The sequence below is a fragment of the Photobacterium carnosum genome, from assembly GCF_021236965.1.
In the GTDB taxonomy this organism is placed as follows: Bacteria; Pseudomonadota; Gammaproteobacteria; order Enterobacterales; family Vibrionaceae; genus Photobacterium; species Photobacterium carnosum.
Window position 1 is genome coordinate 1 of record NZ_WMDN01000006.1, and the last position, 115,343, is coordinate 115,343.

Below are 115,343 nucleotides of genomic sequence, written 5' to 3' on the forward strand. Positions count from 1 at the left end.
TTTTAATAAAAAAGCCGAGGAAAACCTCGACTTAATATAAAATATTATATTTTAATATTGATTATTTTTTGATTACATCAACTCCTGTGTTTCAAGTTTAATTTTATCTTCTTTTGTGTTTTCTGTAGATATAACATTAAAATGAGAATTATCATGTGGGTTCTTCACACGCCAACGATCAAAAATGATACTACAATAAATGGTTACCGCAATAATGCTCATTGGGCCAAGGATAAATTGAATAAGTGTACCACCAAAATTCTCAATCCAAAGTTCAGGAGCCGGCACTAGTGCAGTAAAGGTTGCTGCGCTGAAAATGATGACAATAGGAATAACGGCTAAGGATGCAAATAGTCGTCCTTTTCCTAGGAAATAAAAATCACGGGCATATTCTGGATTATTTGAATCCCAACGTAACTTAATATAACCAGCTAACATAAATAAAACAGGTAACGTTGCAGCACCACCATTAAGATTTTTTACCGCAACTAGAATTGAATTAATTCCGGACTCTGCGTTCATTTGTCCCAACATAAATATAATAATAATGATAGTAACTAAGATACCTTGTAATTTTAACGCATTGATAGGTGTACCTTCATGATTTGTTTCCGATAATTTAGCACCAAAAATTCCTTTCGGTGCATCAACAAATAACATTTTCACTGGTGCGGCAGTCCATAGCATTAAAGAACCACAAAGTGTCGTTAATAATAGGAAAAAAGCAATTACATTAGTCCACCACATTGGGAAACCAAGTTGTTGGAAAACAACATAAATAGCTGACAACAACCCTAATTTAGCCGCTTGTTCTGCGGGTAAAATCATATTAGTAAGTAACGCACAAGCAATCATTACGATTGAAAAAAGTGTAACGTTAAGTAATAAACCTATGCGAAAACTACGCTCACCACCACGGATGTTACGTTTATAAGCCGCAAGGGCTTCTAAACCACCAAGAGATTGCAAAGCCCAAGACATTGACGCAATCATTCCCCAAGATAAATCCATAGCTTCATAATATTTAGGTACGACAGGAACGCCATCAGACATAATTGTTCCTGTTGATAATTTGAATACAGCAGAAACCAAAAAGACAATAGTTAATGAGAAGCCAGCATATCCAGCGAAAGAAAGTAAAGTTGCCAACCATTTAGGTCCTTTCATTGATACATATGTCGCTAACCAAAATAACGAGATAGATGAAATACTAATAATCGGTTTAAACCATGCTTGCGTCGTTAACGCCGTAACATATTCAACATCAGCATAAATAGTATAAAGTCCGTAGGTCAAAACATTTGGTAATAAATCAACAAAGTAAAAAATATTAACGTAAAAGTAAAAAAAACCTGCAATAAATCCCATTTTCCTACCTAGGATAAGATTAAGCCAAGTTTGATAACCACTTTCAGATTCTCGAAGTTGTTTTATAGACGAAAGTTCTATGACCATGAAAGTATAGGGAATAGCATAAATGAGTGTGGCTACCAAATACAATATCCATGAATTGTATCCCCAATTGGTGTATTGATTAATAATGCTTCGGAGAATAAATCCACCACCTGCAATAGAAAAGAATAAAAATGTTACTAAAGACATTTGATGGCGATGATCAGTATTTACAGACATAACAATTTCCTTTGTTATTAATGATAAATAAAACCCTCAATACCAAAACTAATATTGAGGGAGCAACTTATTATTTAGTCATGCGAATCGGCCGCAATAAAAATGAATAGTCGTATGTTTTTATAGTTAATTGGTAATCAAGTGGTGGCAAAGAACCCCAAGAGTTTTGACCTCCGGTGCCTAATTGACATAAATCAATATTCCAGGTGGTAAAATCACAATGTTGAATATCAGCACCATGTTTACAAGAAATTGGAGTTAGACCGGATGCACCCATACCATCGGTGTCTGCAACGAAATCTAGTTCTTCCGCTTTAAAAGGCCAAACACTTGTATTTAATAACTTATCTTCTGCAATCGCTTCAATACCAATACCTTTACTATTTATTAATCGTACCCAACGCACATCAGTTTTATTACCCGTTTCTTGTGGACGGGGATAAGCATGATATTGATCAATCGTGGTCCCACCATAAATACCAATTTTAGCACCTTTACGATCGGAATAAGTTTCTACAGGACCACGCCCAAACCATTGCACAAAGTGATATTCAGATGGAATAGTCAATTGCAATCCCATTCGTAGCATAAGAGGAAGTTCAGCTGAACCCGGTGTGAAATTAGCTTTTACTCGAATATCACCACTTGGATAAATTTCATATACAAGATGATAATAACTTTCAATGGTTGGTAATGTGAATTGGGTATAAACCGATATACACAACGGTGTCGTTTCATAAGTAAATGACGTTAATTTACGCAATACACTAGCGTCTTTCCATACCAGTGATGTTTTATATAACTTAGCACCTAAATCATTGTCTGTTAGTCCACGCCAAAAGTTAGGAACTAAACCTGTACGAATGAAGCTGTTTCCACCTACTGTATAATTAACTAACTCACCAGTTTTACAGTTAAATTCGACAATGAGATCATCTCCTATAATGGAAAGCTGTGAGTCAGTTTTATTTATATTCAGTGAAAGATGATCCTCAGGTTGTTTGGGTTGAATTGAATGCCTTTCAGTAATATAGAATTGATCCCACGCTATTTCATAACCGGATCCAATAAAGGCTTCTTCATTTTTAGTTATAGCGCTTAATGTAACTATATATTCACAAGATTCTTTAAGATACTCATGGTAAAGTGGGATTTGAATTTTTTCTCGTTGCCCTGCTTCAATATCAATCGTCCCGAATGTACCAGAATATATCTGATGTCCATCTTTAGTAATATGATACTGAATAGAAAGATGATCTAAGTTGATAAAATCGTAACGGTTTTCAATTTCAAAAATACCGCTAATAGCGTCAATTTGATAGAAACGTACTGGTTGATATACTGTTTTCACTTCAGACATGTGAGGATGTGGTGTACGATCTGCTGCTACCAACCCATCATTCATAAAATTACCATCTGTTGGCATATCAGGATGGTAATCTTTACCGTAACCCCAGTATTTTTGACTACGATTATTCGTAAGTTCTAATGAGTGATCCATCCATTCCCAAATAAACCCACCTTGCAATTTGTCACTATTATCAATGATATTCCAATAATCACGTAAAATACCAATTGAGTTTCCCATTGCATGTGCGTATTCAATCATGATCATGGGACGGTGATCGTCTTGTTGAGAGAATTCTTTTAAGCGCTCAAGAGTTGGGTACATAGGGCAAACAATATCAGTATAAGCTGCTTCGCCTGCAGGTTGGTATTGTACTGGTCGAGACTGATCTTTTTCTTTTATCCACTGATACAGAGCTTCAAAAACACAGCCAGTACCTGCTTCATTACCCATCGACCAAATAATCACACAAGCATTATTTTTATCACGTTCAACCATCGCTTGAATGCGATCAAGGTGCGCAGGGATCCAAGATTTAGTGTTACCAATTTGTGTTTCTTCTTTTAAAGCTAATGGATGTGATTCAATATTAGCTTCGTCAATAATATAAAGACCATACTGATCACAAAGTTGGTACCAACGAGGATGACAAGGAAAATGACTTGTACGAACAGCATTGATATTATGTTCTTTCATTAAACGAATATCAGTTAACATATTTTCTTCTGTTGGCACATGACCTAACGTTGGATGTAGTTCATGTCGATTAACTCCTTTTATCTTGATAGCAATACCGTTAACTTTTAATTGTCCGTTTATAATTTTGATATTACGAAATCCAATTTTGTGACTGGTTGACTCAAGAACTTTTCCTTGTTCATTACTTAAGGTTAGCAGTAAAGTATATAAGTTCGGCGTTTCAGCAGTCCAAAGACGAGGATCATCAACATCGTAATAAAAAGAAAAAGATTGGTCTGTTCCTTCTTTAGTAAATGTTTTATCTTGAGTAAATATAGGTACGAAATGATTTTTATCATTGAGTAATTGTGCATTCAAACATAACGTTGTGGATTCTGTATTAAAATGTTTAAGAGAGACCGTCAAATCAATTGCGCATTTGTTATAAGTCTCGTTTAATTCATATTTACAATAAAAATCATAAATACGTGTTTTTTCAGTTGAATATATGAAAATTTCACGTTCAAATCCTGACATATCAAGCATGTCTTGTTTTTCCACATAGCTAGCATTTGACCAACGATAGATTTGAACAGAAATAGTGTTCTCCCCTATTTGAATATAGGGTGTGATATTAAATTCAGCTGGGCTTTTCGCATTTTGACTATAACCAACACGCTCACCATTAATCCAAATAAAAGAAGCTGTTCTTGCTCCTGCTAGATGAAGAAAAATCTCACGTCCCTCCCAATTATCATCGACCTCAAATGTACGCCGATATGAACCTACGGTATTGTAATCTCTTGGTATTTGAGGACATTCAGTATTAAAAGGGAAATGTTCATCAATATAAATTGCATGATCAAAACCTTGAGCCTCCCAGTTTCCGGGGACTTTTATAACGCTCCAATCAGACACATCATAGTTATTCTCAAAGAATGTTTTTGGGCGTAATGCTGGATTTAAAGCGCAGTGAAATTGCCATAGACCATTTAAAGAAAGATAGTTAGTTGCTTTTTCAGGAAAATTAGCGATAGCAAGATGACTACTTGTAAAAGGAAATGTATAAGGTCTTGGTGGAAGTTTATTGATGCCATTAATACGATGATCTTCCATGACAGCTGGCACATGATCTTTTTCTTTGTATAATTCCTCAATAAATTCAGGATCAAAAATAACAGTATTCATGAGTGCATCCTTAGATTGAAAGTGAGTTAAGTAAAAATTTAGTAAAAATTTAGTATTAATTTAAATGGATCCACTTAACTAAATCTGCTGCTAAAATCACATATCCCTCTAAATCTTATACTAATTTCATGAAGTGTTATCAATGCCACAATAAAAAGGTAATATAATAAAACGATGAAAATGTTATCCTTATCAATTTATTTTACTAAAATTTAAGTTAAGTAATTTAATTGATAGATTGATTGATATGTAACAATGCTGACAATAAAAACTTAACTTTATATTGATGATGGCGCAAAAATACTAATTTAATTTTTATATTGTTCTACATTATTAATGTAGAATATTAATAGAAATTATTTTGAAGTAAAAATGGAGGATTAACATCGAATGAATCAGAACGATTATATTAGTGAACATCTAAAACTGTGATATTTTTTATTGATCTCTATAAGTCGACGAGTAAACTAATATTTAATATTAATAAGTTCGTTAATATTGTCACTCATCAAATTAATTAATTATTGCAAGATGTAGTTTACAATCTTACTAATATAATCAGGAAAGTCATTCGGTAATTGCTGACGAACTGTGCTGTGACGGTTGGTGTTTGGATTTTTATTTCTGCCATTAGCTCACTGGCGCGTTGCTCTGAAAACCCAATAGCTTTAGCTGTACTTAAAAAGTGCCGTGTTAAATGATATTGATGGCACCTGATGATGCTTTTGATAATGTACCAACTAAAATCCCATTCATTGCGACGGATAACCTTTCCATAGTTACCATTCCTCATTCCATTGCTGATTGTTACTCTGTGTCTCTGCGGTACTATTACGAGGCTGAACATGCAATTCGAGATCTAAAGCCGCCAATAATTTAAATAGCGTATCGAGTTTAGTGCCTTCTGGCGTATTCTCGAATGCTGATACAGTAGTTTGTTTTATACCTACTAATTTGGCGGTATTACTTTGAGTTATATTCTGTGCTTTACGTTGATCTCTTACTGCATTTGCTAGCATTTTTGCCGATGTTATTTGCATTTCATCACCATACTTAAATTATCTTTTGAAAGGCATATTTTAACATTATCCGCTACAAGGGATATTTGCAAGTTATCCGCTGTAAGGGATAAGTGATGATTTTTATCTATGAATATTATTCAGATCTCGTACCTAAATTGGCACGAGAAAAATTGATTGAATGCCACGGTATTAAAATTGGCTATTTGACGTGACAAATATCACAATATATAAAATATCATCAAGCATAAAAAGTCATTAAAGTAACATTTAAATTGTTTTTGCATAAATGACTTATTCAACATCCCTCATGTAAGTCCTATTAGAAATGATGATTCCTCAAATAATTCAGCATCAATAACCGCCAGATATAAACAGTGATTCAGGCTAAAGACGGCCAATCAATTATACTTGGTGACTTGGTTGGTGAAGAATAATGATACAGGTGTACCGATTTTAAAAGACATACCGTTTATCGGCACATTGTTTGGCTCTACATCAGATAGATAGATCAATAATCAGTTATCGGTATTGATAAAGGTTAAAATTTAACCACTAAGTTGTCAGAGTAATCAATAAAATTATTACTTATTATTGTTTAAATGCAATTGGTTGAGTGCTTTGATATTAGTACCATTCAATGATATGAGTTAAGACTATCGTGATCTTAAAATTTAGTTTTGGTGTATATTAATGTTAAAAATAAAAAAGGTACATTTTAATGACTCAACATATGAGTTGTTAAAGGATAATTGTTCTAAGTCAAATTGTTTTACTATTTTAGTCGGTAAAAATGGTTGTGGGAAAAGTCGGCTTCTAAGGCTTATATCTAATAGTTTTGCGGTATCTGATCAGTTACTACGAGAACAGCCACATAGGTGGGATGAGCTAACAACAATTCCTGTCTCGAGTGGTCGTGAATATTTTACATATACTATAAATGGTAATGAAATAAAAGTTAATTCGATTAATGAAAATTTGTCTTCCTCATTTGAATCAAAAAATATATCTGATAATTATAAAGATAGTTTACCTAAACAATTAATTTGTTTATCTACAAGTCCATTTGATCGATTTCCTCGACAAAATAAATACCCATTAAACCGTAATGATTTAACGGTTCATCCTAGTATATATACTTATATAGGACTTAAGGATGGTGGAAAAATATCATCTGTAAATAATTTAATTAAAAGTGTGATTCAATCTTTATTAGATGATCCTAATCGTATTGACTGTAATTTTAATATAATAAAAGATACCCTTTCATTTCTTGGGTATGGAAATAGATTTAGATTTAGTGTTAATAATTATCTTTCCAAGAAAGATCTACTGAAAATCAAGAATAAGCAAGGTGTAGATGATTTATTTTTGACTAAAATAAAATCGATTAGTGATGAGCTATTACATGAAATGCGTTATGGCAATGATTGGGGATATAAGCGAAATATTATTTCAGATTCTATTTTGAGGTTATCTTCTTATTTAGATGGTCAGTGGGGGAAAAAAATCACATTTACGATAAAAGTTGACTCTGATGATAATGATTATGGTTATCTAGTAGATATTAGTCGTCTTTTAAATTTTGGGATTTTATCTATTGATAGTTTTAAGTTATCACAAAAGGATGATAATCGTCGTTTTATAGATTTTGGGGAAGCTAGTTCTGGGGAGCAGTGTCTTACTTTAATGTTACTTGGAATTGCAGGTAAGATTGAGGATAATTCTTTGATTTGTATTGATGAGCCTGAAATTAGTTTACATCCTGAGTGGCAATGTAAGTTTATTCCTTTATTAAGTAGTATTTATAATCGTTATCAAGGTTGTCATTTTATCATAGCAACACACTCTCCACATATAACGTCTAATTTAGAAGATGACAATTCCTATATTTTAAAAATGGATGAGAATAAATTAATAACTTCAAATGAATATAAATATAAGTCTGTAGATTATCAGTTAGCTAAAATATTCGAATCTCCTGGTTATAATAATGAGTATTTAAACAGAATTTGTGTAAAGTTACTTTGTAGTTTAAGTAAAAATGGAAAATTAAATTATCAAGAAAAAGATGAATATATATTATTAATTTCTTTGTATGATAAATTAATTAATAACTCTACTCTTATTGATTTAATTGATGTGTTAAATTTAGCGTTGGATGCGCTAGAGGTTGATGGACAATGATAAAAGCCATTTTATTTAATGATGATGAAATTAAACAAATAAATAAAAAATTAGCCTCAAAAGGATTTAATAGTACTAGTTGGGGGGATTCAGATATATTCAACATTAAAGATAAAATAAAAAATCATTATCTATCAGAACAAAAAACAATTTGTCCATATTGCTTACGTGATTTACAAACGACTCATGGACGATATTGGGATATTGAACATATTATTCCTCGCTCTCTTCAAGATAATTTTATGTTTGAACCTAAGAACTTATGTATGGCCTGTGTTGATTGTAATACAGCAAAGTCAGCAAAAAAAATTACAACAAGTACTGCTAAAAAAAATATCCAATCAAAAGCAATTTATTTTTGATAATTCATCCCCATCTAGACGTATATGAAGAGAATTTACAACCGATAAAACCTGGCTTTTTTTATATACCTAAAACTGAAAAAGGTGTTAAAACAATTGAAATTTGTAATCTCAATAGGTTTTATAAATTTTCGGGATTTGGTACTGATGACTCCATAGATGAAAAGATTTTCTTATTAGCGGCGGCCTTAAAGCAAACCACTAATCAAAATGTAAAAAAACAGTTAAAATTAGAACTTATAGAGTTAGCGATTAAAGGTTCAGTGTGATTTTGAAAGCCAAAGCATCTGATTCATTTAATATTAAATTGCACTGAGAACCTGCCTAATCCACAGGTTCTACAATGTTAACATATAATCGAAGTACATCAGGCGCTTCTATCTCTATAAGAGATTATCCTATCTGGTGTTAACGGCCAGCCATCAGGGGTAATCAGCTTTCCCTTAGATACTTGTCGGTCATAATTCATGATAAGCATACATTTTTATTAAACATGTCACTCACTATCGCTGATAAAAATAACGACAACTACCCTAACCTACCCGCAAATCGCGCTATCAAGAAATCAATAAACAATCGTAGCCGTTTGGGTTGGTATTGGCGGCTTTGGTAAATCACATTTAAATCTGCACTGGCTGATGATGTCGATGCATTGAAGTTCTTCATGTATCCATCAAGTACGGTGACCAGTCGCTGTTGTTTTATGTCTTGCTCAATATCTAATATTGACTTTAACGCTATACCTGCGCTATCTAATGCCCATTGACGAATCACTTCGCCATCATCTGAAAATCGTTTGGGTAATACGGTTATAACGTTGTGTTGGGTATCGTCGCTAAAATGCCATGTTTTCAGTTCTTCATTACTGCGTATCATGGCTAAACAATGATGATCAGCGAGATCTTGCGGTGTGATCGGTGTGCCTTTATTGGCTAAATATTGGGGCGTTGCACACAATACGCGTCTGCTGGATGCTAGTTTGCGGGAGATTAGGTTACTGTCTGCCAGTTCACCATAACGGATAACAATATCTATGCCTGATTCCGCTAGGTTGGTGAGTTTATCGTCTAAATATAAGTATGGCACAACGTCTGGATATAATTCGCAAAATGCTGAAATTATTGGTGATATGTATTGTTTGCCTATGTCTCGGGGCGCTGCGATCTTTATCGTTCCACGCACTTCTTGGCTACCGGTTTGGAGTAAGTTTTCTGTCTCTTTAACGCTGTCGATAATGTCTAAGCTGGCCTGATGATACATTGCGCCAGATTCCGTTAAAGAGAGATGCCTTGTACTGCGATTGAGTAACTTAACCCCATAGCGTTCTTCTAATGCTTGCAGCCTTGCGGTGACGGTTGCAGGTGATAATCCTAGCTCTCTTCCTGCTGCCGCTAAGCCCTGATTTTTAACGATGCTGATAAATAATGTCATATCAGAAAACTTATCCATGCCCTTTCCTTGTGTTTATTATTCAGCTCACCCGAATAATCATTTTAAATTTTACCTAATTATCAAATTCTATCAAATCAATATACTGACATCATCAAAACAAGATTAGACAGAAAGGAAATGAAGATGTCGATGATGAGCAAGCTTTTTGAACCAACACAGCTTAAATCACTGAATTTACAAAACCGTATTGTGATGGCACCGATGACACGAGCGCGTAGTAGCCAACCGGGTAATATTCCAAACGCGATGATGGCGAACTATTACCAACAACGTGCTAGTGCGGGATTAATTATCTCGGAAGCAACCCAGATTTCAGATGATTCACAAGGCTATTCATTCACTCCGGGTGTTTATACTAATGAGCAAGTCGCTGGCTGGAAAACAGTGACTCAAGCGGCAAAAGCGCAAGGTGCGGCAATGTTTTGTCAGTTATGGCATGTAGGCCGCGTGTCTCATCCTACCTTTCAGCGAGGTGATAAACCTATTGCGCCATCAGCACTTAAACCAGTAGAAACCAAAGTGTGGATTGCTGATGAACAAGGTAATGGCAACATGGTCGATTGTGTTGAACCAAGAGCTATGACCCAAGCTGATATTGATCGGGTGGTGGCTGATTTTGCTCATGCCGCGAAATGTGCGATTGATGCTGGCTTTGATGGTGTCGAAATTCACGGTGGTAACGGTTATCTTATCGATCAGTTCTTACGTACTAATTCTAATCATCGTACAGATAGTTACGGTGTCACTAGAGAGAACCGTATTCGCTTCTTATTAGAGGTGGTTGATGCGGTAAGTAATGTGATTGGTGCGCATAAAGTGGGGGTTCGACTTGCGCCTTTCATTACCTTTAAAGACATGAATTGCCCTGATATTGTGCCGACTATTTTAGAGGCTGCAAAACAGCTTCAAGCCCGTGATATTGGCTATTTGCATTTATCGGAAGCGGATTGGGATGATGCGCCAGTGATCCCTGAGCCATTTAGAATTGAGTTGCGTGAGTATTTCACCAATACGATCATTGTCGCGGGCCGTTATACTCAAGCGCGTGCTGATGAAATGCTTAACAAAGGCTACGCTGATTTGGTTGCGTTCGGGCGTCCGTTTATTGCTAACCCTGATTTTGTTTCGCGGTTACAGCACCAACAACCGTTAGCTGACTTGGATGGCACTACGCTATTTGGTGGGAATGAACACGGTTATACTGATTATCCTGCTCTGGATTAATCAAACTAGCGGTCAAATCATCCCCTGTTAAATTTCTTGTTGTTACTCAAGTATAAAGCACTTTTAAAACATGTTGCATAGTGATAAATTTACGCCTAATTTTAGGGGGTATTTATGCTAGCTTTTCTTTACATCTTTGGATTGTTTTTTTGTTTTATTTTAGGCGGTATTTTTTTCGGAAAAAAAACAAACAATAATTTCGAAAAAAAAACAAAAAAGAAGCAACAATCAAAAGGTAATATTGGTGAAGAATTGGTTTCAAAAAAATTGAATTCCTATTTAATCAATGAGCAAGTAATAGGTATTGTTGTAAATAACGTCACTTTATCTGTTGATGGTGGAACTACTCAAATAGATCATATTTTGATTTGTACTAAAGGTGTGTTTGTTATTGAAACCAAACATTATAGTGGTTTGATTTATGGCAATGCTAAGGACAAGAAGTGGCTACAAGTATTATTCAAAAAGCGTTCGCAATTTCAGAATCCTATTCATCAAAATTATAAACATATCAAAGCAATTCAAGCTCTATTCGACTTTGTACCAGTAGAGCAAATTAAGTCATTAGTTGTGTTTACAGGTAATGGTGAATTTAAAACATCACGTTCGAAAGATGTAATATTATTAGATGGTATGAGAGATTGGATGAATCAACATGAAGATCATGTTGTTACTCTAAATAAAATTCAGTTCTGCTATGGTCGTTTAGAATTTTTACGATTACCTGATAATGAGCAAACAGATAAATTACACTTACAGAACCTGTCTAGACAACATGCTTTATAATGTATTCCTTTAAATTTATTATGATTTGTGTCACTGATTTTACGAAAGAGCCTATTGTAAGTAAGATGATAGCTTCTCCATTGGTTTTAGTCATTTAAAGCTGATGTTGTTGATAATGCCAATAATGAAGGGGATCACATTGCTTAGAGTTATTCAGCATCGCCGAATCAAAAAGGTTATCAAGTTGCTTTCTGCAAGGTTGATAAAGGGTTATGGCAGTCGAGTTTTTTTCTCTTTAGGTCAAATTACAGCAAGTACCCGTGAGTGTAGTGCCCGTCAGCAACAAATCGCAGTCGCTTTGTATGTTGATCCACAAGATATTAATTTTGAAGAAAACCCTACCCTGAAATTGTTACGTAATGATGTGTCGCACTATTTCTTTGAAGGTAATGATTACACCGGACAGGATGTGCTTAATCTGCTTGTTTTAGGTGGATGGAAAGGTGGTCGAATAGATGATGACATGTCAAACCGGTTTGGTATGGGGAGTCGCTATTAGTGATCTGAATTGTGATGGTGGGATTTTGCTTAGCATGGCTGACTAGCCTACTACTATTGTAGAAATAGTAGTAGGCCAAACGTCATAAATAGAAAGATTCTATTCTTCAGTTTCTTTAAGCTTATTAAGCTCTATTTCAATTTTTTCAATATCAGCAGTGTAACGTGCTTTACTTGCACCATCTCTAGTAGACTTAGACATAGCTTGTAACTTAGAAAGTTTCTTTGTAAGTGCGGCTAATTGGTTCTGGGTTCTACGATTGCTGCTCATTAATAAATGGTACTCCAATAAATGATGTTATTTGCTGTTTGACTACAATTAAATTATATATCATTACAACAGGTTAATTAACTTAACGGTTAATGCTATTGTATTTCTAGCTCGTTACCTTTATAGCGTAGCATATAAGACTACAAATAATGAAATATTAATATAGTTTAGTTTGCTTTTGATAACTGGCGCTCATTATTAACGCTATCAGTGGTCGATAATCCTACGAAGATCATAACATTAACGCTACGAGTGCTGTAAAAAGTTAACAATTCGGGGGGATCATACATAGCGTTGTAAATATTAGGTTGAATCATGCTGTCATATTTAACCGCATGTGTTGAATATAGTGATGCTATAAATAGAAAATCCACATCGTTCAATGTGGATTCTAAAAGATTAATTGTAGTAATATTAACCGATATTTTTACAACGCGACACTAAGATAGGATCAACATTGCCTTGAATCTTTTGGATTTTAGCTGCTCGTTGACATTCCCACTTTGATACTGGGTATTGCTTGTCCCATGCGCTCATTAATTGACGTTGTTGACGACTCATTTTGTAACTTGGATATACTGCATCAAAATACATGTAAGTACGCGCAATAATGCCACGGGCACGTTCTGGTGGTTGAGCATCATGATCTTTCTTATCAATGATCATGTCACAACTACCAAATGAACGGTAATTTTTGCTGGCGGTTTTAGGCAGCATTACATAGTTGTAGTTTTGACGAGCAGCGTTAACAGCCCCTACTGCTGGATAAAGGTTATAAAGGTCTGATTGCATTAAACGGTATTCAGTGTTGGCTTTTTCAGCACACTTACGACCTTTAAATGATTTACCTTTGCTATCAATACAAACTTTCGCTCCTTCACGCCATTCTGTAAATGCACGACCAAAGTTCTCCGCAGGAACTACGTGTTCAGCCTCCCAACGTTTAATGCGTTTTTTATATACCTCAGTAGTAAAACCAGATGGTAACGTAACGTATTTTTTATTATTAAAATCTGCACCGCAATAAATAGTCTTCATATCAACAGGATTAGTATAAATCTGCTTTTGCATGATTTTTTTAGCTTTGCTGAATGATTGGTTGGTGGTGTTGCCTTGTGGCGACTGTGCAAATGCAAGCGTCGGCAATAGTGCGACACTAAGTAGAATAATATTAGTTCGATTCACGGAATTCTCTTTTAGGTAGTGCGGTCAATTTATTAATGGACTGACGTGTTGATATGACAAAGTATTATTGCGCTTTGCTTAGTGACTATTTTTGAATAAAAGGTTTAGTGATTTATTTATTCAGAAACAATTACTTTTACTCGACCTACATCACCCGTTGTTAAGCGGACTTTGATGCCGTGTGGGTGGGTCGGTGAGTTTGTTAGGATTTTCTCGACGGTGCCCGCTGTAAGTTTACCGCTACGTTGATCTTGTTTTAATACTATTTGTACATCTAAACCAACGTGGATATTTGAACGATTTTTACCTGACATATTGACTCTTTTGTTTTTAATTTTTCAGGTTGTATTATTAAGTTTTTACAGTAAAACGCAACTTAATATTAAAATATGGTTGTTTTATGTACGCAATGATAATGTATCTTATTGATATAGTATTAAATAAGGATTTTTAATCTAAAAAATAAATCAATAAAAGCTATAAATAATAAACACACTGGGTACAAGTAACATCACAACTAACATATGCCACGGAGTTTATGAGTATTTTTATGGGTGTTGAGATAAAACAAAGCCCTTCTAATTAAGAGCTTTGGTATGAAAGATTATTGTTGAAGTGCGGGGCAATCTTTCGGTAGTAATTGTTCTGGTATTGCAGGCCCTATTCCCATATCTGCCGTCCAGCCTTTTAATCCCCCAGTTTTAGGATCAAAATCACTGCATTTATACGGTTTATCTTTTATTAGCGTAGTCGATGTTGTTTGTTGAGCGGTAGTGTTGTTATTTTTGGTTTGCTCACTTTTGATCATTGTAAATGCAAGACTACAAATTACTATTCCACCTAATACTACTAAGGCCGATTTCGTTGACTTCTTCATGGGAGATCCTCTTCAGTAAAATACTGATTTGTGATCTATTTAAAGTCTATTTTATAGAGAAGGTCAAATTATATAATAAAATAAATACATTTTTGTTTGTTTAATCATCAATTTAATCCGTTATTGGCACAGTGATGTTAATAATGAAGTAACGGTTTGATAACGTATCGGTAAATGACGATATTTCTTTTGAATAATAAATAATTGTTCAGTAACTAAAGCTAATGGTGGTGCTATATATAATCTATTTTTATCAACAAAATGATCAATCGCACTTTGCGGTAACACTGTAAAACCAATACCTTCAGCTACGGCGATCAAAATTTGGTTTAGTTGATTGATATAACTAGTCATCGGTAATTGTTCAATTTTAATATCGATTAAATTATGATGACCACAATGTTTAAAATATTTAGTAAGATAATACTGTGCATCAGGATGATCAATAAGCCCACAGGTTGTTAATAATTCATTAGTAAGATCATGATCTTTGTATTGTAGCGGAAAGACTAAACATAAAGGTTCTTGCCCTATGATGGTAGTTTCAAATAGATCGTTCATCGGTTGTTGAGTAACGATGCCTATATCTATCGTATTATTTTCAATACTGTCTAAAATTTTATGGTTAGGCGCAGCTTCTAAGTGAAAATGTAGTTTGGGATATTGTTGTTGTAAGCGTAATAACTGAGGATATAGTGATAATGCAAATGATCCTGAACAAGCTAGTTTACATGTCCCTTCATAGGGGCTGTCCGTTTGTAAATCATTCATTAATAATTGATATTGAAGTGTTTGTTGCTGAGCATATTGATAGACAAGCTGCCCTTGTTCTGTAATTTCAAACTGTTTGTTATAGCGTGTGATAAGTGGATAGCCACAGGCTTGTTCTAATTTTTTGATATGCTGACTAACACCAGGTTGGGTCATATTTAACAACTCGGCGGTTTGAGTAAAGTGTTCTGTTTCTATTAATGTTTTAAATGTCGTTAACCATTGAGGATTGATCATGATTTACTCTAATTATCATTACAAAAAATTATAATAATTAGAGTAAATGATAATTAAATATTTATCAATTATCTCTTAGATAAGATACTGTTTAAATAGCTATATCTACTAACATTATGATTTTTAATATACTAAAGCAATTAAAAATCACCACTTTAGTATATTAAAATTATAGGCGTAAAAGTTAATATAAAGTATTAGATAGATGGTAACCAACACCAAAGTACATATTGGTTTTGTTAAAATCACCCATAACTCTTTTTATATTAAATTCGGTATATATATTTGTTGTTGGAATGTCTAGTTGTAAGCCTACCCCATAGTTAAATTCATTTTTGCTTTCATTATCGCTAGCACAGATATGATCTAGACAAGCATTAATATCAACATTGGCATGAGAAATACCAATCAAAGGATATAAACGAAGCCATGATAAATTTTGAACTTTAAAGATAGGGCCAACATTAATATCAAATACTTTTAATGTACCGCGATAAGGAATGAATAAATTATTCACGTCACCAGTACCATCTACATCTTCTTTAGCTAATGAACTTGTAACGATGAAGCCGACATTTTGTTCTTTTGAGCCAAAAGATGCCCAAGAAAAGCCGCCACCAGAAGCACTCACACCATTACCACCTAAATGTGTTGCACCTACTGAGATATAATTTTCACTTGCTTGTGCTGCAATCGGACAAACAAAGCAAGAAATAGCAATAACCGTTTTTTTTAATATATGCATTTTATTGATATGCCATTATTTTATAATGTCGTTATAGTATTATATGCTGACATTTAAAACAATGTTTACGACAAAATAATGCTCTTATAGCATAGCGTTAATTTGATGAGTTTTTGCCTTTGTCACATATTTAAGTTTAAGAATATATCTTAGCTAAGATTCAATTGTATTTTGATATTCTTTAAGTGATAAACCAAACTGTTTTTTAAATCGTTGTGCAAATCTTGTCTCTGACTGATAACCACAAAGTTGTGCTAAATCAAGCTGCGTATAACGTTGTTGCTGAAGTAACGTTAATGCGTACCCCATTCTTAATTCGGCTAAAATTTCTCTAAATTGAGTGGATTCTTCACGCAAACGACGGATTAGTGTCGATTTACTTAAACCAAAATGCTGACAGGCTGATTCAATACTATGATGCTCGCTAGGCTGCTGTCTAAAAAGTCCAACCAATTTGTCTCGCCATAATAAATCTTGAGAGCCAAAAAGTTGATGCAACCTACCAATATTAGCTAAATATTCAAATAATGCATTGACCATACACTCTTGAACGTTACGCGGTAATGATTTTGGCAGATTAACCAAGTTCATAAACAAATATTCGCCAACGTGATCAAATTGATAATTAGGCGCTATATGGTGACTAGCATGATGGCGAGAACGGTTAATGAGTTCAGTGGTTGGTTTAGTAAAAAAGCATAATTGCAGTGATGAAAATACAGTCTGTGATGGTTGATTAATAAAGGTTTGTTGTGAGTGCCCTGCTGTGAGTAGCCAATTTTTAGGATCAATATTGAGCCAATCATTTTGCCATTGTAATTTTTTCACACCGGCTTGTACCCAAACAATGGAAGGATAGATAAATGGCACATTGCGTAATTGCTGTGATTTTTGACCTGTGTAATGAATACACTGAACCAGCGCTGACATGCTATTCCCCTTTTCGCCTAGGTGATGTTATTTATGCTACAAAAAAGAAAGTCTCATAATAGATAACTACTGATGAGACTTTTCTTTAACGCGAGCATGATGATTATTAACGCTGATAATGCGCGGTAATAGTCGATTTTGCTAAAGCCGTACCATTAAGCATAAAACTAACTAATGCACATGATGCGTCATCTGGCACTTCTAGTTTTTCACAAGGTAATGCCCATACTGTGAATACGTAACGGTGAACACCATGACCTTCAGGAGGGCATGCACCGCCGTAACCATTAAAGCCATAGTCATTACGCATTTCTAAACCTGTGGCAAGATTAGTTGATACACCTTCCGCCAATTCGTGTGTTGATGCTGGAATATTAATAACTTGCCAATGCCAAAAACCACAATCAGTCGGTGCATCAGGATCGAAACACGTTACCGCGAAACTTTTCGTACCTTCAGGTGCATTTTCCCAAGCAAGTTGAGGGGAAATGTTATCGCCATCATTACCAAAGCTATTAAATGAAAAACGTTTGTCGTGGTGTTTCTCTTCAGCAATGCTGTTACTTGTCATTGTAAATGTTGACATGATCATATTCTCGTATTAATTGTCTATGCCGTTACTATACGAGTTTTAACTAAAAAAAATCCACCTTTAAGTGTCAATAATGCATTTAATTATAGTAATTATGACTCTTAATGTTTTTATTATCCTGTTTAATTTTAATCGTTACCTTATATGATACAAATTTACGGGCAACAAGCATTACCACTCAATACCATGAAGAGATTAGATTGGATCCCTACTTAAACTGTATATATAATCAGTGTTATTTTATCCAGTATAATAGATGGACTTATATGCGTATTGAATTAATGGTTAATAAAAACAATGTACCTGAAGATACTTTTTATCAGGTTGAATCTGAATTTACTCGTCGTATGGCAATTTCTTGGCCTGATGCATTAGTTCGAGTACGCTTAAGTGGAGCTAACGAATTAAGCGTATTAGGTGGTTTAAAAGAAGATAAACAGCATGTCGAATTAGAACTTGAAGCAATGTTTGATGAAGCTGATGATTGGCTAGAACAGCCAAATTACGATATGTAGTACGTTATAATTGCATATTGAGCTTACTAATTTAATACTGATTAGGTTGCTGATAAGTGTTTATAATAAAATTATTGTTATTTATTGGTAATCTTTATTATGAGCACGTTTATTTCAAAAGATATTTGGTCTGATTTTACTGCTGATCCTGAGTTCACTGGATTTAGTTTTCGAGATACTGATGAAAGTAATGCCAATTGTGTAACAGCATTACTTGAACGTTGGCAAGCAGGTACAGTAGAAGATCCTCATCATCATCCACATGATGATATGTCAATTATCGTTACTGGCGAAATTGCAATTCAATTCCATCTTCGCGTTGATGGTGAATTAGTTAATGATGGCGAGCCAATGATCTTAACTGCTGGCCAAACGGGTTATATCAAAGCTAACCGCATTCATAGTGTGGTATATACCACTGACTGTGACATGGTATATATTCAAAACAAAACATTTGGCTTTGAAGTTGATAAGTAATTATTAACTAATATTCAGTGTATTAAACAAGCTCTCGCTCTTATTTTGTGGGAGCTTTTTTATAAAATCTATTGTTGAATGATATTTATTAATAGTCCATTTTGGAAGCATTAAGAACGATTGGCTAAAAGAGCACATAATTTATTTTTATTTTGTGGCTCTTATCGCATGTTATCGAAACTAATCTTACTCAATAATTTAATACGCTATATATTGAATATATGTTAAAAACTATGGTGTATTTATGATTACTTCAATAAAAAATTTCGTATGTCCAAAGTGTGGGAAATCTGAATATCTTGAAGGAAAAAACATTATTATATGTATTTGTGGCTACCGTATTGATTATATTCAAGCATGAAAAACGTATTAATATTCAGATGGAAGAGCACAATATTGTTATTATCTTAAATGGATATCGTTTGTACTCTACAAGAATAATACTTAATTATATTTAGTTATTATTTGATAAGAGTACGTAAGATTTCTTTAGTATCAGTAATTAACGTTACGTCTTTATGAGCGACTAATTTAACGATAAGTCCTTCATAAAGTAATTCAATATGGAAAGCTAACTGAGAATTTTCAATTCCAAATGCAGTTAATCTTTTTTGTGTTTCAATACAAGAAGCTTGCTTATGCTTTACCGCTAATTGATGCAATGGATGTTGTTCATCTGAAAATTCTCGACAAGCTGCCATAAATATACAGCCATAAAATTGTTGGTTGTTTATTAAACGCTCTAATTCACTGAACCGAGCTAAAACTAGTTCTTTTTTATCTTCAATAATATTCCATTCTTCCGCCCAGGTTTGTTGAATGTTATTGCTAAATGATGTTAATGCCTCTATGACTAAACCTTCTTTATTACCAAAATTATTATAAATAGTCTTCTTTGATATTTTAGTATGTTCTGCAATCGTATCAACACCGGTAAGCGTGATCCCTTCTTTTTGTGCTAGTTCAAGAAAACCAGTGATTAATTTCTGTCGCTTAGTCATTTTTTGTGCCGCCTTACTTTTAATTTTATTTATTATACACAGATCTGTGTAAAAATGATTGTGTTTAAAAAAAAGTGGCCTATAATAATTTACACAGACTTGTGTAAAAAGAGAATAACATGAAAATATATAGCTTCCCATATTCAATCCCTAGCTACCGTACTCGATTAGCAGCATCATTACTTGGTTTTAATGTTGAAGAGCAGGTTATTGATTTAAGTAAAAATGAACAAAAGTCACCTGAATTTTTAGCCGTTAACCCTCTAGGTAAAATTCCAGTAATGACTGACGATCAAGTGACTGTCAGTGATTCTATGGCAATATTACGTTATTTAGCAAGAAAGTCTCAAATAACGCATTGGTATCCAGAATCTGACATTGCAACAGCGGCTAAGATTGACACGTTATTATCATTAGTCAGTAACGAATTATATGAAGGAATTGAAAAAGCACGATTAATTACTGCTTTTAAAATGTTACCTGAAGAATTATTACCTCAATGTGAAACTATCACTCATGACGTTTTAAATATCTTAAATCTACAATTAGAAGATAACGTATTTTTAGTTACTGATATGCCAACCATTGCTGATATTGCTGTCGCTTCAACACTGCTTTATATTGATGAAGCTTCTTTCAGTTTAGATAATTATAAAAATATTAAAAATTGGCTTAATAATATAAAATCGTTAGCTGGGTTCATTCAACCAACGTTTCTTTAATTTATTTACATTCATATCATGAGTATTAGTTTATGCCAGTAATTGATGATCAAATAGCCCTTCTGTCATCGCTATTAACAAAGCAAACAGAATTAAATAATGATAATTTAATTTATGCAGCGTGGGCTGCTGCTCTAAATTCTCAAAGTAAGTATCTTGTTGAATATATCAATAAACACATAAAACTCCCTGATGAGGCCATATTAGAAGATATTGAATATGCCATTTCACGGATGGGTGTTACTAATCCCTATTTTATTGCGCGACAATTTATTGATATCAAGGAAGGAGGATCGTTAAAAAGTCTTCATTTTCGTCCTCTACAAGAATTAAATATTAAAAATGAAACCGCTTATCATTATGCATGCGTGGTTGTTTCGTTAATGAATGGTGGTTATATATGTCTTTCTTCTCATGTAAATAGTTTATTAGAACTCAACGAAACAGAAAAAAGTATTGATGCCGCAATGCGTCTTGGCTCTGTATGTAGTTCACTTTCTAAACGATCATTTATCGATGATATCGTAAATAATAGTCACTAATTCTCATCTTGTTATGTAACATTTATAGCATATAAATCCAGTGATCATGATATTAAATAACATGCTCTAAACGCGGTTTAGTCTTTCTTTTTAAGATTACGCCGCATTCTCGTTTATAATATATCTTCATCAAAGACTCAATACCCCGCTTAGTTACACCGTAACACTTTTATATAATTATAAAGTGCCACAGATTACCTGATAATATAAAAATCCCCCCTATTCATATTGCCGCTTTTTTGAGCGATAATTGTTCTGTATACAGATTTCTATGATCTTCTCATTTTTAGCTAACTAACAGATTTATATAGCTTTATTTTATCAGTCTTATATAATATCTCTTATAGCAGATCAAGAATAAAGACCATAATCAATGACGATCATCCCTTCAAATTCTTTAGTACATAACGACTTTAATCTTAGGCCTGGTTCATTACGTCAACAAACAGCAGTAAGCCAACAGATCCGACAACGTGATAATTTTGTTATAAATCCTGCGTTAGCTTATATTAATTCGCTTGCCGCGACAGATACTACTGGCGGCCAAGCAAATGCTCGTTACACATTAGAACGTTTTAGTCGATTTCTATTAACATCAACATTTGAGAAAATTGATTGGATTGTATTATTAACAACCCCTTCTCTTATTGAAAAAGCGATGGCTGCTTTTTTAATTCATCGAGCAAAAACAAAAGCAAAGATGAAAGGATTATTTTTTGATCCACAGCGATCGCTGAAGAATTTACATGTTAACCCATTAAAGAAAGCATTATTAATAATCAGTGACTATTTTTATCAACAGCAACAGATTTCACTATCTCAATATACTAATTGGAAATATTCTATTGAGCAATTTTCACTCTATAATCAATCAACGACAGAGTTGGAACAAGGCTGGCTTCCTCCAAGTTATACAGAACAAACTTTAACGATTGAATTAACATCACAAGCTAAGATTATGCTTGAAGCATTCAGTTGTTTTTGTATAAAACCGTGTATTGAAAGGATGGATTGGTATAGCGTTCTTTATGCACCAGTATTGCAAACCTCAATGCAATCCTTTTTATCATCACGTTTAACTATGAAAAGTAGCGATAGAAAACAAGATTATGCCCCTGCTACTGCCGATAATTTATTGAGAATGTTACGAGGTGTTGCTCATCATGCGTGGTTATCTGAGTCAATTTCTATTGAAACGTTACAACGGATCAAAGCAATAAAACTACCAAGAGGCTCTCGACAATCGAGTGGTCGTTACTTAAGTTATACCGATGTTGACCAAATATCGGCACTAACTTTAGCACAATCGAACAAGATAAAAGCATTAAGAGATAATGCAATTTTTTGGTTAATGTATGAATCTGGGTTACGTCGTGCAGAAGTTATTGGACTGGATGTTAATGATATTGATCTTTATTTATGTAAAATTCGAGTTTTGGGTAAAGGTAATAAAGAACGTTATGTTCCATTTTCAAAAAATAGCGACCTTTATGCGGCAATTGAGCAATGGATAATGGTGCGATCTCAACATCCACAACAAATTTCAAGTTTTTTTTGTGGGGTTAATCGTTATCAGCAATTAACGTCACAACGTTTAACGACTCAAACATTAAATGATCTCTGTAAACATATTTATCAACTTGGTTTTTCACGTCGAATATCGCCCCATGATTTTCGTCACTCTGTAGCGACTAATTTATTACGTTCTGGTTATGATTTATTATTAGTCAGTAAGTTTATGGGACACAGTAGTATTACAACTACCCAACGTTATGACCGTCGTACAGATGATGAATTACAAGGCGTTACACCGGGTCGTTAATAGATCACACTATACAACAGTGAGTTTCAATATTTGTTGTTAAAAATATAACATAAGTATAATAGCTGTACTATATTCTGTTATATTTTCAGAAGAATGCTATCGTATAAAAAATAACAAACTGGATTGATTATGTTGATATTTATACGTACATTATTATTAATAACATTCATTGTTTTTTCTATATCTAGCTCTGCTCTAACAATAAAGCATTATACTCAGCAATATGCTTTATTACCTTGTACTGGGTTAGAATCACGAATAAACAGCTTTGAAAAACAATCATCAATGATGTTATCTAATGCATCTAAAAGAGAGAAAGAAACATTAAAACGAGAATATAAAGCACTTAATAAATTATATAAGCAAAAGAATTGTCACAAAAGAAATTCCCGATAATAATATTATTAACGGGAGTTAAGTAAGGAGTCAGTAACATATTATCAAGCTAGTAATGTGTAGCTTAAATATATGTTAAGGGTAAGAACAATTGCTACAATAATTAAACCTAACACCGAGATAACGCGGTTATTTTTATATTTACCCATAATTAACTTACTATTGGTAAAGTAAAGTAATGGGATAATTGCGAGTGCGATACCAAAGCTTAGAACGACTTGACTCATGACTAAAATTTCAGTTGTATTAACCGCTAAGGCAATAACAACAAACGATGGGATCATGGTAATTGAACGACGTAACCACATTGGAATGCTAAATTTAACAAAGCCTTGCATTACAACTTGACCAGCCATTGTACCGACTACGGTTGATGACAGACCGGATGCTACCAGCGAAATACCAAATAATATTGATGCGGATTTACCGACTAATGGTGTTAATGTTTTATAGGCTGTTTCTATTTCAGCGATATCTTGATTACCTGAATAATGGAATACTGCGGCCGCCATAGCGACGATGGCTATATTAACAAACCCAGCAATAACCATTGCAATTAATACATCATATTTTGTTGAACGTAACCGTGTTGATACTTTTTCACCATACGTGTTTTTAAATAATGCTGAGTGTAGATAAATAACATGAGGCATTACCGTTGCACCAAGAATACCTGCAGCTAAATAAATTTGGTGTGGACTGTTTAATGTTGGAACAATTAATCCAGTAACTAAAGCATGGGATGCTGGCGGTGCAATAAACAATTCAAAAATATAAATAACAGCAACGAGTAATAATAAAGCACCAATAACGACTTCAAGTGGTTTTTGACTTTTATTGTTAAGCATTAATATCATCATTGTCACTATTGCCGTGATAACAGCCCCTTCCATTAAGCTAATACCAAACAATAATTGAAAGCCAACGGCCGCACCAATAAATTCCGCAAGATCGGTTGCCATCGCAATTATTTCAGCTTGTACCCAATATGGAGCTATTGCCCATTTAGGAAGATGATCACGTAAATGTTCAGCTAAATTTTTACCTGTAACAATGCCTAATTTTGCAGACAGATATTGAATCAACATCGCCATTAAATTAGCCCATAGTACAACCCATAATAGTTGGTAACCGAAGGCTGAACCTGCCTCAATATTCGTTGCGAAATTACCAGGATCGATGTAACCAATAGCAGCAATGAATGCAGGACCTAATAAAAGTAATTTCTTTTTTAACTTAAAGCTAAATGGGGTTGGCTGCATATCAAGGCTAATAGATGCTTTATTCATAAGTGACTCCTTTGTCATGGAGTTACTTTACTCAATTTACAAATGAGAATCAATATCATTTAGGTGTTAAATATGGTTGCTTATGTTTCACTTATGAATTATTAACAATCAATAGCTGCTACCTATCAATGATATAGAGGTTTTAATTGTTAATTTTTACTATTAATAGCATTCTGGACGAGAATTTATAATCACTTGCCATCTTTCTTACCGATGGAAAACACGTTAAACCTGATGATTATCTAGATCGCATGGATATATAACATATTCTATTTAAACAACTTACCTTCTCGTGATAATTGTTATATCTCGATACTATTTGCTAGCACTGGATGATAGATTGTTTGCTATTATATAATGGAGCACATTAGGTGCTCTTTTATCGCTATAGTTAAGGTTTGTTATGCATTTAAAATCATTATTACTTGCGGGTTCGGTAGTGTTCTTCTCAGGTTGTGCTAGTTACGGTGTCACTGAAAATGAAATGCAATCTTATTTAAATAAAGAGACTCAATTTAATCATTCAGTTGGTATTCAAGGCTTAGCCTATGCTACCGGTAAATTTGATAATATTAAGGTTGGTATTGGACGTGTCGCTAAAAATAAAGTAAATGTTGCAGCGACAGCAACTGCCGATTTAGAGTTAATGGGACAACCAACTCAAAACATCTCAATCAAAGCAAATTTTAGTGCTATCCCCTATTATAACCAAGACCAAGGTGCTATTTATTTAAAAAACCTTAATATTGAATCATTAGATATTACACCTCAGCGGCTAAACAATGTATTAACTAAACCGGTTATTACGCCTATTGTTTCTTTTTTAAGCCAAGTTTTATCAACAAAACCAGTATATAAACTTAATGATAATGAAATAGAACAAGCGCTTTTGAAAAAAACCAAACCTGAATTAATCATTGAAAATCATAAATTAATTTTAGATTGGTAAAAAATAGCTATTCATATAAAAGCTCTATTTAGGAGCTTTTTTATTGTTTATTTTTTGACAGCTCTAAAAAATGAGTATTCACTGTTTCATCAATCATTCTTACAGCCCTTTCGGCTTCAAAAGATCGTTTCATTGCTTCTGCTGCATAATCTCTCGTCGTAGCCGTTTGGCTAGTAATAATAAGCATAAGTACAAAAATAATAGTTGCTACTGATAAAATAGCGACAGTATATATTCGCCGAGTAATACGAGCTTCACTTTGTTTAATCTCTGCTTTTACAGCTCGTAATACATCATAATTAGTAATGTTTAAACGCATTCTTTGATTTTTATCCATCTTACCTATTCAATTCATAGACAATATAACACAATATATTATCAAGCATTTCTTAATTTAAGCTTACTTAATCTTAATGGTACGGTGTTATCTGTTTAATTGCTATAAAGTTATAGTGCATTAGAGTTAAAACAAAGAGAGCCATAGACTCTCTTTGTTTTATTGATTAATTATCGACACATATAGAAACAACAATATGGCGACCACCCATACTGGAGATTGATATTTCTTAATTAAGATATAGCCCACGATTACTGCAATAATATCTATTATAGATTTAATCGAACTTATTATTACGGGGTTAATAAATGCATATCCCAATAAACCAACAACACAGGCATTTATCAATACTATAGCGTGTATTAAACGAGGATGACTAAACAAAGCTTTCCAAGCTGGTAAAAAAGCAAATAACAATAAACTACCCGGAAGAAAAACAGCAATAGTCGCAACCAAGCTTCCCCAAATCGGCATTGTAGGCATAGCTGAAGCACCAAGATAACTCGCCATGGTAAACATCGGTCCTGGTACTAATTGTGCCGAAGCATAAGCACTTAGAAAAGTATTATCCGTTACCATTCCGGCGAGCATGGGTTGTAATAATGGTAAAACAACATGTCCGCCGCCAAAAACAAAACTCCCCGCTTGATAAAAAATAGTCAATAATTTAACGTTATCATTAGTTGCTGGCATTAATGGTAATAAAATGAATAAACCAACAAAAACACTTAATAGTCCCATGTGTGGTCGAATAGGTTTTACTCTCACATTATCAATAGTCGTTTGGACTTTAAATGACCATAAATAGCCAATAAGACTTGCCACAACAATAGGTATAATTTGTCCAAGTAATCCATGACTAAACATCAGCCATATCATGGTTAATAACGTAGTGGCCACTGTGGGTATCGACGTTAAACTCTTCTTTGCCATTCCCCACAATGCATCAGCAATAACCACAACCGCTAATAATTTTGCTGCTGTAATAATATGTTCAACAATAACAGAATTACCAAATGTATTATTGGCAATAGCAAGAAAAGTTAATAATGAAAAAGAAGGTAAGGTAAAACCAATAAAAGCGGCAATAGATCCTAGATAACCTGCTTTTTTATAGCCAATATACATTCCAAGTTGACTACTCGCAGGACCAGGTAAAAATTGACATAATGCAATCGCTTGTGTGAAATCCTTATCACTAAGCCATTTCTTTTTTACAACAAATGCTTGTTGAAAATAACCTATATGTGCAGCTGGACCACCGAAACTACACAGCCCTAAGATTAAAAACTGCCAAAAAACCGTTATCATTAATCACATCTCCTATAGTGAAGTGATGATTGTAACGATTGTTTATCTATTACTAAAATCGTTTGTACAGATACATATTATTATTAATATCGATGGTTAATTTCTTTATTGCACCATATCATTTTAATAATGAACATAATCCTCTATGATAGAAATCATATTCTTCTTATGTAATAACAAGCAAAGTTATATAAAGTCCCCCTACTTTGCTTTTCTCTTTCGAGTAGATACTATGTTAGAAAATCTTCAACAAATGGTTATTTTGGCAGCTATCGGCCATGAACAAAATTTCACTCGAGCAGCAGAACGATTAGGCATCTCTAAATCTCAAGTAAGTAAACAAGTACGTTACTTAGAAGAGCGCTTAGGCTGTCAATTAGTCCAACGTAGCACACGCACAGTGGCCTTAACTGAAATCGGTTTACAGTATGCCGATTATGGTCAACAACTGGTTGATACCGTTAATGAAGCTGAAGCGATGGTGGCTGGTTATCGTAATGAAATCAAAGGTGTGTTACGAATTGGTATTGCACAATCTTTTGGCAATATTCACATCACATCGGCCTTAGCTGAATTTCAAAAAAGTAATCCTGAATTAGAATTAGAAATTAGTCTATTTGATCATCGACCTAATTTATTAGAAGAAGGATTTGATTGCTGGATAGCGATTCATGAGCATCCGCCAGAAGGTATGGTGGCAAGAAAATTAGCTAATTGTGAGTTTGTCGTCGTTGCTTCGCCAGATTATATTGCTCAGCATGGTCAACCTGAAACACCAAGCGATTTACGCCGCCACAATTGCATTACTTATCAAAGCCGCGAACGTAAATATGTAAATTGGGCTTTCTCTCGTGATGGTGTACAACAATCAATTCGTGTTCGAGGTAATTATCGTATAGATAATGCCCCCGCAGTATTGGACGCGGCGGTTAGTGGCTTAGGTATTGCCTATTTATCAACATACTTAATGACCAATGAAATTAAAAATAACAAATTAATTCAATTACTTCCTGAGTGGAAAACAACTGTCGATTTACCCATCTATGCTGTTTATCCACGACGAAAATACTTAGCACCTAAAGTACGTTGCTTTATTGATTTTATGGCCGATCGTATGGCACAAGCACCGTATAAAACACCGCAATCATAGCCAAAAATAATCTAAGTAAAAATATAACCACAAACAATAACGCGGCTATTGCTATTATAGCAATAGCCGCGTTATTGGCTTTAAAATAAACGTATTTATTCTAGGGGCTGTTTTTTCTGAGCCGGGAATGCATACATACGGCGTAAAATCGCTTGTACACCTTGTGGTTGATCGGCTAATTTCTGTGCAAACAACTGTTGCTCTTCCGCCGTTACTTGATCCGATTCAATCTCTGCTGCAATATAATTTGATGGGAATAAATGATAATTTTCAGTTATTTGCTTGTCAATAATTGCAGCCATTTCATCAGGTGTTTCTGGCGCATTGGTGATCACATCACCAAAGCTGATATGGATTCTACGTTTCTGTCCGACAATACCTTGGACAATACTTTCAATATCTTCAAATTCAGATTTTTCATACGTTCCCGTCGTCTCTTTTTGGTAAAGCTCTTGTGCTTTAGCCAAATCACAAGGGTCATTTTCATATGAAATAGCAACAGGAACAATATTTAAGCCACTCATAAACTCAGCAAAGGGCATTTTTTGCTTACGTCCTTCCATGAAGAACATCTTCAAAATAGCAGGATCAGTTTTATCGTTACCGTCTTTTGCTCGGCCTTCTTTTTGTGCTATCCAAATATTATTGCCCGTCATTAAAGAATGTGAAATATAACTAGAAAGTAGACCTAATGACTTCATTAACTCACGAGGGCCTTTTGATGAACGTTTAACAATAAAACTCTTATTTAAACGCATCAATTCAGTTGCACAAGGCTTTTTAAGTAAATTATCACCAATCGCAATACGAACTGTAGTGAAATTATTATTGAATAAACACCAATTCACCATCGCAGGATCCATTGCAATATCACGATGATTAGAAACAAATAAGTAGGCTTTATTTGGGTCGAGCTTATCCAAGCCGGTTATAGTTACACCGTCACATGAATGATCTATTGTTGCTCGCATATACTTAGCAACATAATCTTGTACGTCTTTAACACTGGCCACATTTGACCATTTTTTAACAAGAAAACGTTTTATTAATGGAATAAGCAACCACCCAAACATACCGGAAGCATGAGGAAAGCGGTATTTTAAAATAGCATTGATAAAATCTTTATCCTCAATAAGGCGTTTAATAGCCCCTTTAACTTCGTTATCGTTGTAAGGGCGGATCTCTTTATAAATATCGTTATCTATACACACAATAAGGCTTCATCTTGAAAAAATCAGTTATTTTTTGGTAAATATTATTTTACCTAATAACCTAAATCGATAAGGAATATGGTTGAAGATCTAACCATAGCGAGTCGTTGAATTTTCAACCACTATTAATCATAAAAAGTGCGTTCTAATGCAAAAACGACCAATCATACACTGATTTTGATTATTGTCGCCTATGCAATGTTGACGATGAAACAAAAACAGCCGAATATGTATAAGATATCGAGTTAGAGAGACATTATGAAACAAGCCATTGAGTTTTCCAATAACGAGCACCCTTTTCTTTTCGTTGGTTCTCGTCGTAAAAGTCACAACGCCTACTTTATTGTTGTGAATAGCGGCAGCATATTAATACGTTTAGGTAAACATGAGCACCTCATGTCCAAAGGACAGGGGTTTTGGGTACCCTTTGATTGTTTACATGCATTAACGATTTTACCTGGCACGCAGTTTTTTAAAGTTGCGTTTTCAATCCGTTTACGACAACCATTGTGTCGTGATGCAGGGTTCTTTATCGTAACCCCGTTACTTAATGCCTTATTGGTCGAACTTGAAAAACAGCCAGTTGAAGAAAATGATTGGAATGGTGTCGATGGACGCTTACTTAAAGTCGTGGCCGATCAAGTAGCAAACTTATCAGCCTCTACCCAATCGTTATCACCTGCAATTAGCAAACACTATCATAGTGCGTTAGCCTTATTGCTTAATGGTCATAAAGTTACTGACTCATCAGCAATTAAAACGATACAACCTGTATTAGGGATGACATTAAAAGAATTTGAATCTTGTCTTACCATACGTGAAACGGTGAAATTAATCCGTTCAGGAAGAAAATTACCGCAAATTGCAGCGCAGCTAAATACATCAGAAGTATTACTTGAAGCGCTTGCGATGGCGATTCTAGGCAAGTCCTTTCATTAATAATCCCTGATCTTAAAATAATGCCCATTATGAATATGGGCATTATCTTCCGTTTCATGTTTGATTGCTTTTATATTAAATCGCCATCGGATCTTTCTTAATTCAACGGCACATGTACTTGTAATGAAATGCCATCATCAACATTACTCTTGGTATGCCAGCGATAATCTAATCGTACCTGGGTGCTATCATCATTTGGATCACCAAAACCTAAACTCATTTGGACACCATGATTTAATACCCATTGCTCAGCATCAACCACATCGTCAACCTCTTCATTATTATATTTTCTTGGCAACCAAAATCCTAAACCGTAGTACATTGAATCATTATGGTCAGTAAAAACAGGATGATCAGAAAAATCATCATTCCACAAATTCCAAAAATCACTGGTGTTATAATTATGATCTTGTTTCCAATCACTGAATTGTTGAGCGTGATCATAAGAATTAGTCTTAACATGTAAAAATGGAATATTGTCAGCATTATTCGATGATAGACAGGCTGCATGATCAAATTGAAACAAATGATCATCTGTTTTAATGACTTCATGAGATATCAATTTACATGGATAAGCATAGGCAGATGATGAATAAATTACGTTACTCATCATAATAAGTATCACTGCTTTCATCGTATTCATGCGCAATATTAACTATCCGTTCGTTAATGAGTAAATAGAAAACGTTCATCATTCATGAGCATTAATTTAACTGTTGGCGTTGTATATTGGCTAATATCATCATTACTTGCCAATGCCTCTCGAATTAAAGTACTTCGTATTGGAACTGTTTCCGGACATGCCATAATTTGCCATTGTTTTAGGATTTCATCTGCTTTATAAAATCGCTGAAAATTCAGAAAATTATCGGGCCCAACAACAAAGGTAATATTGGTATCTGGGTGCTTTAATTGTAAGTTTTTAAGTACAGAATATGTTGTGACAGCGTTATCACCAATGGCAATTTGTTGTTCTAATGTAGACAATTCTAGATTAGATTGTCCAATATCACTGATAAATGCACGAACAAGATCACAGCGAGCATCATAATCAAGCATCACTTTCCCCCACGCATGTTGATAGCTAGGAAGCAATAACACCTTATCAAACTGACTTAGTCGCTCTAATACCGAACGATGGCCTAAACTTGGAGGGTTAAATGCACTACCAAAAACTGCCAGTGTCTGTTTCATATTTCAATCACTCCCCTCTTAATTACCAACCTTATAAATACAACCTAGTTTAGGAAATATTCTTTAGTATCGTACTGTTTTTACGCTAAAACGGCATTATTTTATATAAATTCACGCTTGAGCATTGATCCTTAGTTAGAGTTATCGCATGATTTTGATAAAGGTGTAATGGCTGAATTCTCATTTTTCCGTTATGTCGTTTTAAATGATTAATATTTGGGCAAAAGCCTTAAGGATTCATGATCCATGGAACAACTTATCCGTGAGCAGATGCGCGTACTACCTACTATCGATATTGAATTTGAAATCCAGCGCCGTATTGCTTTCATCCAGAAAAAACTTAAGCAATCTGGTTGTAAATCTTTAGTTCTCGGTATTAGCGGAGGTGTTGACTCAACAACTTGTGGCCGTTTAGCACAACTTGCTATCAATGATTTAAATACAATAACAACGAGCAATGATTATCAGTTCATCGCTGTTCGCCTTCCTTATGGCGAGCAACAAGATGAAGATGAAGCACAACATGCTTTACAGTTTATCCAACCTAGTCAATCTGTTAGTGTAAATATCAAAACGGGTGTTGATGGACTACATGCCAGTGCTTTATTAGGATTAGAAGGCACAACTTTAATTCCAACCGATGCGGCTAAAGTCGATTTTGTAAAAGGCAATGTTAAAGCACGCGCACGTATGATTGCACAATATGAAATCGCTGGCTTAGTCGGTGGTCTTGTTATTGGTACAGATCATTCAGCAGAAAATATTACAGGGTTCTATACTAAATTTGGTGATGGTGCTTGTGATCTTGCTCCTCTTTTTGGTTTAAATAAACGTCAAATTCGTAGTATTGCCGCTAAATTAGGCGCGCCTGAACATCTTGTGGCTAAAGTACCTACCGCTGATTTAGAAGAATTGGCACCACAGAAAGCGGATGAAGAGGCATTATTGGTTACTTATGACCAAATTGATGACTTCCTTGAAGGTAAACCCGTTGATGAATTTGTCAGTGAGCGTTTAATTAGTATTTATCGTGCAACTCAGCATAAACGTCAGCCAATCCCGACTATTTACGATAAAGACTGACCTAGACCCAAATAGTGCTGATATAAATAAAAAGGCCTAACACGATGTTAGGCCTCTGTTTTGTCGAAAAGTGAAGATATTACTTACATAACGTAGCTTCAGGTTGACCAATAATGAGGCCATCTAGTTCTCTCCATAAATCATCACAAAGACCTGGACGATAGACTGCATCTTTAAATGCAGAATGTTCATGTTGATACATTTTATAATGTCGTGGTGAGCTTTTACTACTTGAACGCACATTCGCTAAACGATCACACACTTTCACTATCAGAGCTAAACGTGCGGCATCTTCTGTAATGTTTAAAGCTGCTAGGCGATGGTTAATTTCTAATTTTCTTTTCGCACGATCTTCTAATTTTACATCAGTAACAGAATTAACCGCATCAGCAATCGTAAAACCAAAGCGATCAACTAATTCATTAAAATTAGTATCCGTATCTTCAATCACATCATGTAATTGAGCAACAATCATCGCATCGATGCCAAATGGTTGAGCCAATTTTGCTACAGTATTAAGATGCACTGCATATGGGGTTTCGCCATATTTTTGCTCACCGTGACGTTTTTTTGCAAATTCTTGTGCTACTAAATAACGACTATCCATCAATGTTTCCTCGATACTTTCTTATTTTATTAGTTCATTGTAGAAGTAATACATTCCTTGTTGCTAGTCATTTATTTGAAATGAAATTATTCAAAAATAAAAAAAGAGCCATAAAGGCTCTTTTTATTTATTAGATAGTTACGAATGATAACTTAGTTTTATTCTTCTTCATCCGCAGAGAATTCGCCAGCATCCTGACGACGCTTCATATCCGCTTCACGAATCTCATGAGCAACAATCATGATAGCTTCACCGCTACTAATACCTGTAGCCATAAGATCATGAATACGCTCTGCAGCTACTTGCTGTTCTGAGTGCGTTAATGTCGGCGTGTGATTATACATATCATTCTTCTTAACTTCGTAAACGGGTAGGTATTCTAGGAGTAAAGTGAAACAATGTCACTGTTTATCCTTACTGAATACAGATTAACCAGGATGACCATCAGCACGAGCTTTTGTTAATATTGGAAAATAAACCACACTAAAAATAGTAAATGCAATTACCCATAAAACGGCTGAAATAACATATGCATCTACCGCCGCTATTGGCATTACAACCACTAATAATGTTCGCGCTAATAACGAACCAAATATGCTAACAAATGCGATCATCATCCAACGACCCACCTGTAATTTTCGTCCTGTATGTCCTAATGAAACACGTGCCATCATCGCAAGTATCATCGCGCCAATACCACCAATAGCAATGAGATGGATCCCAATAGCCGAGCTCATATTATGATCAATATAACTTCCACCAAGCCATGCTAAACCAATAATCATTGATAAATAAGCCCCATGTAGCGACCATAATAACGGTACTGTTTTTGTTTTATAACTACGCCAGCGACACAGACGCACTAAATTAGTCACAGCAGCAATAATATAGGTTGTCGCTAATACATTTGCTGAAACGGTAATAGGAAAAATAGTGAGTATTAGTAATATCCAAATAGGCACCAATGCGGCGTATTCAAGCATTGGAATGCGTGTGATCGTCGCAGTCTGTGTTCCTCGTGAGGTAAAGAATGGGATCACTCTTCCGCCCACAACTAATACTACCGCAGCAATAATAGTCAGTGTTGTTAATGCCGTTGCTTTTAAATCGTAAGGAATAACCTTGAGTACCATTAAATGATATTTAACATTGAGTAATGTAAACATAATTAAAACGGGTACAAAAAACAAATTGCGCCATTGTTTCACTCTAATAATGGGTATTGCTAAAAAAACAGTTGCAACAACAATCCAAGCACAATCAACGACCATCCATAAATAACTCGGTGTAGCAAAAATCAATCCTAACCGTGCAATAAGCCATAAACTAAATAGAAAGGCTAACTTGAACCCTTTTACTCCTGTTTGTCCGGTCCATGTTTGTACTGCCGTTAATAAAAATCCAACAATAACCGCACCTGTAAATCCAAATAACATTTCATGGCTATGCCACCATAACGGATTACCATACATAAATTGGCTAATGTGAGTATTACCAGACCAAAACAAACCCCATAATGCAATTGAAATCACAGCATAAATTGCTGCTCCGATAAAAAACGGACGAAATGCGAGTCGAAATAACGGTGGGATTTTTTCTTCTTGTGCTCGATCTATAATTTGCATCATACTACCTCACTGTAAACATGCATAAATTATACATGTTTACAGTGCTATTTCTATCTTTTCTCTAATTAGTTTTATTTATCTGAATTTAAAGGAAAAAAATGACCATTACATGATTTAACCAGTAAAAGTTAAATGTAATAGCCATTTAGTTATGAATTATCTTAATCATCATCGCCAATATAATCGACTGGACGAGTAATACGTTGAATATCTAAAATCGAGATTTCACCTTGCCAACGCGTCTTTACCATACCAACACTGAGCCAATAACGCCCCTCAGGAACGTTTAATTTAGGCAATGTTGTTGGCCAATCAGAGTCAGACTCTTGACTCCAAATAGAATGCCATGTTGTATCATTAAGATCATATAACTTTATATTTAATGTTGGAGACGGGCAATTACCATTATTTTTTTCAATATTACTAATACGCCACGTTTTACTGTCTTTCCAGCTAATTTCTTGTTTATCTGCAGGTGTTGTTAAAACAATCCAGTCAACCCAAGCGGGTTTATTCTCAGCAGTAATTGATAGTTTATACAGCCCAGCAGAAACAGGTTCATTTAAACGCTTTGTTTTAACAGAAAAAAAACCACCATCATCAATAGATGGAGCACCTTGCAATAACGGTTTATTAGGCCATTTCGTCAGGCTAATATTCGTAATATCACTGCGAGTAAGACCAACAACAGAAATTTTTAATAATTGTTGATTCAGGTTCTGCTCAACTTGACGTTCAATTGATAATTTCGGTAACCAAACAGGTAAAACTTTACGCTCAAGGCTATGCCCACAATCTTCACTGATGGCTAAATTAAGTAATTGATCAAGATTATTAGCTTGTACGCTATTAGGGGATTGTTGCCATGCTTGAATTATCGTTTGAAAAACAGCAGCTGTATTATCTTCAAGTAATTCTTTATGCGCCATCGTATAAAGATCTTGCGATACAAACCAATCAGATGATGCAAATGCACTCGACGAAAATAACGTCGAATGCACTAACAATAATCCCATAAGCCAGCGTTTTTGCTTGTTTATTCTCATGGAATACGGTACCTAAACCTTATGGCTTCATTCGATATCCAACACCACGTAATGTTTCAATCTCAATATCAGGCAATTTTTGACGTAATTGCAAAATATGAGTATCAACAGTACGCGTTGTTGGGTAGTGATTGTAACCCCACACTTGATCTAACAATTCATCACGAGTAAATACACGACCAGCATTTTTAGCTAAAAATGCCAGTAATTCAAACTCAGTGCGTGTCAAGGTTACACTATCACTGCCATGAAAAACTTCGCGGCTTTCTTGATTAATCGTAATATTACCCACTGAGATAATATTAATAGCGGCCATATCACCATCTTCACCGCGTAAATGTACTCGAACACGAGCCAATAACTCTTCTTCAGCAAATGGCTTCGTTAAATAGTCTTTTGCGCCAGAATCTAACCCGATCACTTTGTCGTTAATTGAAACCATCGCTGTTAATAAAATAACAGGAACATATTTCTTTTTTAACCAACCTGATAAATAATCAAGTGAATCACCTTCCGGTAATTGGCGATCAAGTACAACAAGATCGGCATCTCGCCATAAAGCAGCAACTTTAGTCGCACAATCTGCATATAAGCAATTGTATCCAGCTTGCTTTAAGCAGTCGAGTAAACCATCAGCAAGGTTCCGGTCATCTTCAACCAGTAGCAGAGTTTGATTCACACGGAATCTCCAAAATAAATGTTGTAGGTGGACCAATGAGTTTCATTCGCCCTCCCATTCTATGAATCATCGATTCAACAATTGTTAAACCAAGACCTAAGCCTTGAGAACTAACAAAGGGTTTTCTTAAACGAGACCAATCTTTTGCACTAAGTTGCCCTTCATCTTGAACAACCAGCGTCAAAATCCCATTTTTATACGATGACGATAAACTAACTGGCATTACGCCATATTTATGAGCATTGGATAGTAAGTTATCAATACAAGTACCTAGCCAATAAATATTAACCAAAACACTTCTATCTTCTTCTGGTTTTAATATAACATCATATTTTTCAGTAATATAACCTAGCCATTCATTTAGTGACTCAACATTTTGAACGCTTAACTGTTGTTGATTCGCTTGAAGATAATCTTTACTCGCTTCGGCTAATTGACGTAACCGACGAGAATCATCCGTTAAACGACGAAATTCATCATATAAACCTTCAGGTAATTCATCAAAATGGCGTCGAAAACCTTCAACCGTCATAGCTAAACTAGCAATAGGTGTTCGTAATTCATGGGTTAATATTTGTAATACTAACATCCGCTCTTCCATCGTTCGACGACGGATCCGATATCGATAAATAATCCAGCTCAATAACAAACCAGCATTCATTACAAGTAAACCTATTAATAAATAATAAGTTACATGAGATTTATTATCTTCACGCCAACAAATATTACCATTTTTCGCTAAACAAAAATCATTTTGATCTAAATGTTTAAAATGTAATTGATAGCGATTAAGCATTTTTGTCCATGTTATCTTACCAAAAACACGATATTCATTACCATTACGAACCCAAAGTTCACTATTTGATATAAAGAATTGTGCGCCTGAAATAAATGCGTGTATCTCATCATTATTCATTCGCTGCAATCGACCTAAAATCGTCGTTGCGGCAACAATCGGACGTTCTTTTATATGTAAATATTTACTGTATTTTATCGCCATATTCGGATGTTTCTGAATATAACGATAGGCATAACTACCACCACCGGGATGAATATACCCTGAACGTACAAACCAACTCGATGGTAGCTTGGTTTTAAAACAAATAGCACGAGTAAATACAAGAGGTTGAGTCACTAGTGGAGATAATGGCCATGGCCCTTTACAGTTTAATGAATTATGGTACAACTGACGCAAGGCATTCAACGGGTATTCATTTGTTTGTGGCAATAATGTTTCAGGAACTAACAAAGGACCCGGATATAAGCTCTGAAGTTTACGGAAATCGTATGTTGCTAAAGGCTTATGTTTCAATAGTTCAGAACGAACTGCATTTAAACGTTCTGGAAATGTTTGAGCTTCTGCAAATGACGCAGCAGAAAAGAATAAAGAAAAGGCTAACACATACGTTTTCATGCTCGTAGCTTAACATTGTAGAACAGTGCTTTGTCAATAAAATGTCAGAGTGACAATCACTGGAATCGATAGTCTTTATCTATGACATTTAGATTAAAAATACATTGTATTGTTCATCGAAAAAAAAAGCCACTCAAGCTTGAGTGACCTTATTTATATTACTGATGTTTTTATAAATATTCAAGAATAGATAAGTATGATGCTTGGCATTGCCAAAAGTAAAATAGACTCACTCACCTTTTAAAATCAATGGGTCAGTAGAAACCATCATTATCAATCTTGTATCAACCACACGATTAAATCGATTGGTAGCTGCTTGCAGCCAACAAGATAACCATTTTAAACACCAATATACAAACTAGCGCTATGCAACTAATAGTTAGCGTATTATTCTACTAGCAAATCTCATTAATTTCAGAGGCTAACGTGGATATACACGAATTTATTGGACAGTATCGAAATCATCCAGTGCTTTTTATTGGTGCTGGCGTTAGTCTTCGATATTTGAATAACTCATACACATGGGATGGCTTACTCAAAAAAATTGCTATTGAGCTAACTGGCAACGGTGAATTCTATCTAGATATTAAGTCACAGTGCCAAGTTGATGGTAAGTACGACTTCACGATGGTTGCTTCTAAGCTTGAAAGTGCATTTAACCAATCATTAAGTGAAGATCGTAACGGTAAATTTAAAGCTGTGAATGACAAATTCTATCGAGAGATGGAAATTGAGAACAACTTGAGCCGCTTCAAAATCTATATCTCACAACTATTAGATACACTAGATTATCGTGAAGAAATGGCTGATGAAATTGCTGAGCTAAAGAAAATCCGTAAAAACATCGGTTCAGTTATCACAACTAATTATGACCGTTTGGTTGAGGATGTATTTGGTTTTCAGCCATTAGTGGGTAATGACATTTTATTAAGTAATCCATATGGTTCTGTGTACAAGATTCACGGATGCCATACTAATCCATCAAAAGTGATTATCACAACAGAGGATTATAGTAAATTCAACGATAAGTACGAGCTTATTCGTGCTCAACTGCTGTCTATCTTTATTCATAACCCAATAATTTTTCTGGGCTACGGTATCGGTGACGAGAACATTAAAAGCTTGTTAAAGACAATATTCACTTACGTTGAACACAATTCAGAAGACGCTGAACGAATTCGCAATAATTTTTTATTAGTTGAATACGAAGAAGGTTCAACTTCACATGTAATCTGCGAGCATGATATTGTTCTTGAAGGCTTTGCTACAATTCGAATTAACAAGGTTAAGACAGATGATTTCGTGGAAATATACGAAGCCCTTTCTAACCTAAATTTACCTGTTTCTGCAATGGATATTCGAAAAGTACAAAGTATTGTTAAAGAAATTTATTCAGGTGGCAGTATCAAAGTCAACATCACGGAAGACTTGGATTCACTTGATAATAACGCAAAGATTCTTGCCATCGGTTCAAGTAAAACAATTACTTACACTCATCAAGATGCTGCGGGTATGATGAGTAATTATTTTGACATCATCGACGAAGCGAACGTTCAGCTTTTAACATTAATAAACGAAATTAACATTGCTAGCACTCAATGGTTTCCAATCTTTGGATTTCATCACGTATGCCCTGATATCGCTAAAGCGCAGACACTGAAAGCACAACAGATCGCAAAGCTTGAAACATATCTTAGAACTTTGAATTCTAATGTTCAAAATACTCTAACACGCATCGCGGACATCATGGATGAAGAGAGTATCACTGGAGCTAATAAAATTAACGCAATTATCTGGTCTGTATGGTATGACCATTTAGACTTAAATGAAGTTGAATCCTTTTTGCTTGTAATGCCAGATAAGAAAAACACATATTATCGCCGCTTACTATGTGCGTATGATTTCAAGAAACACGGGACTGAATAACAATAAATGAAGGGAGAATATACTCTCCTTTCTTTTCTCTATGATACGCTAAAATTCTAGAACAGTTATTTTCTCGCTTACTTGATATGTCTAACTATATCAAGTAAATAACCATTATGACCTCAATCTCAATAAATCACTTACCATTAACCTAGTTGTGCAACTATTATTTTATACCACTGATTATATAAAACAGTTATAAAGCTCAACAACTGGTTTAATTTTTGCTTTAACAACTGACTTACCTCGTTTTTTTACTGGCTTGATATCATCAATAAAGTTAATTGTTATATCATCAAATACAGTATTACCGTTGATGTAACATCATTACTAAGATCTAGTAATCAGCATTATCAATAATTATAAAAAAAGGGCTCTGACTAATCAGAACCCTTTAATATCATCTAGTCAGTAAAACCCACTAAAGATGCTCTAAAATTTTAGAACAAGTTGCTTTCGCATCGCCAAACAGCATTTGGCTATTCTCTTTAAAGAACAATGGATTTTGTACTCCAGCATAACCAGTATTCATTGAACGTTTAAATACAATCACATTGGCTGCATTCCACACTTCAAGAACAGGCATTCCAGCAATTGGACTGTTTGGATCTTCCATCGCGGCTGGGTTTACAGTGTCATTAGCACCAATGACTAATACCACATCAGTTTTAGGGAAATCATCATTGATCTCATCCATCTCTAATACAATATCGTATGGTACTTTTGCTTCAGCAAGTAATACATTCATATGACCCGGTAAACGTCCAGCTACAGGATGGATACCAAAACGAACGTCAATACCTTGCGCACGTAACTTATCCGTGATCTCATGGACAGGATATTGAGCTTGTGCCACTGCCATACCGTATCCTGGAGTGATAATTACTGATCTTGCATCTTTCAATAATTCAGCCACTTCTTCTGCCGTTGTTTCACGGTATTCGCCATACTCTTCATCAGATACTGGCGCTGCACCATCTGAACCAAATCCTCCGGCAATAACACTGACAAAAGAACGGTTCATTGCTTTACACATGATGTAAGACAGAATAGCACCTGAAGAGCCTACTAATGCGCCCGTAACAATCAATAGATCATTCGCTAACATAAAGCCTGCCGCAGCTGCTGCCCAACCTGAGTATGAGTTCAGCATTGATACAACCACTGGCATATCTGCACCACCAATAGATGCAACCAAGTGATAACCAAATGCAAACGCAATCAAAGTCACTAAAATCAATGCAGCAAGAGAGCCTTCAGATTGTACAAACCACACTAACAATCCAGCTGACACAATCAATGCGACAAGATTAAGCTTATGACGATGTGGAAGCTTTAATGCTGATGATGACACTAGGCCACGTAGTTTAGCAAAAGCCACCAACGAACCAGTAAAGGTTACTGCACCGATGAATACGCCAAGGAAAACTTCCACTAAGTGAATGTTTAACAATGCGCCTTCTAGCGGCTGATGATGTAAAAATGTATTAAAACCAACCAGTACCGCTGCCATACCCACAAAACTGTGTAGCATTGCAACTAATTCAGGCATTTCAGTCATTTCTACTTTTTTAGCGTAGAAAATACCAATTGCGCCACCAATAATCATCGCCAAAATGATCCAAACTGTTGCTTGAGATTCTGGGCCAAAAATAGTGGCAATAAGCGCGATTGCCATACCCGCAATACCGAAATAGTTACCTTTTCGTGCGGTTTCTTGCTTGGATAATCCAGCAAGTGACATGATAAACAATACGGCAGCAACAATGTATGCCGCTTGTACGATTCCTGCAGACATGTATTACTCCTTATTTATCTTTACGGAACATTTCTAGCATCCGTTTAGTGACAGTAAAACCACCAAAAATATTGATACTAGCAATGAGAACAGCAACAAAAGCCAACACGGAAACGATTCCTGAGCCTTGTCCTATTTGGAGTAATGCACCAACAATGATGATGCCTGAAATCGCATTAGTTACTGACATTAATGGTGTATGTAAAGAATGGCTAACATTCCATACCACGTAATAACCAACAACACATGACAATATAAACACAGTAAAGTGAGCGAGGAACTCAGGCGGAGAGTAATGACCAACCCATGCAAATAATGCAATACCAGCAGCCATCATGCCGTATTTCTTAAGCGGTGACATTGGCTCCGCTTTTTTAAGCTGTACTTTTTCAACCATTTTGGGTTGCTGCTTAACAGCAGACACTTTAATGGGCGGTGCAGGCCATGTAATTTCACCCGCTTTGATCACCGTTAAACCACGTAAAACTTCATCATCAAAGTTAATATCAATATTGCCGTCTTTTTCTTTGCACAGCAGTTTTAATAAATTAACTAAGTTAGTACCGTAAAGTTGCGAGGCTTGTGTCGGTAAACGCCCCACCATATCGGTATAACCAATGATTTTAACGCCATTCGCGGTTGTGATAACTTTGTTTGCTTCGGTATAAGCGCAGTTACCGCCATTAGCAGCAGCTAGATCAACAATCACACTGCCAGACTTCATCGAATCAACCATTTCTTTGGTGATCAATTTAGGCGCAGGGCGACCAGGAATTAACGCAGTAGTAATAATGATATCAACATCTTTTGCTTGCTCAGCATATAAACGCTCAGCCGCTTGGTTGAATTCATTCGACATTTCTTTGGCGTAACCATCACCCGTTGACGTATCTTCTTTAAAATCTACTTCAAGGAATTCAGCACCCATCGATTCAACTTGTTCTTTCACCTCAGGGCGAACATCAAACGAGCGAACAATAGCACCTAGACTACCCGCAGCACCGATAGCAGCAAGACCGGCAACACCTGCACCCGCAACTAAAACTTTAGCCGGTGGCACTTTACCTGCTGCGGTAATTTGCCCTGTAAAGAAGCGACCAAATTCATGGGCGGCTTCAATAACAGCACGATAACCAGCAATATTCGCCATTGAGCTTAATGCGTCTAAGGCTTGCGCACGTGAAATACGTGGCACTGAATCCATCGCCATCACATTAATATTTTTTGTGGCTAATTTTTCTAATAGCTCAGAATTTTGTGCTGGCCAAATAAAGCTCACTAAACTTGCGCCATCTTTGATCAGTTCAAACTCGTCAACACCCGTTGCAGGATTTACCTGCGGAGCATTCACTTTTAAAATAAGATCCGCTTGCCATACTGCTTCAGTCGTCGCTAATTCTGCACCAGCGGCTTCAAAAGCGGCATCATCAAAACTTGCTAATGCACCCGCTCCATGTTCAACAACAACGCTGAACCCCATTTTTAATAACTGCTCAACCGTTTTCGGTGTGGCAGCAACTCGCGTTTCATTCGCGAAAACCTCTTTTGGTACACCAATCTGCATTATTATTCCCTGAACATTGGCTATAGATAAATATTTTGTATCTAACCTTAAAAGCAATAGCAAGCCTTTTACAGTTAAACCCAAAAAATTACACAAATTTCATTCATAAATAACATTCATGTCATTTTATATTGAAATATAAGCACCTTTTCATCCGTGATAAAGAGGTTAAAAAACATGTATTACAAAATGTTAGTTATATTAACTAAATCAAAAAGTGACTCAGTTAATATTTTCATCAGTATTGATTAAAATATATTCAAAATCATCTTTCATTAACAAAGAAACAACACTTTGCTACCTATTTTTAGTGCTAAAAATAAGATACCCAGCAAACGGCATGATTGCAATGAAATATGTTGTATATGAGTATTTATTTGAACATTCGTTCACCCGTCTGATCAATAAACATTTGTGCTTTTTTTAGCATAAATGTTTCAGCATCAGCACGAGAGGGTAAAATATCAGAACGAATAAAATGATGAGTCTGCATCATTCCGTCAATTTCTTTACAAATACGCCCTGCAATACGAAACTGCCCACCTTCTGCTTGCGGCTCGGGATAAATCAAATATCCTTTATATTCAATCGGTTCAATTGTTACTGTTTCAGTCGCGTTTTTTTTACCAAAAAGCCAAGAAAATAATCCCATCATTACTCCATTTTTTATTTATACACTCGTTATTGCGAATTTTTTGTTACGATATCATAACAATACATTGATAAGTTTCTTTAATACCAACAAGATTAATACTATATGCTTTTCTTGTTATGGGAAATTGCTTTATAAACAAGATAGGTAAGACATCACTAAGATAAATAGCCGTTGTTATCAGATCATAATTTCAATCATACTGGATGCCGTTATTACAGGTACAAAAAAACCAGCACATTGGCTGGTTTTTTCCTCTTATCGGTAGACTTATATCTTAATTATATTAGCGATAAAGACCGATATCTTTTTGAATATGTAACGGTAAATCAGAGATATTACATACTGCTAGTTTTGAAGCAGAACGACTAAATAAAATATCACGGGCATGAACTAGCAGGCCTTTTAACGTCAATGCGTACGTTTTTTGATCATTCATTACTGATGTTGGAATCGAATCAAAATCAAATGCCTGTGCCATACTGCCTCTTCGGATTAAGCCGTTACTAATAAGATTTTCTGTATAATAACGTAACGGTGACCATCCTGAATAATGACATTATTTAGCTATTAGGATTAGATAATCTAATCCTAATTGATCAGTTTTTATGGCTATCACATGGAATAAAGACGGTGAGATTTTCACTTGGTTTATTAAACTCACCATGCTGTTTTGCAAATGCCTCAAAAGCATCAGCCATCGTGACGTTTAATGCCTGAGGTTCTTTCACATAATCAAGTAACGGTGCATAACCTTCTTTCCCTGTGGCGGTATAACCTGATGATACTGAAGTGTAAACATCATCATCGTTTACAGCTAACCATTGTCCATTACGGTAATATTCTAATTTTTCAATCCGCTGACCGTTTGGAGCGCCACAACGATACACATAACGTAAATCGGCAACATAAGGAAAACTACCATCCCCCGTACCTTCAATATCATTATTTATAGCATTATTAATTGCACCTTCAAGTGCTTGACGAACACGTAATCCTTTTACGCTATACATCATAATACCAATAGCGAATGGCAATAATCGTCCAGCAATATCTGCTGGCGTTATCTCACCAGGATTAAATGAACATCTTACGCCACCAGCATTATGTATACCAAAATCAATATGATGACCTAATTCTCTCGCTTGCCAAACAAAGCTTTTTACAACCCATGGCGCTATATCACTTGATCCTTTTGCATCGGGCACTCGAATATGACGCAACGGCTCATTAATACGCGCTATTTTATCAGTTTGTAATGCTCGCACTGCTGGGCGGTAGTGTTGATTAAGAATATCTTCTATGTGTGGGTCTTTCATCACAAACCGAATATTGGGCTGATTCTGCAAATAATCACGAACTTTATTGTGGTTATCATAGTCAAGGTGTTGAGTTCGCCCAGCATCAATCGTAAATTTACGGCCAAGTAAAAGTTGATTACACCCAGTAGCACTTTCTACGCTGCCATCAGCATTAAATGCAATTGTTAGCTGACCAAGAGCCAGTGCATTACAGCCTGCTTGTACCACACAGGTATTATTAACCATCAATGCATAAGTATCAGTTTTGCCATAACCAATATTCGTAAAATCGCCTTGCATGGTATGAGAATGACCACCAATAATCGCCCCGATACCATTCACTTCTTGTGCTAATAATAAGTCTCGGTGATAACCTAAATGGCTTAAAACAACGACTTTATTAATACCTTTCGTTTTAAGAAGCGCAATTGTATTTTTAGCAACAGTAACAACATTATGAAACGACGTATCAGGATCAGGGCTTGCGATGCCTGCCATATTTTCAATCGCTAAACCGAAAATAGCGACAGGTTCACCGTGAACATTTTTAATCAAATATTTAGCGGATTGGTTTTCGTTATCATAAGCATAAATATTCGTTTTATTACGCAATGGATTACGCTTAGTTTGATCTTCTTGCGATAAATCCCAATTACCCGCTAATAATGGAAATGTTGTATGATCAAGAAAATCAGCAACAACATCATTACCTATATCAAGTTCATGATTACCCAATGCCATAGCTTCAATACCAATAGCATTCAGTAATACCGCATTAGCGATACCTTTATAAAGCGAAAAATACAATGTTCCTTGAAAACAATCTCCCGCATGCACAAACATAAATTCACGTTTATTAAGTAAAGCGTCATGCTTTACATCCGTAACCGCAGAACAAATACGTGAAAAACCACCACAACTAGCATAAACCGATGTTTCAGTATTTAAGACATCAGGTGAGAGTGATAAAGAAATCGCAGAAGGCTCAAAATTAGAGTGTGTATCATTAATATGAGCAAAAGTGATTGTTGCTGCGTGATTAACAGTCATAAAAATTTCAGTTCCTCCAGAACCATCGGGATCAACTAACGACTGATTTATAACGCTCACTGCATTACAAAAATAAAGATCGCCATTAAATAAGAAACAAGATTACATAAAACGACATAAAAATGAGATCTCTACTAAAATATACTCTTTTTTCAATACAATTACTGAGTGAAGATCTCATTAACACGTTAACGCTCCCCCACTCAGTAAATATCATGCTATTAGATATTATTGATAACGACCATGGCGTTGTAAAAATTCAATTTTATAACCATCAGGATCTTGAACAAAGAAAAATTTAGCCAAGAGTACCCCTTCACGGAAAAACTCTTTAATCTCTGCTGGGTTATATTGAAGTGCTACTAACTTTTGATATTCAGCTTCAAGATCATCAACAGCAATCGCAATATGTCCATAACCTGTACCATGCGTATAAGGTTCTGTCGTTCCTTTATTCCATGTTAATTCAAGTTCCATGTCATTTTCGTCATTACGTAAATACACTAAACTAAAACCATCAAAATCAAGTCGCTCCGCAATCTCTAAATTTAATGCTTGTTTATAAAATTTCAATGATGCGTCAAGATCAATAACACGAATCATAGAATGAATAATTTTAGCCATTGGATCATCCTTTATAATTGTTTTCGTTAAATATTCATGTTCGGTATAGTAACTTTTTTAATTTAAACATTGTATCAATAATGTGAGCGAAACGATCCCTTTCTCATAGTCTCTACGCTATGTTGTAAAGAAATAATGAGGAAAATTCATGCATTTAGATCGAATTGAGATCGCAGGCTTTCGAGGTATCAAACGTCTATCACTGTCATTTGATGAATTAACTGTTCTTATTGGAGAAAATGCATGGGGAAAATCATCATTACTTGATGCACTAAGTTTAATGCTTTGCCCTAGTTCAGAATTTTACGAAATGAAATTTTCGGACTTCCATATTGATCATGCTATTGGCCACGAGCGGGCGTCTTCACTACAAATAGTATTACGGTGGCATGAAGATTATCAAGGTGAATATCGCGCTCGACGTTATCGTGCCTTTGATCCTTTCTGGATAGAACAAGATAATTTAAAACATCTTTATACTGAAATTAATAGTCATATCGAAAATGATAAAATAATCACTCAGCGCCATTTTTTACATGCCGATGGCCATATTATTGAACATCCTGATACTGATAAATTTTTACGCCAGTTAATGGTCTTACATCCAATAGTAAGAATTCGAGATGCTCGTCAATTAGAATATGATAAAACTAAGACAACGACACAGCATAATTCGTCAGTAGTGCCACCAGCTAAAATTTCAGAATCAAGCCGTATTCAACGCCGTCTGGATAATACTTGTCGCCGTTTAATGACTCAGCCTGGACATGTTAGTGCTGCTGAAATAAAAAGTAGTATTAATACATTACGTTCATTGGTTGATCATTACTTTGCTTTTACGCCACACACTCGCACGAAAGCACAGCCCCATGCTTATTACCCTTTACAAAACCAATATGACGATCAATGCCTCAATCCGTTTGATCAGCTTGTCCAACCTAAAATGACTAAGCAAGCAAAGTTGATTTTAATGGGGTTACTTAACGCTTATATTCGTGCCCGTGGTCCTGTTGATCTTAAACGTATTTCACGCCCAATAATGATTTTAGAAGATCCTGAAGGTCGTTTACATCCAATCATGCTTCATCAAGCATGGGCGTTTATACAAAATATGCCGATGCAAAAAGTGTTAACCACCAATAGCCCTGAATTATTAAGTGTTGTTCCACTGACGGCAATTAAACGTCTGCAACGTACGCCACAAAAAACAGTTGTGCATGGCATAAATAACGGTGAATTAAACAAAGATGATATTCGTAAAATCACGTTTCATGTTCGAATGCATCGCCCGAGTGCTTTTTATGCGCGAGTATGGCTCTTAGTTGAAGGAGAAACGGAAGTCTGGTTATTTAATGAAATGGCACACCTCGCAGGCTATAACCTTGCAGCTGAAGGTATTCATGTGATTGAATTTGCACAAAGTGGCATTAAACCACTGATTAAACTCGCACGCTTATTGGGGATTGAATGGCATCTAGTCGCTGATGGTGATCCTGCTGGCCGAAAATATGCAGATAAAGTCAGATCATTGCTGAATGATGATAATGAACGCGAGCGTTTAACGGTACTCCCTGCAAAAGATATTGAACACTTCCTTTTTAAAAAAGGTTACGAGCCTTTATTTCGTCAACTTGCTAACATTGCAGATAATGACCAAATGCCCATTCGTAAAATCATTTATCGAGCCTTAAAAAAACATGCTAAGCCCGATCTTGCTTTAGCGATAGTAAAATATACGCGAGAGTCAGATTCAGACAAAATGCCATTATTAATTAAAGGGGTATTAAAAAGAGTAATCATCATGGCTAGGGGGATAATTTAATTACGTCTAATAACCAACATTCACCTCGTTTATTTATGGTATAGATAAACGAGGGATTAGATACGAAGATTACTTTTGAAAAAATAACGTCACACTCCCAACAGTAATACCCCATTTTTTCATTTTAGCCACATTAAATAATTGACCATCATATTGATAGAACATCCAATCTTCAAAATCAATATGGTATGGCGATCCATCAATATCTACGGTCAATACATATTGCCAATACAATGCGTTGCCTTTTTCATAACCGACCGCTTTACCAACAACATCATCAGCCGTACCAAAATAACGTCCATCTTCTTGTTTAGTGATAGTCCATATTCGTTGTTGGGTTTGTTTATCATCAAACACAAAATCTTCAGTAAGAACAAGTTGATTTCCTGTAATAACCCCGTTAAGTTTTACATCGAATCGACGTACTTGCCGACCTTTATAATCTTGTACCATCCCCCACGCTTGGCTATGCCCTTCAAAAAACTGAAACAAATCAAATTTAGGTTCAGTCTGTTCATAATCTTCAATTGAAGCAGTACAACCGTTTAATAATAATGCCAATGCGCACCCAAGTAACCATTGTAAGGTGATATGTGGTGTCTGATAAATAGAATGAGAAGACATAATCTGTTCCTCTTAACTTTATAGTCAATAATCAACGTATATAACCTAGGTTCTACTGACCAATGAGCTGTAAGCGTAATTTAGGGTATGCGGTGTCGGTTGATAACCAAATACCAATAAAAGCGTTACTTAATGCCGCAGACAGTGGTTTACCTAACGGTTTACCCTTTTGATAAAAACGTCCTTCAGTTGCATTTTTCACAAACACCAATCTATCGCCTGGTTTAACACTCGGCCATTGTTGTGCTAGCTGGCTTAACCATTGTTGCCGCTGTGATGATGAAAAACCTAAGTGTTGCCATTGCTTGTCGGTTGCAATAAGAAGATCTTCTTTATCAATATCACGCAAATAACGAATAATCAGTGCCAAATTTGGATCACTTGCAACATATTTACCTGTAGGTGTTTTAAGTTGGGCGACATATATCTGCCACCAGCCCCATTTTAAGGTCGACTCACCCACGGTTGGCCATGTAAACCATGATGAGGCTTGTGCGGATGAACTCGTTAAAGTAACAATAAGCAGTAATAGTGCTAAATACGCTTTCATGCTATTTCTCTCTTGGTCATCATCTGTAATAACCATAGTAAATAACCACTATAAAGACTCCAGACAACAGCAATGCCGATAAAGGTAATGAGTTCTCCATAAGGCCATATTACTGCACCTAACGTTAATCCGGTCCAATAACTGATTGCACCGCCAAGACTACCCCCCATCATCGCCCCCCATAATGGCAGCTTTTGTACTTGTTCTCGCATTACCCATACCATTGAAGTAAACCCTAACCATAATAAAATGAGCCACAACGGTATAAAGTCATTAAAAGGTGCAAATAAAGGATCTTGAGGCAATGGAAATTGCATTACTTTTAACTGAGATAAGACATAATCACCGCAGATACCAATAACACTAGCAATTAACGCAAACGGGCAACTACGATGGTAAAACAGCCAACAACCAATTAAGAGTGCGATTAATATGCCTACATACTGGTATTGCCCCCATACAGCAAGCAACCAAAACAGGTTAAACCCAAGACCTATCACGATATATTTCATTATTTACGCCACTGAGGACGACTAGCAACTAATTGAATGGTACTGATACTGCGCTCTAAAAATCCGCCTTCGCAGTAACAGAAGTAATAACGCCACATGCGCATAAAGCGTTCGTCATAACCATATTGATTTAATGCTTCACTATTGCGATTAAACGCAACATGCCAATCGGCTAATGTTTTTGCGTAATCTAAACCGATATCTTTAATATCACGCGTTACAAAATCACTGTGCGATGTTAATTGTGATTGTAAGATACTAATGGATGGTAGAAACCCACCAGGGAAAATATGTTTTTGAATGAAATCAACATCTTTGCTATAGCTTTCATAGCGTTGATCAGCAATGGTTATCGCTTGAATCGCTAATAGTCCGTTAGGCTTTAATAATGATTGGCATTTTTTGATATAAGTAGAGAGATATTGCTTACCGACCGCTTCAATCATTTCAATCGACACTAATTTGTCATATTGTCCGGTTAAATCACGATAATCTTCAAGTAATAAGGTGATCTTATCCTCAAGGCCAGCTTGCTTAACCTTCTCTTGCGCCCATAGGTATTGTTGCTCAGAAATAGTCGTGGTCGTAACATGGCAACCATAATGCTGCGCCGCATAAATAGCCATTCCTCCCCAACCCGTGCCTATCTCTAATAGATGATCATCTTTGGTTAGCTGCAATTGATCACACAATCTTGCCATTTTATTAATTTGAGCCTGAGCAAGTGTGTCTGATGCCGATAAATACACCCCAGCAGAATACAGCATTCTGTCATCAAGAAAGTGACGATATAAATCATTACCCAAATCATAATGTGCTGAAATATTGTCTTTCGCGTTTAAAAGATTATTTCTACGTGAAAAGTGATTAAGTTGTTTAACAAGACGTGCAATCCAGCCAACTTTGGCTTCTATTTTATCCAGTGTCGTCATATTACGCGCCAGAATGCGCACTACATTGGTTAAGTCTGGGCTATCCCACCAGCCATCAATATACGCCTCACCGGCACCAATACTGCCATCGGTTAATAACCGTTTATAAAAATCAAGATTAGTAACGGTAATCGTTGCTTGTAAACTGGCTTGTTTATCACCAAAGAAATGGGTATCGCCACCTTGCTCTGATACGGTTAATCCAACATCTGATAATTGATGCAATATCGTAAAAATCAATCGACGTGATCGATCATGGCTAAATAAACCGGTTGATGTTGTTGGTTCTAATTCACTTCTAAGCATAGTTTATCCCTTACTATTCATTGTCATGATTAGGGTGATCATAAATCGGAGCACCTTTACGCCACAATTTAAAGGCTTGCCAATATATTCCCACTAACACTTTAACCATCATAATTGGCGTGCCCAATAAATGTCGTAATAATGTTGCGCTTGTAAATGACTGCTTTTTCATCACTAATGTGGCATCAAAGACTTTTGTTGAAATATCGGCATTATGATTGCTGTTTCCATAAGCTTCATTTTCACCTCCCCGACAAAAGCTATCTTTTTTTGAATCAACCTCTAAGTGAACTCTTACAATGCTATCAGGTAAAGAAAGCTGCCATACATAATCTTGATCCATAGGATTAAACGGGGAGACATGAAACGCTTTGTCATCAATAAAATGCTTTTGTTGCCAATATTGCTTGGCGGGGATCGCATAATAATGGCGTTGATTCCAAGGGGTATTGCTCACTTCAGCTAATACATATTGCCAAACACCTTGCTGATCAAAAACGTAATACATATTCAATGGGCTAAAATACAATCCACCATAGCGTAGATGACACAACATACTAACTTTACCGTGAATACGTTCGCCAGTGAGTTGATGAATTTTATCCTCAACCGCCAAATGGATATCATCGGCACCATCAATGTAGTCTTGACGGCGAAAACGAGCGAAATGAAACCATGATCGTCCAAAACACGTTACCCTGTCACTCAGGGAATCAATTTCATCAACATCGAGATACATCATAAACATTGAATAACGAAAACGGTGCAGCACAGGGGTAAAGCGTCGATGTCGAATATGACCACTATAAATTCCACTATTAATAATGGGTTCAGTCTTGTTCATATGCACACTCAACATCAATATGGGTTATTGCTTCAATAACATCTAACGCACTTCTCACACCATCCTCATGAAAGCCGTTATACCAATAAGCGCCACAAAACCATGTATTATCAAGACCATTAATCAAATGCCGTTGTTGTTGCGCTTTAATACTGTTGCGATTAAACACCGGATGGGCATAAGTAAATTGGCGTAATATCTTACTGGGATCGATAGCATGCGTTTGATTTAAGGTGACACAAAACGTTTCAGGGGCATCAATGCCTTGTAGAATATTCATGTTATACGTTAAGGTGGGAAGCTGGTGGCATGACTCATTATCGGCTAATGGTAAATAATAATTCCATGAGGCCCACGCAGCTTTAGCATTCGGTAAAATACGGGCATCCGTGTGCAAAACAACATCATTATCTTGGTACGCCATGGCTGATAACACCTGTTGTTCATTTACGGTACTATCGGCTAGTAGCGCTAAGGCTTGATCGCTATGACATGCAAAAATAACATGATCAAAAACGTCCACACTGTCGTTAACGGTGATATGAATTTGATCATTAATACGGCTCACCTGCTGTACGGAAGAATTGAGCCTGATAAGTGGTTCTATTTCTACTAGCATACGCTTTACATATTCACGTGAACCACCAGGGATCACATACCACTGTGGGCGATTAATAATATCAAGCAAACCATGGTTTAAGAAAAAACGCAGAAAAAAACCTAATGGTATATTGCGCATATCCGCTAATGATGATGACCAAATTGCAGCCCCCATCGGTAGAATATAATTCTCAGTAAAATAATCACTCAAACCATGTTGTTGCAGAAAATCCCCTAAGGTTTGTTGTTGTTCTATATTTTCATAAGCGGTTTGCTTTGCCAGACGGTTAAATTTGGTGATTTCATATAAAAAGCGGTAAAACTGCGGCTTAAAGAGGTTCTTTTTTTGAGCAAACAGTGAACTCAACCCATGACCGTTGTATTCCAAGCCATTATTATCATTATGAACACTAAAACTCATTTCACTGGGTTGACCTTGAATATCAAGCTCTGACAATAACTGCTCAAAATTGGGGTATGTACGATCATTAAAGACAATAAACCCTGTATCAATAGCATATCGACCACTCGCAACCTCAACATCTACTGTTGCTGTATGCCCACCAGCATAATCATTGGCTTCAAACAGTGTAATTGTATGTTGATGACGTAAATACCACGCAGCGGTCAATCCTGAAATCCCTGATCCTATAATTGCTATTTTCATAACGCATTCCTTGTCATCCGTTGAATAATAATCCGCTGTAAAGCAACAGGAAATAAAGCAATCGCTTTCAGTAATAAGGTGAATTTTATCGGAAAATGTATTTCTGCTTGTTGCTTACTCACACCTAGACGTATTTTACGTGAGGCGTATTCACAGCTAACAATCATCGGCATTGGAAAGTCATTTTTATTGGTGAGCGGTGTTGCAACAAATCCGGGGTTAACCAAAGTAACCGTATTAACCTTATCTTTTAAATCAATCGCTAATCCATTAGCTAAGTAAGATAGCGCAGCTTTAGAGGCACCATACGCCTCAGCACGGGGTAAGGCGGTATAAACGGCAGATGAACTAATAAATACCAAATGTGTTGTAGCTGTAAATCGAGATTGCATCGCTTCTAAACAATGAATAATGCCAAAAAAATTCACCTCAAATACACGCTTAAACACATCACTATCAATCACACCATCATCGATATATTCACAGATACCAGCGTTTAAAAGGATCAACTCAGGTAAAGTTTCAAGCTGTGATAATACCTGTTGAGTCTGTTCAAGATGGGTAACATCAAAGACTAACGGGGTTATTTTTCCGGTCGAGGCAGCATCACAATTAGTGACTAACTGCTCAAGCCGTGGTTGATTTTGACCACAAGCATAAACATGCCAACCATCATTCGCATAATCCATTGCCAATTGCAGACCAATGCCTGAGCTTGCACCCGTAATAAGTACCTGTTTCATTGGCCTAACCTCGTTTTAATAGACGTAATCACATAACCAATAACAGGTAACCCTTCATATAGCATCGCCCCTAAATCAAAAAAATCACGATGATAAATGATCTGTTGCTGCTTAATGGTTAACTGAGTACAGCCGTCTAAGGTACGTTGTTTTCCTTGCTGTAACTTTGGATGAGAAAAAGTCATAGTCCATTGTAAAAACGCATGATCACCATCAACAACCGCTTGATTTATAGTAAAATTACAATAATTAATGTTACTATACAGCGCAGTAAAATAATGCTGTAGTGCGTCAATACCCGCGATGTGATGGGCAGGATCGTCAAACACAATATTTGAATGATAGACATCATTGAGCAGTAATAAATTGTCTTTATTAAGCTGACAATAAACCTCAATAAACCTATTAATTACTGTGTTATTGGTTGTAACCATAATAATATCCTTATTATTATTCTATTTATGCCTCACGCTGGTTGTCATACTCAGTTTTAGCTTGCTTATAACGCTCAATCGCTAACAATCGCATTTGTTTATGATCAACAATGGGTAATGGATAATTCACACTACCAAAACCAGACCATAATGATGGTGCATGGATATATTTGTCAGGGACTGATTTGAGTTCAGGTAACCATTGGCGAATAAACTCACCGTTGGGATCAAAACGTTCACTTTGCGTGGTGGGATTAAAGACTCGAAAATACGGTTGAGCATCAGTTCCCGTTGATGCAGCCCATTGCCAGCCGCCATTATTCGACGCTAATTCACCATCAATCAACTGCTGCATAAACCATTGTTCACCAATGCGCCAATCACACAACATATCCTTGGTTAAAAAACTCGCAGTGATCATCCGTAATCGATTATGCATCCAACCGGTTGTTGCCAGTTGTCGCATTGCCGCATCCACCAGCGGAAATCCAGTTTGTCCTTGTTGCCAAGCATGAACATGAACGCTATTTTCTAACCATCGCACATTATCTGTATATAACTGAAAAGGTTGGTTTTTACTTAAACGTTCATCACTATCAAGCAAGTGATTGTAAAACTCACGCCACACCACTTCGCTTAACCAGACAAAAGCCCCATTATCTTTATTTATTTCAACACATTGCGGTAAAGTTTGCAGTAAAGCGGATAAACACTGACGGGCTGACAAAGCCCCAATGGCTAAATAAGGCGATAAACAACTGGTGCCATCAATGGCAGGAAAATCACGTTGTTGCTGATAATACTCAGCTTTAGTTTCGCAAAACATCTGTAATCGTTGCTGAATAGCGCCTTCATCAACAGGCCATAATACACTGTCTTGTTTGGTATAATTAAAGGTTTGAATATTACAACTAGCGTCAATATTGCCCGCAAGAAGATCAGCACATTGCGCACTAGGGGTTACGGTGTCACTATTAGTAACGGGCTGATAGTTATGCATTAAAAACTGCGTTAACCATGCATTTCGGTATGGTGTAAAAACCTTATACATTTGTTGTTGTTTCGTAACTACACTACCAGGCGGTAAGGCACAAAAATCATCACTGCAATGCCATTGCTTATCTTGTGCCAGTAAAGCCTGCTCTACCGCACGATCTCGTTGTTTTTCATTCCAAGCATGCTGGCGATTACAATACACCGCACTAATTTGATATTGCTGACACACATTAATAATAATATCAGTCGCTACTGAAAAATCATCACCTTCAAGAATTAATAATGGAATACTGATATCATGAAGCTGCTGTTTAATAACGTGTAATCGGCGTTCAATTAAATCAATTTGTCGCCCTGAAACATAATGTTGATACCACTGCATTGGCGTTGCAATATAAACGGCAATAACGGGTAGACCTGATGCTATCGCTCGATTTAAAGCCGTATTATCACTAACACGTAAATCAGCACGCAACCACACCAATACATGATCGACGGTTGTTGTCGTTGATAATTGAGGCTCAATATTCATTATGATATCCCTTTAGCATGATCCATTACTGTCCGTGAATTGTTTTTATACTGCCAACAAAATGTAACGTAACCCCAGTTTCTTGTTGTACCCTTTCAATATCAGTTAATTGCCGTCGGCTTAACTTGGATTCACCGACAATAATAAGATTAACGATACTATGCTCACGTATATAAGCCGGCATACCCGTTAGCCGCCCAGATAAACCCGTCATAATAGTGACACCGTCACCTTTATAGCACCATTCAAGTCCCTGTTGCCAAATATTATGATTCTGATTTTTATCAAAACTTATCAACAAACATGTGCGTTTTTTTTCGTTATTAATCTTGCTAATAACACTAATAAAACACAGCATTAAAACCGACGACCATAAACTTTTTTGAACAGCAATCAAGGGATTATCTGGATGATCAATAACAGCATTTACTTCAGGCAATAAACGTTGTTGAATCACCTTATACGGGTATATTTTCAATGCTTCATTGATCAATCTTTCCAACTTAAAGCCATTTAACGCTTGTATTGCAGCAATAATATCAACCGCGATATCTAATGTTTGTTGTGGCTCTAATGTCTGTGTATCACCGCAGATCAATAACGGTTTCACTTTACCAATCGACACCCCTTTTGCTAACCAATCGAGAATTAATTGAATCTTCTCTATGTCTGCTTCTGTGTATAACCGGTGTCCTTTAGGTGTTCGCTGAGGCACTAATAATCCATAGCGGCGCTGCCATGCTCTTAATGTGACCGAGTTCACCCCCGTGATCTCAGAAACCTCACTGATGGCAAATAATGTAGTGTCAGTAAGATCACCCATAAAACGCCTTTAAACTAACCATTGAAAATATAAACGAGAGTGAGTCACTTATAATGCATAACGTAATTTCAAACTTTCAGGATAAAGCTCTAAATAGGCTTGATCGGCTAAATAACTATCCGGATGAACCGTTAAATGATGGTTAATCAGGGTTAAAGGTGCAATTAAGGGCAAAAGTCCCTCACGATAACGCATAATGACATCACGTAATTCTGCTTTTTGTGGCTTGTCGAGATCTCGTTTAAAATAGCCTTGAATATGCATTAATACATTAGTGTTATTTTTACGGCTTGCTCTTTGCTTTAATGCATCCATAAATAGCTGTCGGTATTCAATAAAGAAGGCATTTAAGTCATCCCACTTGTGAATGTCCGAAACAAAAGGCCCTAAGATACGATAAGATTGTGGATCATGCGCCATAAGACACAATTTATAGCGGGAATGAAATTTAATAATACTATCGCGAGTCACTCCATCGGCAACAGAGCGGTATAAATCATCAAGCGCATAGATACGAAAAATAAAGTTTTCACGTAATACGGGATCTTGTAAACGACCATCTTCTTCAATGGGTAACCACGGCATTCTTGCTATTAATCGCTGAGTAAAAATACCAACGCTACCACCGGGTACTGAATTTCCATTATCTAAATATAATTTAACCCGCTCCATGCCACAGGTTGGCGATTTAGCGCACACAATATAACCCCGTAAATGTTCAAAACTGGGTATTTGATTATCGGCAAATTCTATCATTTGATCGGTATAATCAAGGTCGTGATCTTTAGATCCAACTAAAGCAATACGATCACCGTTATCTTGTAAACGAATCGTTGGTCGCGGTACGGTCATCCCAATACCGACCTCCGGACAAACAGGTTTAAAATCAAAAAATTCACTGAGTTCTTCATCGGCAAAACGGTTACGTTTATGTCCGCCATCAAAACGAACTTTTTGTCCTAGTACACAAGCACTTATACCTACAGGAATCCCCATACTGCCTCCAAACCCCACACAAAGGTTGTACAATTGTTAAATTATGTACAATAAATGTAGCCAACAAATCATAGTTGTACAACATTTTTTTTTGTACAACCTGATGACCCCTCTATCAATAACATCTACTAAATCGCAGCCATAAAAAAAGCGACCATCAAGGTCGCTGTAATTTAGAAGAAAAAAAGTAAGCTTATCTTTGCTCTAAAGGGTATGAACGATAGCTCCTCATGCCATAAACACGTAGAGCATCACGATAGATCCCTAATAATTCACCATCGGTTGGAACTTTTAGTTCTTCTAATGGGCGATCGTTAGCGGCATAGGTATCAAATGAAATCCCTTTAGGGCCGGTTTGCCAGCTCGCCACTTCAAATAAAGCTTGTCCTCGGCGAACATGGCTTGCAGAACTAATAATGGTTGCATGGTTAATATCATGACGGGCTAAGGCATAACTGCTGTATAGTGCGTTTTCTACCGTACTTCGCGCATAGTTATCTTCAATAATACGAGCTTTCTTTATCCCATTTTTTACCAGCCAATCAGCCATCAACTTACCTTCAGTTTTGTGATTTTTAGGTACGCCACCAGTCACTATAATGTAAGTATTAGGATTGCTTTTCGCCATTGCGAGCGTGGCATTTAATCGATCAATTAATATTTCATTCATGCTGCCATCAGGATTTAAAGCATAGCCCAAAGTAATAATGGCATTATTACCTTTCGCTGGTTTTTTGATTTTATTACTTAATGGCGTCGCAACGATTCTATCAATGGTAGACATGATTTTTTTCAAATCAGCGACACGCCCTTTATTGAGCTGTTCTAATGCGTTTAAATGTTTGGTGACTTCACTTTTGTTACCTTTGAAATTTTGCCAAATGACAAGATATGAATGCGCATCTACATCATCAGGTGCAACATCTAATATTTGGGTAAACAGTTCAATGGCTCGGTCGACATTACTGTTGTAAATCTGAGCATTAGCCGCAGAAAACAATAAATCAACACGATAAGGTTCAAGTTTATACGCTTCAAGTAGGTCGTTAGTGATCATCTCTACATTGCTTGGCATTTTTGCCGTAAAGCCTGCATGAGAAACACGAGCTGGATTTTTAAATATTTGATAAGCATCATTCAGTAATTGATCAACCACCTGACGTTGAGAGGTCATTTCGGTGTAATTAGTCTGTGGTTGAACCGCATCTAATGCAGCCATGCTTGGTGCTGAATAAAGAGAACTAGAAAGGATAGTCACCAAAGAAAGAGTTAAGAATGTGCGTTTCATGATAAATCCAACTGTCGAACAAAAAACGTATTCTATGATCTATGAAATTGATATTTTGTGAATAACATCTTATTTCTTTTACCTATTTTATAATGTTTACAAAGTATGAACCAACATCAACATTATGTTATAGCGTTAAAATATAGACTTAACACTATCACTTAATTGTATTAGAGATTAAGCATCAAATTAAACAACCATAAAAAAGCGACCATCAAGGTCGCTTGTTATCAATACAATTATCTATTACTGAAACATTATGCCCAGCGTTCTGCTTGCCATTCTGCTTGTTGTTCTTCGTTTAAGAACGTCCATGCAACAACACGAGAGATTTTTTGCCCTTGTGACATTTCAATGATTTTTACTTGGAATGCGCTTACTTTTTCAAGTTGCTTATAAAGCACACCAAGGTTTTCTTTCTTAGAAACAAGTGTCGTAAACCAGAAACATTGTGTCGCTTTGGTCGCACTTTGGTTGATCATCTTTTTAATGAAACCAACTTCGCCACCGGTACACCACAATTCAGCCTTTTGACCACCAAAGTTAAGCACTGGCGTTGTTGACTCAGATTTCGCATTAAATGCCGAAAGCTTATTACTACGACCATGTGCTTGACGCTTTTTGTTTGAGTTAGTCGTTAGATTACGCACTTTACGTTCAGAGACAGCCATCGCTTCTTCTTCTGAGCCGTGGAATGGTGGATTACACATAGTGAAATCAAACATTTCTTCATCATCAATCATATCGGTAAAGATATTATCTGCCTGATTTTGAAGACGAATTTGAATAGCACCTTTTAGTTTAGCGTTGCTAGCAGCAATAAATTTCGCTGACTTAACGGCTAACTTATCAATCTCAGAACCAACAAACTGCCAGCCATACGCACGATGACCAATAATAGGATAAACACAGTTAGCACCAATACCAATATCTAAACCACGCACGCCTTTACCTTCAGGAATAACGCCACCATTAGATTGTGCTAATAAATCTGCAATATAATGAATATAATCAGCACGACCAGGAATTGGCGGACATAAGAAACCCGCTGGAATATCCCAGTAATCGATATGATAGAAATGCTTTAATAACGCTTTATTTAACGTTTTAACTGCGAGTGGATCAGAGAAGTTTACGGAAAGATCCCCATAAGCATTTTCACTAACATATTGCGCCAGTTCAGGTGTTGCTTGAGTTAGGGTCGCAAAATCATAACGCGCACGGTGTGGGTTACGTGGGTGTAAGCCTTGTTTAGGCTGTGCGGCTTTCTTTTGGGTCATCTTTGCTACTCGCAGAAATCAAATACAATTAAGCGCAGCATTGTACATGCTAAACCCTAATAACCTTAGCATCTTAATGATCAAATGCACAAAAAACACCCAATAGCGGCTAACAATTATCATGTTAGTGCTTAAATTTACGATTAACCCTAATATCCAACGCGAAAATATGCCACATCCATTTGAGAATATCACTAAACCATCATGTGTATTTTCCGCTGTAATATCTATGATATTTAAAAAATTACTTATACTTAAAGATGTCCTCATTTTGCTAGGAGTGATGCTATGACAATTATCGCCCCATCATCTCAGCCATCTCATTTCGGTTTTTTCTCATTATTTTTTATTACAGCCTTCAGTATTATCGTTATATTTTACTCTGCGAATACATACGCAAAAGCCCCCATTAACAGTAAGACGTTACAAGTAGGCACCTATGCTTGCCCCCCGTTTGTGATAACGGATGATACCAATAACTATCAAGGTTTAAGTTTTTTACTGTGGGATAATATCGCCACCAACCTTAATCTAAACTATACGGTTAAAGTGTTACCCCTCAAAGACCTGCTTGCAGAGGTTGCCAGTGGTAAGCTTGATATTGGATTATCGTGTATTTCTATTACACCTGAACGTGAAGAAATATTAGATTTTTCACACTCTTTTTATGAAACAAATCTAGCCATTGCTGTTAAGCAAAAAAGTCATTGGGAAACCTTTACCAGTATTGTTTTCAATAAAAAACTCTTACAGATTCTGGCAATTATCTCAATAACTGCCGCAATTGTTGGTGGAATATATTATCGACTTGAACATCGGGTTAACGACAAACTTTATTCAATGCAATCACGTTCAGCCCGATTAGTTGAAGGGTTTATCTTAGGATTATTATTTATCACCAAAGGTCCGTTTAATTATTATGAATTTAAAACATTAACCGGACGTGTGATCACGGTATTATTAGCGGTTTTTACAACATTATTTATTGCGAGTATTACCGCTGTTCTAGCAAGTTCGTTCACTGTAGTGCTAATAAATAGCGATATTAAAAGCCCCAATGATTTAGACAATGTCATTACTGGCGCAAAACAATCATCAACCTCTTCTGAGTTTTTAACAAACCATAGTATTAGCCATAAAACCTACCCAACAGTTACCGCAATGCTACTGGCTTTAGATAAAGGCGAAATTGAAGCGATTGTCGATGATGATGCTATTTTAAGATATCAAATAAAAATGGCGAAAAACAAAGGTAATTACGAACAATTACAAGTGCTTCCTTATCAATTTGAAAAACAAAACTACGGTATCGTATTGGGCGAAAACAGCCCTTATGATGAAGAAATCAATCGAGAACTATTGCAATTTCGTAAAAGTAATCAATGGAAAAAAGCATTAACTGAATATTTCAAGATTAAATAGCCAGTGTCTTTTATAATGACAATCGTTACAAAAAACAGATACACAACAAAAAGGAGCACTCATGTACTCCTTAGAATATTTGCAATAAAATATACATCATTAACGTAATTTAAATAAACGCCCAAGTTGGCTTAATGTCGACGGATGATAAGACCAACAATGATCAAACAATTCCAATAACTCTGGGTTACCATATTTAGATAAATTCACCGCATGGAAACGGTTTTTCTGCTGCTTTAGCTTTTGAACTCGCGATTGCATTACTTCAGGTTGGCTTGGCGCAATAAAATCAGACAATACCACCAAATCGGCATTTTTATATTTACCCGCCGCCATCAGATCAATTGACTGATCCAATACGGGTCCAAGATCGGTGCCGCCATGAAATGAATATGACAAGAAGTTAACCACTTCATGTAAACCATCTTGCTTGGTCAGTTCATAAGTGATTTGTTGCGTTGAGAACATAATGACAAAGCAGTCACGTTCTTCAACAAGTGCTATTTGCATTAACCCGTAAGCCAATGCTTTTGCGCAGTTTTCAGGATAACCCGACATCGAACCTGATGCATCAATACAAACAATAAAAGGACCTTTAGGTTGATCAACCTGTTTGGTTTGCCGCTGAAAGGCTTTTACTTTTCGCAATTTACGTTGAGTACCTTGCATTCGATAATTCATTAACCGCTTATCGGCTAAGTGCTTATAAAAAATCACTTCAAGCTCAGGATACGCTAAAAACATCGCTTCATTAGGCAATAGCTTGGTTAAATCATCACTTTCATGGATCCCAACAATATCATCGGTGACATTGTCACTGATTTCTTCCACCAGCTTCATTTGTTCCGATTTCACCCGCTCTTTATTGGGATCATCAACTTCATTGGCCATACGGCCTAATTTTTCTGCAATATCTTGAAGACCATTGTTCTTTTTTAAAAAAGCAGCAATTTTCTTCATCACATCAACATCAGTTTTAGTCAGCTTTGCTTGTGCCATATCCCACAAACGCCCCGCTTTACTGACATCACCAGCATCGGTTACTGTTGCCATTTTTTTCATGGTTTCAATGCGTTGATACAGATCTTGTAATAATTGATCTTTTTGTTCTTCAACTTCCGACTCTTGCGCTTCTCGCAATGCATAGGCTAGGTAGTCATACCATTTATCACAAAAGAAACGTTGGAACATGGGGTTATGTTTATTCTGCTCGGTTGCTAATAAACTTTTCGCCTTAAAATAGAATGCTGACTGCCCTTCAAGTTGCTTAATAATCTGCTCGGAGTGAGCAAAAAAGTACTCTTTATTCCATGTGCATACTTGTTGGTATAAATTAATCTCATCACTGAATTGTTCAACGACCGTGCCTTTGGCAGTTTTTTTGATCATCTGCCCACGCCACTTCATAATTTGATTTTTCATGGCGGTTTTAACACCTGGGCTGGCTTCTGCTGCCATAAGAAGTTGTGGCCTAAGCATCACTTCATTTACAGCAGTATCAATAATACCTGACTCAGCAAGCATCAAAGCAAAATTTAACCCTTCAGATACAGGCATAAGCATCAATCCTTTACTTTATTTATTATCACACAGAGCTATACAACGGTATTTTCTTATTCCAACAATCATTGTTTAGAAAAATATTCATTCATATGCGTAATTCTAAAAGCACTTCTTTCAGTTATTAATTTCAGATCGGCAACTTTATCAACGCAATCATTAAGGCTTTGTTCTATTAATGTAGGAAAGTCACCACTAATGAAATTATGCGGTAATGCGCCATGGAACGAAGTGCGCGCTTTAATCACATTATGTTCAGAGTCAGTGATCTTAGCCATTGCTTGATCAACCAGTTGCTGCCATTGTTGCTGCTGAGTCGTTGTTAAGCCTTTATTGCCAGTAACACCGACCAAAACAGGACGATTAGCAATGTCTTTAATAACCAATTGATTCTCAGCATCGATCTCAAACTGTAGTCGGCATAAATGGGTATTTTTATTCACGAAGCCATAAATATCACATTTTCCGGTACGAATTTTTTTATCAAACTCATCACCATCAACATACACCCACCGGCTATCACCAAGTTCTTGCTCTGATACTGAAGTGTTAGGTTGTAGCATGACTAACTTAATCATACGGGGGTTGTTATTAATATTAAATCGCGTCGCCGTTGCGAAGTTATATTTAAACCATTCTTTACGCATCGTACTTTCACGGGTAAAGGTCACAACTAATTGGGTGCAGATATCTTGGTTAATATTATCAATAATAACATGGGCTTCTTTAGCATCAGCAATAGCATCTTGTTGATTAAAAGCATGTTTAGTCGCAAATTCTTTCATAATGTTAACAATCACATTACGCGACTCAGGGCTATGCCATAAGCAATCTTGTAACAGTAATAAGTCTAACGGATTGATATGATCACGACCGTTAAAAAAGGCACTCGCTTTTAGTAACCGTACTGATTTTTTCCAACGGCGATCAGAAATATAAAGCTCGCTATCTGTTGCTTGTGCAATGCTTTCTCCTGAACGCGCTTCTATCATTGATTTTAGCTGATAAATTTTTTCAAAAAGGGTGTCAGTTAATGTTACATCTTCAATATGCGCTTGCCAGCTATGGTATTCATCGTCTTTGATCGTTAGTGACGGATCAATCGCCGTTAACGTTGTGCTATCACCCATTAACATTGATTTAAAATTACGTTTTTCTTGAATACGATTAACGAACACGCGAACTAACATACGATCATATAGCGCGTCTAGGCCACTATCTGCATCGGGTAATTCATTTGACGCGGTAATCAACAATCGCATAGGTATCGGTAGAATATCCTGACCATTTTTAAATGTCCGCTCATTCACCACAGTTAATAAGGTATTTAGAATCGCAGGGCCCGCTTTCCAGATTTCATCAAGAAAAACGACTTGAGCCGTGGGTAGGTAACCATCAATTAAACGAACATACTTGCCGTTATCTTTTAATTCTTGAATCGATAATGGGCCAAATACTTCTTCTGGGGTTGAAAATCGAGTCATTAAATAATCGAAAAAATTACTATTATCAAATGCTTGAATTAATCTTTTTGCAATTAAGCTTTTTGCAATACCTGGTGGACCTAACAAAAAAACACTTTCACCAGCCAATGCGGCTAATAAACATAATTTAATGGTTTCTTCACGTTCATAAACACCATTAGAAAGCCCATTAATCAGCTTTTGAATACGTTCTGATAAAATGGCTTTATTGGGTGCCGCTGTTGCTACTGTAAGCATATATCCAACCTTGAATTTTTATCCTACCCTACATGGTATACCGTAAATGGCGTTTAATTATGTGAAATCACACCAATACGTTGCTGTCTTATAACTCTTATATCATGATTTTATGCGTGATACATCAATAGCATTCAGTGCTCAAGCTAACGATACCGTTACAATAACTGGTTCAACATCAGTGATGTCATATCATGGATATTTTAAAGAATTATCAGCGAATGCCGAGCGATCTTAATTTCAAATCAAAAACAGGGATACTACGGTGAGATATAAAAAAGGCTTTTAGTAAGAAATTTCTCGCTAAAAGCCGATTTGAATCATTACTATTCTTTGTACTATTTAAAAAATAATCCGTTATTTAACCACTGGATACTTCTCATTTGCACCCCATTCTGCCCATGAACCATCATAAACAGTGACGTTGTCACGACCACTAAATTGTGCGGCTAGAGCTAAAATACAAGCTGTCACACCCGAACCACAACTAAAGATAAGCTGTTGTTCCGCAGAACTTAACGCATCAAATTTTTGCTTTAGTTGCTCAACAGGCACAAAGTGACCATCAGTCAATAATTCACCAAAAGGTAAACTTTTCGCATTTGGCATATGACCACTGCGAAGCCCAACGCGCGGTTCTTTTACGGTGGCTAAAAAACGGGCTGTAGGACGTGCATCAATGATTTGAATACGGGTATCATCCAGTCTTTGACACAACGTATCTGCATCAATTACCCAATTAGGTCGATATTTAGCACTAAAACCCCCAATCGCATTAGTCATTGGTACACCCGTTTGCGTCGCATAACCCGCCGCTAGCCAAGCAGGTAAACCACCATCAAGCACTGACACATTATCATGTCCCATCGCCTTGAACATCCACCAGCTACGTGGTGCTGAAAACATCCCTTGGCTATCATAAATAACAACATGGCTATCATTATTCACGCCTAATTTTGCGACTTCTTGAGTGAATAATTCAGCTGATGGCAACATATGCGGTAAATCAGTATTCGGTGCTGCTATTTGATGGTTAAAATCAAAAAAATGTGCCGTTGGGATGCGAACATCAATAAACTCTTGTTGCGGATCACGAGGCACATCAGGCATAAATGCACTGGCATCTAATACCACTAGTGATGCAGCTGATAAGGTATTTGATAATTGCTGATTAAGCCATGCAGCAGAAACGATATTATTAACAGGCGATGCCATAAAAAATCCTTAAGAATAATCCGCAGTAAAAATGATTAACCTTGGCCACAACACCTGCCAGTTTTTGTCTCGAATACGCTGTTGATAAATGGCAGGTCTTGGGTAATATGGATTGATGCTAACATGTAATGACCAGTTATGCTCTAGTCCATATGCCGCAGTAAAAATGAATTGATTATCAACCGTTAACCGCACCCCAACACACGTAGGGACTTCTACCCATCGTGAAATGGCATCCGCACTATTCTTATAAGGTAAATGCTGATGTTTTAGGTGCATTCTTGCTTGGTTTTTAACGTCCCAATTAATCATAGGTAATTGCTGTTGTAACAATGCCACATAATGCGCTTCAGTAACTAATGAACAATCATTAGCATCAAAATACACCACATCAACATCATTAAGTGGTGTCATCGGTAAGTGATGTAGATGATCCCAAATAGCATTACGCACAAACCCTGCAGCAATAAACCAATCAGGTAAATTCAATGTTTGTACAGCGCGCAAACATGCCATTCTAAGCGGATCATCGTCTATGACGGCAGCAGTTTTTACAGCTAAATCAGCCATATATATTAAGATCCTTTATCAGTGCATGTTGATAAATAACAATTTGGACAAGCAGTAACGTCTATAACCAGTAATAAGTTACAGTGTAGCAACCTGTTGGATTAATACTGACAGACCCTCACTATTGGCTAAATCATGGGTCGATGCCATCTGCATAATCTCTTCCGCATTATAGCGATTACCATCATAGACAACGACAATACTAGTATCACCTGTTTGTAAAAAATGGGTTTCACCATAGGGTGTATAACGAGTTGCTCCAATGCTGATCACCGCTTGGGTTGGATACTGACTTTGCGCTAACAGCTCAGCAATATTTTCAGTGGGTCCAACATCTTGCTGGTGGTTCATTCGTTCAATAATCCAATCTAATAACGTGTCATGAAAATAGCTGTAACCAATCACTGCACTGTCTTCACCATAGCGATGAATTTCACCATCACGACAATGAAAACTCGCGATACGGTAACTATCTAAAACACCGCCTACAGAAAAATGGTCGATAGTAATAAGGTAATCACTGATGCCTTTACTATTTGCACCCCAGTTTTTCTTTTCACTGATTTTTTTTGCATGTGGTTTTCGAATTGAACAATCGTTATAAGCACCAAATTGACGCGGAATCAATGCTGACACGGTTTGATGTCCATCATTAACATCAGTGCTATATATCACATCACAAATCAATGCTACTTCAGGTTCAATTTGAAGATTATCTGCATCATTAGGCGGCGTGATATTTGTTGAGGATAATGGGTATGTTGCTAACAATCCGGAATTAATATTAGGAAGATAAAATGGGAAAATAGCTTTAGGTTGCGTCACTTCTTTTACTGCAACTGTCACAAAATCTGCGGCTTCACCCGCTTGCTCTAAATGTCCTGCAAAATTACCCGCGACACCAAAGCCAATACATTGATTAAACACAATTTATCCATCAAAAAACAAAAAATAGTGACTTATTATAATCAAAAACACAGCTATTTTCCGTTATCGAGTTAACAATTATCTATACACAACAAACAACATTCTCATTTTTGATTCAACCTTAATCACAGTTTTATAAGCCAAATAATTATCAACTAACTACACTGAAGATAATGGACATAACAAGGATTGATAATGCAATTACATAGACAAAAAAATACAATCCATTATTTATTACTCTTACTTCTTATAATATTCAGCTCTCGTCACTCAGTTGCACTCGCAGCACAATCCACATCAAAATCAATAAATAGCAACCCAGCGACACTTTACGCACCATTACTATTACCGTGGCAAGCAGCAATAACCTCATCAAATGTAACATCTGTATTATGTGGTGCGGTTATTATTGATGAATATTGGTTAATAACCGCAGCACATTGCACTAAAAATCATATTCACTATGTTATTGCAGGAACATCCTCAGTTCCTAAACCAAACACACAACAACTTGATACCAAATATAGATTCACCATCACGCATATAATAAATCACCCTAATTACAATAAGGAAATATTTGCAAATGATCTGGCGTTGATTCGTGTTAATCGTTCTTTATTGACGGTAGCCAAACCGATTGTTATTGCCTCGATAAATGAACAAATAACCGCTAATAATATTTTTGATAATAACTGGGTAATACATCAAAACTCAAAAGCTAATCTCATTGCATCAGGTTGGGGGAAATCAAATAGTGGTACACTAATAAACTACCCGACTCAATTACAAGTAGTAACGTTAGCGGGGGTTCCTGATCAATATTGCAATGGCCTGCAAGCCAACAAATCACAGATTATTTGTGCTGATTCTAATATTGATGGTCTACTTAAAGATGTCTGTAGTGGCGACTCTGGTGGTCCCTTGATTTGGCAAAATCCACAACATGTTGCTAATAATGACTTTGGTTTACGTGTTATGGGTATTGTTAGTAATGGTGCGTTATGTGAACAGCGATTAAATAATCCGACCCAACAATACCAACACCTACATGGCCAATATACCGAACTAGCATCATTACGATCTTGGATTGAAACATCTATAAAGCAATATGATAACCAGCTCACCTTTTCCTTAACCTCACACTATAATTCGCCTAATTACAAGTACGATCCATTTAGCCTTGCTGATGATTACCCACAAGATCAAGATCTTAATCTTTTATTAGTGTCAACTCAGCCACAAGCTGCAGGAAATATACCATTAACAGTTTTGAGTATGCTTGTGACAATTGCTTTATTTCGAAAAAGAATCAATTTATTATAGAAAGTAAGTTATAACTATCTATTTATGAATAATAAAAAATACATTATTGTTATCAATAAATATTACGTAATAATAGACCCTATTGATATTAAAATATGGATATTATTAAATGGATTTCTTCCCGATATTTCTAAAAGTAAATCATAAACAAATCTTAGTTATCGGTGGTGGTGACGTTGCTTGCCGAAAAGTTGATTTATTATTAAAAGCACACGCTAATGTCACTGTTGTATCACCACAACTGCACCCTCATTTACAAATGCTACTTGAGCAACAACTGATCACACATATCGATCAGCCTTATCAGTCATCACAACTTAGTGGTGCCGATCAAGTGTGGGCAACAACAGATTCAGCCGAACTTAATCATCAAATTTACCATGATGCGAACGCATTAAAGATCTGGGCCAATGTTGTTGATGACCCAACATTTTGTGATTTTATTACGCCATCAATAGTTGATCGTTCTCCCATTCAAGTTGCTATCTCTAGCGGCGGTACATCACCCGTATTAGTACGTTATTTACGTGAACGTTTAGAAACCTATTTACCACAGAATTTAAGTTTACTTGCAACATTCGCAGGTAAGCAACGTCAGCGTATTAAACAACATTTCACTACAGTAGATGAACGTAGAAAATTTTGGGAGCAGTTTTTCAGATTAAGTGCTGTTGAAAATGCACATACAACCGAAGAATTAGAAGCCGCTTTTCAGCAATTATTAACGGAGGGAAATCATTGTAGTGGTAATATCTACCTTATTGAAACTAGCCATGATCCTGAATTAATCAGCCTTAAAGCATTACGATTAATGCAACAATCTGAATATGTTCTTTACCATGACGATGTAGCAGATGTGTTTATTGATTTATGCCGACGTGATGCTGATCGTGAACGCTGTGATCATAAGAATATCCAAGCCCTTACTGAAAATCTTATGCAGCAAGGTATACGCGTTTGTATACTTGCAACCAAGGATAACCATCGCCCTTGTATCAGAAAGTATTGTGCCAGTCATAATGGTATTTTCGTACCTATTTTTGGTTGAAACATTTTAGTACTGAACTAAAAACGCAGAACCGAAGCTCTGCGTTTTTGTTATCAATACTTATTCACTATACGTATTCTTAATTATTTATTTGCCCATAATTCGGCGACAATTTTGCATGTAACCATATGCCTGTTGTTTTCATCAAATAACCAAAGATAACACCAACAATAAGAGATGGAATAACGAGCTGCCAATTACCAGCTGCTGCAAATGTTGCACAAGAGCCAATGAATGTACCAGGGATAAAGTTTAACCAGTGTTTTTTGGCTTGAGCACACATCATAAATGCAACAAGAGCCGTGATGATATATCCGACTATTTCTAAATTAATCAATGTTGATAATTTAATGATCACCATCGCCCAAAAGACACCACTAAGATTAGTTGCAATACTTAACCCAACCCCTTTAATACCATCTCGTTGTAAGGCAAAATATGTTGTACATCCTAAAAATCCCCCCCAACTAAGTAAGCCAAGAGAAACAGCAACCCAACCCCATATTCCAGAAAGAATACCGGTCGTTAAGGAAATAGCAATAAGTAAAGACATTATTGATCCCACATCAATTTTTAATGATGCGTAGTCTATATTAACCTGAGTCGCACTTAAAACGATTTAGATCACATATATATAAATAATATTACATTCAGTTACCATTTCAAGTGATACACATCACTTATTTATTTTCTGCTGCTAGAATTAAAAAATACAATAAAATCCAGATTAAAAATTGCGGTTACAGCAAACTATGATAATTTATTCGTTCTATTTGTTTGCTGGAGTGTCTTTATGGGACCTTTAATGCTTGATGTGTCAAGCTATGAACTTGATGCAGAAGAACGTGAAATTATTCAACACCCTACTGTTGGCGGCATTATTTTCTTCGCTCGCAACTACGATAATCGCGATCAACTTCGAGCGCTGATAAAAGATATTCGTCAAACAGCAAAACGCCCGCTTATTATTGGCGTTGATCAAGAAGGCGGACGTGTTCAGCGTTTTAGAGAGCAATTCTCAATTCTTCCTCCTGCTCGCGCATTTGCAGAATCAGATAATGGCCTAGCATTAGCAACAACGGGTGGCTGGTTAATGGCGGCTGAATTACTGGCAATGGATATCGATATCAGCTTTGCGCCAGTGTTGGATTTAGGTTTTGATTGTAAAGCCATCGGCAATCGTGCGTTTTCAGACAAACCATCTGATGTTATTCGCTATGCCTCTGCTTTTATTGATGGTATGACAACCGCGGGTATGGCAGCAACGGGTAAACATTTCCCCGGCCATGGCGGTGTTATTGCAGATTCACACCTTGAAACCCCTTATGACTCACGAGACAATATCAAACAACATGATATGACCGTATTCGCAGACTTAATAAGCAACAATAAGCTTCAAGGGATCATGCCTGCACACGTCGTATTTGATGCTTATGATGAGCGTCCAGCCAGTGGTTCTGAATATTGGCTTAAACAAGTACTTCGTCATGATTTAGGCTTTAACGGTGTTATCTTTTCTGATGATTTAAATATGAAAGGTGCCGATGTTTTAGGTAATTATAGTGAGCGTGCTGTTGCAGCCCAACAATCGGGTTGTGACATGGTTATGTTATGTAATAACCGTGAAGGTGCAGTACAAGCATTGGATGGATTACCACAGACTCAAGTCACTATTCTAAATTCATTATTGAAAAAAACGACACCTGAATTTAATGAATTAATGCAAACTCGCGAATGGAAACAAGCACAACAATCTATTTCACACTTAGTCGACACTTGGAATAATAAAAACAATTAATCGTCGACAATCAATAGCACTTTACTCTTCATATAATTTGTAGAATAAAGTGCTTTTCATAGTAACTTTATTGCATGGTATATCACAAACTATCTTTAGAATAATCAACTGACTTTGAACATTTTTTCTTCTCTTTTAAGATAATATAAAACGCACCAACAATAAACGCTACGGTGAGTATAATTTCCATAATTGACCTTTATATCTGTTAAAACAAAACTGATTATTTTCAATTCATAAGTCTTTAGAATTTGATTATTCTTTCGCTCAAATCCCTCACCAACTTACATCATTGTATTAACAACACCTTAAATAAGTTATAAAGTTGTGATGATTTACGGTTAAATTTCATATGCAATACAGCGTGTTGCATAAAGATCATGTTATAACTAACATTGTTGAACGGTTAAACTTATAGAAAACTAGATTTTATCAAGTTTATCGAAAAATTTTGCATCATATGTAACTCGCAATCGACAAATTTACTTTCCTATCAAACAACTATTTTTCATCTATTATATTGATTGTATTAATAAACACTTCAATTATAAGTAATGGCAATGTAACTACTATATTATTAAATATAGCACTTAATACAAATTACGCCTTATTATCAAATATCAACAATAATGAGGTATTTAAAAAAGATTAAGCCTTTATTAATCAATATATTAATTAAAAAACAAATACACTTTATTTTATTATTCTTGACGAATTAACTCTAAACGCTCTACATCCGTATAAAAGGTAACCATTTTTATTCGACTTATAGCATATTCAAAACTACTTTTCTGACACATAAAAGGCGGTGATGTAGCGATCCAATCTCGAGGGTGTTGTACAACGTTATTGTTATATTTCCGTTCTAATTCGTTACAATTGGCATACCGTAGACAAGCATCATACCGTTCCTCTTTTAAGGTTAACCAATGAGCCTCAAATTGATATAACGCATTATGTAGCTCATTCATATTATCATTGGTAATCTCTCCCTGAAGAGCATTAACTTGCTGTAATTGCGAATCAATAAATGAATTAAAATAATCTTTAACTTGAGGAGCTAAATAAGCGCCACAATGACCATTATGGTGAATTCGAGTGTGTTGATTTAGTTCTGCCACGTCAGCTGATGAGCATGCAATAACTAGAAATAATGTACAGAGTAACGAGAATGGCTTCATATTACCCTCTCAAGATAAGTATTAATCTCAGTATGGCGTACTCATTGTAGCGCTGCTTTAATTATATAAAAGATCTTATAATTAAGAATTATAGGCATAAAAAAACCAGTAATGTAAGTAACATTACTGGTTATCTTTTGTTTTAACACATGAAAATTTATTGTATTTTAAATATCTGTACCGTTTCGAGTTTGGTCATCTTTCGAATTTGACGCCACACAAAATAGAATATCCCTATCATCATCAACATTGATGGAATAGCAATGACGGGATAACTTAATAATGTCATTCGACCAAGCTCTTCATTAAACGCCTCAGTGCCAGCAGGACTCGTTACAATAACCGTTGCTAAAACATAATTCATAACCGATGAAAAAACGAAGGTACTTGCAAACAAATAATTAGATTGAATTAAACAACGATCAAACGCTTTCTGCTGGTTAAATTCCATCAATTTTTGCTTAATTAAACCTAGATTTAAAATACTCTCATTAAAAATCATTTTAGTTACAATAGGATATTTAGTGAATGTTGAGCCAATAACGACGACTCCAATAATACCTGGAATCAAAGCCTCTTTAACCGCAAGCCATTGAGTATCAAGTTTTAATATGCCAATACCACCAGTAAGTAACACACTCACAATACCGAGTATTGCTATAAAATTAAATTTCTTATTTTTTAATAATTCATAACCACCGAATGCAATAGGAAAAGCTAAAGCAACCAATAGAGCACCAACTGAACCTAGACGATCATCACTGCTCATTTTCATTAAAATGATTGATGGTACAACAACATTAAAAATAATTTCATTCAACGGATTTGTTTTCTTTTCAGCCATAATTCCTAATAATTTCCTTTATTCATAATTATGCCACTTTACATTTATCACAAGAGCTAGATCTCGTAATACTGTACAACTTGCTCTAAAATTATTGTTAATATTATAGTAACTTTAGTTAAAGCTGACAGATCTACTATTTCTTTATTTTAATTGTTTCGTTTCTTATCATTTCTGTAAAGAACAATATCGTTACAAACCATTAAAAACTACCATTAACAGCTAAGCTTGCAATGATTGCTAACGTACACGCACAAGCTAACATCGCTAACACAGGTTTAGTTTTAGTTAACAACGACATTAACCACAAGCCTGTTGCGATTAACAAACACCCCACACTAACAATACGCCAGATAAAAGGTAATAAAATATCATGCTGAGTTTGTTCGATAAGCATTGCTAAATCTAAACATGCAACAATAAAAACAATAACACCAATAAATGCACCAAATAAAGGTAATGCCACATTAAGAGGATCAATTTTATGCTGTGCTTTTACTAACATCGTATGTGCTAATAGACTTCCGCCGAAACCAACACTAAAGATAATCGTCATCATATTACCAAGATGGCCATTGTTAGCACTAAAGCTTAAAATATCAATAACGTAAGCAATACTCCACAACAGCATAATACAAATAATTAACTTTCGTGACCCGTCTTTCCCAATAAGTCGATTTTCACACAAACTATAAATTAACGTTAATGCAATAAAGACTAATACAAACATAACTGCACTAGAATTTGTAACATTAATGCTAAATTGTACTGCCATCAAAGTAGCTTCACGAATTAACAACGAAGCAATTAATAACCAACTGATTAACGGTAATATTTTCATTACACGATCATGCTGTCCAAAACATAATTTTCCCGATAACATTACACCACCAATAATGATAAATGCACCTATCGAGAATTGTTCTAACACTTCAGACAGTAATATTGACCAATCATTCCACTGCATTTTAACTCCTAATACAGCCTTACTTAGACATAAGACGTTGACGAATATAGCCAACTTTATATGTCGTCCGTATTTTTAATAGATGGCTATTTTGCCTAATTGTATGAATGAGTGCAAAAGGCTTTGATACAAAAAGACAAATTTACGTATCAAAATAATTACTACAGGTATTAATCAGAGCCATACAACAAAATACAACCATCTTTTTACCTGCAAAGCATATTCAACAATTTTTTTCCCGCAAAGTATTCTTCATTTCAGGATCAAATTTACTTTTGTATGATATAAATATAAAAAAAGATAATAATCATACAATTTTTAGCATTTAATCAGATAAAAGATTGACGAAAGATGATTGAAACAGGTATCTTATTTTTTATAGTGAAATAAGATTCAACACACCGTATTAAATCTTATTCCAAACCAATTATTCGGTGCTCTATCTATCATTAACATAGTGTTGTTCTCATATGAATGAAGCCCACTAGATATAGAGTAAAATCGCCATTTTGCCTGTTAATTTATCATCAGGCTACAGAGTTAAAGTGAGTAATCAGATGTTTGCAATTATTAACACCAACGTATTTGATGGTAAAACTATTCAAGAAAACCAAGCCATCTTTATTGAAAACGATCTTATTTCACGTATTGTTCCTATGTCTGCAGTCTCTACAGATGAGTTACCACAAGAAACATTTGATGCTCAAGGCTTATTGGCATCACCTGGCTTTATTGATGTACAACTAAATGGTTGTGGTGGTGTATTACTTAATACTGCTATCTGTAAAGAAACACTTGAGACAATGAATCAAGCAAACTTAAAAGGTGGTACTACACAGTTTCTACCTACATTCATTACCAGCGATGCTGAGTCAATGGTTGAAGTGCTTGATATGGTTGGAGCAATGGATGATCGCTTACAAAAAGGCGTGTTAGGTTTACACCTTGAAGGTCCTTTCATCAGTACTGAAAAGAAAGGCGCACACCGTGAAGAATTCATCCGTGAATTAGACATTAACACAGCTAAATACCTCGCTGATAACGCAGATAAAATTTGCGTATTAACGGTAGCACCTGAAAACACATCACAAGAAGTTATTGATATTGTTCGTAATTCAGGAATCACCGTATCACTAGGTCATACTAATGCAACTTACGAGCAAGTAGATGAGAAAGAAGGCCTAACCATGGCTACTCACCTTTATAATGCCATGACACCACTTGGCTCTCGTGAACCAGGTGTTGTGGGTTACATCTTCGATAAAAAACCACATGCAGGTATTATTGTTGACGGTATCCATGCTTCTTACCCATCAGTACGTATTGCTCATGAAATGCTGGGCGAACAACTGTTTATGGTAACAGATGCCGTTGCTCCAGCGGGTACTGACATGACTGAATTTGATATGGCAGGTTTACAAGCTTACGTAACTAACGGCAAGTGTCATTACAAAGACGGCACTATCGCAGGTTCAGCAGTAACCATGGAACAAGGCTTAAATAACCTGATTGACCATGTTGGTCTTTCTCGTGAAGAAGCTTTACGTATGGCAACATTATATCCTGCGAAAGCAATCAAAGTTGATAATGAATATGGTCTACTAAAAGCAGGCTACAAAGCGAATATCACATTGCTTTCTGATAATAACGAAGTGAAACATGTTTACCAAATGGGTAAAAAAGCATTCTAATTTAAGCTAATACCTTAAAAGTAATGAAAAAGTAAAAGGCTGCCATTCAATAAATGGCAGCCTTTTTTAATGCGTTTTCTTAATGATGATTAAATCTGCGGTGTTGTTGTCGTTGGGGCTATCAATGTTGCAGTACGCTTTATTGGTGTCGCAGAAACCACTGTATTACGTTTTTCTGCAACAGACATTTGATATTCTCGTAATTTGAAATAACCATAACTAACAACGATCGAGAAGAACAAATATGACAATGAGAAGATAAATGGTGAACTGATCAAGTTAGTTTTAATGACCAAAACCACTCCTGTAACAGTGATCCCTAATTTAGCTATCATCGCAACAAGTAACATCAATAATGCAAGTTGTGGATAACGTGTTGCACGAAAAGCTAACCAATATGCAGTTCCTATCGCGACAGCTGCAATACCAAAACCAGCCATAAACGAATGAAAATGTTCGCCTGATAGTATGCCAGCAACGATGGATAACAATATAATCATTCCAAATATCATATATCCTCACTTATAATATCCACAAAAAACCTCGGTGTAGTCTCTGAACGTATTTTCTCACCTAAAGATCAACTTGTATATATGAATTAAAAGATTTCATTTATAACAAGAAAAAACAATTATTCATAACAATCTACATAACCGATTGTTACTAAATAAGTATAGTCAAAGAAAATAATAACAAGATAATTAATAGCATCCACATCGATTATCTGTAAAAAGAATATTTATAGATATTAACCCTACAAAAAACATTAAAATCAGTTATTTACATCAACAACTATCGTAAATAACCCTAATAATCCAAATTTAATAGGGAATAATGTATTGGATTTTTTATAGTATTTAAAAATAAACCGTAAAAACTGCTATCAGTCTGACTTCATAACAGCTTCAATAATTAATGGATAACAATAAGCATAAATAGACTAACAGCAAACATTATGGCACTGACAGTCAATAATAATTCAAAGAGATGTTTAGGCATATCACACCACTGCCAAGGTTACAACGTAACATATTGCAATTAATAAACACCAACAGCTTCTATTACAAGTGTAGGCATTAACCCTTTGTTTCTATAACAATAGTATAATTATAAATACTAAATATTAGCTGAACAACTTATTGCTGAATGTTAAAAACAATATAGATTTAAATTCAATAGGTTAATTATTCCTTCAGTGAAGATTGCGAGTCGTCGCTTATTATTGCTGCTCTATCAACACTTTTAATCACGTTACTCTTTGAAAACCATCACAGATAAAAATAATAAAGTTGTCATTTATAACTATAATTCAGATACTTAATAATTACTTACCTATATCCTTAGTATTTATATGCGCTTATTTTTTCCTGTTTGTTTTTTATTTTATTGCACTATGAGTTTACTAACAGCATTAGTTATCGCTTCACCAATAAAATCAATTATCAAATTATCGCCACTTCCTATAACACAACATAACGTTGAGTTACCATTAAATGAATATCATGCACTAGAAATCTTAGCCTTGAGAAAAGTGAGTAGCAGTCAAGTCCCTCTCCCTTATGATATGCCACAAAATACTCAATCATTATTACCAATAGATACTGATACCGTTATTGATATTAATCACAACAAGATAAGAGATGACTATGAGCGACTATTGCTAACGCAATATCAACGACCTGAATATGTTGCGATGGGCATTCTCGCCGCTGCACATTGGGATCGACTAGTAGCCACTCATACTCAAAATGATCGAGTCCCATCAATAACAGCATTGACATTAATAACTAACAATATAGCCATTAACCAATGTTATTATTCGTTGCAGCAAATAGACAACACATTAATATCACCTATATTAAACTATTTTAATACAGAACAACGTCTTGCAATAAAAGACCAAGCTGAAGAAAAACTCTTAGCTATTATTGCTTTATCGCCTTTCACTATCATATTTGATCCTCAACCTTGCCAGCGATTTACACTATTAGCAGAATCAATGCTACAAACAACATTCATTTCATTATAACAGCAGTGATGTCTCTACTTATATTTGACTCATTTGCTAAATTGACATAAATACCACATGACAATTAATATCCTATGTCATCATAATAAATTCAACAATATCCATTGAGGGTATATTATTTCACATATTAACAAATACTATATTTATGATTTAATAGTGGTTTTTAGTCGTTCACTGTATAATGCTTGACCTAAATTATTCAGTCATCACAGTTACGGAATCTAATGAGTAAAATATCAACCTTTTTAAAAGGCATGGCCATGGGGGCAGCAGATGTTGTTCCTGGCGTGTCTGGCGGTACTATCGCATTCATCACCGGCATTTACGATACGTTGCTTGAAAGTATTCGTCGTATCAATCCCAGTCTAATAAAAATAATCCGTAACGGTGGCATTAAAGCCGCATTTGAACACGTTAATGGAACTTTCTTACTTTGTTTATTTGGTGGTATTTTAACGAGTATCTTTACGTTTGCGAAAGTGATCACTTGGATGCTTCATACTCATCCAATTCCATTGTGGTCATTTTTCTTTGGCTTAATTATTATTTCCGTTATTCACATGCTTAAACAAGTAGATAAATGGAATGTTAATCGTTTTATTGCCATTATTCTTGGTGTTACTTTTGCTTATGGCATCACTGTTTTACATCCGGTAGCGATGGATCCAACACCATTAAATATCTTTATTGCTGGTGCCATTGCTATCTGTGCAATGATCTTACCTGGAATCTCAGGTAGTTTTATTTTATTACTACTTGGCATGTATGGTCCCATTCTAGCCGCCGCAAAATCAGTTGATGTATTCACACTTGGTTTGTTTGCTGTTGGCTGTGTTGCTGGTCTGTTGACGTTCTCTCATGTACTGTCGTGGATATTACGTAATTACCGTGATCTTGCTCTAACACTGCTAACAGGCTTAATGATTGGTACTTTAGGTAAGATTTGGCCTTGGAAAGAAGTTCTTACATGGCGTATAAATTCACATGGTGAGCAAGTGCCACTGCTTGAGCATAATTTATCACCGTTTAATTATGAAAATATAACGGGTCACCCGGCTCTACTGGGTTACGCTATCGCTGCCATGATTTTAGGTCTTGCCGTTGTTTGGGGGCTTGAAAAATACGCTGTACGTAATGATTAATCGTCAGTAGCCAAAAACGTTGAAAAGTAGCCTCCGTGGCTACTTTTTTTATTCTTTGCATCTATCCATGCCGCCGCTTAATTTAAACACCTATAAAGGTGTATAGTTTTACTTGACCACTACACACATCACAAAAAATCACTCTGCACCTACCTTTTATAAACATCTCTATTCATAATTCATTTATTCCGTATAGATTATTTGGAAACATTTAAGGATGAATGAATGAAATACCAATGGTTAATTCTTGCTTTGGCTTTAGTTGCTGGACTGTTTGCCCGTCACATGATGGACAGTAACGATCCAACGGTTGCGAATGAACCTTACTACCCAATGAATTATTTAGAGTCGGGGACTGAGGTCATCGACTTATTCGACCCTGAAGATCAGCGTATTCGTTTAGTCTATTTTGGTTACACACAATGCCCTGATATCTGTCCAACATCGCTAGCTGTATTATCAGCGGCTTTAAAAGCAATTCCTCAACAACAACGTGATAACTTATGGCCAATTTTTATTAGTCTTGATCCAACTCGTGATACAGCAGATAAAACTGCACAATATGCTGCTTATTTTGATACCACTATTACAGGTGCAACAGGAACAGAAGAACAAATTAAAGCTTTAGCTGACACATACGGTGTTCTTTATATTAAAAATAAATTAGATAATTCTGAAATAAAATACGTCCTTGATCACAATTCTTATTTTTATTTTTTAAAACCATCTGGTGAGTTAATTAAAAAACTGCCTCACATGGCAAATCCAACACAATTAATCACAATGATTCCAATAATAACATCATCAATAAGTAAATAATTAATGATGAAAAAGAACGAACATATGGATACTTGTACCAAACCTGATTCACATTCATTGTGTTTTATACTGAATAATCTATTTTTTAAATAACATAATATAAATAACATCTCTTTTCATTATCGCTTTTTTGCTTATTTTTTAATCTATTATGTTATTTATTTGAGTGTTGGCAAAATTTTACATTATCCTGACTTTCACTCTTATTAAAAACGAGAAATTACTTGTAAGTCCTTATATTAAGCGGAGTTATGCGTAAGTTAATTTAAATAGAAATGCAAAAAAATGGTTAAATATGTGTTTTTTTTATTCAAAAATGAGAGATGTATCGGATTTTTTTTTCTTAGCTTAAAAAAATTAATGAGCAATTATAATAAGTTATGCCATAATGAATTTGCCAACTCAAACTTTATTCAACAGTTGTAGTGGCTAAATCAATATGGAGATTATATAAAAATGAAACGTACTGTATCTATCTTAGCTGGTGTTTTACTAAGTGCTTCACTTGTAGGTTGTTCTAGCTCTGATGAAGTAAGTCAAATGCAGCAACTAACTAACAAAGTTGACACACTTTCTACTCAAGTTAGTGCTCTACAAGGTCAACAAGACCAAATCGTAGGCGCAGTAAATGATTCTCGTGCAGCATCTGACGCAGCATACCAAGAAGCAATGCGTGCTAATAAGCGTATTGATAACATTGCTGGTTCATACACTAAGTAATTAATACTTAAGTTGTAGAATACCTAAAGAGATGGCTTCGCCGTCTCTTTTTATTTACAAGTATATTATAAAAAATCAAACATAGAATACCTAACATACTCTTTCAAATAAAATTTCACCATATATCACAATAATAACATTCACTATAAACATATATTTGTATACGATTGTTATCAGGCTTACATTCATCTAAACAAAAAAAAACGAGATAATAATATCTCGTTTCTATAGGTTAACTATTTATTACGATTTTAAAATAATAGGAAGACCAGATTGTTTATCTAATTCAGAATATAATCGTTGTTTCGCTTTCGTATCACCTTCAACATCTTTTAATAATACTTCTGGTGCATCAACACTTTTCTTAACCCCAATTTGAGATTCATCTTTTGATAATGGCGAATGGACTTCTACAATCAATTCACCATCAGGATCTTGTGATATCTTGACTGGTTGATTAATAATCTGAACTTGAGTGCCCAAGGCTACATGTGGGAACAACCACTCAACATCCCACGGGTTCATTCGAATACAACCCCCACTAACGCGCATTCCAATACCAAAATCTTTATTGGTACCATGAATAAGATATTCACCATGACCATAAGCCAATCGCATTTTATAATCACCTAGAGGGTTATCAGGTCCAGCAGGTACAACTGCGGGTAAGATATCCCCTTTAGCTGCATGCTCTTTACGAATAGATGCCGGTGGAGTCCACGTTGGGTTTTTTACTTTTTCACTAATAGATGTCGTCATATTAGGTGTTTCACGACCTACTCGACCAATGCCGATAGGAAAAACATAGACAATAGATGCATCATTTTTAGGGAAATAGTAAAGACGTAATTCAGCCAGATTAACGACAATGCCTTTATGAGCCACGTCGGGTAAGACAACTTGAGTCGGTATTTGTAATAGTTTTCCTGGTTGCGGTAAAAAAGGATCAACACCTTTATTTGCCGCCATCATTCCAAGAAAACCCACATTATATTTATTAGCTATATCAGCAAGGCTATCACCCTGCTTTACTTCATAATATTCTGTTGTACCAACGATATTACTACCATCGGTAGGTAGTTTATATTCAATTGCATGCGCTGCGGATGAGGCTAAACATGTGAGTGACAAAAGTAATGCGCGGTACACGACAATATCTCCAGTTAAGATCTTACAAACATTCAATCATGGATGTAAAACGCTATAATTAATTGTGCACATAATAACTATATCGAATTATTACATGTGCTTTTAAGCTTTAGTGCCATACTACTTGATATTATTTTAATCTACTAGTTTATCGGTAACTGTAAATCTACAATAATATTGATGACGATATGCCAAGATAAGAGCATGGTAACGCTATATGATTATAACTGTTAATAAAAAAAAACGGTTAAATCTTGGTAAGATCTAACCGCTCAATAACAAGATTTAAATCTTAAGCAGTATATTGTTGGACTAAATACTTCCAGTCGCGTCGTTGTTGTTGTAATTTTTGCTGAATAAATTCATATTGTTGCATAAATTCAAAGTTTTCATAATTATTAGCTAATTTCTTTTTCTGTAAATCTATTAGTCGTTTATTTATTTGATAATATTCAGAAATTTTACTAATTAACGCCTCATATTCATATTGTAATTGTTGTAAGCGAACACTATTATTAGGCAATGATTTTAATTTATCTTGTAACCGCTTAAATTCCATTTTTGTGCGTGTTTTTTCAATCCGATCCGCCGGTGTTACTTTCAAATTTGTCGTCCACCCAAACCATGAACATACTTTGATCAACCACTTAGTGGGATCGAATTGCCACCAGCAAATACCATTTCGATAATCGTTTTCAAAAATATGATGATAATTATGATAACCCTCACCAAATGTTAGCCATGCAATAACACCGTTATCACGCGCACTATTTCTATCTGTATAAGGCTGAGAACCCCATTTATGTGCTAATGAATTAATAAAAAAAGTAGTATGGTGACTCAAGACTAATCGTAATATACCTATAAACAACAGCGCTCCCCATAAGTCACCTAACAACACCCCAATCACAACAGGGATGCCAATATTCATAATAACTGCTAATAATAAATAATACTTATGTTGCCAAACAACGATGGGATCTTGCTGTAAATCGGCACAATTTGAATAATCATGATAACAACTGGCTTGATATTCTCGTAGCATCCAACCTATATGGCTATAAAACAACCCCATTTTAGCTGAGTATGGGTCTTTGTCGTTATTATCCACATGGCGATGATGTACTCGATGATCAGAACACCAATGTAGAATACTATTTTGCAATGCAAATGCCCCACCAAGGGCAAATATCACTCGCAAAAAACGATTTGCTTGATAACTTTGATGTGCCCATAAACGATGATAACCGGCGGTAATTGACATTCCACAACAACAAAATGCCACAATAGCTATCACAACGAGCGTAAGATCGAGCTCATAAAAATAAAGATATAGCGGAACACCAATAACTGCGATTACAAATGTTAGTGTAAATAGAACTACATTTAACCAAATAATGGGTGGTTTTTGCTGTTGAGGTATCATCCTTTTTCACCTTATTTTCAGCGTACACATGTAAGCAACATTATACTTACCACTTAGCTGATTCAACTAACCAACACGATTAAGCGTTATTGTTACATCAATAGTGTGATTCCAACCACATCAAAACGAGCATTTATGCAACAATAACGAGCATCTGTGGCTTGATAATAGCCAATAGGCATTGCCTCTTTTAATCCCGCTTTCACTAACGCATCATATTCTTCTCGCGTCATGATCACATATTCAAGATGCTCATCAATAATCATCTTAATATTTTCAATCGTTGCCTCATCATCACGAACGAGTGTTTTCAAATGACCCATGATTACCGATAATGGCAACATCATCTCTCTAACAAGCAATTTTCGTTCCTGAATCTTATGGGCTGCTATTGTTCGCTTACCAACATTAAATATCTGTATCCAATCGGGCTTTCCTTGTTTAGTCACTAATCCGTGCTGATAGCAATAATATGACTCTAAAAACGTGCGTAAATGGCTATACCGTTCAGCATAAACTTCTAAATAAATATGCTGCAACTCAAGGCTGGCATTAAAGTTATTGATCTCATTCATTAATATTCCTTTTTATTTGCTTATTCTTATCATTATTTTTCAAAACAATAATAAAAACCGACTATTTTTGAAATTTTTATTATTCGGTTACGGTCTACTTAAATAGCAATGATTATCATTTTAAACATCACTTATAGGTAACTTATGCACATAAAAACACGTCCTCGCTGGGCATTAACAGAAAACCAAGTGACACCAGAAGATATATACCATCAACGTCGTTCTATTTTGAAAAAATTAGGTATTGCAGCGGTTGGATTACCATTGTCAACCAATGCTCACGCAGGATTATTTGATTTTATCTCATCTTCAGAAGAGCCTGCAATTGATCATCGTCGACAATTAGCAGGAACAACCTCGTCATTATCCAATGCGGCATTGTCACTAACACCAGAGGATAAAATTCTTCATTATAATAATTTTTATGAATTTGGTACTGATAAATCATCCCCCGCTGTGCGTGCAGAAAAATTCATCACTGATCCATGGAAAGTCACAATTGATGGGATGGTAAATAAACCATTCACACTCGATTATGATGATTTGTTTAACCAGTTTACCTTGGAAGAACGTATCTACCGCTTACGCTGTGTTGAAGCATGGTCAATGAATATTCCGTGGATAGGTTTTAGCTTACGCGACATCATTAAAAAAGCCGATCCACAACAACGAGCAAAATACGTCGCCTTTGAAACCCTATACGATCCTAAACAAATGCCAGGGCAAGCATCATCACGACTTGGTGGTGGCATTGAATATCCTTATGTTGAAGGCTTGCGTATTGATGAAGCCATGCACCCACTGACAATGATCTCTGTCGGCTTATATGGCAAAACATTAGCCCCACAAAATGGAGCACCATTGCGACTCGTTGTGCCATGGAAGTATGGTTTTAAAAGTATAAAATCTATTGTGCGCATTCACCTTACCGATCAACAACCACCAACAACGTGGAATCGTTTAGCGGCCAGTGAATATGGATTTTATGCCAATGTTAACCCTGAGGTTGATCACCCACGTTGGAGCCAAGCCAGTGAACGTTTTATCGGTAAAGGCAATGTCTTTAGCAGTCAACGCCAACCCACATTAATGTTTAACGGTTATGCTGAAGAAGTGGCATCGTTATATAAAGGCATGGATCTAACAAGGAATTATTAATGCTCACTCATTATGTTCAAAAATACCGCCTTACACCGGCTCGAATTTTAATGATAAAAATCACCATTCATGCAGTATCATTATTTTTTGTCGCAATATTGGTTAATAACACTCTTAACGGTGGCTTTGGTGCGGATCCGATTAAAGGAATTGAACATTTCACGGGCAAAGCGGCATTAAATACTTTAATCCTTACCTTATTGTTATCACCATTAGCAAAAAAATATAAACAAGGAGGCTTAATTCGTCTAAGACGCTTATTAGGCGTATACAGCTTCTTTTGGGTAGCGCTTCATCTTAGTGCTTATCTTGCCTTAGATCTGAATTTTGATTGGTCTTTATTGGGCAGCGAGATAATAAAACGTCCATATCTTGCCATTGGTGCTATTAGTTGGATTATCTTATTATTATTAACACTTACTTCAACACAATCAATGCAGCGGCGCTTAGGCAAGCATTGGCAACAACTGCATAATTGGGTGTATCTCGCTTTACTATTAAGTCCGATTCACTATTACTGGTCCGTAAAATCAGGATTGATTGAGCCGACAATTTACTTATTCATTTGTGCATTGCTACTGTATTGCCGTAAACAAAAAATCATGAAATGGTTTACACAAATAAATCACTTCTGGAAAACTAAATCTGTATCTAAAACATCAAACAACTAACTATTTAATCATCAAATCCCAACAAGGTGTTATTTACTCTCCATTTGGGATTTGAATAATAGCTAATAATATCAAAATCACATGATCCCTGCGCCATAAATACAGTTAGTTGGATTGACTCACTCTATGAAGCCACAGACAATACCAACATTTTTTTACATTTAGTGCTGCGGTTCACATGGAAGCAATCCAATGACAAGATCAATACTCCAACCATTATCCTTACGTGATGATTCAATCTTTCGGCTTTTTTTTCGCTATACCTTACCCACCATCGTAGCCATGCGGTTAACGTATTGATTCTACATAGCAAAGCATTTTTCTATTTGATATTTGAAGGTATAGCTTTAGGTACTCAACCCCTTATAAGCTTTAATACAGGAGCCGGTCTTAAAGAGCGTGTCACTAAATTTCGTAAACTCGCGTTTATAATTACATTATTGATTGCAGTAATTAGCGTCATAACCTTATATAGCATTCCTGAAATAATCGTCTATATGTTTGCTGGAGATAACCGAGCATTACAACCTGAAGCAATTAAGGGAATATCATTATATTTCTGGGGATTACCTTTTGAAGGTTTGTTACTAGTGGGAGCAACTTACTTTCAAGCAATTAATATGCCCAAAGAAGCCTCGCTACTCACTGGAGGTAAACTTCTTTTAATATCTATCGCTATTTTTGTACTTGCATATAGCATTGGGGGAAATGGTGTCTGGCTTGCATTACCGATCTGTAGTGCTGCACTAACCTTATGGATGATCTTTAGGTTAAGAATGCTATCAATAACTAATTAAATAAACAATTTTTAAACAAAAACCAATATGCATAAAATACATCAATTAAATGAAAATCATTCATTTTACTCATATTAATATTTATCTTAATATGTGGATAAAGAAAAAAAACAAAATAGTATGACTACCTAGTTTTGTTTATTATCTAACGCCACTTTATATATAAAGTGGCGTTTTCTTTATTATTTCTTGTCTGCGTATTTCATTGAATCCAGTGCAACAGCAAAAATAATAATTCCGCCTTTAATAATATATTGCCAATACGGACTTACTCCAATATAAGTCATACCGTAATTAATCACGGTAAAGATCAATACCCCTGTAACAACACCAGCAACACTGCCTACACCACCAGCAAACGACACCCCACCAACAACACAAGCCGCAATCGCATCTAATTCATACATAAAGCCAAGGTTATTAGTTGCACTACCAATACGTCCCGCTTCTAACATGCCACCAAAAGCATAAAACACCCCGGACAAAGCATAAATTTTAAGAAGAGTAAGTGAAACATTTACACCGGAAACTTTAGCGGCCTCGGGATTACCACCAACAGCAAATAAATTTTTTCCAAAAACCGTTTTATTCCAAAGGATCCATACAAAAATAATTGCAATAGCAGCATAAAATGTTAGATAAGATAACCTGAAATCTCCAAACCGGATAAAGCCTTGTGTAAATTCAGAAAAACGCTGATCAAAACCAGCAATGGGTGATGCGCCTACAGAGTCGTAATAGAGAGAATTGATACCATAAACAATAATCATCGTACCTAAGGTCGTAATAAAAGGTGTTACCTTCAAATAAGCAACAATCAAACCATTAACAAGACCAATTAAAGCACCAACCGCACATACGGCAATAATTACCCCCACGATAGGGATCTCACCTAAACTTGGAAAAACTTTATTCACATTATCAGATGCTTGTAATAATGTTGCAGATAATACTGCTGCTAAACCGACCTGTCGACCAACAGATAAATCAGTACCTTGAGTAACAATTATACCAGCAACGCCAAGTGCAATAATGATACGTACTGAAGACTGAGTCAGAATATTACTTAAGTTACGCAAACTAAGAAAAGAAGGTTCTTGTATTATAATTATTGCAAGTAGTATAAATAAAACCGCATAAATACCACCTTCTTTTAGGTAACGGGTCATACCTAATTTTTTGAGAGCTTCCATGTTCTTATCCTTATAAATAACGTGATGCTAAACTAAGAATTTCATGCTGAGTTGTCGTTTTAGTATCAACAATGCCAGCAGCACGACCATTACTCATAACTAAAATACGATCAGTGATCCCTAATAACTCAGGCATTTCTGATGAAATAATAATGATGCCTTTATCACGGTTAGCTAAATCAAGAATAAGCTGATAAATTTCAAATTTAGCTCCAACATCAATACCTCTTGTCGGTTCATCTAACATTAAAATTTCAGGTTTAGTCAGTAACCAACGACCAATAATAACCTTTTGTTGATTACCTCCAGACAACGATCCAATTTTCGTTTTTTGTGACGGCGTCTTAACTCGCATAGAATCAATGACCCATTGTGTATCACTGCTCATTTGGCTATAGCTTAGCAATCCACCCCATTTGGTATAGTTCTCAACGTTTGCCACCAGCGCATTAAAGGTGATATCTAAATTACTGTATATACCCGTTGTTCGGCGCTCTTCTGTCACTAAAGCAAAACGATTACGAATTGCCTCATGTGCATTACGATTTAGCACTACGTTATCATTTAAAACAATCTGCCCCTGACAACGTTCACGAATGCCAAAAATAGTTTCGACAATATCCGTTCTTTTTGAACCTACCAGCCCTGCAATACCTAATATTTCACCTTTTCGTAGATCAAAACTAATATTTTGAATTGACGGTTGATTAAGTGCAGTCAAATTTTTAACCGATAATATCGTTTCTTTAGGTATATTGGTTTTATCTGGGAATCGTTGCGTCAACTCTCGCCCAACCATCTTTGCAATGATTTGATCCATATTAAGATCAGCCAGTTTTTGTGTATCGACCCAGCGACCATCACGTAAAATAGTTATTTCATCACAAATGGAAAATATCTCATCCATCTTGTGTGAAATATAAACAATCCCACAGCCTTTATTTTTAAGCTTTTGTATTATCGTAAATAAATGATTAACTTCTTTTTCCGTTAGCGAAGATGTTGGTTCATCCATAATCACTATTTTTGCGTTATAAGAAAAAGCTTTAGCTATTTCTAACATTTGCATTTGAGATACTGATAATGTGGCAACTTTTACTTGTGGATCGATATCAATATCCAACTCAGAAAATATTTCCTTCGTATCTTGATACATTTTTTGTTGATCAATAAATAAACCTTTTGTGGGATAACGTCCTAACCAAATATTATCCATTACGGTGCGTTGTAAGACCTGGTTAAGCTCCTGATGGACCATGGATATCCCAGCTTCTAACGCTTGTTTTGACGATTGGAAATTGACTTTCTCACCCAGAAAAAAAATATCTCCCTTATTTTTTTCATAAATACCAAAAAGACATTTCAGTAGTGTTGATTTACCTGCACCATTTTCCCCCATTAACGCATGTATCGAATAAGGTCTAACCTTTAAATTAACCTCATCCAACGCTTTTACGCCGGGAAATTCTTTACTAATGCCTCTCATTTCTAAAAGAAATTCATGATTATCAAGCGTTGCCATCATTAATACCCCACCTAAATTAATACAACAACATGGCAGATAACAATCTGCCATGTATCTGCTAAAAATTTAATTAAGACTGGATTTATCAATGCCAACATAAGGAATTCGTACAACCTTATTAATGACAATCCACTTTGTTCCCTCTTCGGCAGGGCGACCATTCGCAAGATTACGCGTCATTTCAAATGCGGCTTTTGCTTGGTTATCGGCATCATTAAGCACTGTCCCCACCATAGCGCCAGATCGTACTAACGCCAATGCTTCACTTAACGCATCAACCCCAAAAACAGGCACCTCTTTTTTATCGGCTGCTTTTAACGATTCAATTGCCCCCATCGCCATACCGTCATTATTGGTGATAACTACTTCGAATTTATTACCATTAGGCCCTGATACCCATGCATCCATCTTATCTTTCGCCATCGCGGTATCCCACATGGCCGTGTCTAAATGCAATTGATCCGTTTTAATACCACGGTCATTTAATGTTTTAATAACATATGTAGTTCGAGCTTCAGCATCAGGATGACCCGGCTCACCTTTTAATAATACATATTGTAAGATACCGTCTTTATTTAAATCCCATGCAGCATTAGCTTGCCAATGTTTAGCGATAAGCTCTCCTTGAATAACGCCGGATTCTTTAGAGTCAGTACCGACGTAATAAGCTTTATCATAACTCGCAAGCACTTCAGGGGCTGGTTCTTTATTAAAAAAAACAATAGGTACATCATCCATTTTAGCTTTTTGAATAATTACTGGAGCAGCAGCAGGATCAACTAAATTAATAGCTAAAGCTTTAACACCACGGGCTAACATAATATCAATTTGATCATTTTGCATAGATTGGCTATTTTGAGAGTCATTCATTAATAATTTAATTTCTTGATCTGTGCTCGCTTCTTTTTCTATCGCTTGGCGAACAACTGACATAAAATTATCATCATATTTATAAATAGTAAAACCAACCATAGTCTCTGCAAATGCTGCTGACCCTACACTTAAACCCGCACACAAAACTGTTAATAATTTCAGACTTTTCATACAGTTACTCCCTGTATTTAATTACTATTTAAATTTCAAAGGATACATGCAGAAAGCATGTTTATTTAACATTCAGAATGTCTATAGTGAATTATTCGCTTAAAATGTGACCAATGATAAAATATGTAATCGTTGCCATCGAATATTAATAAAGAATAAAGTTCAGATCACAAACAGAAATGTTTAGCGATAAGAATTACATTAATAAATAACGTGAAAATCTCATCATATAATTATTACATAGCATAAGTTCTTAGCTTCTATTTTATAAAAAGATAATTATAAATATTAAATATCTTTTTATAATACAGACACATGATAAAATAGTCATACTACTATAGAATAATAGCATTCTATTAATTGATAATTAAATATTCATCATTCTTGATATTTAATTATCATACCGATTTTAATTAAACATTTTAAAAATCAAACTGAAACAATGGTCATTAAAATATATTAAAAAATATCTTTTTTCATCATCATAAACGTCTTCACTATCAATAATCAGATGATGACTACCTAGTTTTGTTTGTTATCTAACGCCACTTTATATAATAACGTGGCGTTTTCTTTTTACCGCACACTCACTCGCTATTAGATCACCCAAATCCACCAGTTGCATAAAAAACACACTATTATGAATAAGAAAACCCAATTTTTTGATATTTATATCGCATAAATAACATATTAATTAGGAATTATTAAAATCACATATACCATATAGACATACACAGCAACATAACTAGAAGATCATGAATCCAACTTCCGTTAAAAAATCATTACCACCACCAGAACCTTTTTTTGCCATCAAAATTATTCCAGCAATAATCATTGTAGTGTTAAGTACTCTCTGTTGGCACTATATCGACATACCCGCTGAATTAAATATTGCAGCATTTCATACCGCTATTATTTTTATCGCGACCATTGTCGCTATCGTAGCTAATGTCTTACCCACCGGTGCGGTTGCCGTTATTGCGGTTTCAGTTTATGCCGTACTCCATGCAGGTGGAGAAACATCCGCAAAAGCAGCGATTATGGCAGCCACCAGCAATTTTAATAACGTTCTTATTTGGTTAATTGTGATTGCGTTTATGATTGCCCGTGCCTTTGCTAAAACAGGCTTAGGTAAACGTATTGCGCTTATCTTGCTTAGTTGGTTTGGCCAATCTTCTTTACGTATTGCTTATTGTTTAGGTGTGGCTGATTTCCTTATCGCACCAGCAACACCCAGCAATACTGCCCGTTCAGCAATTATCTCCCCTATTGCCGACTCACTTGCAAAAGTCATCAACAAAGACGATCGCAAATTGGGTCAATACCTTATTTCTTCGGTAAGCGCCATGAACGACGCATCAGCCGTAGGTTTTCAAACAGGCTTTGCAGGTAACCTTGCTCTAGTCGGTATTGCTGCTTCTGTTGCTGGCATTAATATGACCTTCAGTCACTGGGCGCTCTATCTATTACTGCCTGCGTCTATTTTATTATTAACGATCCCCTTTATTCTGTTTAAATTTATCAATCCAGAAACCAAAAAGACACCACAAGCACCCGCTTATGCAAAACAAGCATTATTGCATTTAGGTCCTGTCAGTGTTGCTGAATGGAAATTAATTGCCGTTTTTATCGCGTTAATTATTATGTGGGTTGGTGGACAGTCTTTGCATCTACACTCAACCACATCAGCATTTATCGGTTTATCTGCCCTATTAATCTTAGGGGTTTTAAACTGGAATGATGTTAAATCAGAAAAAGGCGCATGGGATACGCTAGTTTGGTTTGCAGTGCTAATGGGGATGGCGAGCCAGCTTAAAAAACTAGGGTTTACCGCTTGGGTAGGTCACGGTGTTTCCGATTTAATCAGCCAATATATGGGCCATGCTAGCCCAACGGTTATTTTAATTGTAATGATGGTTTTCTATCTTGTAACTGCCTACTTTTTTGCTTCTGGTACAGCAAAAGTTGTTGCTTTAGGTCCAGTTATTATCGGTTCATTAATGGCATTAGGGGTTAATCCTCTGATCTCTATTTTAGCCGTTGCTGGTATTACTAATATCGGCTGTAACCTCACAACCTATAGTCATGCACGTAATCCATTATTAATGGGGTATCAATATCACAACGATAAGCAGTGGATGAAAATAGGCTTAATTATCTCTGGCGGCGGTGCCGTAATATTTATGACTTCCGGCATTATTTGGTGGTCTATTTTAGGTCTAATGTAACCAACTAATACATAAACAATGATCAAATAAGCCCATCCCTGTACAACGCGTTATAGGTATGGGCTTATCATTTACGACCTAATGCCAAACACAATAAATTAACTACTGTGCCGCTATTGTGTTTCTCTGTAATGTTCGAAATTCATGTTTTGCTAAATGGCTATCCATTGATGCACGAAGTAATTTATACAATAAAATAGACCCATCAATTTCTTCTTTACGATTAGTTAAGCTCTCAATATTTAATCCCAACGGTAAATCATACTCAACCACTGCATCTAAAATCTGATTCAGACTGTTACAGCACATTTTAATCGATTCATGTAACGGATTGGTCGCATTCAGAATACGTAAACTGGTTGCCTCTGGCACGCTCACACCCAACCATTCAATAAACTCTAATGTCTTTGCACTACCACATGGCGAAAATGTTAATAAAATACGCTGAGGTTTAATACCATCTTGTTTACATTCAATCGCATAACGGGTCAAAATATCAATTGTCGCTTGCGTGTCATAAATAGCTTGAGAGATAAAGAAATTACACCCTTGCTGGTATTTTTCAATTAATCGTGCGTGCTCATTGCCTTTTTTTGCATGACGTTCAGCAATCATAATCCCGCCAGTAAAAAAGTTATTTTGATGTTCTGCCAGCGTTTGATATGCCGTAGATAACGGTAACGACACTTCATTTTTCGCCGAGGGGCTTCCAACGAGCACAATGTCACGTACTTGATATTCATGCCACGCTTCATTAAGCCACTCATCAAAGGCTTCTGTTTCTGATTGCACCACACTTTTGTAAGTAATAACCGGACGCCCGGTTTTCTTATTGAGTAACGATGAATAGTAACGAGGATCATGGGTTGATTTAAATGGGAATGGGCGTGGTTTTTTCGTCCGTGAAACTTCATCTTGAATGTCGTACACAATCAAACCATCAATGGCGAGATCTTTAATACGGTTCACTAATCGATCTGCAATACCTTCAACTTCATCTAAAGGCGTGCTGGTTTTTGGGGGGGTTGTTCCGATAAAATAAACACCACGGGTAATATCATTATAACGTACCCGTAGTTCAGATTCTGTATTTGTCGCTAACGCTTGATTTACCATTAATAATCACTTCCATGTATTGTAATCAGTCCTAAATGTAGCCATAAATCATTGAACCGATGATGACAAATATTCCCTAACCACAGCGATATTATGTTGCGCCATAGTTACATCCTTGTTTCCTTTGTACCTAATCACTCCCCATAAATCAAAATATATCCGTTTTATTTTCAATCAGATAAAATCACACACAAGTCTGCTCTATCCATGAAAGGTAGTCTACTGAACCATTTGTTATAGGTAATTGGATAATTTCAGGCGTTTCATAAAGATGATATTGTTCTATTACTGCTTTCACTTGTTCAAATAATGCTGTTTTAGTTTTAATAATGACTTGCTGCTCTTGATCGCAGTTAATTTTCTGTTTCCAATGGTAATAACTTTTAATCGGCAGCACTTGAACACATGCGGCTAAGCGCTGCTCAAGTAATGCATTAATAATAGTTTGACCATTTTCATCATCTGAAAATGTAGTAACAATGACACAATAATTTGTCATTTTTTATCCTTTTTAAAAACTCGCATATTAAATTAATAATAAAAAATTAGTGATGAATGTTATCAGAGCGATTCATTGCCATCGTATTTAACCAATACTGCTGCTGACAACGATTATAAAATGATTTTTTTGCGGGTTTAATTGTATGTAAAGGATCAACAGTCACTTGGTAATGAATCCAACATTCCGGACAAACATTTACATCACTAACGCAATCATCATACTCAATGGTATACATAATTTGTATTTTCGTATCAAACACATACTCTATTTCATAACGAATAACTTTAATTCCATCATCACAATATGAACAATCAGTACATTTCCAATCACGAATACTGATATCAATTGCCCCATTTTGTTGATGTTGATCAATTGCAACGATATATCTAAACAGTGAAAGTGACATATATCTCCATAAAATTGCAATTTTAGGTATAAATAGTTGTAGGATAGCGATCCAGTTATCAAAAATATAATGTATACTATCGACAATTCAATACCTATTCATCGTAAACACTACGATTTAGTGTATTGCGAGTATAAATACAAAGGTAACGAAATGAATTTAAACGAAGAGCTTCAAAATCTTAACAACCGTATGGACAAGTGCCAGCGTAAACTTGCTGCTGCTATTCAACGTGATGATAAAGTTATCATCAAGCAGTTTAAAGATGAACTTCTTAGCTTGAACAAAAAAACGCAAAATGTTAAACACCGTAAGTCATCCGAAGTGAGTGGCAAAAGTAAAGATGTTAAATCTCTAGCTTTTAATCGCGTGTTAACTAAAGCAGAACAAGCAGACATGGGTAAACTGAAAAAATCAGTAAAAGACCTTGTTATTGTTCACCCTATGACGGCTATTGGCCGTAGCATGGGTATTAAAGCCGTTACAGGTTTCGCACCAAAAGCATTCTAATATCTGTTTAGTAAAATAACTTACAAACAAATATTGCTAAATAGACAAAAAAAGATCGTCAATTGGCGATCTTTTTTTATATCAAAAATATAACAAAACCTCAATATTAATGCTTATTAATATATAATCTGAGGTAGAATATATTCCTTCATCGCTATTTGGACTTTCCAATGGAAAAATTAATGCCATATATGGCAAAATTCGCATTTGGCCTATCAATGATCATGTTTGTTGTTGGTGGCGTTTTAGCATTAGTTGCACTGTATAACCACTTTTAATCATGCACTGATTACAACCGTAAACCACCATCAATTTCTAGTACCCTACCGGTGAAATAATCATTTTCTATAATAAATCTCACCGAGTGGGCAATTTCGCTAGGCTCACCAATACGTGCTAGAGGTACCATCGCTAGCATTTTCTCAACCGCTTCATCATTAATTTGTGTAGCCATTGGTGTATCTATAATACCAGGTGCAATTGCGGCGACTCGAATACCATATTGTCCCAGCTCACGCGCCCAACCCACAGCCATTGTCGTTACGGCTGCTTTTGATGCTGCATAATTTGTTTGGCCAATATTCCCTGCACGAGCGGCACTTGAAATATTAATGATAACGCCTTTGGTTTCATTTTCAACCATCCACTTAGCCGCTTCTCTACCGCATAAAAATGTACCAGTAACATTCACATCCATTACGGTTTGAAATTGCTTTAGTGACATTTTTTTTATGCTCGTCTGATTTTTTTGTACCAACAGACCATCATCAAGAATACCCGCATTATTGATTAGCGTATCAATATGATCAAAATCTTCTATGATATGAAGGAATGCCTGCTCTACCTGATCTTCATCAGTCACATCAGCTTCATAAATACGCGCCAAACTATTAAGCATATGACATTGATCTTGCGTTTGTCTTAACCCTATTGTATTCACATCAATTAAAGCGAGCTGTGCTCCCATCTGTGCAAGCGTTACTGCCATCATTTGTCCGAGCCCTTGGCCTGCACCTGTTATGACGATAACACTATTCTCAATGTCCACGTTAATTCGCTCCTAAACCTTTTTATACTTACATAAAAAAAACACTGATTAACGTTAACAACTCGAAAAAATGGATAAAACACAACACTGTTTTATTATTCGAATAATTACATCAAATCAATTAATGGATTTGCTTGCTTCTGCCATAGCGGCACAAATAAACTTTTAACTAAACGTATGTCCACGTCCGAAATCGTCTTATATAACCATTTCGGCTGGGCATCTTTATCAATAAGACGCGCTCTTACGCCTTCTTTAAACTCACCAACTAACCCACATCGTACCGACAATGATAGCTCCATCGCTAAACACTCAGCTAAGCTTGCTTGTTGGTATTGCTGCATTTGATGAAAACAGATGTTAGCCGATAACGGACTACCATGAGCAAGGGTTTGTTTTGCTTTTTCAAGCCAACATCCCAATCCATCAATAGCATTAATTTGTTCATAAACAACGTCAAGTGTCGGTGCTACACATGCCGCTTGAATTTGTGGAAAATACGGAATCATCTGGCTTGGTGGACGCTGCCGTTCTGAATCTGTTGCAATATCAGTTAATATCTCAGTAATGATGGTAGCGGCTTGGTTTTCTTTTATATTCTGCCACGGATAATGTTTTAATTGTTTAATCAAATTCTCACGATCTTTATCAACAATAAGATGATCTGCCATGGCTAAGTCCAATGCATCACTTGCATTAACGTGGGCACCTGTTAAGCCTAAAAACAACCCAATACCCGCAGGTAGCTGATTTAAAAACCATGTAGCGCCAACATCTGGGTATAAACCAATATTTATTTCAGGCATCGCCAGCAATGCTGTTGGCGTAACAATTCGATGACTTGCACCAATAAATAATCCAAGCCCCCCCCCCATTACTAAGCCATTTCCCCAAGCAATAATAGGTTTAGAATAATTATGAATCAGATAATCACAGCTATATTCGATGGTAAAATAATCAATTAAAAAAGGTTTTGCTAAATAGCTTTTTTCATTGCTTGAGTGGTTAATATAATCGTCAACGGTCGGTGCTACAGTCTGTTCAGCGGCTGTCACCGCGGGATCATTTTCAAGTGCATAATAGAGCGCACGAATATCCGCACCAGAACAAAATGCTTTATCACCAACAGCTTGAATCATCACACTGATGATATTTTCATCATGCTGCCAATGTAATAATTGTTGTTGGATCGTTCTAAGCATTGTCAGTGTTAATGCATTTAATGATGATGCATTATCTAATTCTAATACACCGATAGCATGACCACTGCCACATCGAATTTCAAATACATTTACTTTTCCAGTCATCCTTAAACCTCTTCAATGATCCATGCAATTAGCAATAATATGCTATTTATAGCCTCTGATTGGCCGATAGTTAAGAAATAGTGATGAAAACAGAGTTTTCAGTTTTACAACAAACACCAACTAATATGCAGTCGTTATTATATAAAAGTATCATTCACAATCACGGCATATACGTACTTCAGCTTCAAGCTCAGTAGTCGCATTCCACAATGGCTTCTCTCGTATATGTTGACGCTCTAAATTCGTATTAATGCCATCAATAATACTTTGATCTATCGGACCTAAATAATGCTCCGTAGTATCCGCCATAATAACGCGCAACTCTTCCATCGTAGGTAAACGATTATTCGATTCTTCAAAATCGTCAAAAATGTCATTTCCCTTCCCTGACATTTCTTGTTTGATCCTTTTAAGATTTGAACTATCCATATCAACCTCCAGAAAAACCACAATAATAATAGTAATAAACGATCGATTAAAAGCAATTGCTGGATCGTAGTTATTGTATTAATCTATCAAAAACAAACAATAAAAATACAATCCAAACCATGTAAATTAACAAAATAATCATAATGTATTGTTCTACACTATAATTATTTATACCTAATTTCTTAATCAGTATAGCTGTCGTATACGATATAAAATGAAATTTATGCAACAAAAAAGTAAGGATATAACATTCACTTGAAGACTCTAAAGCACACTATTCTTTCTTATTTTTCTTTATCGTTGTGCTGCTTCTATACAACAGCGATCAATGCAGCATCTCTCACTCAAAATTCTTCAGAAAAGAGTAACACCGTAACAAAGTTATTACCGCAAACGGCCCCAACCATTGATGCTGATACCGACCCTCCACATAAAATGACACTATGGATTGATAGCTCCCAACAATCTATGACTGACTCCGTACATAATGTTGGCAAATATATTGATCAGAGTTTAACTAAAGATGAAGATGAAGCTAAGTTGACTAACCGTAGTTATCTTCGTATTCGCCAACGGTCAATCTACTCACACCGCGGTGAATTAGATAATGATTTCAAAGTTTATTTTAAACTCGATTTACCACACGTTAAGCGTGATTGGAAACTGATCTTAGATTCAGAGCCGAGTGATTATGACAGTCTAGAAAGTAAACAACGAGGCATAGCATCGGGAAGTAAAACCCAAACGGGAGACACTATTGGTGGATTTAGACTTCAAGATACGCAATTTGGTAACTGGAGCTCTGATTTTGATATTGGTATTAAACTTAAATTCCCTATCGATCCCTTTGTAAAAGTTCGCCTTACTCGTGTAGATAATATTAGTGAAAGCTGGACAACCCAACTCGAACAAGAGCTATTTTATTATCATTCAAAAGGCTTTGGCTCTCTCTCTCAATTAAGTGGATTTTATGCGCTAACCACCGATCATAAAAACATTTTTAGAACTACAACCAGTGCACAATATTTACAAGATGATGATAAGTGGGAATTGGTACAACAATTTAATATTTATCAGAGGGCAACAGAAAGAGATTTGTTTGAATACTCGATGGGAATAAGTGCAGATACCGATGAAATAAAAGAAATCACTAACTATTGGGTATCAGCAGAATGGAAACGGCGTATATACAAGCACTGGCTTTATCTTGCAGCACGACCACAACTTGAATTTCCACGGGATTATAATTACCACGCAAATCTAGGTATTATGATTGAACTTGAAATGTTCTTTTCTAAAAACCGTAAAATTGATGAATTAAAACGCTATATTCCAAAACCCGTAAAACAAAGAAAAGAATCCTAGTGCCCTTAAAATAAAAACACCTTTACGTCATAAGAATTATCATCCTCACAACGTAAAGGTGTTAATTTAAATTTGTATGAATTATTTATTGTTTTGCTGTGAAATCGGCATTGTATCGTTAATAACTACAGGACCTAAACCATTAACGCAACGTTGATAACCTTGTTTCCAACCTTCGACATACTTCATTTTCTCAACCCCATTCATGTCATCAAGGATCATTTTTGATGGTTGCCATTGATTCTTAAGCGCATCTTTACACCCATCATTATAGCCATGTTGAATAAATTGCTCACTAAGAGTAAGAGCTTTAGCCGTTTGAGTTACTTCTGTTTTTACCACTGAAGTTGCAGTTGTAGAAGGTGTTGATGTTAAAGCTGCAGTACTACAACCAGATAAAAGTGCAATTACACCAACCATCGCCCATGAATAACGCATATCTTTACCTTACAAATCAAAGTTAGCTATTTAAGCTCATCATACTCCAATATCCCTTAATGGAATATTAATAATAAAACGGCCCAATATATAAAATAATTTAATGACAAATATATGTTTTTATTATACAAAGGCGCAGCAAAAAAACGTCCCCAGAAATACACAATTATCTTTTTGATAATGACTTAACAGTATTTTATAAATCAACCACTGAGGTTAAGCATGCGCAAAAAATTATTATCTATGGCGATCTTACTTACTGCATCTAGTTCTCTATTTGCTGCTGAAATGTATGATCCAAATAAAAATTACTCAACTAAAGAACAAGTACAATTTAATGGCAATATTTTTGAAGCTCAGTGGTGGGTAAATCAAAATGAATCTCCAGCGACCATTACACAAAACACATGGGAATCACCTTGGATATTCATTTCAGCATCAGAAGCAATAACATCAGAAGCAATAACACCAGAAGCAATAACACCAGAAGACGTTCTACCTTTACCTCCACCAGCAGAAGTTATGCCTGAGATTGAACAAGTAAGTCAGGTTAAATATGTTCAGATCATGAACGAAATGGCTGCACAAATGGTTCAACGTGTAAGCGAACTCAAAAAGTATGCTCAGGATCCTGATTTTTATTTTTTCAAAGATGGTAAGAAATTCATTAAAATCAATGATATTGATTATGAAATAGATGCAGAGCATGGCACCCCTATTATTCCATTACGAAACTGGGCCGATGACAGTGCAACCCGTAATCTATTCAGTTTCTTTGACCAAGATTGGGAATTTTCCATGTATGAAGGCGGCGCTGTTGTCGTTAATAAAACATGGGGAAATTATGATTGGAGCAATGGCTGTGTGCTTGAATACTTACCCAATGGTCACCTTGATAGCGACTATGTTTTAAATGAAGCATTTACATGTATGGATGGTTCAGACAAACATGAAAAGCCAGATGCTACTTCTATCGCTCCCTATAAATTTGGTATCGATGTTGCACATTCAAACATGGTTTCAATAGAGCAACTTGGCGATAAACTGATTGTTGCTCAATCGCCATCAGCGGGTAATTCACCAATGGTGGGTATTTACGATACCAAAGCAAATACGACAACAAAAATTTTAGGTATTAGTGAAGCTCAACCTTATAAAGGTCTTGATGATTTACGTAGCTATAAATCACAACTGTTCGTTTCAGCCATTAGTGCTCATGATCGTATAGATGTATTTAATGGTGAGACAAATCAATACCAATACTCTTATGCTGTTCAACATAATGGCAGTGGTAAAATTGCTGTTAATGATCAATATATTTTAGTCGCTGATGCCGATCATATTGCGGTTTACCATAATACTCCAGCTACGCTTGGTGAAACCAAATCAATACAACCTTTTGCTTATTTAGCTTATGCTCATGGTCGCCCTTTCACACTTGAATTTATTGGTTCTAAATTACTTGCAGGTGGTTCACAAGGATCCGCTGTTTATGATTTAGCCGCACTGTCACAGAATATAACGCTTCAACCAATGCATAAAAACCTTGGTGCGTTTGAATCAATGGATGCTAATGATAACTACATCTTTGTAAAAGAAAATAATGGTCAACATATAGATGCAACGACACGTTTTGCTATGTATGACATTCAGCAATTTATTGCAAATGATTACCAATTTAAAGATGCAGCTAAAGCCGTTTACCTCCTGGATAATTTCTGGGTAAGTGGTCATGATCTAATCGTCAATAATAATGAGATTATTACATTAACTCCGTCTATTATTGAAAGCGTGCCATTAGACAAATTAGATACCCTTGATTTTACACCAAATGCATATGTACCAACGGCTCAACTAGAATTTGATGCCCTACCACAAACAGCCTCTGTACGTAAAATTTTACAAGATGGATTAACTGAAGGTAGTCAATCTATTTCAGCCAATATTGATTCACTGGTAAATATTCGTTTACTTGATCGTAATACCGTTGAAATCACAAACTTTACTGGAATAGATCTTAGCAATCTAGATCTCGATATTAAAGCTCACAGCCAACATAATTGGGCACGCTTGGCTAATTTAGATAAATTACCGGCATACACTCGTATTACCCTGCCTATTACGGATCTAAATATAGATAAAAGCTTTAATACTACAGATGGCAGTGGTGTATATAACTACACCGGAATGCTAAGTACGCTGGATGGTCAAGGCAATACTTACGGTCATTACGGCACCCAGCATCTCATTGATTCACGTTTTGCAACAGAAACAAAACATCCGCTATTAGACAAATTAAACAAAATAACGGCGACATGGGATATCTCGTTTACGGATATGTTGCTAGGTTCTACTAATACAGAAACACCTTGGGATGCAAACAGCATCAAGCGCCATATTGAACTTCTCACGAACGTTGCTTATATTGTTTCTAGTGATAGCTTCAAAAATAAGCTGATGAATTATAAAGAAAATTATGGTCATGATTTGTACCTTTATGGCACAACATTTAAAACAAAAGCACAGAAAGAAAGTTTACTTAACAAGACATTAAATTCGAATGGCTTTGTGAACTATCGTCAAACATCTGGATTCCAAAATACATTTAGCTTTGGTAAAAGTGCAGGAACCGTATTTGGTGTCTCTGATAAAGAGTTAGATAAAGTTGAACGCGGTGAAATGCAAGACTTTGCTTTGTACCTTGGCGAGCAATTTGGTCAGAATTGGTATCATGACTGCCCTCCAATGCCTTGTACCTGGACTGAAATTCATTTTGCTAAGCTATTTGTTGATGTTTATAACGAGCTAGATAAAGCGGGTGAATTACCTTACTAATCAGCCTGATTAATAAGTAAACCGTAATATGACATTCTAGGTTGCGACGTCTTGTCGCAACCTTTTATTCAAAAAAACTAGCGTTCTAGCTGTATTTTCCTCGACTGACCATCATATTATTAATGAGTATTACAACGAAAAGAGCAATGAATGTGACGATAAACGTCGTCACACCATACTGCAAAGATAGTGTACAAAGATCCGTCAAAGTAGATGATAATAATTTACCTGAAGAAAACGCCGATAAAACAATGACATTAATAACAGTTAATCCCGTAAATAAACTCATCATAACGAGAGTTTGATAAGACTGTCTTTTAATCGTAAATAGCGGATTAGTTCGCGTTGCTTCAAATAGAAATTTCTGTCCTAAAGAATACGAAACCAATAATAATAAGGTGCAGTAAAATAGAGAGAACCCAAAAATAGAAATGGGATACAGCGCTTTACTTGAACCTAACAAATATACAAATTTTGCCGATTCTAAAGCACTATAGAAAACAATTGCTGATAATGAGTAAAATACTACCTGACGTATAAGTCGATGCATCTGCATTTTAATTACCTAATAAAACATTAACATAAAACATTTCAGCTAAATATTCCGAATTTAACCTCCTTCAAATGACAGCTACAAAAAAGCGCCGAATCATCAGCGCTTTCTTTAAAAGTCACAGTTTTTTATTTTATCACACCACAAACCATACGTGCACCACCACCGCCAAGCGGTTGAGGATGATCTGAATGATTATCACCCCCCGCATGAATCATTAATGTTCGGCCTTTTAAATCAGACAATTTTAATCGAGGCGCTAAAACTGGCTCTTCTGCATCGCCTTTAGTGTTTACATAAAGAGGCGGTAAATCCCCCAAATGATTATTATCAGTCCATGAATAACCATGCTGATCCGTTTTCATTGGATCATAATGGCCACCAGCCGCACCGCCTAAAACAGTTTTACCCATTTTTTCAGAGGAGTCACATGAAGGGTTGGTATGCACATGAAAACCATGTAATCCGGTAGGGAATCCCTTTAGATCAGGCGTAAAAACGACACCATATTTTGTTTGCTCTATCAATATAGTCCCCGTCATTGTTCCTGAATTAAGATCCATCATCTTAACCGAGAGATCCGCAGCACTTACGCTAGCCGAAGCTAAAAATAAAGCAGAAAGTAGTATTTTTTTCATTTTTACAATCCTTATATAAAGTAATTAACACCGATGAAAATATAACTCAGCAATACATCATTAATAGCTTTTTTTACTCAACAAAAATACCCACATATAATGAAAATGACATTTTTATTATAACAACAGTACTATTCATCATAAAATATAAAGAAAAACAGAGCATCGAATATTATAAAAACAGTAAACAACACTATAATAATGCCTGAAATTAAATTATTAACATTCCACTTTGGAATAAATATTTAATCACTAATTCAATATAAACCTTATAAGCATTAATGATATAATATAATAATCCTCTCCTAAAACCATCATCTTTACTTACATTCCTGTTATACAACCCATCTTATAAATAAAGTGATATCAGTCATTAAATTGATATTTACTCATTGATAAATAAAACAATTGAAATATTATATTCAACGAAAACACTAGATTTAATATTAATAACTTTTAGGTATATTATTGCTTATTTAGCATAGCTTTAATATTGATCACCGTTATACCATTCTTTTATAATTGTAGGCTTGTATGTATAGTAAGAAAAAAATATTTTTATTTTCTCTAATATCCATTACTGGATGGCTGTTTGCTTCATTCATAATGCATACTGAAATAAAAACTGATCATGAATATATTAAAGTAAAAATATCAGAAAATGCTTTCAATATAGTTTCTCAAGCATTACAAGATCAAAAAACAGATAAAGAAATCATACAACAGATGGAAATATGGTTTGACAAAGGCTGGACAGCTCAAACGGGTTCTGTCACTACCATTTGTAATAATAACAGAGCTGCTTTTAAACAAATAATGTCTGATAACACGATTACTACAATTTGTAGATTACGAATTTAGTAGGAGGAATAATGGCTAAAGGTATTATAACGACTCTATTACTTATATTATCACTCTCAGGTTGGATTAGTGGCACTTTTTTTTATTTTCAAGCGAAAGAAAATGATAAATTCCTAATGGAAAAAAGCCTTGATAATTCGTTAAATATTATATCTCAAATGTTACAAAGAAATAATAATGATGATGGTGTTATAGAACAAATTAACCTTTCAATAAATAAAGGTTGGACAGCTCATACTGGTCCATTAACTACTCTTTGTGAAAATGATCGAGACCGATTATTAACTATTGTCACGAAAATTAATGCTGAACAAATATGTGATTTAGTCCCTAAAGGAAAATACTACTAATTTCGATAATTATTATGATTTCTATTAATGATGTTATTTCTTGTCGGTCTATTCTTATCTTTAATTGAAGACACAAAGCAATTAACTTTTGATAGCACAAGAAAAATCGTATAAACAAGATATACCAAAAAATGACGCTGCATAATTAATCAATAACAAAAAGGGAAGATACGTAACCTTCCCTTTTTAAAATTACTTACATCACAAATAAAACTTTGATTATATGCCAACCAAATTTTGTCTTTACTGGCTCAGGAATCAAACCACGCAAGTTAGTATTTTTCATCTTTAATGCATCACTGGTACTAATAGCCTTACCAGAAAAGACAGCTTTATCAAATTGGGCAACCATAGCTCCTTTGCGGAACTCACCTAAATCACCACCTTTTTTACCTGATGGGCAAGTAGAGTGTTTTTTAGCGAGATCTTGAAATTTCGCTCCAGCTTTTAATTGCTTAATAATGTCATCAGCTAATTCTTTATGCTTAACCAAAATGTGTAGTGCGTGTGCGCTAGAAGCCATCGTAAATATCCAAAATTACAAATATAATGCCGCTATTATACATGAAAGGGTTTTAAGCATTCATTAATCAGTTGTCTATTAACAACGTTCTTCTTTCTTATCAAATTTAGATGAGTATATTTTCATCAATTGTGCTTCCACAGCCCTACGAACATAAAGTATTTCATCGCCATTCTTGCAAAATACACACCCAATGTATTACGAGAAATAATAAAAGTAGATCAGTTAAGTAACTCAATAATGTTCGGAAATATACGGCTATGATGGACTAGACTAGAATCTATCTTTGACGGGTAATTGTTTTACAATAATATGAAGGTATTACTGATGTGTTGATTATCGTATTTGTTGGCATAAAACGCCAAAGTCTCACGTTATGTTATAACATTAAAAAATGAAAAAATTTAAAGGCTTACAAATCGAATAATCTATTTATAATAGTGTTATTCACTTTCCATTCATGGCGACTTGGTTACAGTTATAAATATGAAAAAACATTACAAATATTTATATCTAATCGGATTTATCAGTATTTTTAGCTGTCGGGTTTTCGCAACACCCAATACTGATATCGATGAACATCACGACAATGTCATGGATGCAGTGGCTCTAGGACTTATTCAACCTTTTTCTGCTCTACAACATAAAGTCCAGCAGCAACTATTAGCTCGTATTATTCGCGTTGAATTAGACAAAAATGATAATGAATGGATATACGAATTAAAACTAATTGATGCTAACAATAATATAATAAAAGTCGAGTATGAAGCCCGTACTCTTAAAATGATAGAAATAAAAGGACGCCATCTTGAAAGTGTCCTTAAGGTTCCAAAATGAAAATTTTAGTTGTTGAAGATGATGTAACATTAGGCGAGCAAGTTGTCGCAGGTTTAGAACAAAATGGTTGGGTTGCAGAACACTCCATCGATGGTATTGATGCACTTTATCGCGCAACATCAGAACCATGGGATGCCATTGTACTTGATTTAGGCTTACCTAAACTGGATGGTATTACTGTTCTAAAAGGTATCCGTGAAGAAAACGTTAACTGCCCAGTGGTGATCCTAAGCGCCCGTAATGAGCTAACACAACGTGTCGATGGCTTAAATGCGGGTGCTGATGATTATCTCACCAAGCCATTTCAAATGGTCGAGTTAGTTGCACGAGTGCGCGCCCAATTACGTCGAGCGACTGGTAATGTTTCACCCGTTATTCAAGCCGGTGATTTAAGTTTAGATACTCGAACCTCAAAAGTAACATGGCAAGATAATGTCGTTGATTTAACCGCGCTTGAATTTAAAGTGCTGTCATACTTAATGCATAACACTGATAAAGTTATTTCTCGTACTGAGCTTGTTGAACATATTTATAAGCAAGATTTCGACCGTGATTCAAATACTATTGAAGTGTTTATTGGTCGTATTCGTCGTAAAATTGGCAATGATGTCATCAAGACAGTACGTGGTCTTGGATATCGTATCAATGCTAATTAATCCACCTAAAAATCGTCAACCCAGTATTCGTAACCGACTGCTCATTGCTGCAGCAGTCTGGTTATTGGCGATTACATTATCAGCGGGCTATGTTGTCCCAAGTTTCATCAAAACCTATTTAATCGAACAAGAAAAATCACAGTTATATCTTTATATGGATCAAATTACAGCCCAAGTAGATATTGATAAACATGGTCAACTGTTTGTTGATGGTCGCCTATCAAATCCTCGCTTTAATTTTCCATACAGCGGCTTATATTGGTCATTAAAACTCAATCACCAAGTATTACGTTCGCGTTCGTTATGGGATACCACCATCAAAGGTAATGCCCAAAAAGGATTTGAAGGTCCCAATAATCAATCTTTAATTGTGGTGAAACGTAAATTCAGCTTGCCTGACAGTGACTACCCTATCGAATTATCAGTCGCGGTCAATCAAGATAAGCTACTGAAGACATTGCAACAATTAACCCATGGTTTATGGGGTATTCTTATTATCATGGCGATTGGTATTTTAGTACTAACCACCTTACAAGTAAGCTGGTCATTGTGGCCTTTACGTAAACTTCGCAAGAATCTTATTGAAGTTCGTGAAGGACATTCAACCGAACTCACAGGGCTTTATCCTGTTGAAATTCAGCCTGTTATTGATGATTTGAATGCACTATTATTTCACTATCAAGAGCTGCTATTACGCGCAAGAAACCACTCTGGCAATTTATCACACGCGTTAAAAACTCCGATTGCGATTTTAAATAATGAAGTATCGTTATTAGATCCAGCCACACAGGCAAAACTTGCTCCTGCGCTACAGCAGTTGCAACAACATATTGATTACCATTTAGGTCGAGCACGTATGGCGGGAGCCATGAATATTCTTGCCACAAAAACAGCATTGTCACACCGTATTGATGCCATCTCATTAGCGATGGATAAAGTTTATGCGCACCGAGAAGTCATATTAGTAAATGAACTCGATAGTGATGTGGTGATTGCGGTTGAAAAGCGTGACTTAGATGAAATGATCGGTAACTTAATCGAAAATAGCTATAAATGGGCCAATAGTTTAATTCGTGTGTATCAAGAATCGATTGTAGATGGTCATATTGTATTAGTGATTGAAGATGATGGACCAGGTATTGCACATGAAAAATGCAAGCAAGTACTAAAACGTGGTGTGCGGTTAGATGAAAACACCCCTGGTACAGGGCTTGGTCTTAATATCGTTAATGAGCTAGTACATAGTTACCGTGGTGACTTAGTCTTAACAAGCAGCGCTCTTGGTGGCTTAAAAGCGATGTTATATCTACCGATTCCTCGTAAATAAAGCTTAGCGGTTAATAACTGACTATAAAATAACGATTGCTATAGATCATTCAAATCGCGCAGTGATATATTAAAAAAAAACACGACAAAGGAAGATTAAAAATAAATGATAGATTTCCGCTCAGATACAGTCACTCGCCCATCAGACAAAATGCGTCAAGTAATGGCAGCAGCCCTTGTCGGTGATGATGTTTATGGCGATGACACAACCGTTAATGATTTAGAGTTGTGGGCCGCAGAACGTCATGGTTTTGAAGCGGCTATTTATTGCACATCAGGCACCCAAGCAAACTTACTGGCATTGATGGCGCATTGTGAACGTGGTGATGAATACCTTTGTGGTCAACAAGCACATAACTATAAGTTTGAAGGCGGCGGCGCGGCAATATTAGGCTCAATTCAGCCACAACCATTAGAAAATGATGCCGATGGTAGTATTCCATTTTCAAAACTAACTGCTGCAATTAAACCATTAGATCCACACTTTGCACGTACGAAACTGCTTAGTCTTGAAAACACCATTAATGGTAAAGTATTGCCACTAGAATACATTCAGCAAGCGCGTGAGTTTGTTAATCAATACGGCTTACAAATGCACCTTGATGGCGCGCGCGTTTATAATGCAGCGGTTGCCATGAACGTAGATATTACTGAAATTGTAAAATACTTTGATTCATTTACGATTTGTTTATCTAAAGGCTTAGGCGCACCTGTTGGCTCTTTATTACTAGGTGATAAAACCTTAATTGCCAAAGCTCGCCGCTGGCGTAAAGTACTGGGTGGTGGTATGCGCCAAGCGGGTATTATTGCCGCGGCGGGTAAATTAGCATTAACTGAAAATGTTGAGCGTCTTGCTGACGATCACCATAACGCACGTTACTTAGCTGAGCAGTTAAATACGGTTGACGGTTTTAGCGTAAACCTACAACATATCCAAACCAATATGGCGTTTGCGAAGGTTGATCAACACATTGATCAAACCCAATTAATCGCAACCCTAAAACAGCAAGATATCTTAATCAGTGGCGGCAACCCAATGCGTTTCGTCACTCATCTTGATATCACAACAGCCGATATTGACACCTTTATTGCAGCACTAAAAAGCGCATTGTAATAGCCTGTTAATCCGCTGACAAAAACGAATAGCCCATACACGCATAAGTGGATATGGGCTTTATTTAAATGTTAGAAATACGTCACATCCAAGCAAAAAAAACACCAAAATCACCCCTCTTGTTTACGATCCTAAACTACGCTTATAACTAGTATCAATAATAGATAAAAACACCATATAAGCTGATGCTTCAAGTTACTAGACAAGGATAAATATATGGATGATTTACAGTTATGGATCGCCACCATAAAGACATGGTACCGTGAAGATAATCCTCACAATATTGAGCCTCTTATCGCGATCATTAGCGCCACGCCAGCGCGTTTATTTACCGCGCCAGATCTAAACCCAAATAAACAAAATAATCATAACTATGAAGAAGCATTGGCTTATTGGCTTGATGGGTGTCAAAAAATCAGCCAGTTTCATCGCCAACAACAACCAGAGCTCGCCTTTACTTATCTCCAATTACCTTATGCCAAGTTACAAGCACTTATCTGTGACCCACAACAAGGTGCAACCACAAAACGCTGGGGCTTAAAAAAGCTCGATAGCATCATTATTAAGTTATTAGAATTTTGCCAATATCAGCAACCGCAACACTGGCAATCGCAACACTGGCAACAACAACGTCGTGATTTGATCGATCTGCATGTTATTTTTATGGCGGCACAACAACATCTTAACCTTAGATATTAGTACCATGACAACTATAATAACTACGATGACTGAGGCTTACTCCATACCGATTTAAAATCAAACCACCCGAGTAAGTTCGACTCCATTCCTTGCAGTTGTACGTTATCATCAACGCCTAACCAGTTATGGAAGAGCGGAATAATTTGCCCTGTTTGCGATAATGTTTCACCAATAATATCACCGGGAAACTTGGCAGTTGACGTTGAGCGCCATTCACTGATCACTTGCTGTAATTGCTTAAATTCATCACTCGGCATTACGCGCTGAATATGATTGAAATTATGCAACCACGCCAGAATAGCATCACTCCGATTGCTTCCCAAACTCATGCCATTTAGCCAGATATCAATCTTTTCAGCGTGCTTTCCTAGAACGATATCTTCATAGCTTAATTCCATTATATTTAGCCGAATACCATCTTTCATCAGGATTTTTTCAATCAAAGAGGCAACATACGGATAAATAGGATGTTCATGTTGGTAAGCCAATGTCACTATTCTTTTATGCGGCATAACAACAGGTTCAGGCACTTGTTGAGTATGGATCCAACCAGGTAATAACCCATAAGCATTAAATAACTTAAAATCCCCCACCTGTGTTAAATCCATCTCACGCATCACATTTAAGCTATATAACCGTGATTGAAAATAACATAGCCATTGTGGATCTTGCGCTAAACCAGAAATACGATTCAACAATAAGAAGGTACAGCCTTGATCCATGGATAAGCGCGATGAAATATGAACATGTTGCTCAAGTTTATCCTCCAAGGTCGGTTGTAAATAACACGCAGCAAAGTGGTTTAATATCCACACCTCAACCACATCACTTAACGCTCTAAAACCAAAGTAATGCTCAAAGGCTTCAAGTTTAAACCGTTGTTTATCATTAACTGCCACTTTATAAGGACCAGTGCCTATCGGGAAAGTATTATAATCAGAGATCAAAGCATGATTGGCAGGCTGGATCATAGCGCAAGTATTGGCTAATAAATCAGGAAAACGATAATCATCTTGAGATAAATGAAAATCAATAATATTAATAAACGGCGACAGCACGTTATCGATATGTGCAAATAAAGCTAGCTGCTTCACTTCTGAAAACGTCGCAAAAATATCATTACTATCAAGCAATCGACCATCATGAAATCGAATTGCTGGCCGTAAATAAAAGCGCCAATGACGTGGTGTTATCGCCTCCCAAGCATGAGCAATATCGCCAATAACCGTTTCTTGTTCCCCTTTTTCCTCTTTTAGCTGCGTTAGACCACTAAAAATTTGCCTTACAAGATGTTGTTCAGAACGACGTAATGGCTTTAGCGGTGTAATATTTTCAAAGCTACGATAATAAGGTAAACGGACAATTTGCTTGCCTTGATGATGTGAAATACCCAATTGTTCTTGAATCAACTGTACCAATTTTTCAGCATTATTATCCAAGGCCACCAAAGCGGGTTCTAACTTGCCATCAGCCACTAACTTACGGGCATGGTGAAGTTGTAACTCACTGTCTGTATTATTAAAAATAAGTCGCGACTGTTTACCTCGGCCAACAGCGGGTTGCCAGTCAACCCAACCTTTCTCGACCATCTTATTGATCACCATTCGCACGTTACGGCGCGTACAAAACAGAACTTCAGAGATATCTTGCAGGTTAGTCTCAGTGCAATCACCACCAAAGTGATTGTACAGACGTTGAAATTGCAATTTAAGACGTTGACCACTCATAAAAAGGGGAACCTTATTTATCGATTTATGCACTTTTAACTTTTCTACTTTAACTTAAAATAGAACATGTCAAAACAAAAACGTATCATCACAGAGCAAAATTACGCATGTTAACTCTGTGGCGTTTAATGTACTGACAAGGTTAATGAACATTGTCTGCAATATGTTCCCCCAAACCGTTGCGACTCCTGAGTGATCATTAATAACACTGGTTGATATAAGCGTTTTATTATATCAGCCAGTCTTTCCTCTTTTCTTACATCAAACTCTGTCATGCGACACAAACATAACGACAGAAGTTGCTTATTGAATCGAATATAGGTAAAAACATAACCCTCTATTCCTTAAAACCCATTATCATCATGCCTGAATCTATTTCTCAACCTTACGATTTTTCCTCTTTAGTTCACAGTCGCCGTTCGGTACGTAAATATGATTTAACGGCCGAGTTTAATCATCAAGCAGTTGCTCGCGCATTAGAATTAGCCACCCTTTCACCTAACAGTTCCAATATGCAACTATGGCAGTTCCACCGCGTGATTAATGATGATAAACGCCAGCAATTAGCCACACTTTGTATGGGGCAAAATGCAGCTAAGACCGCCAATGAATTAGTCGCATTTGTGATCACACCTGACAAATGGCAACAGCGTACACGCATTAATGCTGCCCACATTCGAGAAATGTTTAAAGACCGTGATGATAAAGCCTCTAAACGCGCTCTTAAATATTACGAAAAACTGATCCCGCTTGTGTATCGTAATGACCGATTTGGTCTTTTGGGCTTAGGTCGTCGCTTAATCTGCGCCTTTTTAGGTAGAAACAAGCCAATGATGCGTGAAGTGAGTAAAGCAGATTTACGGGTTTGTTTGCACAAAAGCAGTTCACTGGCAGCAATGACATTTATGATGGCAATGCGTGCAGAAGGCTATGACACGTGCCCAATGGAAGGATTTGACTCTAAACGCGCGAAAGCTTTACTTGGTCTTAAAAACAGTGATGAAATTACCATGATTGTTAGCTGTGGCAAGCGCACAGATGAAGGTATTTATGGCGAGCGTCAACGGGTTGATAATCAAGAGATCATCATTACGCATGCTTGATAGTTTGACTCATCGAATACACAAGCAATAAAATACAAAAGCGCATGGCATTAATGTTCTGTTATATGCGCTATCCCTTGGTTAGTAAGAGTAATTCAAATGTCTAATATCATTCAACTTTCTATGTTCAGTCAGAATAGAAAGACGAACACTCCCCCACAAGCCAAATCATCAAGCCCTAAAGCATTGAGGGAACAGGCTGTATTAAAACAACAGAATCATTGTTATTTTTGTGGCACACGTAAAGAAACTAAAGATCTTAGCTGGCTTAATCAGGTTGGTTTTAAACAAAAAACGCATGTTGTCTGTGGCAGCTGTAGTTCTGATGCTAAATCGCGCACAATGGATGAACTTCGAATAATTCTGGCATTAAAAGCAATGGATTTTAGAACCATTAAGATTCAGCAATATCTTGAGTTAAGAGAGAAAGGCATTCATATAGATGGCGTTCGTGATTACAAATTCCACTTTGAAACTATTGAGTGATGATAAGCTAGAAAGACGCTAACAAAAATAATGGCATTAATGCGTAGTAATTAAAAAATATAATTATAAATCAACAAATTAAACTGATGGGTTCACGCCAAGGATGACGCTCGATATGAACAGGTATCAACTACGCGACACATGTTGTTATCTGTTAAGCATTTCTAACGTTAGATAGTAAGACTACGACCGGTTGGAAAGTATTCTAAGCGATCACCAAGCACGCCTTTCAAAATATGATAGGCTTTCATTCCGGTACAGTGACCTGTATACAACTTATCTATTGGATAATTTAAGATAGATTCACCAATTTCTTCTATCTGCTTTTTAGTTCCACCAATACTATTAAATAATGGTAATCCGACCAAGTGAAAGCCACCAACAACCGCTTTGATTTTTGTATTTGGAAAATGACTAATTGCAGTATCTATCATATTTAGAACACCACTGTGAGCACAGCTAGTAAACACGATAAGCCCGTCATTTTCTTTAACCACAAGTAATAATTCATGATCAAAGTTATCAGGTTTATAGCATCCATCAGATTCAGTAAAAAGGTATTTATTACCTTCTGGTTTAGCATATTTATTACTTAAATCAGTGATAACAA

At 35.9% G+C, this 115,343-nt stretch carries 114 protein-coding genes (1 of these 114 running past the window's edge); 43 read left to right on the top strand and 71 right to left on the bottom strand.

Annotation, left to right across the window (positions count from 1 at the left end):
- Nucleotides 1-72 precede the first annotated feature (72 nt).
- The 3 genes from GLP24_RS07705 to GLP24_RS07715 all read right to left on the bottom strand — a co-directional run bounded on the left by GLP24_RS07705 (nucleotide 73) and on the right by GLP24_RS07715 (nucleotide 5,886).
- Nucleotides 73-1,632, bottom strand: coding sequence for an APC family permease (locus tag GLP24_RS07705; protein ID WP_232610412.1), 1,560 nt, complete (start codon nucleotides 1,630-1,632; stop codon nucleotides 73-75).
- A 70-nt stretch (nucleotides 1,633-1,702) separates the two neighbouring features.
- Nucleotides 1,703-4,846: a glycoside hydrolase family 2 TIM barrel-domain containing protein gene (locus GLP24_RS07710; protein ID WP_232615815.1), complete on the bottom strand. Its 3,144-nt coding sequence runs from the start codon at nucleotides 4,844-4,846 to the stop codon at nucleotides 1,703-1,705.
- A 779-nt stretch (nucleotides 4,847-5,625) separates the two neighbouring features.
- Complete coding sequence (locus GLP24_RS07715) at nucleotides 5,626-5,886, bottom strand: helix-turn-helix domain-containing protein (protein ID WP_232583483.1); 261 nt, start codon at nucleotides 5,884-5,886, stop codon at nucleotides 5,626-5,628.
- 672 nt (nucleotides 5,887-6,558) lie between these two features.
- On the opposite strand from GLP24_RS07715, the gene GLP24_RS07720 reads away from it, so the two are divergent.
- The 3 genes from GLP24_RS07720 to GLP24_RS07730 are packed head-to-tail and all read left to right on the top strand — an operon-like array spanning nucleotide 6,559 to nucleotide 8,683.
- The gene (locus GLP24_RS07720; protein ID WP_232615816.1) at nucleotides 6,559-8,052 is read left to right on the top strand and encodes an AAA family ATPase; all 1,494 of its coding nucleotides are present in this window, start codon (nucleotides 6,559-6,561) and stop codon (nucleotides 8,050-8,052) included.
- Nucleotides 8,049-8,414, top strand: a complete 366-nt coding sequence (locus GLP24_RS07725) for an HNH endonuclease (RefSeq protein WP_232615817.1) — start codon at nucleotides 8,049-8,051, stop codon at nucleotides 8,412-8,414. Before GLP24_RS07720 ends, GLP24_RS07725 begins: the two co-directional genes overlap by 4 nt.
- Complete coding sequence (locus tag GLP24_RS07730) at nucleotides 8,411-8,683, top strand: hypothetical protein (RefSeq protein ID WP_232615818.1); 273 nt, start codon at nucleotides 8,411-8,413, stop codon at nucleotides 8,681-8,683. The genes GLP24_RS07725 and GLP24_RS07730 overlap by 4 nt, the downstream gene beginning before the upstream one ends.
- A gap of 259 nt (nucleotides 8,684-8,942) precedes the next feature.
- On the opposite strand, the gene GLP24_RS07735 is transcribed toward GLP24_RS07730, so the two are convergent.
- Nucleotides 8,943-9,863, bottom strand: a complete 921-nt coding sequence (locus tag GLP24_RS07735) for a LysR family transcriptional regulator (protein ID WP_232615819.1) — start codon at nucleotides 9,861-9,863, stop codon at nucleotides 8,943-8,945.
- Between the two features lie 135 nt (nucleotides 9,864-9,998).
- Here GLP24_RS07735 and GLP24_RS07740 point away from each other — a divergent pair, with 135 nt between their 5' ends.
- From GLP24_RS07740 to GLP24_RS07750, 3 genes are all read left to right on the top strand, one after another.
- A complete protein-coding gene (locus GLP24_RS07740) occupies nucleotides 9,999-11,090 on the top strand; it encodes an alkene reductase (protein ID WP_232615866.1) in 1,092 nt (363 codons plus the stop codon).
- A gap of 114 nt (nucleotides 11,091-11,204) precedes the next feature.
- A complete protein-coding gene (locus GLP24_RS07745) occupies nucleotides 11,205-11,876 on the top strand; it encodes a nuclease-related domain-containing protein (protein ID WP_232615820.1) in 672 nt (223 codons plus the stop codon).
- 139 nt (nucleotides 11,877-12,015) lie between these two features.
- Nucleotides 12,016-12,375, top strand: coding sequence for a DUF6559 family protein (locus GLP24_RS07750; protein WP_232597928.1), 360 nt, complete (start codon nucleotides 12,016-12,018; stop codon nucleotides 12,373-12,375).
- Between the two features lie 684 nt (nucleotides 12,376-13,059).
- On the opposite strand, the gene GLP24_RS07755 is transcribed toward GLP24_RS07750, so the two are convergent.
- The 7 genes from GLP24_RS07755 to GLP24_RS07785 form a co-directional block, all read right to left on the bottom strand.
- Complete coding sequence (locus GLP24_RS07755; RefSeq protein WP_373322855.1) at nucleotides 13,060-13,830, bottom strand: endonuclease; 771 nt, start codon at nucleotides 13,828-13,830, stop codon at nucleotides 13,060-13,062.
- Between the two features lie 116 nt (nucleotides 13,831-13,946).
- Nucleotides 13,947-14,144: a YwbE family protein gene (locus GLP24_RS07760; RefSeq protein ID WP_101767822.1), complete on the bottom strand. Its 198-nt coding sequence runs from the start codon at nucleotides 14,142-14,144 to the stop codon at nucleotides 13,947-13,949.
- A gap of 290 nt (nucleotides 14,145-14,434) precedes the next feature.
- The gene (locus tag GLP24_RS07765) at nucleotides 14,435-14,707 is read right to left on the bottom strand and encodes a hypothetical protein (protein WP_101767821.1); all 273 of its coding nucleotides are present in this window, start codon (nucleotides 14,705-14,707) and stop codon (nucleotides 14,435-14,437) included.
- A 120-nt stretch (nucleotides 14,708-14,827) separates the two neighbouring features.
- The gene (locus GLP24_RS07770) at nucleotides 14,828-15,715 is read right to left on the bottom strand and encodes a LysR family transcriptional regulator (protein ID WP_232575715.1); all 888 of its coding nucleotides are present in this window, start codon (nucleotides 15,713-15,715) and stop codon (nucleotides 14,828-14,830) included.
- 184 nt (nucleotides 15,716-15,899) lie between these two features.
- Entirely contained in the window at nucleotides 15,900-16,460 is a 561-nt protein-coding gene (locus GLP24_RS07775; protein WP_232577186.1) for an outer membrane beta-barrel protein, read from the bottom strand.
- Between the two features lie 153 nt (nucleotides 16,461-16,613).
- Nucleotides 16,614-17,390, bottom strand: a complete 777-nt coding sequence (locus GLP24_RS07780) for a helix-turn-helix transcriptional regulator (protein WP_232601413.1) — start codon at nucleotides 17,388-17,390, stop codon at nucleotides 16,614-16,616.
- Between the two features lie 106 nt (nucleotides 17,391-17,496).
- Entirely contained in the window at nucleotides 17,497-17,976 is a 480-nt protein-coding gene (locus tag GLP24_RS07785; protein WP_232614307.1) for a YbhB/YbcL family Raf kinase inhibitor-like protein, read from the bottom strand.
- 272 nt (nucleotides 17,977-18,248) lie between these two features.
- On the opposite strand from GLP24_RS07785, the gene GLP24_RS07790 reads away from it, so the two are divergent.
- Nucleotides 18,249-18,497: a DinI-like family protein gene (locus tag GLP24_RS07790; protein WP_232615821.1), complete on the top strand. Its 249-nt coding sequence runs from the start codon at nucleotides 18,249-18,251 to the stop codon at nucleotides 18,495-18,497.
- Between the two features lie 99 nt (nucleotides 18,498-18,596).
- A complete protein-coding gene (locus GLP24_RS07795) occupies nucleotides 18,597-18,974 on the top strand; it encodes a cupin domain-containing protein (RefSeq protein ID WP_152653556.1) in 378 nt (125 codons plus the stop codon).
- Nucleotides 18,975-19,435: 461 nt separating this feature from the next.
- On the opposite strand, the gene GLP24_RS07800 is transcribed toward GLP24_RS07795, so the two are convergent.
- On the bottom strand, nucleotides 19,436-19,975 hold the full coding sequence (locus GLP24_RS07800) for a TetR family transcriptional regulator (RefSeq protein ID WP_194164808.1): 540 nt from the start codon (nucleotides 19,973-19,975) through the stop codon (nucleotides 19,436-19,438).
- A 119-nt stretch (nucleotides 19,976-20,094) separates the two neighbouring features.
- Here GLP24_RS07800 and GLP24_RS07805 point away from each other — a divergent pair, with 119 nt between their 5' ends.
- The 3 genes from GLP24_RS07805 (at nucleotide 20,095) to GLP24_RS07815 (ending at nucleotide 23,061) form a co-directional block, all read left to right on the top strand.
- Nucleotides 20,095-20,697 (top strand): glutathione S-transferase family protein, encoded by a 603-nt coding sequence (locus GLP24_RS07805; protein WP_232615822.1) that lies wholly within the window; start codon nucleotides 20,095-20,097, stop codon nucleotides 20,695-20,697.
- A 32-nt stretch (nucleotides 20,698-20,729) separates the two neighbouring features.
- A complete protein-coding gene (locus GLP24_RS07810) occupies nucleotides 20,730-21,239 on the top strand; it encodes a hypothetical protein (protein ID WP_101767812.1) in 510 nt (169 codons plus the stop codon).
- Nucleotides 21,240-21,612: 373 nt separating this feature from the next.
- On the top strand, nucleotides 21,613-23,061 hold the full coding sequence (locus GLP24_RS07815) for a tyrosine-type recombinase/integrase (RefSeq protein WP_232615823.1): 1,449 nt from the start codon (nucleotides 21,613-21,615) through the stop codon (nucleotides 23,059-23,061).
- 443 nt (nucleotides 23,062-23,504) lie between these two features.
- On the opposite strand, the gene GLP24_RS07820 is transcribed toward GLP24_RS07815, so the two are convergent.
- Entirely contained in the window at nucleotides 23,505-24,749 is a 1,245-nt protein-coding gene (locus tag GLP24_RS07820; protein ID WP_407951498.1) for an Nramp family divalent metal transporter, read from the bottom strand.
- 403 nt (nucleotides 24,750-25,152) lie between these two features.
- Here GLP24_RS07820 and GLP24_RS07825 point away from each other — a divergent pair, with 403 nt between their 5' ends.
- A complete protein-coding gene (locus GLP24_RS07825; protein WP_101767809.1) occupies nucleotides 25,153-25,698 on the top strand; it encodes a DUF1439 domain-containing protein in 546 nt (181 codons plus the stop codon).
- Between the two features lie 40 nt (nucleotides 25,699-25,738).
- On the opposite strand, the gene GLP24_RS07830 is transcribed toward GLP24_RS07825, so the two are convergent.
- Together GLP24_RS07830 and chrA are read right to left on the bottom strand one after the other, a co-directional pair.
- Nucleotides 25,739-26,035, bottom strand: coding sequence for a hypothetical protein (locus GLP24_RS07830; protein WP_232615824.1), 297 nt, complete (start codon nucleotides 26,033-26,035; stop codon nucleotides 25,739-25,741).
- A 159-nt stretch (nucleotides 26,036-26,194) separates the two neighbouring features.
- Nucleotides 26,195-27,346, bottom strand: a complete 1,152-nt coding sequence (chrA, locus tag GLP24_RS07835) for a chromate efflux transporter (RefSeq protein WP_232578999.1) — start codon at nucleotides 27,344-27,346, stop codon at nucleotides 26,195-26,197.
- Between the two features lie 232 nt (nucleotides 27,347-27,578).
- Between chrA and GLP24_RS07840 the strand changes: the two genes are divergently transcribed.
- Complete coding sequence (locus GLP24_RS07840) at nucleotides 27,579-28,496, top strand: LysR family transcriptional regulator (RefSeq protein WP_101767806.1); 918 nt, start codon at nucleotides 27,579-27,581, stop codon at nucleotides 28,494-28,496.
- Nucleotides 28,497-28,591: 95 nt separating this feature from the next.
- On the opposite strand, the gene GLP24_RS07845 is transcribed toward GLP24_RS07840, so the two are convergent.
- Nucleotides 28,592-29,707 carry a 1-acyl-sn-glycerol-3-phosphate acyltransferase gene (locus GLP24_RS07845; protein ID WP_101767805.1) on the bottom strand — a complete coding sequence of 372 codons (1,116 nt, stop codon included), beginning with the start codon at nucleotides 29,705-29,707 and terminating at the stop codon, nucleotides 28,592-28,594.
- 258 nt (nucleotides 29,708-29,965) lie between these two features.
- On the opposite strand from GLP24_RS07845, the gene GLP24_RS07850 reads away from it, so the two are divergent.
- Nucleotides 29,966-30,646: a hypothetical protein gene (locus tag GLP24_RS07850; RefSeq protein WP_232575724.1), complete on the top strand. Its 681-nt coding sequence runs from the start codon at nucleotides 29,966-29,968 to the stop codon at nucleotides 30,644-30,646.
- 97 nt (nucleotides 30,647-30,743) lie between these two features.
- Here the strand turns inward: GLP24_RS07850 and GLP24_RS07855 are convergent, their stop codons facing one another.
- Nucleotides 30,744-31,259 (bottom strand): hypothetical protein, encoded by a 516-nt coding sequence (locus tag GLP24_RS07855; protein ID WP_144043150.1) that lies wholly within the window; start codon nucleotides 31,257-31,259, stop codon nucleotides 30,744-30,746.
- Between the two features lie 53 nt (nucleotides 31,260-31,312).
- Complete coding sequence (locus GLP24_RS07860) at nucleotides 31,313-31,840, bottom strand: nicotinate-nicotinamide nucleotide adenylyltransferase (RefSeq protein WP_232615825.1); 528 nt, start codon at nucleotides 31,838-31,840, stop codon at nucleotides 31,313-31,315.
- A gap of 246 nt (nucleotides 31,841-32,086) precedes the next feature.
- Here GLP24_RS07860 and nadE point away from each other — a divergent pair, with 246 nt between their 5' ends.
- The gene (nadE, locus tag GLP24_RS07865; protein WP_101767801.1) at nucleotides 32,087-32,923 is read left to right on the top strand and encodes an ammonia-dependent NAD(+) synthetase; all 837 of its coding nucleotides are present in this window, start codon (nucleotides 32,087-32,089) and stop codon (nucleotides 32,921-32,923) included.
- A gap of 79 nt (nucleotides 32,924-33,002) precedes the next feature.
- On the opposite strand, the gene GLP24_RS07870 is transcribed toward nadE, so the two are convergent.
- The 6 genes from GLP24_RS07870 to vxrA all read right to left on the bottom strand — a co-directional run bounded on the left by GLP24_RS07870 (nucleotide 33,003) and on the right by vxrA (nucleotide 38,297).
- The gene (locus tag GLP24_RS07870; RefSeq protein ID WP_101767800.1) at nucleotides 33,003-33,530 is read right to left on the bottom strand and encodes an HD domain-containing protein; all 528 of its coding nucleotides are present in this window, start codon (nucleotides 33,528-33,530) and stop codon (nucleotides 33,003-33,005) included.
- 158 nt (nucleotides 33,531-33,688) lie between these two features.
- Entirely contained in the window at nucleotides 33,689-33,874 is a 186-nt protein-coding gene (locus GLP24_RS07875; protein ID WP_101767799.1) for a YoaH family protein, read from the bottom strand.
- A gap of 84 nt (nucleotides 33,875-33,958) precedes the next feature.
- Entirely contained in the window at nucleotides 33,959-35,158 is a 1,200-nt protein-coding gene (locus GLP24_RS07880; protein WP_328283793.1) for an NnrS family protein, read from the bottom strand.
- Nucleotides 35,159-35,319: 161 nt separating this feature from the next.
- On the bottom strand, nucleotides 35,320-36,204 hold the full coding sequence (locus GLP24_RS07885; RefSeq protein WP_101767798.1) for a DUF2861 family protein: 885 nt from the start codon (nucleotides 36,202-36,204) through the stop codon (nucleotides 35,320-35,322).
- A 19-nt stretch (nucleotides 36,205-36,223) separates the two neighbouring features.
- On the bottom strand, nucleotides 36,224-36,883 hold the full coding sequence (locus GLP24_RS07890; protein ID WP_101767797.1) for a response regulator transcription factor: 660 nt from the start codon (nucleotides 36,881-36,883) through the stop codon (nucleotides 36,224-36,226).
- Nucleotides 36,858-38,297 carry a sensor histidine kinase VxrA gene (gene vxrA / locus GLP24_RS07895; protein WP_101767796.1) on the bottom strand — a complete coding sequence of 480 codons (1,440 nt, stop codon included), beginning with the start codon at nucleotides 38,295-38,297 and terminating at the stop codon, nucleotides 36,858-36,860. Before vxrA ends, GLP24_RS07890 begins: the two co-directional genes overlap by 26 nt.
- 426 nt (nucleotides 38,298-38,723) lie before the next feature.
- On the opposite strand from vxrA, the gene GLP24_RS07900 reads away from it, so the two are divergent.
- Nucleotides 38,724-40,223 carry an SIR2 family protein gene (locus tag GLP24_RS07900; protein WP_232612978.1) on the top strand — a complete coding sequence of 500 codons (1,500 nt, stop codon included), beginning with the start codon at nucleotides 38,724-38,726 and terminating at the stop codon, nucleotides 40,221-40,223.
- Nucleotides 40,224-40,644: 421 nt separating this feature from the next.
- Here GLP24_RS07900 and pntB read toward each other — a convergent pair whose 3' ends face one another.
- The 6 genes from pntB to GLP24_RS07930 form a co-directional block, all read right to left on the bottom strand.
- Nucleotides 40,645-42,021: a Re/Si-specific NAD(P)(+) transhydrogenase subunit beta gene (gene pntB, locus GLP24_RS07905; RefSeq protein WP_232601420.1), complete on the bottom strand. Its 1,377-nt coding sequence runs from the start codon at nucleotides 42,019-42,021 to the stop codon at nucleotides 40,645-40,647.
- A gap of 10 nt (nucleotides 42,022-42,031) precedes the next feature.
- Nucleotides 42,032-43,585 carry a Re/Si-specific NAD(P)(+) transhydrogenase subunit alpha gene (locus tag GLP24_RS07910; protein WP_232575748.1) on the bottom strand — a complete coding sequence of 518 codons (1,554 nt, stop codon included), beginning with the start codon at nucleotides 43,583-43,585 and terminating at the stop codon, nucleotides 42,032-42,034.
- Nucleotides 43,586-43,958: 373 nt separating this feature from the next.
- Nucleotides 43,959-44,237, bottom strand: a complete 279-nt coding sequence (locus GLP24_RS07915; RefSeq protein ID WP_101767792.1) for an HlyU family transcriptional regulator — start codon at nucleotides 44,235-44,237, stop codon at nucleotides 43,959-43,961.
- 286 nt (nucleotides 44,238-44,523) lie between these two features.
- Nucleotides 44,524-44,718, bottom strand: a complete 195-nt coding sequence (locus GLP24_RS07920; protein ID WP_101767791.1) for a hypothetical protein — start codon at nucleotides 44,716-44,718, stop codon at nucleotides 44,524-44,526.
- 118 nt (nucleotides 44,719-44,836) lie between these two features.
- A complete protein-coding gene (locus tag GLP24_RS07925; RefSeq protein WP_152653538.1) occupies nucleotides 44,837-46,588 on the bottom strand; it encodes a bifunctional metallophosphatase/5'-nucleotidase in 1,752 nt (583 codons plus the stop codon).
- 228 nt (nucleotides 46,589-46,816) lie between these two features.
- Entirely contained in the window at nucleotides 46,817-47,212 is a 396-nt protein-coding gene (locus GLP24_RS07930; protein ID WP_101767789.1) for a VOC family protein, read from the bottom strand.
- A gap of 148 nt (nucleotides 47,213-47,360) precedes the next feature.
- On the opposite strand from GLP24_RS07930, the gene GLP24_RS07935 reads away from it, so the two are divergent.
- The gene (locus GLP24_RS07935) at nucleotides 47,361-49,034 is read left to right on the top strand and encodes a DUF2813 domain-containing protein (protein ID WP_232575751.1); all 1,674 of its coding nucleotides are present in this window, start codon (nucleotides 47,361-47,363) and stop codon (nucleotides 49,032-49,034) included.
- 69 nt (nucleotides 49,035-49,103) lie between these two features.
- Here the strand turns inward: GLP24_RS07935 and GLP24_RS07940 are convergent, their stop codons facing one another.
- From GLP24_RS07940 to rlmF, 13 genes are all read right to left on the bottom strand, one after another.
- The gene (locus GLP24_RS07940; protein ID WP_152653536.1) at nucleotides 49,104-49,658 is read right to left on the bottom strand and encodes a DUF3833 domain-containing protein; all 555 of its coding nucleotides are present in this window, start codon (nucleotides 49,656-49,658) and stop codon (nucleotides 49,104-49,106) included.
- Nucleotides 49,659-49,710: 52 nt separating this feature from the next.
- Nucleotides 49,711-50,244 (bottom strand): chalcone isomerase family protein, encoded by a 534-nt coding sequence (locus tag GLP24_RS07945; RefSeq protein ID WP_232597941.1) that lies wholly within the window; start codon nucleotides 50,242-50,244, stop codon nucleotides 49,711-49,713.
- Nucleotides 50,205-50,720, bottom strand: coding sequence for a DUF2878 family protein (locus GLP24_RS07950; RefSeq protein ID WP_232615826.1), 516 nt, complete (start codon nucleotides 50,718-50,720; stop codon nucleotides 50,205-50,207). The genes GLP24_RS07945 and GLP24_RS07950 overlap by 40 nt, the downstream gene beginning before the upstream one ends.
- On the bottom strand, nucleotides 50,720-51,958 hold the full coding sequence (locus GLP24_RS07955; protein WP_045036944.1) for an SAM-dependent methyltransferase: 1,239 nt from the start codon (nucleotides 51,956-51,958) through the stop codon (nucleotides 50,720-50,722). Before GLP24_RS07955 ends, GLP24_RS07950 begins: the two co-directional genes overlap by 1 nt.
- Nucleotides 51,959-51,971: 13 nt before the next feature.
- On the bottom strand, nucleotides 51,972-52,802 hold the full coding sequence (locus GLP24_RS07960; RefSeq protein ID WP_045040031.1) for a DUF1365 domain-containing protein: 831 nt from the start codon (nucleotides 52,800-52,802) through the stop codon (nucleotides 51,972-51,974).
- Entirely contained in the window at nucleotides 52,789-54,069 is a 1,281-nt protein-coding gene (locus GLP24_RS07965; RefSeq protein WP_232615827.1) for an NAD(P)/FAD-dependent oxidoreductase, read from the bottom strand. Before GLP24_RS07965 ends, GLP24_RS07960 begins: the two co-directional genes overlap by 14 nt.
- Nucleotides 54,066-54,812, bottom strand: a complete 747-nt coding sequence (locus GLP24_RS07970; protein ID WP_232615828.1) for an SDR family NAD(P)-dependent oxidoreductase — start codon at nucleotides 54,810-54,812, stop codon at nucleotides 54,066-54,068. Before GLP24_RS07970 ends, GLP24_RS07965 begins: the two co-directional genes overlap by 4 nt.
- Nucleotides 54,809-55,246: a nuclear transport factor 2 family protein gene (locus GLP24_RS07975; protein WP_045036940.1), complete on the bottom strand. Its 438-nt coding sequence runs from the start codon at nucleotides 55,244-55,246 to the stop codon at nucleotides 54,809-54,811. The genes GLP24_RS07970 and GLP24_RS07975 overlap by 4 nt, the downstream gene beginning before the upstream one ends.
- Nucleotides 55,247-55,271: 25 nt before the next feature.
- Nucleotides 55,272-56,774, bottom strand: coding sequence for a deoxyribodipyrimidine photo-lyase (phrB, locus tag GLP24_RS07980; RefSeq protein WP_232615829.1), 1,503 nt, complete (start codon nucleotides 56,772-56,774; stop codon nucleotides 55,272-55,274).
- A gap of 25 nt (nucleotides 56,775-56,799) precedes the next feature.
- On the bottom strand, nucleotides 56,800-57,597 hold the full coding sequence (locus GLP24_RS07985; RefSeq protein WP_232615830.1) for a MerR family transcriptional regulator: 798 nt from the start codon (nucleotides 57,595-57,597) through the stop codon (nucleotides 56,800-56,802).
- A 48-nt stretch (nucleotides 57,598-57,645) separates the two neighbouring features.
- Nucleotides 57,646-58,593, bottom strand: a complete 948-nt coding sequence (locus GLP24_RS07990) for a YbgA family protein (RefSeq protein WP_045040033.1) — start codon at nucleotides 58,591-58,593, stop codon at nucleotides 57,646-57,648.
- A gap of 193 nt (nucleotides 58,594-58,786) precedes the next feature.
- Nucleotides 58,787-59,812 carry an ElyC/SanA/YdcF family protein gene (locus tag GLP24_RS07995; RefSeq protein ID WP_373455636.1) on the bottom strand — a complete coding sequence of 342 codons (1,026 nt, stop codon included), beginning with the start codon at nucleotides 59,810-59,812 and terminating at the stop codon, nucleotides 58,787-58,789.
- 326 nt (nucleotides 59,813-60,138) lie between these two features.
- Nucleotides 60,139-61,161, bottom strand: a complete 1,023-nt coding sequence (gene rlmF / locus GLP24_RS08000; protein WP_232615831.1) for a 23S rRNA (adenine(1618)-N(6))-methyltransferase RlmF — start codon at nucleotides 61,159-61,161, stop codon at nucleotides 60,139-60,141.
- Nucleotides 61,162-61,449: 288 nt separating this feature from the next.
- Here rlmF and GLP24_RS08005 point away from each other — a divergent pair, with 288 nt between their 5' ends.
- Entirely contained in the window at nucleotides 61,450-62,583 is a 1,134-nt protein-coding gene (locus GLP24_RS08005; protein ID WP_152653527.1) for a transporter substrate-binding domain-containing protein, read from the top strand.
- A 99-nt stretch (nucleotides 62,584-62,682) separates the two neighbouring features.
- Here GLP24_RS08005 and viaA read toward each other — a convergent pair whose 3' ends face one another.
- The 5 genes from viaA to GLP24_RS08030 all read right to left on the bottom strand — a co-directional run bounded on the left by viaA (nucleotide 62,683) and on the right by GLP24_RS08030 (nucleotide 68,579).
- Nucleotides 62,683-64,140: an ATPase RavA stimulator ViaA gene (gene viaA, locus GLP24_RS08010; RefSeq protein WP_232577218.1), complete on the bottom strand. Its 1,458-nt coding sequence runs from the start codon at nucleotides 64,138-64,140 to the stop codon at nucleotides 62,683-62,685.
- 68 nt (nucleotides 64,141-64,208) lie between these two features.
- Nucleotides 64,209-65,864 (bottom strand): ATPase RavA domain-containing protein, encoded by a 1,656-nt coding sequence (locus GLP24_RS08015; RefSeq protein ID WP_101767771.1) that lies wholly within the window; start codon nucleotides 65,862-65,864, stop codon nucleotides 64,209-64,211.
- 357 nt (nucleotides 65,865-66,221) lie between these two features.
- Entirely contained in the window at nucleotides 66,222-67,079 is an 858-nt protein-coding gene (locus tag GLP24_RS08020) for a sulfurtransferase (RefSeq protein WP_232615832.1), read from the bottom strand.
- Nucleotides 67,080-67,088: 9 nt separating this feature from the next.
- The gene (locus GLP24_RS08025; RefSeq protein ID WP_232615833.1) at nucleotides 67,089-67,649 is read right to left on the bottom strand and encodes a nucleotidyltransferase family protein; all 561 of its coding nucleotides are present in this window, start codon (nucleotides 67,647-67,649) and stop codon (nucleotides 67,089-67,091) included.
- 78 nt (nucleotides 67,650-67,727) lie between these two features.
- Nucleotides 67,728-68,579 (bottom strand): DUF5718 family protein, encoded by an 852-nt coding sequence (locus GLP24_RS08030; protein WP_407951499.1) that lies wholly within the window; start codon nucleotides 68,577-68,579, stop codon nucleotides 67,728-67,730.
- 192 nt (nucleotides 68,580-68,771) lie between these two features.
- Between GLP24_RS08030 and GLP24_RS08035 the strand changes: the two genes are divergently transcribed.
- Together GLP24_RS08035 and GLP24_RS08040 are read left to right on the top strand one after the other, a co-directional pair.
- Nucleotides 68,772-69,899, top strand: a complete 1,128-nt coding sequence (locus GLP24_RS08035) for a S1 family serine peptidase (protein WP_152653522.1) — start codon at nucleotides 68,772-68,774, stop codon at nucleotides 69,897-69,899.
- A gap of 109 nt (nucleotides 69,900-70,008) precedes the next feature.
- On the top strand, nucleotides 70,009-70,947 hold the full coding sequence (locus GLP24_RS08040) for a precorrin-2 dehydrogenase/sirohydrochlorin ferrochelatase family protein (RefSeq protein ID WP_232579026.1): 939 nt from the start codon (nucleotides 70,009-70,011) through the stop codon (nucleotides 70,945-70,947).
- Nucleotides 70,948-71,026: 79 nt separating this feature from the next.
- Here GLP24_RS08040 and GLP24_RS08045 read toward each other — a convergent pair whose 3' ends face one another.
- On the bottom strand, nucleotides 71,027-71,500 hold the full coding sequence (locus GLP24_RS08045) for a DUF1097 domain-containing protein (RefSeq protein ID WP_232575765.1): 474 nt from the start codon (nucleotides 71,498-71,500) through the stop codon (nucleotides 71,027-71,029).
- Nucleotides 71,501-71,740: 240 nt separating this feature from the next.
- Here GLP24_RS08045 and nagZ point away from each other — a divergent pair, with 240 nt between their 5' ends.
- Complete coding sequence (gene nagZ, locus GLP24_RS08050) at nucleotides 71,741-72,745, top strand: beta-N-acetylhexosaminidase (protein ID WP_101767765.1); 1,005 nt, start codon at nucleotides 71,741-71,743, stop codon at nucleotides 72,743-72,745.
- 701 nt (nucleotides 72,746-73,446) lie between these two features.
- On the opposite strand, the gene GLP24_RS08055 is transcribed toward nagZ, so the two are convergent.
- The 3 genes from GLP24_RS08055 to GLP24_RS08065 all read right to left on the bottom strand — a co-directional run bounded on the left by GLP24_RS08055 (nucleotide 73,447) and on the right by GLP24_RS08065 (nucleotide 75,737).
- A complete protein-coding gene (locus GLP24_RS08055; RefSeq protein ID WP_232615835.1) occupies nucleotides 73,447-73,926 on the bottom strand; it encodes a hypothetical protein in 480 nt (159 codons plus the stop codon).
- 157 nt (nucleotides 73,927-74,083) lie between these two features.
- A complete protein-coding gene (locus GLP24_RS08060; protein WP_232615836.1) occupies nucleotides 74,084-74,770 on the bottom strand; it encodes a VC0807 family protein in 687 nt (228 codons plus the stop codon).
- Nucleotides 74,771-74,972: 202 nt separating this feature from the next.
- Complete coding sequence (locus GLP24_RS08065) at nucleotides 74,973-75,737, bottom strand: hypothetical protein (RefSeq protein ID WP_232615837.1); 765 nt, start codon at nucleotides 75,735-75,737, stop codon at nucleotides 74,973-74,975.
- A 557-nt stretch (nucleotides 75,738-76,294) separates the two neighbouring features.
- Here GLP24_RS08065 and nagA point away from each other — a divergent pair.
- Nucleotides 76,295-77,428 carry an N-acetylglucosamine-6-phosphate deacetylase gene (nagA, locus tag GLP24_RS08070; RefSeq protein ID WP_232575769.1) on the top strand — a complete coding sequence of 378 codons (1,134 nt, stop codon included), beginning with the start codon at nucleotides 76,295-76,297 and terminating at the stop codon, nucleotides 77,426-77,428.
- Between the two features lie 89 nt (nucleotides 77,429-77,517).
- Here the strand turns inward: nagA and GLP24_RS08075 are convergent, their stop codons facing one another.
- A complete protein-coding gene (locus GLP24_RS08075; RefSeq protein WP_232597960.1) occupies nucleotides 77,518-77,940 on the bottom strand; it encodes an NADH:ubiquinone oxidoreductase in 423 nt (140 codons plus the stop codon).
- A gap of 881 nt (nucleotides 77,941-78,821) precedes the next feature.
- Here GLP24_RS08075 and GLP24_RS08080 point away from each other — a divergent pair.
- The 4 genes from GLP24_RS08080 to GLP24_RS08095 all read left to right on the top strand — a co-directional run bounded on the left by GLP24_RS08080 (nucleotide 78,822) and on the right by GLP24_RS08095 (nucleotide 82,138).
- Nucleotides 78,822-79,457 carry a hypothetical protein gene (locus tag GLP24_RS08080; RefSeq protein ID WP_232597961.1) on the top strand — a complete coding sequence of 212 codons (636 nt, stop codon included), beginning with the start codon at nucleotides 78,822-78,824 and terminating at the stop codon, nucleotides 79,455-79,457.
- Nucleotides 79,458-79,681: 224 nt separating this feature from the next.
- The gene (locus tag GLP24_RS08085) at nucleotides 79,682-80,599 is read left to right on the top strand and encodes a DUF368 domain-containing protein (protein WP_101767759.1); all 918 of its coding nucleotides are present in this window, start codon (nucleotides 79,682-79,684) and stop codon (nucleotides 80,597-80,599) included.
- A 225-nt stretch (nucleotides 80,600-80,824) separates the two neighbouring features.
- A complete protein-coding gene (locus GLP24_RS08090; RefSeq protein WP_152653514.1) occupies nucleotides 80,825-81,418 on the top strand; it encodes an SCO family protein in 594 nt (197 codons plus the stop codon).
- Nucleotides 81,419-81,874: 456 nt separating this feature from the next.
- Nucleotides 81,875-82,138, top strand: coding sequence for an Lpp/OprI family alanine-zipper lipoprotein (locus GLP24_RS08095; RefSeq protein WP_101767757.1), 264 nt, complete (start codon nucleotides 81,875-81,877; stop codon nucleotides 82,136-82,138).
- Between the two features lie 243 nt (nucleotides 82,139-82,381).
- On the opposite strand, the gene GLP24_RS08100 is transcribed toward GLP24_RS08095, so the two are convergent.
- From GLP24_RS08100 to GLP24_RS08110, 3 genes are all read right to left on the bottom strand, one after another.
- The gene (locus GLP24_RS08100) at nucleotides 82,382-83,287 is read right to left on the bottom strand and encodes a L,D-transpeptidase family protein (RefSeq protein ID WP_101767756.1); all 906 of its coding nucleotides are present in this window, start codon (nucleotides 83,285-83,287) and stop codon (nucleotides 82,382-82,384) included.
- A gap of 292 nt (nucleotides 83,288-83,579) precedes the next feature.
- Nucleotides 83,580-84,713, bottom strand: coding sequence for an acyl-CoA desaturase (locus tag GLP24_RS08105; RefSeq protein WP_232615838.1), 1,134 nt, complete (start codon nucleotides 84,711-84,713; stop codon nucleotides 83,580-83,582).
- A 92-nt stretch (nucleotides 84,714-84,805) separates the two neighbouring features.
- A complete protein-coding gene (locus GLP24_RS08110; protein ID WP_101767754.1) occupies nucleotides 84,806-85,288 on the bottom strand; it encodes a hypothetical protein in 483 nt (160 codons plus the stop codon).
- 144 nt (nucleotides 85,289-85,432) lie between these two features.
- On the opposite strand from GLP24_RS08110, the gene msrP reads away from it, so the two are divergent.
- The 3 genes from msrP to GLP24_RS08125 all read left to right on the top strand — a co-directional run bounded on the left by msrP (nucleotide 85,433) and on the right by GLP24_RS08125 (nucleotide 87,914).
- The gene (gene msrP, locus GLP24_RS08115) at nucleotides 85,433-86,446 is read left to right on the top strand and encodes a protein-methionine-sulfoxide reductase catalytic subunit MsrP (RefSeq protein WP_221943270.1); all 1,014 of its coding nucleotides are present in this window, start codon (nucleotides 85,433-85,435) and stop codon (nucleotides 86,444-86,446) included.
- Entirely contained in the window at nucleotides 86,446-87,117 is a 672-nt protein-coding gene (gene msrQ, locus GLP24_RS08120) for a protein-methionine-sulfoxide reductase heme-binding subunit MsrQ (protein WP_232604386.1), read from the top strand. The genes msrP and msrQ overlap by 1 nt, the downstream gene beginning before the upstream one ends.
- 296 nt (nucleotides 87,118-87,413) lie before the next feature.
- A complete protein-coding gene (locus GLP24_RS08125) occupies nucleotides 87,414-87,914 on the top strand; it encodes an MATE family efflux transporter (RefSeq protein ID WP_232604385.1) in 501 nt (166 codons plus the stop codon).
- 182 nt (nucleotides 87,915-88,096) lie between these two features.
- On the opposite strand, the gene mglC is transcribed toward GLP24_RS08125, so the two are convergent.
- The 3 genes from mglC to mglB form a co-directional block, all read right to left on the bottom strand.
- The gene (gene mglC, locus GLP24_RS08130; protein WP_101767751.1) at nucleotides 88,097-89,107 is read right to left on the bottom strand and encodes a galactose/methyl galactoside ABC transporter permease MglC; all 1,011 of its coding nucleotides are present in this window, start codon (nucleotides 89,105-89,107) and stop codon (nucleotides 88,097-88,099) included.
- Nucleotides 89,108-89,117: 10 nt separating this feature from the next.
- Nucleotides 89,118-90,629, bottom strand: coding sequence for a galactose/methyl galactoside ABC transporter ATP-binding protein MglA (gene mglA, locus GLP24_RS08135; RefSeq protein ID WP_232583571.1), 1,512 nt, complete (start codon nucleotides 90,627-90,629; stop codon nucleotides 89,118-89,120).
- A 69-nt stretch (nucleotides 90,630-90,698) separates the two neighbouring features.
- Nucleotides 90,699-91,676, bottom strand: coding sequence for a galactose/glucose ABC transporter substrate-binding protein MglB (gene mglB / locus GLP24_RS08140; RefSeq protein WP_101767750.1), 978 nt, complete (start codon nucleotides 91,674-91,676; stop codon nucleotides 90,699-90,701).
- A gap of 755 nt (nucleotides 91,677-92,431) precedes the next feature.
- Here mglB and GLP24_RS08145 point away from each other — a divergent pair.
- Complete coding sequence (locus GLP24_RS08145) at nucleotides 92,432-93,904, top strand: DASS family sodium-coupled anion symporter (RefSeq protein WP_232577235.1); 1,473 nt, start codon at nucleotides 92,432-92,434, stop codon at nucleotides 93,902-93,904.
- Nucleotides 93,905-94,006: 102 nt separating this feature from the next.
- On the opposite strand, the gene GLP24_RS08150 is transcribed toward GLP24_RS08145, so the two are convergent.
- The 3 genes from GLP24_RS08150 to GLP24_RS08160 all read right to left on the bottom strand — a co-directional run bounded on the left by GLP24_RS08150 (nucleotide 94,007) and on the right by GLP24_RS08160 (nucleotide 95,928).
- Nucleotides 94,007-95,020 carry a methylenetetrahydrofolate reductase gene (locus GLP24_RS08150; protein WP_232577236.1) on the bottom strand — a complete coding sequence of 338 codons (1,014 nt, stop codon included), beginning with the start codon at nucleotides 95,018-95,020 and terminating at the stop codon, nucleotides 94,007-94,009.
- Nucleotides 95,021-95,204: 184 nt separating this feature from the next.
- Nucleotides 95,205-95,519: a divalent-cation tolerance protein CutA gene (gene cutA / locus GLP24_RS08155; RefSeq protein WP_152653507.1), complete on the bottom strand. Its 315-nt coding sequence runs from the start codon at nucleotides 95,517-95,519 to the stop codon at nucleotides 95,205-95,207.
- A gap of 46 nt (nucleotides 95,520-95,565) precedes the next feature.
- Nucleotides 95,566-95,928, bottom strand: coding sequence for a hypothetical protein (locus GLP24_RS08160; RefSeq protein ID WP_232615839.1), 363 nt, complete (start codon nucleotides 95,926-95,928; stop codon nucleotides 95,566-95,568).
- Nucleotides 95,929-96,081: 153 nt separating this feature from the next.
- Here GLP24_RS08160 and GLP24_RS08165 point away from each other — a divergent pair, with 153 nt between their 5' ends.
- Both GLP24_RS08165 and GLP24_RS08170 read left to right on the top strand, forming a co-directional pair.
- Nucleotides 96,082-96,438 (top strand): YibL family ribosome-associated protein, encoded by a 357-nt coding sequence (locus tag GLP24_RS08165; RefSeq protein WP_232615840.1) that lies wholly within the window; start codon nucleotides 96,082-96,084, stop codon nucleotides 96,436-96,438.
- A gap of 170 nt (nucleotides 96,439-96,608) precedes the next feature.
- On the top strand, nucleotides 96,609-96,716 hold the full coding sequence (locus GLP24_RS08170) for a hypothetical protein (protein ID WP_045036908.1): 108 nt from the start codon (nucleotides 96,609-96,611) through the stop codon (nucleotides 96,714-96,716).
- Between the two features lie 11 nt (nucleotides 96,717-96,727).
- Here the strand turns inward: GLP24_RS08170 and GLP24_RS08175 are convergent, their stop codons facing one another.
- The 3 genes from GLP24_RS08175 to GLP24_RS08185 form a co-directional block, all read right to left on the bottom strand.
- Complete coding sequence (locus GLP24_RS08175) at nucleotides 96,728-97,486, bottom strand: SDR family oxidoreductase (protein WP_232615841.1); 759 nt, start codon at nucleotides 97,484-97,486, stop codon at nucleotides 96,728-96,730.
- 107 nt (nucleotides 97,487-97,593) lie between these two features.
- Nucleotides 97,594-98,793 carry an enoyl-CoA hydratase/isomerase family protein gene (locus GLP24_RS08180; RefSeq protein ID WP_232615842.1) on the bottom strand — a complete coding sequence of 400 codons (1,200 nt, stop codon included), beginning with the start codon at nucleotides 98,791-98,793 and terminating at the stop codon, nucleotides 97,594-97,596.
- 150 nt (nucleotides 98,794-98,943) lie between these two features.
- On the bottom strand, nucleotides 98,944-99,222 hold the full coding sequence (locus GLP24_RS08185) for a hypothetical protein (protein ID WP_101767742.1): 279 nt from the start codon (nucleotides 99,220-99,222) through the stop codon (nucleotides 98,944-98,946).
- Between the two features lie 255 nt (nucleotides 99,223-99,477).
- Between GLP24_RS08185 and GLP24_RS08190 the strand changes: the two genes are divergently transcribed.
- Nucleotides 99,478-100,587 (top strand): hypothetical protein, encoded by a 1,110-nt coding sequence (locus GLP24_RS08190; protein ID WP_232615843.1) that lies wholly within the window; start codon nucleotides 99,478-99,480, stop codon nucleotides 100,585-100,587.
- Nucleotides 100,588-100,668: 81 nt separating this feature from the next.
- On the opposite strand, the gene GLP24_RS08195 is transcribed toward GLP24_RS08190, so the two are convergent.
- The gene (locus tag GLP24_RS08195; RefSeq protein ID WP_232615844.1) at nucleotides 100,669-101,025 is read right to left on the bottom strand and encodes a hypothetical protein; all 357 of its coding nucleotides are present in this window, start codon (nucleotides 101,023-101,025) and stop codon (nucleotides 100,669-100,671) included.
- Nucleotides 101,026-101,247: 222 nt separating this feature from the next.
- On the opposite strand from GLP24_RS08195, the gene GLP24_RS08200 reads away from it, so the two are divergent.
- Entirely contained in the window at nucleotides 101,248-103,860 is a 2,613-nt protein-coding gene (locus GLP24_RS08200; protein WP_232615845.1) for a hypothetical protein, read from the top strand.
- 85 nt (nucleotides 103,861-103,945) lie between these two features.
- On the opposite strand, the gene GLP24_RS08205 is transcribed toward GLP24_RS08200, so the two are convergent.
- Both GLP24_RS08205 and sodC read right to left on the bottom strand, forming a co-directional pair.
- Nucleotides 103,946-104,416, bottom strand: a complete 471-nt coding sequence (locus GLP24_RS08205) for a hypothetical protein (RefSeq protein WP_045036903.1) — start codon at nucleotides 104,414-104,416, stop codon at nucleotides 103,946-103,948.
- Between the two features lie 125 nt (nucleotides 104,417-104,541).
- A complete protein-coding gene (gene sodC, locus GLP24_RS08210) occupies nucleotides 104,542-105,051 on the bottom strand; it encodes a superoxide dismutase family protein (RefSeq protein ID WP_101767738.1) in 510 nt (169 codons plus the stop codon).
- Nucleotides 105,052-105,585: 534 nt separating this feature from the next.
- On the opposite strand from sodC, the gene GLP24_RS08215 reads away from it, so the two are divergent.
- Nucleotides 105,586-105,912, top strand: a complete 327-nt coding sequence (locus GLP24_RS08215) for a hypothetical protein (protein WP_101767737.1) — start codon at nucleotides 105,586-105,588, stop codon at nucleotides 105,910-105,912.
- An 11-nt stretch (nucleotides 105,913-105,923) separates the two neighbouring features.
- Nucleotides 105,924-106,262: a hypothetical protein gene (locus GLP24_RS08220; protein ID WP_232604378.1), complete on the top strand. Its 339-nt coding sequence runs from the start codon at nucleotides 105,924-105,926 to the stop codon at nucleotides 106,260-106,262.
- Nucleotides 106,263-106,458: 196 nt separating this feature from the next.
- Here GLP24_RS08220 and GLP24_RS08225 read toward each other — a convergent pair whose 3' ends face one another.
- Nucleotides 106,459-106,785: a peptidylprolyl isomerase gene (locus GLP24_RS08225; protein ID WP_101767735.1), complete on the bottom strand. Its 327-nt coding sequence runs from the start codon at nucleotides 106,783-106,785 to the stop codon at nucleotides 106,459-106,461.
- 486 nt (nucleotides 106,786-107,271) lie between these two features.
- Here GLP24_RS08225 and GLP24_RS08230 point away from each other — a divergent pair, with 486 nt between their 5' ends.
- The 5 genes from GLP24_RS08230 (at nucleotide 107,272) to GLP24_RS08250 (ending at nucleotide 111,417) form a co-directional block, all read left to right on the top strand.
- Nucleotides 107,272-107,622: a PepSY domain-containing protein gene (locus GLP24_RS08230; RefSeq protein ID WP_101767734.1), complete on the top strand. Its 351-nt coding sequence runs from the start codon at nucleotides 107,272-107,274 to the stop codon at nucleotides 107,620-107,622.
- Nucleotides 107,619-108,278 (top strand): response regulator transcription factor, encoded by a 660-nt coding sequence (locus tag GLP24_RS08235; protein ID WP_101767733.1) that lies wholly within the window; start codon nucleotides 107,619-107,621, stop codon nucleotides 108,276-108,278. Before GLP24_RS08230 ends, GLP24_RS08235 begins: the two co-directional genes overlap by 4 nt.
- Entirely contained in the window at nucleotides 108,268-109,605 is a 1,338-nt protein-coding gene (locus GLP24_RS08240) for an ATP-binding protein (protein WP_152653500.1), read from the top strand. The genes GLP24_RS08235 and GLP24_RS08240 overlap by 11 nt, the downstream gene beginning before the upstream one ends.
- A 105-nt stretch (nucleotides 109,606-109,710) precedes the next feature.
- A complete protein-coding gene (gene ltaE, locus GLP24_RS08245) occupies nucleotides 109,711-110,718 on the top strand; it encodes a low-specificity L-threonine aldolase (protein ID WP_232615846.1) in 1,008 nt (335 codons plus the stop codon).
- 216 nt (nucleotides 110,719-110,934) lie between these two features.
- Entirely contained in the window at nucleotides 110,935-111,417 is a 483-nt protein-coding gene (locus GLP24_RS08250) for a hypothetical protein (protein ID WP_232612954.1), read from the top strand.
- 20 nt (nucleotides 111,418-111,437) lie between these two features.
- Here the strand turns inward: GLP24_RS08250 and GLP24_RS08255 are convergent, their stop codons facing one another.
- Nucleotides 111,438-113,144 carry an SgrR family transcriptional regulator gene (locus GLP24_RS08255; protein ID WP_232615847.1) on the bottom strand — a complete coding sequence of 569 codons (1,707 nt, stop codon included), beginning with the start codon at nucleotides 113,142-113,144 and terminating at the stop codon, nucleotides 111,438-111,440.
- A gap of 362 nt (nucleotides 113,145-113,506) precedes the next feature.
- Here GLP24_RS08255 and GLP24_RS08260 point away from each other — a divergent pair, with 362 nt between their 5' ends.
- Together GLP24_RS08260 and GLP24_RS08265 are read left to right on the top strand one after the other, a co-directional pair.
- On the top strand, nucleotides 113,507-114,247 hold the full coding sequence (locus GLP24_RS08260) for a nitroreductase family protein (RefSeq protein ID WP_269154977.1): 741 nt from the start codon (nucleotides 113,507-113,509) through the stop codon (nucleotides 114,245-114,247).
- Nucleotides 114,248-114,346: 99 nt separating this feature from the next.
- Nucleotides 114,347-114,733, top strand: coding sequence for a hypothetical protein (locus GLP24_RS08265; protein ID WP_232615848.1), 387 nt, complete (start codon nucleotides 114,347-114,349; stop codon nucleotides 114,731-114,733).
- A 170-nt stretch (nucleotides 114,734-114,903) separates the two neighbouring features.
- On the opposite strand, the gene GLP24_RS08270 is transcribed toward GLP24_RS08265, so the two are convergent.
- On the bottom strand, nucleotides 114,904-115,343 hold the 3' portion of the coding sequence (locus GLP24_RS08270; RefSeq protein ID WP_232599738.1) for an MBL fold metallo-hydrolase. The gene runs 406 nt beyond the window's last position; only the last 440 of its 846 coding nucleotides appear in the window; the start codon falls outside the window, past its right edge; the stop codon is at nucleotides 114,904-114,906.

Bases quoted from the DNA above. Each gene is read 5' to 3' on its own strand.
- GLP24_RS07705 (WP_232610412.1), bottom strand. From the start codon at position 1,632: ATGTCTGTAAATACTGATCATCGCCATCAAATGTCTTTAGTAACATTT.
- GLP24_RS07710 (WP_232615815.1), bottom strand. From the start codon at position 4,846: ATGAATACTGTTATTTTTGATCCTGAATTTATTGAGGAATTATACAAA.
- GLP24_RS07715 (WP_232583483.1), bottom strand. From the start codon at position 5,886: ATGCAAATAACATCGGCAAAAATGCTAGCAAATGCAGTAAGAGATCAA.
- GLP24_RS07720 (WP_232615816.1), top strand. From the start codon at position 6,559: ATGTTAAAAATAAAAAAGGTACATTTTAATGACTCAACATATGAGTTG.
- GLP24_RS07725 (WP_232615817.1), top strand. From the start codon at position 8,049: ATGATAAAAGCCATTTTATTTAATGATGATGAAATTAAACAAATAAAT.
- GLP24_RS07735 (WP_232615819.1), bottom strand. From the start codon at position 9,863: ATGGATAAGTTTTCTGATATGACATTATTTATCAGCATCGTTAAAAAT.
- GLP24_RS07740 (WP_232615866.1), top strand. From the start codon at position 9,999: ATGAGCAAGCTTTTTGAACCAACACAGCTTAAATCACTGAATTTACAA.
- GLP24_RS07745 (WP_232615820.1), top strand. From the start codon at position 11,205: ATGCTAGCTTTTCTTTACATCTTTGGATTGTTTTTTTGTTTTATTTTA.
- GLP24_RS07760 (WP_101767822.1), bottom strand. From the start codon at position 14,144: ATGTCAGGTAAAAATCGTTCAAATATCCACGTTGGTTTAGATGTACAA.
- GLP24_RS07765 (WP_101767821.1), bottom strand. From the start codon at position 14,707: ATGAAGAAGTCAACGAAATCGGCCTTAGTAGTATTAGGTGGAATAGTA.
- GLP24_RS07770 (WP_232575715.1), bottom strand. From the start codon at position 15,715: ATGATCAATCCTCAATGGTTAACGACATTTAAAACATTAATAGAAACA.
- GLP24_RS07775 (WP_232577186.1), bottom strand. From the start codon at position 16,460: ATGCATATATTAAAAAAAACGGTTATTGCTATTTCTTGCTTTGTTTGT.
- GLP24_RS07780 (WP_232601413.1), bottom strand. From the start codon at position 17,390: ATGTCAGCGCTGGTTCAGTGTATTCATTACACAGGTCAAAAATCACAG.
- GLP24_RS07785 (WP_232614307.1), bottom strand. From the start codon at position 17,976: ATGTCAACATTTACAATGACAAGTAACAGCATTGCTGAAGAGAAACAC.
- GLP24_RS07790 (WP_232615821.1), top strand. From the start codon at position 18,249: ATGCGTATTGAATTAATGGTTAATAAAAACAATGTACCTGAAGATACT.
- GLP24_RS07795 (WP_152653556.1), top strand. From the start codon at position 18,597: ATGAGCACGTTTATTTCAAAAGATATTTGGTCTGATTTTACTGCTGAT.
- GLP24_RS07800 (WP_194164808.1), bottom strand. From the start codon at position 19,975: ATGACTAAGCGACAGAAATTAATCACTGGTTTTCTTGAACTAGCACAA.
- GLP24_RS07805 (WP_232615822.1), top strand. From the start codon at position 20,095: ATGAAAATATATAGCTTCCCATATTCAATCCCTAGCTACCGTACTCGA.
- GLP24_RS07810 (WP_101767812.1), top strand. From the start codon at position 20,730: ATGCCAGTAATTGATGATCAAATAGCCCTTCTGTCATCGCTATTAACA.
- GLP24_RS07815 (WP_232615823.1), top strand. From the start codon at position 21,613: ATGACGATCATCCCTTCAAATTCTTTAGTACATAACGACTTTAATCTT.
- GLP24_RS07820 (WP_407951498.1), bottom strand. From the start codon at position 24,749: ATGAATAAAGCATCTATTAGCCTTGATATGCAGCCAACCCCATTTAGC.
- GLP24_RS07825 (WP_101767809.1), top strand. From the start codon at position 25,153: ATGCATTTAAAATCATTATTACTTGCGGGTTCGGTAGTGTTCTTCTCA.
- GLP24_RS07830 (WP_232615824.1), bottom strand. From the start codon at position 26,035: ATGGATAAAAATCAAAGAATGCGTTTAAACATTACTAATTATGATGTA.
- chrA (WP_232578999.1), bottom strand. From the start codon at position 27,346: ATGATAACGGTTTTTTGGCAGTTTTTAATCTTAGGGCTGTGTAGTTTC.
- GLP24_RS07840 (WP_101767806.1), top strand. From the start codon at position 27,579: ATGTTAGAAAATCTTCAACAAATGGTTATTTTGGCAGCTATCGGCCAT.
- GLP24_RS07850 (WP_232575724.1), top strand. From the start codon at position 29,966: ATGAAACAAGCCATTGAGTTTTCCAATAACGAGCACCCTTTTCTTTTC.
- GLP24_RS07855 (WP_144043150.1), bottom strand. From the start codon at position 31,259: ATGATGAGTAACGTAATTTATTCATCATCTGCCTATGCTTATCCATGT.
- GLP24_RS07860 (WP_232615825.1), bottom strand. From the start codon at position 31,840: ATGAAACAGACACTGGCAGTTTTTGGTAGTGCATTTAACCCTCCAAGT.
- nadE (WP_101767801.1), top strand. From the start codon at position 32,087: ATGGAACAACTTATCCGTGAGCAGATGCGCGTACTACCTACTATCGAT.
- GLP24_RS07870 (WP_101767800.1), bottom strand. From the start codon at position 33,530: ATGGATAGTCGTTATTTAGTAGCACAAGAATTTGCAAAAAAACGTCAC.
- GLP24_RS07875 (WP_101767799.1), bottom strand. From the start codon at position 33,874: ATGTATAATCACACGCCGACATTAACGCACTCAGAACAGCAAGTAGCT.
- GLP24_RS07880 (WP_328283793.1), bottom strand. From the start codon at position 35,158: ATGATGCAAATTATAGATCGAGCACAAGAAGAAAAAATCCCACCGTTA.
- GLP24_RS07885 (WP_101767798.1), bottom strand. From the start codon at position 36,204: ATGAGAATAAACAAGCAAAAACGCTGGCTTATGGGATTATTGTTAGTG.
- vxrA (WP_101767796.1), bottom strand. From the start codon at position 38,297: ATGAAAACGTATGTGTTAGCCTTTTCTTTATTCTTTTCTGCTGCGTCA.
- pntB (WP_232601420.1), bottom strand. From the start codon at position 42,021: ATGTCTGCAGGAATCGTACAAGCGGCATACATTGTTGCTGCCGTATTG.
- GLP24_RS07910 (WP_232575748.1), bottom strand. From the start codon at position 43,585: ATGCAGATTGGTGTACCAAAAGAGGTTTTCGCGAATGAAACGCGAGTT.
- GLP24_RS07915 (WP_101767792.1), bottom strand. From the start codon at position 44,237: ATGGGATTATTTTCTTGGCTTTTTGGTAAAAAAAACGCGACTGAAACA.
- GLP24_RS07920 (WP_101767791.1), bottom strand. From the start codon at position 44,718: ATGGCACAGGCATTTGATTTTGATTCGATTCCAACATCAGTAATGAAT.
- GLP24_RS07925 (WP_152653538.1), bottom strand. From the start codon at position 46,588: ATGACTGTTAATCACGCAGCAACAATCACTTTTGCTCATATTAATGAT.
- GLP24_RS07930 (WP_101767789.1), bottom strand. From the start codon at position 47,212: ATGGCTAAAATTATTCATTCTATGATTCGTGTTATTGATCTTGACGCA.
- GLP24_RS07935 (WP_232575751.1), top strand. From the start codon at position 47,361: ATGCATTTAGATCGAATTGAGATCGCAGGCTTTCGAGGTATCAAACGT.
- GLP24_RS07940 (WP_152653536.1), bottom strand. From the start codon at position 49,658: ATGTCTTCTCATTCTATTTATCAGACACCACATATCACCTTACAATGG.
- GLP24_RS07945 (WP_232597941.1), bottom strand. From the start codon at position 50,244: ATGGTTATTACAGATGATGACCAAGAGAGAAATAGCATGAAAGCGTAT.
- GLP24_RS07950 (WP_232615826.1), bottom strand. From the start codon at position 50,720: ATGAAATATATCGTGATAGGTCTTGGGTTTAACCTGTTTTGGTTGCTT.
- GLP24_RS07955 (WP_045036944.1), bottom strand. From the start codon at position 51,958: ATGCTTAGAAGTGAATTAGAACCAACAACATCAACCGGTTTATTTAGC.
- GLP24_RS07960 (WP_045040031.1), bottom strand. From the start codon at position 52,802: ATGAACAAGACTGAACCCATTATTAATAGTGGAATTTATAGTGGTCAT.
- GLP24_RS07965 (WP_232615827.1), bottom strand. From the start codon at position 54,069: ATGAAAATAGCAATTATAGGATCAGGGATTTCAGGATTGACCGCTGCG.
- GLP24_RS07970 (WP_232615828.1), bottom strand. From the start codon at position 54,812: ATGAAACAGGTACTTATTACGGGTGCAAGCTCAGGCATTGGTCTGCAA.
- GLP24_RS07975 (WP_045036940.1), bottom strand. From the start codon at position 55,246: ATGGTTACAACCAATAACACAGTAATTAATAGGTTTATTGAGGTTTAT.
- phrB (WP_232615829.1), bottom strand. From the start codon at position 56,774: ATGAATATTGAGCCTCAATTATCAACGACAACAACCGTCGATCATGTA.
- GLP24_RS07985 (WP_232615830.1), bottom strand. From the start codon at position 57,597: ATGGGTGATCTTACTGACACTACATTATTTGCCATCAGTGAGGTTTCT.
- GLP24_RS07990 (WP_045040033.1), bottom strand. From the start codon at position 58,593: ATGGGGATTCCTGTAGGTATAAGTGCTTGTGTACTAGGACAAAAAGTT.
- GLP24_RS07995 (WP_373455636.1), bottom strand. From the start codon at position 59,812: ATGGCTGCATTAGATGCGGTTCAACCACAGACTAATTACACCGAAATG.
- rlmF (WP_232615831.1), bottom strand. From the start codon at position 61,161: ATGACCCAAAAGAAAGCCGCACAGCCTAAACAAGGCTTACACCCACGT.
- GLP24_RS08005 (WP_152653527.1), top strand. From the start codon at position 61,450: ATGACAATTATCGCCCCATCATCTCAGCCATCTCATTTCGGTTTTTTC.
- viaA (WP_232577218.1), bottom strand. From the start codon at position 64,140: ATGCCTGTATCTGAAGGGTTAAATTTTGCTTTGATGCTTGCTGAGTCA.
- GLP24_RS08015 (WP_101767771.1), bottom strand. From the start codon at position 65,864: ATGCTTACAGTAGCAACAGCGGCACCCAATAAAGCCATTTTATCAGAA.
- GLP24_RS08020 (WP_232615832.1), bottom strand. From the start codon at position 67,079: ATGGCATCGCCTGTTAATAATATCGTTTCTGCTGCATGGCTTAATCAG.
- GLP24_RS08025 (WP_232615833.1), bottom strand. From the start codon at position 67,649: ATGGCTGATTTAGCTGTAAAAACTGCTGCCGTCATAGACGATGATCCG.
- GLP24_RS08035 (WP_152653522.1), top strand. From the start codon at position 68,772: ATGCAATTACATAGACAAAAAAATACAATCCATTATTTATTACTCTTA.
- GLP24_RS08040 (WP_232579026.1), top strand. From the start codon at position 70,009: ATGGATTTCTTCCCGATATTTCTAAAAGTAAATCATAAACAAATCTTA.
- GLP24_RS08045 (WP_232575765.1), bottom strand. From the start codon at position 71,500: ATGTCTTTACTTATTGCTATTTCCTTAACGACCGGTATTCTTTCTGGA.
- nagZ (WP_101767765.1), top strand. From the start codon at position 71,741: ATGGGACCTTTAATGCTTGATGTGTCAAGCTATGAACTTGATGCAGAA.
- GLP24_RS08055 (WP_232615835.1), bottom strand. From the start codon at position 73,926: ATGAAGCCATTCTCGTTACTCTGTACATTATTTCTAGTTATTGCATGC.
- GLP24_RS08060 (WP_232615836.1), bottom strand. From the start codon at position 74,770: ATGGCTGAAAAGAAAACAAATCCGTTGAATGAAATTATTTTTAATGTT.
- GLP24_RS08065 (WP_232615837.1), bottom strand. From the start codon at position 75,737: ATGCAGTGGAATGATTGGTCAATATTACTGTCTGAAGTGTTAGAACAA.
- nagA (WP_232575769.1), top strand. From the start codon at position 76,295: ATGTTTGCAATTATTAACACCAACGTATTTGATGGTAAAACTATTCAA.
- GLP24_RS08075 (WP_232597960.1), bottom strand. From the start codon at position 77,940: ATGATATTTGGAATGATTATATTGTTATCCATCGTTGCTGGCATACTA.
- GLP24_RS08080 (WP_232597961.1), top strand. From the start codon at position 78,822: ATGAGTTTACTAACAGCATTAGTTATCGCTTCACCAATAAAATCAATT.
- GLP24_RS08085 (WP_101767759.1), top strand. From the start codon at position 79,682: ATGAGTAAAATATCAACCTTTTTAAAAGGCATGGCCATGGGGGCAGCA.
- GLP24_RS08090 (WP_152653514.1), top strand. From the start codon at position 80,825: ATGAAATACCAATGGTTAATTCTTGCTTTGGCTTTAGTTGCTGGACTG.
- GLP24_RS08095 (WP_101767757.1), top strand. From the start codon at position 81,875: ATGAAACGTACTGTATCTATCTTAGCTGGTGTTTTACTAAGTGCTTCA.
- GLP24_RS08105 (WP_232615838.1), bottom strand. From the start codon at position 84,713: ATGATACCTCAACAGCAAAAACCACCCATTATTTGGTTAAATGTAGTT.
- GLP24_RS08110 (WP_101767754.1), bottom strand. From the start codon at position 85,288: ATGAATGAGATCAATAACTTTAATGCCAGCCTTGAGTTGCAGCATATT.
- msrP (WP_221943270.1), top strand. From the start codon at position 85,433: ATGCACATAAAAACACGTCCTCGCTGGGCATTAACAGAAAACCAAGTG.
- msrQ (WP_232604386.1), top strand. From the start codon at position 86,446: ATGCTCACTCATTATGTTCAAAAATACCGCCTTACACCGGCTCGAATT.
- mglC (WP_101767751.1), bottom strand. From the start codon at position 89,107: ATGGAAGCTCTCAAAAAATTAGGTATGACCCGTTACCTAAAAGAAGGT.
- mglA (WP_232583571.1), bottom strand. From the start codon at position 90,629: ATGGCAACGCTTGATAATCATGAATTTCTTTTAGAAATGAGAGGCATT.
- mglB (WP_101767750.1), bottom strand. From the start codon at position 91,676: ATGAAAAGTCTGAAATTATTAACAGTTTTGTGTGCGGGTTTAAGTGTA.
- GLP24_RS08145 (WP_232577235.1), top strand. From the start codon at position 92,432: ATGAATCCAACTTCCGTTAAAAAATCATTACCACCACCAGAACCTTTT.
- GLP24_RS08150 (WP_232577236.1), bottom strand. From the start codon at position 95,020: ATGGTAAATCAAGCGTTAGCGACAAATACAGAATCTGAACTACGGGTA.
- cutA (WP_152653507.1), bottom strand. From the start codon at position 95,519: ATGACAAATTATTGTGTCATTGTTACTACATTTTCAGATGATGAAAAT.
- GLP24_RS08160 (WP_232615839.1), bottom strand. From the start codon at position 95,928: ATGTCACTTTCACTGTTTAGATATATCGTTGCAATTGATCAACATCAA.
- GLP24_RS08165 (WP_232615840.1), top strand. From the start codon at position 96,082: ATGAATTTAAACGAAGAGCTTCAAAATCTTAACAACCGTATGGACAAG.
- GLP24_RS08170 (WP_045036908.1), top strand. From the start codon at position 96,609: ATGGAAAAATTAATGCCATATATGGCAAAATTCGCATTTGGCCTATCA.
- GLP24_RS08180 (WP_232615842.1), bottom strand. From the start codon at position 98,793: ATGACTGGAAAAGTAAATGTATTTGAAATTCGATGTGGCAGTGGTCAT.
- GLP24_RS08185 (WP_101767742.1), bottom strand. From the start codon at position 99,222: ATGGATAGTTCAAATCTTAAAAGGATCAAACAAGAAATGTCAGGGAAG.
- GLP24_RS08195 (WP_232615844.1), bottom strand. From the start codon at position 101,025: ATGCGTTATTCATGGGCGATGGTTGGTGTAATTGCACTTTTATCTGGT.
- GLP24_RS08200 (WP_232615845.1), top strand. From the start codon at position 101,248: ATGCGCAAAAAATTATTATCTATGGCGATCTTACTTACTGCATCTAGT.
- GLP24_RS08205 (WP_045036903.1), bottom strand. From the start codon at position 104,416: ATGCAGATGCATCGACTTATACGTCAGGTAGTATTTTACTCATTATCA.
- sodC (WP_101767738.1), bottom strand. From the start codon at position 105,051: ATGAAAAAAATACTACTTTCTGCTTTATTTTTAGCTTCGGCTAGCGTA.
- GLP24_RS08215 (WP_101767737.1), top strand. From the start codon at position 105,586: ATGTATAGTAAGAAAAAAATATTTTTATTTTCTCTAATATCCATTACT.
- GLP24_RS08220 (WP_232604378.1), top strand. From the start codon at position 105,924: ATGGCTAAAGGTATTATAACGACTCTATTACTTATATTATCACTCTCA.
- GLP24_RS08225 (WP_101767735.1), bottom strand. From the start codon at position 106,785: ATGGCTTCTAGCGCACACGCACTACACATTTTGGTTAAGCATAAAGAA.
- GLP24_RS08230 (WP_101767734.1), top strand. From the start codon at position 107,272: ATGAAAAAACATTACAAATATTTATATCTAATCGGATTTATCAGTATT.
- GLP24_RS08235 (WP_101767733.1), top strand. From the start codon at position 107,619: ATGAAAATTTTAGTTGTTGAAGATGATGTAACATTAGGCGAGCAAGTT.
- GLP24_RS08240 (WP_152653500.1), top strand. From the start codon at position 108,268: ATGCTAATTAATCCACCTAAAAATCGTCAACCCAGTATTCGTAACCGA.
- ltaE (WP_232615846.1), top strand. From the start codon at position 109,711: ATGATAGATTTCCGCTCAGATACAGTCACTCGCCCATCAGACAAAATG.
- GLP24_RS08250 (WP_232612954.1), top strand. From the start codon at position 110,935: ATGGATGATTTACAGTTATGGATCGCCACCATAAAGACATGGTACCGT.
- GLP24_RS08255 (WP_232615847.1), bottom strand. From the start codon at position 113,144: ATGAGTGGTCAACGTCTTAAATTGCAATTTCAACGTCTGTACAATCAC.
- GLP24_RS08260 (WP_269154977.1), top strand. From the start codon at position 113,507: ATGCCTGAATCTATTTCTCAACCTTACGATTTTTCCTCTTTAGTTCAC.
- GLP24_RS08265 (WP_232615848.1), top strand. From the start codon at position 114,347: ATGTCTAATATCATTCAACTTTCTATGTTCAGTCAGAATAGAAAGACG.